The following is a 115343-nucleotide window of genomic DNA, read 5'->3' on the forward strand; positions in this document are numbered from 1 at the left end:
TGGCACCATGATTGATGCGATTGCGTTTAATATCGATTTACGTCGCTGGCCAGATCCAAGTGCAAAAACACTTCATTTGGTCTATCGACTGGATATTAATGAATTTCGCGGTAACCGTAGCGCTCAGTTGATCGTTTCTCACCTTGAAGTCGCTTAATTATGCGGCTTTTTTCATCACGCCCTGTTTATTGGCGTGACAATTCGCTAAAATTCGGCGGTTAAATTTCCGCTAATTAATGAAGATGCTTGACCATGTTTGAGATTAATCCAATCAAAAATCGCCTCGCGGATATCGCTGAACGCACCGATGTCCTTCGGGGGTATCTTTGACTATGACGCCAAGAAAGAGCGTCTAGAAGAAGTCAATGCCGAATTAGAACAACCGGATGTGTGGAACGAACCACAACGTGCGCAAGCGTTGGGTAAAGAGCGCGCGTCATTGGAGGCGGTGGTCGATACCATCGATCAACTGACGCAAGGTGGCGAAGATGTTAATGAGCTACTGACGCTTGCCGTCGAAGAAGACGATCAAGAAACCTTTGATGAAATTGAGCCCGAATTGGCTGATCTTGAAGACAAGCTCACTAAGCTTGAGTTCCGTCGCATGTTCTCCGGCGAACATGATGCCTCCGATAGCTACATAGACCTTCAAGCAGGGTCTGGTGGCACAGAAGCACAAGATTGGACCAACATGATGCTACGCATGTATCTGCGCTGGGCCGATGCCAAAGGCTTTAAAGCCGAAGTCATTGAAGTGTCTGAAGGCGATGTGGCAGGGCTTAAATCCGCCACTGTGCGTATTTCGGGTGAGTATGCCTACGGCTGGTTGCGCACTGAAACAGGCGTGCACCGTTTGGTACGTAAATCTCCGTTTGATTCCGGTGGACGCCGTCATACCTCATTTGCCTCTGCATTTGTGTATCCGGAAATCGATGACGATATTGAGATCGACATTAATCCATCGGATCTGCGTATTGATGTCTACCGCGCCTCAGGGGCAGGGGGACAGCACGTCAATACCACAGAGTCAGCGGTACGTATTACCCACATCCCCACCAATGCGGTGGTGCAGTGTCAAAATGATCGCTCACAACACAAAAACAAAGATCAGGCGATGAAGCAGCTCCGAGCGAAACTGTTTGAACTTGAGCTACAAAAGCAAAATGCGGAAAAACAAGCCAACGAAGATGCGAAGTCGGATATCGGTTGGGGCAGTCAGATCCGCTCCTACGTATTAGATGATTCCCGTATCAAAGATTTGCGTACCGGTGTTGAAAACCGTAATACACAGGCCGTTCTTGACGGCAATTTAGATAAATTTATCGAAGCCAGCCTCAAATCTGGCCTGTAATCACGATTTAATGTTAAGGGTTTTCTATGACTGACCAGTTACCAGACGAAAATAAGCTGATTGCCGAGCGTCGCGCCAAACTGAATCACATTCGTGAAAACTGTAAGGCAAACGGCCATCCTAATGACTTCCGTCGTGAACATCTTGCCGCTGACCTACAGGCTGAGTTTGGCGAAAAAGAGAAAGCGGAACTCGAAACACTCGACCATAAAGTGACCATTGCGGGCCGTATCATGGCCAAACGTGGGCCGTTTTTGGTGGTGCAAGATGTGTCAGGACGGGTTCAGGCTTACGCCTCAAAAGAGGTCCAAAAAGCACTGAAAGCCGAGTATCAAGGCCTGGATATTGGTGACATTATTGGTGTCCATGGTGCGCTGCACAAGTCGGGCAAAGGCGATCTCTATGTCAACATGGAACGCTACCAGTTACTGACCAAGGCCTTGCGGCCACTGCCTGAAAAATTCCATGGCCTGGCGGATCAAGAGCTCCGTTATCGCCAACGTTATGTCGACTTGATTGTGAACGAAGAGTCACGTCACGCATTTCAAGTGCGTTCAAGTGTCGTGACCGCCATTCGTAACTACATGGTAGAAAAACACTTTATGGAAGTGGAAACGCCGATGATGCATGTCATCCCAGGCGGAGCGACAGCACGTCCGTTTACCACCCATCATAATGCGTTAGATATCGACATGTACTTACGTGTGGCGCCAGAGCTTTACTTAAAGCGTCTCGTGGTTGGCGGCTTTGAGCGCGTGTTCGAAGTTAACCGTAACTTCCGTAATGAAGGGCTATCACCACGCCATAACCCAGAATTCACCATGATGGAATTCTATATGGCGTATGCCGATTATAACGATCTGATGGATCTCACCGAAGACATGCTGTCACGCGTGGCACTGGAAGTGATGGGGCAGTCGGTGATGCCTTATGGCGATCACGAGATAAACTTTGCCGGGCCATATCCACGCATCACTATGCTTGATGCGATTAAGCAGTACAATCCTGATCATGCTGAAATCCAAGCACTTAACAACGACAATGTTCAAGATCGTGATCACTTAGCGGCGATTGCTAAATCTTTGAAAATCAGTGTTGAATCGTTCTGGACTGCCGGCCAACTGTTGGAAGAGATCTTCGGAGAAACCGCGGAGCCACAGCTGATTCAGCCGACCTTTATCACCGAATACCCAGCCGATATTTCACCGTTGGCACGCCGAAACGATGACAACTTGTTTGTGACTGACCGTTTTGAATTCTTCGTCGGTGGTCGTGAAGTGGCTAATGGCTTCTCGGAGCTGAATGATGCAGAAGACCAAGATGCGCGGTTTAAAGCTCAAGTTGATGCTAAAGATGCCGGTGATGACGAAGCCATGTATTACGATGCGGATTATATCAATGCGCTAGAGCATGGATTGCCGCCAACGGCGGGTCAAGGCATTGGGATCGACCGTTTAGTGATGTTATTCACTAACACCCATACGATCCGTGACGTGATCCTGTTTCCAGCGATGCGCCCTCAACAGGGAAGCTAACGTAGAACTGCCCATAGTGAAAGCGGCTCCCAGAGCCGCTTTTTTTGTGCTGGACGTCATTGTACTGCCATAAAATCACGATATTTTATCTGGTTATTTTTTCTACTTGACTAAAATTATGCGTACAGTGTCCCTGCTAATGTCTCTTTATTGAGACAGAATCAGGTGGCCCCTTCTTTATAATAGGGTTTTGGTTGACTGGCAGTATGACAGACTGGATGTAAGGCAGGTGTTATGGGATTAGACGCGGGGAATGACAAAACCTTAAGCTCACTCATTGTTGTCGGCGGAACGTATGAGCCTTGGTTAGCCACTCTTGAACAAGCCGGTTGGCACTGCCACCGTTGCTATGATTTACGCGCGGCACAGTCACTGCTACAAGATATTGGCCCTTGTATTGGTATTGTTGATCTCAGCCATGATGATTTCAGTCTCAATGGGGTGGCATCGCTCGTTAACCGTAACAAACAGGTTCGCTGGTTAGCGTTGGTGAGAGAGAACCAACTGAACAACGAAGCTATCTGCCAGTTTATTGTTAGTTTTTGTATTGATTATTTCACGTCCCCCGTTCCTAACTCGCAACTGATGAGTACCATAGGGCATCAACTTGGCATGTTACGTTTGGAGCGTCAGATTTGGCCTCAGTTGAGTGATCACAGTGACATGGGCTTGGAGGGCGCTAGCCCGGCGATGAGAAAGCTGCGTGATCAAGTGAGACGTATAGCACCAACGGATGTCTCTGTATTGGTTGCGGGTGAAAGTGGGACGGGAAAAGAGCTTGTTGCCCAAGCGATCCATCATGCATCGACGCGGGCGAAGGCACCGTTTGAGTCGATCAAATGTTCGGCCTTAGCGGATGAACAAACGCAGCATGCTCTACTTGGCGACGAACACTCACCCGGTAAAATCCGTCAGTGCCACAAAGGTTCTTTGTTTTTTGATGAAATCGGTGACTTGCCGCTTCATCTACAAGGGCATCTCTTGCACTTATTGCAAGAAGGAACCTTAGACATTAGCCACGATAAATACAGTCAAGACTTAGATATACGGGTCATTGCTTCCACTCATATGGACTTGGAGAAGCGCGTGGCTGAGGGACTTTTTCGCGAAGACTTGTATTACCGTTTGAACGTGCTTCGGGTTAATATGCCCTCGTTAAAAGACCGTCAGCCTGATGTCCCTGATTTAGCCGAATACTTTTTGCTTAAGTTTGCCCGTCAGTACAACACACAAGCGAGAACCTTTTCTGATGAAGCAAAACGTGTACTAAGCAGTTACTCATGGCCGGGCAATGTGCGCGAGTTAATCAATCAGGTGAAACGCGCAGTGTTGTTGGCTGATCATTTAGTCATTGATGCTGAACACCTCGACTTGCCACGTCAGGGCGACTATAAACAAAGCCTGCGTAAAATCCGAGAGGAGTCTGAGCGAGACGCGCTTATTGCGGTACTCGAGGAAAATAAGGGCCAAGTATCGGCCGCAGCCAAAGAGCTGGGTGTCTCACGTGCGACCATGTATCGGCTATTGAACAAGCACAACCTGATCCCCTCTCCACGCGCTTTCCGTCAGTAATTTTTGCGCGTCAATCTGAAGGACTGAGGCACTCAGCCTTGCTGGGAGTGGGTATCTGGGATAGGAAAGAGAGAGTCATACAGCCAGTTATAGACAAACGCATACACCAGATAAAATACCACTAGCCCAATATCCATACTGAGTGCTTGCCAAAAGCTCATCGACAGCCACCACATGATAAAGGGGATGGTCGCGACCAGCAGACCTGCCTCAAAAATCACTGCATGGAGTAGACGCAAAGGTAAGGTTTTGAGCACCGAGCCGCGCCATGCTAGCATCGCCTTATCAAATCCAATGTTGTAGACATAGTTCCATAGGGTGGCGAGGACCGAAAAAATCGCACCCATGATCCCAAGGTGGCCAATCCCGGCGCCGAGGACCCAATTGAGCCCCAAGACTACCAAGATCAAGCCCGTTAATTCAAAACCGATAGCGTGACGCCATCTATCTGCCTTTGTTCTCATCAGATTTCCGGTCGAGGTTGGATAATGCGGCCAGATTACACGTAATGACCGACAACGCAACTAAGAGGCAGTCGTGAGACGACTTATTGTGGTGTTTGACGGTGAGCGATGAACTCAAAGCTGTACTGATATAGACGGAAGTAATTCACCGTGTATTCAAACGGTGTCCCGTCGACGAGCTCACTGACTGATTCGACCCTTAGGATAGGGGTGTTTTCACGGGTATTGAGCTGTTTCGCGAGGAGCGTTGAGGTGCTATCTGGCCACACACATTGTCGACTTTTCGCGATCTGCATCCCCTTATGTCGCTCGATATAGTCGTATTTTGATGTTTGCATTACTTCGATACTGAGATCGGTAAACATGGCCACCGGCAGGTATGTGCACTCAAGGATTTCTGGCTCGCCATCAATCAAACGAAGACGTTGTATTTCATAAATCAACGTCCCTTCCTCCACGTTTAACTTGCTGGCAATGGTGTGGCTGCAAGGTGACGTTTCAAATGCGATCACTTTTGAGCTGGGTGTTTTGCCTTGCGCTGAGACTTCTTCGATAAAGCCCATCAGTTGAAAGGCGTTGTGCTGTGCTTTAGGTGCTTTTACATAACTGCCGCTACCTCGGACGCGGTAGAGGAGATCGTTATCAACCAACACCTTCATCGCCTTACGTATCGTGACGCGGCTGACGTCATAGGTAGCCTGTAGCGTGGCCTCAGTCGGCATCATCGCGCCTGGTGTCAGGGTGCCATCTTTAATCTGCTCGGTGAGTAAATCGGCTATTTGCATGTAGCGAGGTTTCAACATGTCGGCTCCTTTTAGCTGCATTCCCCATCATAACAAACTGTGATCGATAATACATTTGAAGTACATAAATAGATTTTCATTGTGCTTTCGATCAATAAATGCCCTTTTGTGTATTCTTAAAGTATTATTAATGTAATACTTTAAAGATACATATTAAGAGGAGACACGATGATGAAACCACAAAAGCTCACTATCGTCGGGGGTGGAAGCACCTATACACTGGGGATGATCAATAGCTTGATTGCTGAAAAAGAAGCATTTCCGCTAAGCAAAATCACCTTCTATGACATTGATGAACAAAGACAAGCTTCAAACGCAAAAGCAACAGAAATCTTACTGCGTGAGGCCTATTCTGAGGTCGAGGAGTTCGTTTATACCACGGATAAAGAAACCGCATTTTCAGATGCCGATTTCTTCTTTATTCAGATCCGCACGGGTGGGTTACCAATGCGTGAGCGTGATGAGCAGGTTCCACTCTCTTATGGCTGTGTCGGTCAAGAAACCTGTGGCGCGGGTGGAATGGCGTATGGGCTACGCTCGATAGGTGACATGATCACTCTCGTGAATGACATCCGTCACTTTGCCCCAGATGCCTGGATTTTAAACTATACCAACCCAGCAGCCATTGTCGCTGAAGCCTTACAGCGTGAGTTTCCTCATGACAACCGCATTCTAAATATCTGCGACATGCCCGCCGCCATTATGGTGAGTTATGCACAATTACTCGGCTGCGAAATCTGGGATTTGGTGCCGGAATACTTTGGGCTGAATCACTTTGGGTGGTTTACCAAGGTACGAAACCGAGAAGGTGTCGACCTGACCGCTGAGATTAAACGCATCATTTTGGAAGAGGGGATCAGTGCCGTTGATCCAGAAATTGCGGATGACCCTTCATGGCAGGCAACGTTCAAGAACATGCAAACCATGCTAAAAGACAACCCGCAGTATTTACCCAATACTTACCTGCAATACTACTTATATCCAGAAAAAATGGTGGAAAAAGAAGATATTGCTAATACGCGTGCGCGCCAAGTGATCAACGGGCGAGAAAAGCGGGTGTTTAGTTTGAATGATCGCATCATTGCCGCGGGCACCACCGCCCATGAGCACCTTCACGCAGACATTCATGGGCGTTACATGGTTCGCGTGGCGGCCTCGTTGGCATATAACCGTGGTGAGACGTATCTGGTGATCGTGCCAAACGATGGCGCGATTCCAAATATTCAGAATGATGCCATGGTTGAAGTCCCGGCAGCGTTAACCAATGACGGCCCGAAACGTTTTGCCGTTGGCACCATCCCTACGTTCCAAAAAGCACTGATAGAAGGCCAACTCGGCTACGAAAAGCTGGTCGTGGATGCGTGGTTTAGCGGGGATCGACAAACACTGGTCAACGCGCTAACGCTTAATCGCACCGTCGTAGATGTGCCAAAAGCGCAACAAATCGTCGATGAGCTTTTACGCGTTAATGCGGACTATCTACCTCAATTTCAACAATAATATTATGCCCCAGATACTATCTGGGGCCAACATTTGGGAGCGATCATCATGAAAGATATGATCCAGCGCTTTGGCGCAGCAATGTTTGTCCCTGTGCTCCTCTTTCCTGCGGCCGGTATGTTATTAGGCTTATCGGTGATGCTGCTTAACCAAGATCTCTTTCCTTGGGCAGTGGAAGGCAGTGCATGGGTAAAAGTGTCAACGATCCTACTCCAAGCCTCGTTGGCGGTGTTTAAAAATATGGCGTTAGTGTTTGCGGTCGGGTTACCGATAGCACTAGCAAAATCTGCATCCGGGCGCGCAGTGCTTGCCACTCTGGTGTCATACATCACCTTTAATTATGTGATTGGTGGCATTTTACAGTTTTGGGGACCTGAGCTTGGGGTGAACTATGTGGAGGGTGAGCGTGGGCTTACTGATGTGGGCGGTATATTGACTTTGGATACTAACCTATTGGGCGCCATCGTCATTGCTAGCCTCTCCGTTTGGGTTCACAACCGTTTCTTCGACAAAAAACTGCCAAACTGGGCGGCGGTATTTGGTGGCACACCTTTGGTGGTTATTGTGAGTTTCCCGATCATGGTACTCATGGCGATCATCACCTGTTTTACTTGGCCAAGTATTCAGCACGGCATTAATAATCTACAAACCTTTTTAGTCGGTGCGGGATCGTTCGGGGTATGGATGTTCACTTTCCTTGAGCGAATTATGATCCCAACGGGTTTGCATCACTTTGTCTACGGTCCCGTATTCTATGGACCTGTAGCGGTGGATGGCGGCACGGTGGCGCATTGGATTCAAAATATCCAAAACTTTGCCAGCAACCCTGCGCCTTTAACTGAGCAATTCCCACAAGGTGGCTTGATGTTGACTGGGATGGGGAAAGTCTTTGGCTGTACAGGTATTGCTATGGCGCTTTACGCAACCGCGAAACCAGAAAACAAGAAAATGGTGCTCGGTTTAGTCCTCGGTGCGGCATTGACGGCCATTCTTACTGGGATCACTGAGCCAATTGAGTTTACCTTCCTGTTCATCGCGCCGGCATTGTTTGCACTCCACGCGGTATTGGCGGCCACCATGGCAACCATTGCCTATTGGTTTGGTGTTTCAGGTAACTTTCAAACTGGACTTATCGACTTTATTTTTCAAAATTGGCTACCGCTAGGCAGCTTGCATGGCACCACATATATTGCACAAGTGCTTATCGGTCTGAGTTTTACCGCCATCTACTTTGTGGTATTCCGCGCGTTGATTTTGAAGTTTGATATTCCCACCCCTGGTCGAGGTAGCACGGAGGCGAAGTTATATACCAAAGCCGATTATAAGGGCGCGCAACAGAAGAGTGACTCATCGAGCGATGTGACTGACGGTGGACAAGCGAGTGCGTTTATTGAAGGGTTGGGTGGCAAAGACAACATTGCTCTGCTTACCAATTGTGCCACACGGTTACGTATCAAGGTACATGAGCCAGAAAAAGTGGCGGAAACGCAATATTTCCAAGCACATGGTGCGGTAAACATGGTGCGTAATGGTGATAGTTTTCAAATTATTGTCGGCTTAACCGTACCGCAAGTCCGCGAAGAAATGACGCAACTGACACGGGCTTAAAGACTTTGCTGATTGTTCAGCACTGAGGTGTCATTGATAATCAATCATCAACGCACATAGCATTATTAGCGAGCGGCTAAACGTAGGGTCGCTCGCGCCATTCCCCTTCCTCTTGTGACGCCTCGATAATAGCGCATCAGTACCGGTCATAAAGGCATCTAATATCACGTCGATAGCACAACTGATTGAGTTTTATCGATGATTAGAGGACTGGTTAGCACAATCCCCCATGTCTTTATTGCTAGACAGAGCGTTGCGCTTTATTTGAATAATATTCATATAACTTATTGATATTAATTATAAGATATTGAATACTATTGGTTCCATTCACGCAGATTCATATGCCTAGGAGGTAAATGCCATGACTTATTTTCCGATGAAAAAACTCGATGTCATCGTTGCCTCTGCGCGTCACTGTGCCAACCACTTGGCTCAGGATACCCGCTCACGCATCTGACTCTGCGTCCAACTGTAACTGGTCGCAGGTATAACGCGGCCAATTTGCAGTCCCACTTCGCTTTATGCCTGTGGCCTCCTATAACCGAAAAGGAGAGCCATCATGACTCAACTATCTTTATTACCCTTAGCCCAAGCGCTGGTGCGTTTGGATGCGATTCGTCAGCGTCGTGCGAGCACGCACCGTTACCGCTACACAGATGTGTCGTTAAATCGTCACCTACAGCGTGATATTGGTATTGCGCCTGATAAGCAAGATACCTTGCCCGTTAGCACACAATTTGCGGCAAAACGTTATCTTGTGACATGGCGACGACGATGGCGGTGGCTATAATGGGCCCCAGGAAGCGGCGTATCGGTTGATACGCCGCCCCATCCTCGAATAAAACACTGTGCGGCAGCCAAATTGGCTGCCGTTTGCGATCTAAGGGCAGGGGTTGGGATAGCGGTTAGCGATCTCATCAATCCCGGCAAGCACATCGTCACTCAGCGTCAGATCCAAGCTATCGAGATTACTCTCGAGCTGTTTTAGCGTCGTGGCACCAATGATGTTAGAGGCGACAAAAGGACGACTATTCACAAACGCGAGTGCCATTTGTGCAGGATCGAGGCCGTGGCGTTGGGCAAGATCGACGTATTCTTGCGTCGCCTTGTGCCCTGACTCGGTAAAGTAGCGCGCGAAGCGTTGGTGCAGTGTACAACGGGCCCCTTTCGGGCGTGCGCCTTGCAAGTATTTACCGCTAAGCGCGCCAAAGGCGAGCGGCGAGTAGGCGAGCAACTCGACGCCTTCATGATGACTGATTTCCGATAACCCTACTTCGAAAGTACGGTTAAGCAAATTATAGGGGTTCTGAATAGAGACAATGCGCGTCAGGCTATGCTTCTCTGCCAGATGCAAATAGCGCATCACGCCCCAAGGCGTTTCGTTTGAGACGCCGATATAGCGAATTTTTCCCGCTTGGACGAGTTCATTCAGTGCATCCAGAGTATCGAGAATCGTGACCCCAGAGTGTTCATCTTGATATGGATAATTGAGCTTACCAAAACAGTTATTATGCCGTTGCGGCCAGTGGACTTGATACAAATCGATATAGTCGGTTTTCAGTCGCGTCAGGCTATCTTCAACGGCTTGATGAATATGGCGTCGGTTGAGCGACATATTGTCACGGATATAGGGCACATTGCGTGGTCCGGCTACCTTGGTGGCGAGAACAACACGATCGCGTTTTCCGGATTTTTCTAACCAGCTGCCGATATACTGTTCGGTTAACCCTTGTGTGGGCTGGCTGGGGGGGACGGGATACATTTCAGCAGTATCAATGAAGTTCACGCCCCGCTCAAAGGCAAGATCGAGCTGTGCATGGGCGTCAGCTTCACTATTTTGCTCACCAAATGTCATGGTGCCTAAGCACACTTTACTCACGTCTAGTGAGGAATGGGGCAAACGGTGGTATTGCATCCTTTCTCCTTGTCTGCAATCGACCTGTGGCAGTCCATAGTAGAGAATTTTAAAAATGATCGAAAGCGGTTTAGTCGCAGCTTGACAGTTGGTTAAATATTGACCATTAATGAATAGGTTGTCCGACAGTGGCCGGTCTAAATGAGGCATTGCATTTCAGGCACGATGGACAAGAGGAAGCACAACGTAGAGGAAGGACAGATGAACTATTCTCAGCTTAAAGCATGGATGCGCGCGGATCCTCGCTCATGTCCACCATGTTATGTCATGGCACATGCGGGAGGGGCGAAATACTCGGTCGAAGTAGAGGTGAAGCACGAGCTAGAGCCTTTACGCTCTGATCAAACCGGGGAAGTGATGCAGTTTGATCATGTCGGACAGGTGGGTGAGAAACTCAAAGCCCTGGGGATTGAAAAGGGTGTATTACGCTTGATGGATCCTTACGATGAGTTTGCGACAGGGGGCGAACCGAGCTGTCGAGAAGATATGCCAATCCGTTTTTGATGGCCGTCAGCAAAGCGGCGAATGCGCCGCTATGATTCGTGGGATCGATGTTTATCTCGGATTGACAACGACTATCTCGGATCCACAAAATAACGACGCAAGATGTGGTGGGTAAACTGGGTGCGCAAATAAAAGCCACGCGGTAAAGTACGAATAGGCTCGCCATTCGGACCGAAAGCGTCTGTGAGTGCTTTGCTGTTGGCCGCTTTGGGTCGCAGTTGTAGGCACTCACCTTGGTGGGCAGTCATTTCGGTCACCCGACCCAGTGCCACCCCATCCATTAACTCCTCCCAGTCGGCGCGCAGTCGTGCTTCCTCTTTCTCGCTGGGAGACCATAATAGTGGTGTACCGATTCGACGTTCGGCCACCGGAATATCACGTTCACCTTCGACCGGGATCCACAAGACACGAGACAATTTTTGTCGTACGTGGCTTGTTTCCCACCTGACTCCTGCAATACCGGTGAGTGGGGCGACACAGACAAAAGTGGTTTCTAACGGTTTACCATCTCGATTCACTGGGATGGTTTTTAACTCGATACCTAGGTGAGCAAAATCTTGTTCCGGTTTACTTCCCGCGTTGGCCCCTAAACAGGCCTCGAGTAACATCCCAATCCAACCTTTCTCCCGCGTGAGCGTCTCTGGACAAGGGATCGACAGTGTCTCACTGACTTCGCCAAGAGTCAGACCGGCGAGGGCGAACGCGCGCTCCATCAATATCTGCTCTGATGCGGGGGCTTGTATCACTGTGTTGAGATCCTGCTGGTTAGATGACGGAGGTGCATTATCAAGAACTGTGATACGGGCTGCAACCCGATCCTGCGGCAAGGATCCTCCCGTTTCCCCAATGGTTATCCACAGGTGCTGATTTGTTTGCACTGTTATTCGCTCGCATGATCAAATATACAGTACCTTTAATTGGATAAAAACGAGCTAAGCATAGGGATTGACGTTTTTTTGCGCTATTGATGTGGATAATTTACTGACTGGTGGATCTTTGAACGATCTGTGTTTATTTGATGATCGCCTGATCCTGGAGAGGATCGTTATGGCAAGCTTTAGTTTTATACTATTGATATCAAATGATTTTTATCTTTTATTATCGCTTTTTTTCATCATTTTATGATCGGGTCATGTTCGATTTATAAACTTTTTCTAGGCTTCTTCACAAATCTATCCACAGAAAGCGTGAATAAATGTGCGCAAACTCTCATTGCTATGTTTATAACTTCCTGTTAGGGACTAAGTTATCCTCAGATGACGATGAGTGCGCAAAAACAGAGGTCAATCCATAATGTTTGTTTACCCCTTACCGCTTTTTGTGAAAAAATCAGGTTCAGTAGAGATTTATCATTGAGGTCGTCCAGTGATTGATGGCGATGGCTATCGTCCCAATGTGGGGATAGTAATTTGTAACGGCCACGGTCAAGTTCTCTGGGCTCGTCGATATGGTCAGCATTCGTGGCAGTTTCCACAAGGTGGCATCGATGAAGGGGAAAGCCCTGAACAAGCGATGTACCGGGAATTGTATGAAGAAGTGGGGCTGACTAAAAAAGATGTACGCATCTTGGGGACTAGTCGACATTGGCTACGCTACAAGTTACCCAAACGCCTTGTGCGCTGGGATTCTAAACCGGTGTGCATCGGGCAAAAGCAAAAATGGTTTTTGCTAAAGCTTGAATGCGACGAATCACAGGTTAACGTCTCGCGCGGTGGGACGCCGGAATTTGATGGCTGGCGCTGGGTAAGCTATTGGTATCCAGTGCGGCAAGTGGTGGCGTTTAAGCGTGAGGTCTATCGGCGTGCAATGAAAGAATTTGCACCGCTTGCGATGCCTTTTAAAGAACGCAAACCTCGACGTAAGAATAAGCGAGGATAAGTGTAAAGGAGAGACAAGTGCTCACGCAGTTAAGGAATATTGTGCAAAGCGTTGCGGCGTCTGCCGATCTTGAGCAGGCGTTATACACTTTGGTGCAACAAACCTGCGTGGCGATGCGGACCGAGTGCTGCTCCGTGTACCTTGCTAATGCGGAAGACCAACAGTTTGAGCTGATGGCAACGCAAGGCTTGGATCCATCGGCGCAAGTTTCTATGTCGTTTGGTGAAGGGCTAGTGGGTGTGGTCGGTAAACGCGCTGAGCCTTTGAACTTGGCATATGCGCGTCAGCACCCAGCGTTCAAACCCTTTCCAGCTACCGGAGAAGAGGCGTTCCAGTCTTTTCTCGGTACGCCAATTATCTATCGTAAAAAAGTGCTTGGTGTGCTGGTGGTTCAGCAACATCAACCACGCCAGTTCGACGAAAGCGAAGAATCCTTTCTTGTCACGTTAGCGGCGCAATTGGCCGTGGTGTTTGCGCATGCGAAGGCGCAAGGCGGATGGCAAGGCGCTCACTCGCCTGTGTTGCTTGAAGGGATGCCAGCCTCTCCGGGAATCGGTATTGCTCAAGCTTGGTGTGATGATTCGCAACCGCGGTTAGAAGACATCGCCCCCACCTCGAGTCTTGATATCCAGCGAGAGCTTGATCGGCTTGATGCGGCGATTGACGATGCCAGTACCGAGTTTCGCCGCCTGCGTAAGCGCTTTGATAAAGAGCTGCAAAAAGACGCGTTGGCGATTTTCGACCTCTTTGTCCATTTGCTCAACGATCCCATGTTGCGTGAAGACATGACGGTGCGGATCCAACAGGGGGATGCTGCCACTTGGGCGGTGAGACAAACGGTTGAATCTTTTTCCGCGCGGTTTGCTGTGATGGATGATCCTTACTTAAAAGCCCGTGCCGGCGATGTAAAAGAGCTGGGACAGCGTCTGCTCTATTTTTTGATGTCACCGGCCGGTAGCCCGCCACCGATTTCATCGCCGATTGTGCTGTTAGCACGAGAGCTAACCGCTGGTATGTTAGCGTCAATTCCTCGAGCTTTACTCTCTGGTGTGGTCGCGGAAGACGGGGCGGCGAATTCACACGCGGCGATCCTTGCTCGTGCGCTCGGGATCCCGGCGGTGATGGGGGTCAGCTTTTCCCCATCCAAGCTCCATCAGAAACCCGTGATCCTCGATGGCCACAAAGGGGTGCTAATGATCGAGCCGGCCGAGGCATTGATCAATGAATACCAGCACCTTGTGCAAGAGGAAGCGAGCCTACAGTCTACCTTTGAGACGGCACTTGCGGCGCCAGGACAAACTCAAGATGGTATCCGCATTGAAGTCCATTTAAACGCTGGCCTGAGCGCTGACAGTCAGATCGCGATCAATCAGGGTGTCGACGGTGTTGGGCTCTTTCGCACGGAAGTGCCGTTTTTAATGCAGCGCCGTTTTCCGTCTGAAGACGAGCAGGTCAAACAATACCGTGCGATTCTTGCCAGTTATCCAGATAAGCCTGTGGTGATGCGCACCTTAGATATTGGTGGGGATAAGCCACTGCCGTATTTAAGTGTCGAGGAAGACAATCCGTTTTTAGGCTGGCGTGGGATCCGTTTTACTTTAGATCATCCTGATATCTTTTTGATCCAAGTTCGGGCCATGCTGCGGGCCAGCATTGGCTTAAATAATCTTAAATTACTGTTGCCGATGATCTCTGGGCGCAATGAGTTACTGGAAGCGAAAGCATTGATCAGTCGTGCCTATCAAGAGGTCAGTCAAGAAGCGAGTCGTGCAGGCGCGTCCCTTAATATTCCCTTGCTCGGTATCATGGTGGAAGTCCCTTCTATCTTGTATCAGCTAGATAATATTGCGCAAGATGTCGACTTTCTTTCTGTCGGCACCAACGATCTAACCCAGTATCTATTAGCGGTGGATCGAAATAATGCACGTGTCGCCGATATCTTTGATGCTCTGCACCCCTCGGTATTACATGCTTTAGCGTCCATTGCGACGGTAAGTGCACGGCATCAATTGCCCGTGAGTGTCTGCGGTGAGCTTGCCGGTGATCCGGTGGGAGCGGCGTTGTTAGTGGGGCTGGGGTACCACCAACTGAGTATGAATACTCGAAACGTTGCGAAAATTAAATATCTATTGAGTCGTTTACCTCATGAGGCGTTAGTGAGACAAGCCCGTACCATGCTGACTTTCGACGACCCCTCAGCGATCCGATTGGCAATGGAGGCATTTTTGGCCACACAAGGGCTAGATGCATTAGTCAAAATTGGGCAACTGCGATGATAACCAGCCTAACGGTACTACTCTTTGGGGTATGTATGCTGCTGGGTGCCTGTGTGGGGACCTTGTCTGGTCTACTTGGGATCGGTGGTGGGTTAGTCGTGGTGCCTGCGCTGACTTTTCTCCTTCCTGCGTTCGGTATTGCGCCGATAGTGGTGATGCCCATAGCGCTCGCGACCTCACTCGCCACTATCGTACTGACCTCGAGTGCCTCTGCTTGGCGCCATTTTCGCTTGGGGAATGTTCACCTTGAGGCGGTTAAAGCGCTCGTCCCTGGCATGATGCTGGGTGGCATCTTGGGCGCAGGGCTGGCTGATCAGCTACCACACAATTGGTTGCCCCGCCTGTTTGGTGCGATAGTCCTCGCCATGGCGTTACAGATGCTGCTCAATCGCCGTCCATACTGTTATCGCCCCTTACCACATTGGTCGCGGCTCTCAGCGGCGGGCACGGTGATCGGCACACTTTCAAGCTTAGCGGGGATCGGGGGCGGCTCGTTTACCGTCCCATACCTGCATTGGCGCGGAGTGAGTATGCATCAAGCGATTGGTAGTGCTTCAGCAGGTGGAGCGGTATTGGCACTAGGGGGAATGGCAAGTTTTGTATGGTTAGGTTGGCGTCAAATGGAACCCTTACCGCCACTCAGTGTCGGATATTTGTATTTGCCTGCTTTGCTCGGCGTGGTGTCAACGTCGGTGCTGATGACACGGGTGGGGGCCCAGCTTGCGGTGAGGCTACCCACTGCGCAAATAAAACGTATTTTTGCCGTCTTTCTTGTTATTGTCGGCGCAAGCATGTTGTTGAAGTAAAGGATCATATTCATGGCTGAAGGTTATCTCACCTTTCCGTCAATCGACCCGATATTAATCGAGTTGGGCCCTATCGCTGTACGTTGGTACGGCTTGATGTATTTATTGGGGTTTGTCTTTGCCTTGTGGCTAGCCAACCATCGTGCGGCAAAACCGAACAGTGGTTGGAGCAAAGAAGAAGTGAGCGATCTCCTCTTTGCTGGCTTTTTGGGCGTTGTCCTCGGGGGGCGTATTGGTTATGTGCTTTTCTATCAATTTGATGCTTTTCTTGCCGACCCCCTGTTCTTATTCAAAGTGTGGACAGGAGGCATGTCTTTTCACGGTGGCCTGCTGGGCGTGATCACCGCGATGGCATGGTATGCGCGTAAAACACAACGCCACTTTTTTACCGTTGCTGATTTTATTGCGCCATTAGTGCCATTTGGGCTCGGCGCGGGTCGTTTAGGGAATTTCATGAACGGTGAACTTTGGGGACGCGTTACGGATGTGCCTTGGGCGATGGTGTTTCCTTCCGGCGGACCTTGGCCTCGTCATCCCTCACAGCTCTATGAATTTGCGCTCGAGGGCGTCGCGTTGTTTGTGATCCTTAATCTCTATATCAAAAAATCGCGGCCGATGGGGGCGGTGTCAGGATTGTTCTTAGCCGGTTATGGCACCTTCCGCTTCATGGTGGAGTACTTCCGTGAGCCAGATGCACATCTTGGACTGTTTGGTGACTTGTTCAGCATGGGGCAGCTTTTGTCATTGCCAATGATTATCATCGGTCTCTTAATGATGGGGTGGGCTTACCGTCGAGCCTCAGCGCAAGCTTAGTCGATGACACAGTGATCATGTAAGTTGATTGCGGTATAGTAGGTATTATTACACCAAGGCACCCCAGCGGTGCCTTTTGTTCGTTTGGTCAAAGGTAGGAAACACTATGAAGCAGTATCAGGCGTTGATGCAGGATATTCTCGATAACGGGACGGATAGAGGGGATCGCACTGGTGTCGGAACCCGATCGATATTTGGACGCCAACTACGGTTCGACCTTGCTGAGGGCTTTCCACTGCTAACGACCAAAAAACTCTATACCCGAGCGATTATCCATGAGCTTTTGTGGTTCCTTAACGGCGAGACCAACATTCAATACTTGCAAGACAATAAGGTACGTATTTGGGATGAATGGGCCACAGAGGAAGGGGATCTAGGTCCTGTCTATGGGGCTCAGTGGCGTTCATGGGCCTGCCCTGATGGGTCGACGGTCGATCAGATTGAGCAGCTGATTGAGCAAATAAAAGCCAAACCCAACTCTCGTCGTCATATTATTACCGCGTGGAACCCCGCTGATTTGCCTGATGAGTCTGTTAGCCCCTCAGAGAACGCTGAACAAGGCAAGATGGCCTTAGCCCCTTGTCATTGCTTGTTCCAGTTCTATGTGGCCGATGGGAAGCTCTCATGCCAGCTTTATCAACGCAGTGCCGACTACTTCTTGGGCGTACCATTCAATATTGCCAGCTATGCATTGTTTACCCATATGGTTGCGCAGCAGTGTGGTTTAGAGGTGGGGGACTTTGTGCACACCTTTGGTGATGTGCACCTTTATCATAACCATCTGACTGATGAGATTGTCCATGAACAACTAAAGCGTGCGCCGCGTTCATTGCCAACATTGACGATCAAACGTAAGCCTGCATCTATCTTTGATTATAAAATTGATGACTTTGAGATTGAAGGCTACGACCCGCATCCAACGATTAAAGCGCCGATTGCTATTTAATACGCGTGAACAAGGCAGGAACGGTGAAGGTGTAAGTGAGTCCGTTTCAACAAAAAACGCAGCCAAATGGCTGCGTTTTTTTATTGCTATCTGAAATCTAGTTTATTGTGACAAGAACACGATGCAGCCTGGAATAACCACAAAGACCAAGCTGATATAGACGAGCACGGCCATTTTCGATTTGGCTGCCATTTTGCCCAGCAAGTCTGCACCTTTGAGCGGTAATTCGCGTAAAAACGGAATCCCGAAGATAAGCGCGGTGGCTAGGATATTAAAACAAAGGTGCACTAACGCAATTTGCAGAGCAAAGATGGCGAACTCACCGGTGACTGCCGTGGCGGCTAGCAACGCAGTGATACAAGTACCAATGTTCGCCCCTAGCGTAAATGGATAAATATCACGAACCTTTAGGACGCCCGAACCAACCAAAGGCACCATCAAGCTGGTGGTGGTTGATGAAGACTGTACAAGGACGGTCACGATAGAGCCTGAAAAAATGCCGTGTAATGGACCGCGGCCAATCGCATTTTTCAGCATATCTTTAGCCCGACCGACCATCAGCTTCTTCATCACTTTACCCATGATGGTAATGGCGATAACGATAGTGGTAATCCCCATTGCAATCATGATAGCACCGCCAATGTTGCCAGGTAGGGCTGCTTCAAGGGGCGATTGCACCGCATTAACAACAGGCTTGGTCAGTGGCTTAACAAAATTCAAGCCTTTGATGCTCATGTCGTTCGTTTGTGCCAATGGCGATACCAGCCATTCTGATATTTTATTTAGCAGTCCAAAGGCCATTTCCATAGGCAAGAAGATCGCCACCGCAAACAGGTTGAAGAAGTCATGAACAGTGGCACAGCTAAATGCACGACTAAACTCTACTTTACAGCGGGCGTGTCCCAAACTCACGATAGTGTTAGTGACAGAGGTACCCACGTTGGCCCCCATCACCATAGGGATCGCCGCTTCAACGGGTAAGCCGCCAGCGACTAAGCCGACTATAATGGATGTTACTGTGCTTGAGGACTGGATTAATGCAGTGGCAACGATACCAATCATTAAGCCCGCTACGGGGTGGGAAGCAAACGCAAAAAGCGTCTTCGCTTCGTCACCAACGGCCCATTTGAAGCCACTTCCTACCATGGCGACAGCCACTAATAGGAGGTAAAGCATGACGGCAAGCTTAGTCCAACGGAGCCAATTTGAGGAGCTCTGGGTTGCCTCTACCGCTGTAGCGTGGGGAGTCATAAGATATCTCCGTGACAGTTCGATGTCAGTTTAGTGTCAAAGCAAAATCTGTGGCGATAGTAAAAAGGTAATATTTCAGAAATATGACACTAATACTGCAGTGATTTGAAAATACGATCTGGACGAGGTTATCCCCCCATTGAGTACTTGTTAGCTCTCTGATTCTAGGTACTATTTGCGTCAGTATGCGGGGAAGAAAAAAACTGAGAAAAAATGTAACAGCAGGCCTCTAATCGACACTATGCTAGACAGAGGCATTAAGTCAGGTTAAAAGACGTAGACTACGAATAAATCAGTGGTAAATTAGTTTTAATATCGGTTTTTCCGATGTTTATTATCAGAACAAACGATTTTTCTAAAAGTGGTCTGGCTGACTAGACTACGGGAATCCACTTTTTTTGTATGGAGTGCTTAAATGACTGATGTCATTCGTCAGTTTCTGAAAATGGAATCCGCAGGAGGTATTGTGCTGATTATAGCGGCGGTGTTAGCGATGTTCGTAGCGAACTCGGACTTACAGCCTTTATATGACAGCACGCTTCATACCTATGTAGCCGGTTTATCGATTGGCCATTGGGTCAACGATGGCTTGATGGTGATTTTTTTCCTGCTGATTGGTTTAGAAGTGAAACGCGAGTTGGTCCAAGGTGCCCTAAACTCGAAAGATAAGGCCACGTTCCCTGCGGTTGCAGCGGTCGGTGGTATGCTTGCGCCAGCATTGGTTTATTTGGCGTTCAACTGGGGCGATCCATTGGCGGTGTCCGGTTGGGCGATTCCAGCCGCGACCGATATTGCGTTTGCGCTGGGTGTTTTAGCTTTATTAGGTAATCGCGTACCGCTTGCCCTTAAAGTTTTCTTGCTCGCGCTAGCGATCATTGATGATCTTGGTGTGATAGTGATCATCGCACTGTTTTACAGCAGTGATTTGTCAGTGGTTGCCTTGGCGTCGGCCTTTGTGGCTACAGTGGTACTCGTTGTGATGAACATGCGCAAAGTCACCAGTATTCCAGCGTATATCGTGGTTGGGTTGATTTTGTGGTTTAGCGTATTGCAATCAGGCGTTCACGCTACTCTTGCCGGTGTCGTGCTTGGCTTTGCGATTCCACTTAAAGGTAAAACGGATAATGATCCGTCGCCATTGAAAAAAATGGAGCACGCCCTGCATCCTTATGTCTCGTATTTGATACTTCCTATTTTTGCGTTTGCGAATGCTGGGGTGTCACTGGATGGCGTATCACTGGCAAACTTGACTGAAATGCTGCCGTTGGGTATCGCGTTAGGGCTGTTGATTGGTAAACCCCTTGGGATTTTCACCTTCAGTTGGGCATCGGTGAAGTTGGGCATTGCTAAGCTCCCTGCACGGGTTAACTTCACGCACATCTTTGCGGTGTCAGTGCTTTGTGGTATTGGCTTCACGATGTCTATTTTCATCTCCTCACTGGCGTTTGTTGGTGTGAATGGCGAATTCGTCACACTCTCCCGCCTCGGTATCTTGATAGGATCGACTATCGCTGCCGTGATCGGTTACGTGGTGTTGCACTTTGCACTGCCGCCCGCCAGCGCGCTTGCAGATGAACAAGGAGACGAATATGAAAAAGGTGACACTAGCATTGATTACTAGCTTGGTAGGCGTCACTGGCTCTGCCATGGCGGCTAACCAAGAGATGTATTGCCACGGGGATAAAGATAACAGTGATGTTTGCCAAGCTTATCTAGCGGGGGTCGCCGCCGGAAAAGAGATGGTGGCTTCAAAGGAAGAAGACAGGACCCCTGAGGCATCCAGCTTTTCTGAGCGAGCGCTAGAACATCGAGCGGGTGAGCGAGTTAGAAAGCCACTCGATAAAGATGATGTAAAAAGCTAAATCGCGTATTGTTCTTGAAGGCGCCAGAGGGGCAGCGTAAGCTGCTCGTCTGGCGTTTTTTTATCAATCAGCATGGCACATCTTAACTATAACCACCTTTATTATTTCTGGATGGTCTGTAAGCAAGGCTCTATTACACAAGGCGCCGATAAACTTTGCTTAACGCCACAAACCGTTACTGGACAAGTCCGGGCCCTTGAACAGCGCCTCAATGGCAAGTTAACCAAACGAAATGGACGTTATGTTGAGCCCACTGAGCTTGGTCAATTGGTCTTTCAATACGCCGATCGTATGTTTGGTCTGAGCTATGAAATGCTGGATATCGTTAACTACAGCCAACAAGAAAACATCTTGTTTGATGTGGGAGTTGCCGATGCATTATCTAAGCGCCTTGTCAGTCAGGTTTTGCTGCATGCCGTTCCTAAAGATAATGCGATTCACCTACGTTGCTTCGAATCAACCCACGAAATGCTGCTTGAACAGCTCTCTGAGCATAAACTCGACATGATCCTTTCTGATTGTCCAGTAGATTCAACCCAGCAGGCAGGGCTGTTTAGCGTTAAGCTTGGTGAAAGTAGCATGAGTCTTTATTCATCTAACCCGGCAGAGCCTCCTGACGTCCCCCTACCGATACGCTTAGCGACGCAAAAAATATTGATGCCGAGTAAAGCGACCGCAATGGGACGAAAGCTAACGCAGTGGTTCGATCAGCAGGGAATTGTGCCGAATATTTTGGGGGAGTTTGACGACTCTGCATTAATGAAAGCGTTCGGGATTAGCCACCAAGCACTATTTATTGCGCCCACAACCTATGCAGAAGAAGTGACGCGTTTAGGTCAGGCGATACAAATTACTGAGCTCAGTGCGGTAAAAGAGGAGTATTACGTGATCTTTGCAGAGCGTATGATTCAGCACTCCGCTGTTAAGCGGATTTGTGAGGCAGATTACAGCCACTTATTTGTTTAGTTACAAGCTGACATAAAGATCGTGCTAGACTCGTGGCTATTGAGTACTAACTGATGATGGAAGTTGAATGGATTTAGCCCGCATGCAGCAGAATGGGCCGAAGGCAGTCAACCTGCTTAAAGCCATGGCCAATGAAAAGCGCCTGTTCATTTTGTGTTATTTGCTACAAGGTGAATTATCGGTTGGGCAGTTAGTGGAGCGAGTGCCGTTGAGCCAGTCAGCCCTGTCTCAGCATCTTGCTTGGCTACGTAAAGATGGTCTAGTCGCAACACGCAAAGAGGCACAGACGGTGTATTATTCACTGAAAAGTGAAGAAGTGGTCGCGGTTATCCAGCTTTTACACGATCTTTATTGCCGCGAGACGGTAAGCTAAGGCAGTACAATATTGCCAGTAAAGACAAACAATAAAAAAACCGGCCGAAGCCGGTTTTTTTTATCTCTATACAAGAAGCAATATTTACAGCGCTTTAATTTGTGCTGCGAATGTTGCTTTGTAACGAGCGGCTTTATTCTTGTGGATCAGGCCTTTGGTGCCTGAACGATCAAGAATAGGCTGAACTTGTGCAAAAGCAGCAGTGGCCGCTTCTTTGTCGCCTGCAGCAATTGCTGAAGCAGTTTTCTTCATGTAGGTGCGCATCATAGAGCGACGGCTTGCATTGTGCTGGCGGCGCTTCTCAGATTGGATCGCACGCTTCTTAGCAGATTTGATATTCGCCAAGGGTCTAACTCCCAAATCTTTTTGTTCGGTGACATTTCAAGGCGGAGGACTATGCCTCTTTTTGCCTCTATTGTCAATTCATTTGTGCAAAGATCCGCCGCTCCAAGGTTGTATTGGCGCTGCGGGGTTATCACAGTTAATATGGCGACTAATTCTATCAGTATTTCAGCCCCAACGTCACCTATAATTCCATTTCTTCTCTGCATGGGCGGGTTGCCTAAGCGATATAGAAGAAAATAACGCGTGACAGTGACGCGCAACGGGCACGTGTTTTCAAGAGGTAACCGTGAGTAAGCGACTTTTACGTTCTGGGCTCATTGTGAGTGCCATGACATTGGTGTCCCGCGTTTTAGGGTTGGTTCGCGATGTGGTCATCGCCAATCTCATGGGGGCTGGTGCGGCCGCCGATGTGTTTTTCTTTGCTAATAAAATCCCTAATTTTCTTCGCCGCCTATTTGCGGAGGGAGCCTTTTCGCAAGCGTTTGTACCTGTGCTTACCGAATACCAAGCGCTGGATAAAAACGACAGTGCGCGTACGCACTCACGTGAACTGGTCGCGAATGTGGTTGGTACCCTCGGTGGGTTGGTCACCATCGTCACATTGCTCGGGGTCATTGGATCCCCGGTTTTGGCTGCTTTGTTTGGTACAGGATGGTTTGTTGATTGGCTAGACGGGCACCCGGATGGTGCAAAGTTTGAGCTGGCCAGCTTGATGCTGAAAATCACCTTTCCTTATTTATGGTTTATTACCTTTGTGGCTTTGTCGGGGGCCATCCTTAATACGCTAAATAAATTTGCTGTCTCCAGCTTTACCCCTGTTTTTTTAAACATAGCGATTATTGCGGCTGCGATAGGCTTGTCCCCGCATTTGGCACAACCTGAAATTGGTCTGGCGATCGGGGTGTTTGCCGGTGGAGTGGTCCAACTTTTATTTCAACTGCCTTTTTTATCGCAAGAAGGAATGTTGGTGAGGCCCAAATGGGGCTGGCAGCATCCTGGTGTGGTCAAGATTCGACAGCTGATGATCCCTGCGTTATTCGGGGTTTCTGTCAGCCAGATTAACCTCTTATTTGATACCTTTATCGCCAGTTTTCTGATGACTGGCTCAATCAGTTGGCTGTATTACTCCGATAGGCTGCTTGAGTTTCCATTGGGCCTATTTGGCATTGCAATTGCTACTGTCATTCTGCCTGCTTTATCTCAAAAGCACGTTGATCAATCCCCTAAACAGTTTGCTGCTACCATGGACTGGGGGGTGCGTATGGTCTTGTTGCTCGGGGTTCCGGCGATGGCAGGACTGATTGTGTTGGCAAAACCGATGTTAATGGTGCTATTTATGCGTGGGGAGTTCGGGGTCCCGGATGTCCAAGCGGCGAGTTTATCTTTGGTTGCCTATGCGTGCGGCTTGGTGAACTTCATGGTGATCAAGGTGCTTGCGCCAGGCTACTATGCGCGTCAAGATACGAAAACGCCGGTTAAGTATGGTGTGGTGGCCATGGTGAGCAATATGGTGTTTAATGCGATTTTTGCCTACTTCTTCAGCTATGTTGGTCTGGCAATAGCAACGGCTCTGTCTGCACTGATTAATGCGGGTCTACTCTATCAAGGCTTACATCGTCGCCATATTTACCGCCTGTCTCAATCGACATTAACGTTTATTCTTAAATTGCTCGTCGCCGTGAGTGTGATGGTCGTTGGGCTATATGTGCTCATGCCAAGCTTGTCGCAATGGGTCGCTATGTCATTATTTTCACGCAGTGTTAGCTTGGCTGGCTGCATTATTGGCGGAGGAGCGCTCTATCTGGTCACCGCGGTGCTATGCGGTGTGAGGTTGGGTGATATCCGTCATCGAGGATGATGGCAAGCGCGGAATATCAATCCAGGGCTGATTGCCAGCGCTGACTAGTATATAATCCGCCAGTTTTTACAGTTCAAATAGTCAGCAGGCGATGGAATTAATTCGAGGTATCCACAATATCCGGGCGCAACACCGAGACTGTGTACTGACCATTGGTAACTTTGATGGTGTCCACCTCGGGCATCAAGCTGTGTTGTGTCGAGTGGTTGAAAAAGCCAGAGCCCTCAATTTGCCTGCGACTGTTATGTTGTTCGAGCCACAACCTCTCGAGTTGTTTCAAGGTGAGCAAGCCCCAGCGCGTTTATCGCGATTGCGGGATAAATACACCCAGCTCGCCAAATTAGGTATCGACAGACTTTTATGCGTGAACTTTACGCCTGCATTTGCGGCCATGAGCCCTGATGCCTTTGTTGACCGCTTGTTGGTCAATCAATTGGGTGTTAAGTTTCTGGTAGTCGGTGACGATTTTCGCTTTGGCCTTAAGCGTGCCGGCGACTTCTCACGTTTAGAGCAAGCGGGAAGAGAGCATCACTTTGAGGTAGTCAGTACTAAGAGCTTCTGTGTCAGTGATCAACGCGTGAGTAGCACGGCGATCCGCGATGCGCTTTCTGCGGGTAAACTGGATGTCGCCGCCGACATGCTGGGACGTCCTTATAGTATTTGTGGGCGAGTTGCTCATGGGCAGAAGCTCGGACGCACAATCGGTTTTCCGACTGCGAATGTATTACTGAAGCGTCGAGTCTCCCCGGTCTCTGGTGTTTACGTTGTCACCGTGACGGGGGCCATCGCAGGACAATCTTTACCGGGCGTCGCGAATGTGGGGAATCGGCCCACGGTGAATGGCTCCCGCCAGCAATTAGAAGTTCACCTATTCGATCAAACGATCGACCTATATGGCAAACAATTAGAAGTGAGCTTATTGCACAAATTGCGTGATGAAACCAAATTCGCGTCAGTAGATGCGTTAAAAATGCAAATTCAACGAGATGCATCAGCCGCGCGTGCGTGGTTGGCTGATGGCAATAATGTCTAGAGTGTAACCTCCATACGGAATCGATAATCAATGAGTGACTACAAAGATACCTTAAACCTGCCGGAAACAGCCTTTCCGATGCGAGGTAATCTTGCTAAGCGCGAGCCCGATATGCTCAAGCGTTGGTATGATGACGATCTTTACGGTGCAATCCGTCAAGCGAAGCAAGGCAAAAAAACATTTATTTTGCATGATGGTCCCCCGTACGCGAACGGCAACATTCATATTGGTCACTCTGTTAATAAAATTCTCAAAGACATTATTATTAAATCGAAAACACTGGCGGACTATGACGCACCGTATGTCCCTGGTTGGGATTGCCACGGTCTGCCGATTGAGTTGATGGTCGAGAAAAAGGTGGGCAAGCCGGGTCAAAAGATCTCTACCGCCGAATTTCGTGAAAAATGTCGCGAGTATGCCGCTAAGCAAGTGGAAGGCCAAAAGGCTGATTTTAAACGCCTAGGCGTGTTGGGTGAGTGGGATAAACCTTACCTGACGATGGATTTTAATACCGAAGCGAGCATTATTCGCGCGCTGGGTAAAATCGCCAGTAATGGCCATTTGCATAAGGGCTTTAAGCCAGTGCATTGGTGTACAGACTGTGGTTCGGCGCTTGCCGAAGCCGAAGTTGAGTACCAAGACAAGACCTCACCGTCGATAGATGTCACATTCCGAGCCGTTGATGAGCAGGCATTGGTCAATGTATTTACCCTAGCGGGCGATCATCAAGGGGAAGGCCCCGTGTCAGCGGTGATCTGGACCACCACTCCTTGGACCTTGCCTGCGAACCGTGCTGTCGCGGTGGCGGCGGACTTGGAGTATGTCTTAGTACAGGTTGAAGGCGATCAGCCTCAGCGTTTAATTCTTGCCGCAGAGCTGGCAAAAGATGTGATGGATCGCGCGGGCATTGAGCACTACCACAACCTTGGTTTCTGTAAAGGTGAAGCGCTTGAGCTGCAACGCGTGCAGCATCCTTTTTACGATTTTGATGTGCCAGTAATCCTTGGCGAACACGTCACCACCGAGTCCGGTACTGGTGTGGTGCACACCGCACCTGGGCATGGTCAAGAAGACTTTGTGGTGGGGCAGAAATACGATCTTGAAGTAGCAAACCCGGTTGGCAGTAATGGTGTTTATCTGCCAGATACGCCACTGTTTGCGGGTCAACATGTGTTTAAAGCCAACGACAGTGTGATTGAAGCGCTCAAAACACACGGTGCGCTGCTGCATCATCATGCGTATGAGCACAGCTATCCACATTGCTGGCGCCACAAAACCCCCATCATTTTCCGTGCGACCCCACAGTGGTTTATTGCCATGGACAAAGCGGGCCTGCGTAACAAAGCGTTGCAAGAGATCAAGAACGTTGAATGGATCCCTGATTGGGGTCAAAGCCGCATTGAATCCATGGTTGAAGGGCGTCCAGACTGGTGTATCTCTCGTCAGCGGACTTGGGGCGTGCCCATCGCCCTTTTTGTTCACAAAGAAACCTCAGAGCTGCACCCTGATACGCTGAACCTGATTGAACAAGTGGCTCAGCGTGTGGAAAAAGCCGGTATTCAAGCGTGGTGGGATTTGGATCTCAATGATCTACTGGGCGACGACGCTGACCAGTACGAGAAAGTACTGGATACGCTAGATGTGTGGTTTGACTCTGGCGCGACGCATTATGCCGTGGTTAACCAGCGAGAAGAGTTTAACGGCCAAGAAGCCGATATGTATTTGGAAGGCTCAGATCAACACCGTGGCTGGTTCCAATCGTCGCTGATGACATCGGTCGCAATTAAAGGAAAGGCCCCGTATCGCAAAGTGCTGACTCATGGTTTCACCGTTGACGGCAAAGGCCGCAAGATGTCGAAATCTTTGGGGAACACGATCGCGCCGCAAGACGTGATGAACAAGCTGGGTGCCGATATTCTGCGTTTGTGGGTGGCATCGACCGATTATACCGGCGAAATTAGTGTCTCGGATGAAATTCTGAAACGCAGTGCTGATGCTTATCGTCGTATTCGTAACACCTCGCGCTTCTTGTTGGCGAACTTACACGGTTTTGATCCAAACACCGATCTTGTTGCTGCGGAAGACTTGGTGGCCGTCGACCGCTGGGCGGTAGGACGTGCACTCGAAGCGCAGCAAGAAATCACAGCGGCGTATGACGCGTGCAACTTCCACCAAGTGACTCAACGTTTGATGCAATTCTGCTCAATCGAGATGGGATCGTTCTACCTCGATATCATCAAGGATCGTCAGTACACCGCGAAAGCGGGCAGCCATGCACACCGTAGCTGCCAAACGGCTTTGTTCCACATTGTGGAAGCGCTTGTGCGTTGGATGGCGCCTATCATGTCATTCACGGCGGACGAAATCTGGAATGAAATGCCAGGTGAGCGCAACCCGTTTGTCTTTACTGAAGTATGGTACGACGGTCTGTTTGATCTTGAAGAAAATGCGGTACTGAATCAGGCTTTCTGGGCGAAATTGCTCGATGTGCGCGATGCGGTTAACAAAACCCTCGAACATGCGCGTAACGAGAAAGTGATCGGTGGCTCACTTGAGGCGGAAGTAACGCTTTATGCACCAGCAGACTTTGCGGAAAAACTCCGTTTAATGGGCGATGAACTTCGCTTTGTACTGCTGACCTCGCAAGCGACTGTGGTCTCCGGCGACGCACCGGCTTCAGCGACGCAAACCGATGTAGACGGCTTGGCGGTTGAGGTGAGTGCATCAGCTGCGGCGAAATGCGAGCGTTGTTGGCATCACGTTGCAGATGTTGGCACCATTGCTGGCCATGAAGAGATCTGTGGCCGTTGTGTGACCAATATTGCAGGAGAAGGCGAAACTCGCCAATTTGCGTGATGCAGACTCTTTCACTCTCACAATCAGGATGGCGCTGGCTTTGGCTAGCGCCGCTGGTATTCGCTCTCGATATCGGCAGCAAATGGCTGGTGATGCAAACCATGGAGTATGGATTTGCTAATCGGATTGAACTGTTGCCCTTTTTTAATCTTACTTACGTGCATAATCACGGTGCGGCGTTTAGCTTTCTCAGTGATGCGGGGGGCTGGCAACGTTGGTTATTCAGTGTGATTGCGCTAGGGGTGAGCGGATTACTTGCGTATTGGATGCGGATCACATCGGCAGGTAAACGGCTGATTAATATTGCCTATGCGATGATCATTGGCGGAGCCTTGGGCAATCTGTTTGACCGGCTTGTTCATGGCTATGTGATTGATTTTTTAGATTTTTACATTGGCACGTCGCATTGGCCAGCGTTTAATCTGGCCGATTCGGCAATCTGTTTGGGAGCCGCCTTAGTGATTGTAGAGAGTTTTCGCCACGATCAGTCATCGACCAAGTAAGGGTGATGCGTACATATTACCCGACAGACACTTTCTATAAGGACGAACAATGAAAGCGATCAGTGCCTCTAGCGAAGTCATCATGCATTTTACCATCAAGCTTGAAGATGGTTCGGTGGCCGATACAACACACAATGCGGGTAAACCCGCGAAACTGGTCATGGGTGATGGTAGCTTGACGGATAACTTCGAAACCTGCTTATTGGGGTTAAAAGAAGGGGCATCGAGCAGTTTTACATTAGCGCCTGATGATGCCTTTGGTCAGCCAAATCCCGACAATATCCATCATATGGATCGCCGACATTTTGGTGGAGATACGCCAGCAGAAGAAGGCGCGATTATTGCGTTTAGTGGCCCTCAAGGGCAAGAGATTCCAGGCATTGTAACCGCTGTTACTGGCGACTCAGTGACGGTTGATTTTAATCACCCCTTGGCCGGGAAAACCGTCATTTTTGACGTTGAAATTATAAGTGTGCAATAAGGCGTAGTCATGAAGATCTTACTTGCGAACCCCCGTGGCTTTTGTGCGGGTGTTGACCGTGCAATCAGTATTGTCGAGCGTGCGCTGGAAATCTATCAGCCGCCCATTTATGTCCGTCATGAAGTGGTACATAACCGCTTTGTGGTGGAAGGCTTAAAACAGCGTGGCGCAATCTTTGTTGAGCAGATCAGCGAAGTACCCGATGACAATATTGTCATCTTCTCTGCGCACGGCGTCTCTCAGGCCGTGCGCAACGAAGCCAAGTCACGTCAATTAACCGTGTTTGATGCCACCTGTCCGTTAGTGACCAAGGTGCATATGGAAGTCGCCCGCGCCAGCCGTAAAAATATGGAAGTGGTATTGATTGGCCATGCTGGCCATCCGGAAGTGGAAGGCACCATGGGGCAATACGCCAGTGAAACCGGCGGTATGTATTTAGTCGAAACGCCCGAAGATGTGTATACCCTTGAGGTGAACGATCCGGATAACCTGCATTACGTCAGTCAAACCACGCTATCGGTCGATGAAACCGCGGACGTGATTGATACTCTGCGTAAGGTATTTCCTAATATCCAAGGGCCACGTAAAGATGACATCTGTTACGCCACGCAGAATCGTCAAGACGCCGTGCGCGATCTGGCGCAAAGTTGCGATGTCATGGTGGTGGTCGGCTCGAAAAATAGCTCTAATTCTAATCGCTTGCGAGAGCTATCAGAAAAACTGGGTACGCCAGGTTATTTAACCGATACCGCAGAAGATATCGACCCGGTCTGGTTTGAAGGCAAGCAGACGGTTGGGATCACCGCCGGTGCTTCGGCGCCAGAAGAGTTGGTGGATCAAATTATTGAACGCATCAAACAGCTAGGCGCGAAAGAGGTTGAGAACCTCGTGGGCCGTGAAGAAAACATGTTCTTTGAAGTGCCGAAAGAGTTACAAATTCGAGAAGTCACCTAAAGTGATGACCGGTTGAAAAAGGGAAGCGAAGGCTTCCTTTTTTTTCGCCAATATACAAGCGCGAGGGAACGCGCTAGAGTGGTGGATTACGATCAAGGAGCCAGTGTACTGGCAGAGTGACAAAGGGGAAAATCATGGTACGTATTGCCATTGCAGGCGCGGCTGGACGTATGGGCCGAAACCTCATTCAAGCGGTTGCGCAGTCTTCTGGAGCGACACTGGGCGCGGCGAGTGAGCGTCCTGAGTCAAGCCTCGTGGGAACCGATGCCGGCGAGCTCGCGGGCATTGGCCGTTTGGGGGTTCACGTGGTGGACGATCTTACCAAAGTTAGTGATGACTTCGATGTTATTATCGATTTTACGGCCCCCTCGGCCACCATGGCGAATTTGGCGTTATGCCAGCAAAAAAATAAGCAGTTGGTCATTGGCACCACGGGCTTTGATGACGAACAAAAGCACGCCATCCAAGAGGCTGCCTCGTCGACGGCATTGGTCATGGCGCCAAACTATAGTGTGGGTGTGAACCTTGTCTTCAAGTTGCTGGAGCAAGCCGCCAAGGTGATGGGAGAGGAGTGCGACATTGAAATTGTAGAAGCACACCACCGTCACAAAGTCGATGCGCCATCAGGGACTGCACTTGGAATGGGTGAGGCGATCGCCGGAGCGATGGGCAATAACTTGAGTGATGTGGCGGTTTATGCACGTGAAGGGATCACCGGAGAGCGTCGCCGTGACGAAATTGGCTTTGCCACCCTGAGGGCAGGCGATATTGTGGGTGAGCATACTGCCATGTTTGCTGATATTGGTGAGCGGGTTGAAATTACCCATAAAGCCTCTAACCGCAACACCTTTGCCAAAGGGGCGGTGCGGGCTGCGGTATGGCTTAACCAGTATCAATCGGGCTTTTATACCATGCAAGATGTACTCGATTTAAAATAATTATTCATCGCGCTTCGGCGCGATGTTTTTTTTCGGCCTTGTTCATTTCCGCTCATCTTCCCTTCCTTTTCGCCTTTTATCGCTTTTAAAACTGTCTTTTATCTACTGTTGGGTGCAATTTTGCGAACATTCGTGGTTTATAAGCAATAAACGATTAAAGGTAAACGTTTGCTATCTTATTTTGATATTCATGGCCTGATCAAGGAAGACAAAGTCGTCATATTCACAGGTTTGGAGGTTTTTCATACCGAAACAGCCATTAAAGCTGTGCTTTATGGCGACTTGAGTCCGTGTTTTTATTGAGAGGCTAATAAAAGAAGGGCAAAAGATAAGGTTTGATTGACAGCTCCTTCGCTCGCCCCTAGAATGCGCGCAATTTGTCAAAATTCAGCTTGACGTGGGTTTTGATCTTAGATGGAATACGTGAATGCAACGTTAGTCGTAAAAAGTGCATTTCTATATAACTGGAGGTTGTCTTGAGCAAGTTTGCGCTCTTAGTCCTAGAAGATGGGACAGTGTTCCACGGTACCCCGATCGGCGCTGATGGCACCGCGGTGGGAGAAGTGGTTTTCAATACCTCGATGACGGGGTATCAAGAAATATTAACCGACCCCTCTTATTCCCGTCAGATAGTCACCCTTACTTACCCCCATATAGGCAATACCGGCACCAATTCCGAAGACGAAGAATCCTCCCAAATTCATGCCCAAGGCCTCGTCATTCGTGATCTTCCCCTGTTAGCCAGCAACTTCCGCAATCAACAATCCCTTTCTGATTACCTCAAACAGCACAACATTCTCGGCATTGCCGATATTGATACGCGTAAACTCACGCGCTTGTTGCGGGAAAAGGGGACGCAGAATGGCTGTATCGTTGCAGGTGACAGTGTCGATGAAGCCTTGGCACTTGCGAAAGCGCAAGATTTCCCTGGTTTGAAGGGAATGGATTTAGCTAAAGCGGTAACGACACCTGATAGCTATAGCTGGACCCAGGGCTCGTGGCAACTGCATCAGGGGCTGCCTGAGGCGGTTGCTGAGAATGATTTGCCATACCATGTGGTCGCTTACGATTTTGGTGCCAAGCGCAATATTTTGCGTATGTTGGTCGACCGAGGTTGTCGTTTGACAGTCGTGCCTGCTACCACGCCAGCTGACGACGTGTTAGCGATGAACCCGGATGGCGTTTTCTTATCTAACGGCCCCGGCGATCCGGCGCCGTGTGATTACGCGATTGAAGCGACTCGCACTTTCTTGTTAGAAGGTTTGCCTTTGTTTGGTATTTGTCTTGGCCATCAAATCTTAGCCCTCGCCAGTGGGGCGAACACGATTAAGATGAAGTTTGGTCATCACGGGGCCAATCATCCAGTCAAAGATCTGGACCGTGGTGTGGTGATGATCACTAGCCAAAACCACGGGTTTGCGGCGGATAAGGACAGTTTGCCTGACACCTTACGTGCCACCCATGTGTCGTTGTTTGATGGTAGCTTGCAAGGCATTCATCATACCGAAAAGCCGGCGTTCAGTTTTCAGGGGCACCCTGAAGCCAGCCCAGGACCGCATGATGCAGCCCCACTTTTCGATCACTTCATTGACCTAATCAAACAACATCGCGCCTAATCGGAGTCGTTGAGCATGCCAAAACGTACAGACATAAAAAGCATTCTTATCCTGGGCGCAGGCCCGATTATTATCGGACAAGCCTGTGAATTTGATTACTCAGGGGCGCAAGCGTGTAAAGCGCTGAGAGAGGAAGGTTATCGTGTCATTCTGGTGAACTCGAACCCCGCGACCATTATGACAGATCCTGACATGGCCGACGCGACCTACATTGAGCCCATTCAATGGCAGGTGGTTAAACATATTATCGAGAAAGAACGCCCTGATGCCGTATTACCCACCATGGGCGGTCAAACGGGTCTTAATTGTGCGCTGGATCTGGAGCGTCATGGTGTCCTTGCTGAATTTAATGTCGAAATGATTGGCGCGACAGCGGATGCGATTGACAAAGCAGAAGATAGACATCGTTTTGATGATGCTATGCAGCGGATCGGCTTAGACTGTCCACGAGCAGGGTTTGCCCATAGTATAGATGAGGCCCATCAGGTACTCGATGATGTGGGCTTTCCTTGTATTATTCGCCCCTCGTTTACCATGGGCGGTACCGGTGGTGGGATTGCGTACAACCTGGAAGAGTTTAAAGAGATTTGCGAGCGCGGACTCGATTTATCTCCTACCAATGAGCTGTTAATTGACGAGTCTTTGATTGGTTGGAAAGAGTATGAAATGGAAGTGGTGCGGGATAAAAATGACAACTGCATCATTGTCTGTTCGATTGAAAACTTTGATGCGATGGGTGTCCACACTGGCGATTCGATTACCGTTGCGCCAGCTCAAACCCTGACCGATAAAGAATATCAACTAATGCGCAACGCCTCTCTGGCGGTACTGAGAGAAATTGGTGTCGAAACGGGTGGCTCTAACGTTCAGTTTGGTATTAACCCTAAAAACGGCCGCATGGTGATCATTGAAATGAACCCGCGCGTGTCACGCTCCTCGGCATTGGCATCAAAAGCAACCGGTTTTCCGATCGCAAAAGTGGCTGCTAAGTTAGCCGTGGGCTTTACCCTCGACGAATTGATGAACGATATCACCGGGGGAGCGACTCCTGCCTCGTTTGAGCCAACCATTGATTACGTGGTGACGAAAATTCCACGGTTTAACTTTGAGAAATTCGCCGGGGCCAATGATCGACTCACGACCCAAATGAAGTCGGTTGGTGAGGTGATGGCGATTGGTCGTAACCAGCAAGAGTCACTACAAAAAGCGTTACGCGGCCTCGAAGTCGGCGCATCCGGCTTTGATGAGAGGGTAAACCTAGATGACGATACCGCCCTGACTCAGATCCGCCATGAGCTAAAAGAGCCGGGTGCCGAGCGGATTTGGTATATTGCCGATGCGTTTCGTGCGGGAATGTCTGTCGATGGTGTCTTCAACCTCACCAATATCGACCGCTGGTTCCTTGTTCAGATAGAAGACATTGTCAAACATGAGCAACAGGTTCGTGATTATGGTTTTGCAGGGCTGAATGAAACGGCCTTAAGGCAATTGAAACGTAAAGGCTTCTCTGATGTTCGCTTAGCAAACTTGCTGGGAGTCTCAGAAATTGAAGTCCGTAAGTTGCGTGATAAATTTAATATTCATCCGGTCTACAAGCGAGTCGATACGTGTGCGGCTGAGTTTTCTTCTGATACCGCGTATATGTATTCAAGTTACGACGATGAGTGCGAATCGCAACCGACAGATAAAAAGAAAATCATGGTCATCGGTGGCGGGCCTAACCGAATTGGACAAGGGATCGAATTCGATTATTGCTGCGTACATGCCTCGTTGGCACTGCGAGAAGACGGGTATGAAACCATCATGGTTAACTGTAACCCTGAAACCGTGTCAACTGACTACGATACCTCCGACCGTCTCTACTTTGAGCCAATAACCTTGGAAGATGTGCTGGCGATTGTCCGGGTTGAAAACCCTGAAGGTGTGATTGTGCAATATGGTGGTCAAACGCCATTGAAATTGGCTCGTGCGCTAGAAGCGGCCGGTGTGCCGATTATTGGCACCAGCCCAGATGCGATTGACCGAGCAGAAGACCGTGAACGTTTTCAAGATGCGGTGCAGCGCTTAGGCTTAAAGCAGCCTGAGAATGCGACGGTCACGGCCCTAGAGCAAGCGGTTGAAAAAGCAAAGGAAATCGGATATCCCCTGGTGGTTCGTCCGTCTTATGTTCTGGGCGGTCGCGCCATGGAAATTGTTTACGACGAGACGGATTTACGTCGCTATTTTAATGAAGCCGTGAGTGTCTCTCATGAATCACCGGTACTGTTGGATCACTTCCTTGATGATGCGACGGAAGTGGATATTGATGCGGTGTGCGATGGTGAAACCGCGGTCATTGGTGGCATCATGGAGCACATTGAGCAAGCAGGGGTGCACTCTGGTGATTCGGCGTGTTCATTGCCCGCATATACGCTTAGTGATGATGTCCAAGATCGCATGCGTGAGCAGGTGCGTAAGTTAGCGCTTGAGCTCGGAGTACGGGGATTAGTCAACACGCAGTTTGCGGTGAAAGATGATGAGATTTATCTGATTGAGGTTAACCCTCGGGCTGCACGAACTGTTCCGTTTGTGTCTAAAGCGACCGGTGTTCCATTGGCAAAAATTGCCGCGCGTGTAATGGCAGGGCAGTCGTTGGCAGAGCAGGGATTCGTTAAAGAAGTGATCCCGCCTTACTACTCGGTTAAAGAGGTGGTGCTTCCATTCAACAAATTCCCGGGCGTGGATCCACTACTGGGCCCAGAAATGCGCTCAACCGGCGAGGTTATGGGAGTCGGGGATACGTTCGCGGAGGCGTTCGCCAAAGCCGACCTCGCATGTGGTAAAGCGTATAGCGAAAGTGGGCGCGCGTTATTATCGGTACGCAATAACGATAAGCAGCGAGTGGTTGACTTAGCAGCGAAACTACTAAAACTAGGGTTCGAGCTTGATGCCACTCATGGTACCGCGGTGATCCTCGGTGAAGCGGGCATTAATCCTCGCTTGGTGAATAAGGTGCACGAAGGTCGTCCTCATATTCTCGACCGGATCAAAAATGGTGAGTACAGTTACATCGTTAACACCACCGAAGGTCGTCAAGCGATTGAGGATTCGAAAGTACTGCGTCGTGGCGCACTGGCAGCGAAGGTGAATTATACCACCACGTTGAATGCAGCGTTTGCAACGTGCATGGCATTGACCGCTGCCGACATGCGTAAAGTCAATGCGGTACAATCGTTGCACGCTCGAGTGCTAACTGCCTCCTAATACGTAAGTCGTCACATAGATTTGGCCCGCCTTTCGGCGGGCTTTTTTTATGGTTGTGTGATGGCGAGGGAAGGCATGAGCTGGCCACGAATAAGTGCGAGATAAAACTCACGTTCAAACTGGGTGATCGGGGCCGGAACATTATCGGGTAACGCATCTTTATCTGGGTGATAATGGCTAATCAACTGGATCACTATGTGTGTTTGTTTCGCATCATCTTCTATTACACCGGCCAAATTAAAACTGCCATAGAGTGACCCACTTTTAGCTTTTAATCGTCCTTTTATGGGAGCATGACGCACGCTTTGTCGATATTTGAGTGTGCCATCAATACCAGAGGTCGGCAGCATCGCTGCTAAGCCTAGCTCCGGATGAGTCAATATATAGTGGACGACTTGAGAGAGCTGGCGAGCGCTCAATCGGTTATTACGCGATAAACCCGAACCATCAACCAAGACTGCGCGTGACAAATCAATCCCTTCATCTTGCAAGATCGCTTTGACCGCTGCGACTCCATTTCGGTAAGAGCCAGGTTGCTGGAAATAGCGTCGACCGAGTGCTTTCAGCAGGTTATCGGCAATCAAATTATCGGAATCCCTTAACATGGTGGTCAGGAGTGTCGCCAGCTTTGCAGAATGGTGACGCGCGAGCTCACGGGCTTGACTGGGCGCACGTGCAACACGGATATCGCCTTTTACCCTCACGTTCAGTCGCGCCAGCTCTTCCGCCACTATCGCTTTGACATACGCGGAGGGCGTTTGGACGGCAAAGTTTAAAGGTAACGGCCCACTGCGGTGTGCGAGACATCCGGAAAAATGATAGTGATTTTCTGGGGTTGCCGTTAAATCGAGCCCACAGTGGCTCTTGTTTTGTTGTGACTCGGTCACGGCTCGCGCTTGGCTCGTGACTGAGATAGGCTGATGAGCGGGAATGTGCACACGTGTCAGTGCGCGCTCAGGCTGACTATAAATTGCGCCTTGAACACAGTTGTGGTTAAGGGTAATCGCGGTCGACGGTGCGCTATAGCATACTGCAAGAATATCCCAAGGCCAGCCGGGGGCACGTGTGCGACCAGTAAAAGCCTGTCCATCAAGGTAAAGGTTATTAATGTTATTTATCCCTCGACGCGGCAGTTGGCTAAGCAGCTGACGGATGTCCTTTCGTGTTAATAAGGGGTCGCCATTAAAAATGAGGGCGATGTCATCCCCCGCTTGAACAAGCCGAGTAGAGAACCGAAAGGTTGAGGGTAAATACAGGCGTGCAGCTAAACCTGTGAGCAACTTTTGTGTGCTCGCAGGGGGAAGGAGGGCATCTGCCTGTTCACTGATTTGAGGTTGGTTGTGCTGAGCATCACTGACCCACAATGCCAGCTGACTTCCTTTGGGCAATAACGGTGTCAGTTGTTCAAGCCTGAGTGATTCACCGGATGCCATGGCGCATGGCGCCACGAGCATAACGACCAATGCTAAGCGGCGAAAGAGGGCGGGATACATATTATAGAGCCTTTGTGTTATCGCATTGATGCTATCCTACCCTGTCTAACGTTGAAGACAAGGCGTTGGATGTGGTCAGAAGGCGGTTAATTCAGCAGCGCATTCGATAAACAGACCAGTGCGTCACGCTAACATAGGATCAGAGATGATTTTGCGCGAATTCTTGTTTACAATCGTGGTAAAGCGTTGAATTCCGCCGCGCCCAAATTTTTGTTTGGGCGTGGCTTTGTTTTGCCAAAATCCCTTTGCTGTGGATTGAAAGAGGTAATGTCATTATGGATAAAGTGCCAATGACCGTACGCGGTGAACAGCTGCTACGAGAAGAGCTGGATAAGTTGATCAAGCGTCGCCCAGAGATCTCTAACGCCATTGCAGAGGCGCGTGAACTGGGTGACCTTAAAGAGAACGCAGAATATCATGCTGCACGTGAAGAGCAGGGGATCTGTGAGGCGCAAATCCGAGATATTGAATACAAGCTATCGGTGGCACAGGTCATTGATGTCACCAAAATGCCCAACAACGGTAAAGTGATTTTCGGTGCCACTGTGTCTCTCATTGACGTCAATACAGACGAAGACGTCACGTATCGGATCGTTGGGGATGATGAAGCAAATATTAAAGCTAACCTTATTTCCGTGAACTCACCGATTGCGCGTGGGTTGATTGGCAAAGAGCAAGGCGATGAAGTCAGCATCACTACCCCAGGTGGCATCAAAGAGTTTGAGATCGATAGCGTCGACTACGTATAACTAAAGTGTTACTGAATGTAAGAATGCGTGGAAACTGACACAGTAAAAAGGCCGCTATGCGGCCTTTTTGTTATGCTACTGCGCTTGATGCGAAAGCATGCAATTATTTGCGCGGCAACTCAATTTTGCGCGCTTCGCTTTGGCGGTAGATCACCAAGGTTTTGCCAATCACCTGTACCTGTTCGGCGCCAGTTTCGCGAATAATGGCATCAACAATCAGCGTTTTGGTCTCGCGATCTTCTGACGCGACTTTTACCTTGATCAGCTCGTGATGGTCAAGCGCAAGCTCAATTTCAGCGACCACGGCTTCAGTTAAGCCATTGGCGCCCATTAAGACTACAGGCTTAAGCTGGTGAGCCAGTCCTTTGAGATACTGTTTTTGTTTGGTGCTGAGTTTCATGTTGGCTCGATTTCTATTTGCTAGGGGTTGAAAACATGCCATTCTAACGCCATCTCACCACAAACTGAAACAGTATAAAGAAGGCTCATGGCAAGCTTATTATATTGGTAGCGTCTCGTCTGCGATTTTTGATAATAAGAGTGCGAACACAATTGCTTGAATTTAATAACAATGCGGTGCAATTCATGGGGCTTGGTTAGGAACAACATGGCGAACAAAAAACACTCTGCTAGCTCAGGACGCTGGCTGAAAGAGCATTTTGACGATAAGTACGTGCACGAGGCTCAAAAAAAAGGCTATCGCTCACGTGCGATTTTTAAGTTGGAAGAGATCCAGCAAAAAGATCGCATTTTGAAGCCTGGTATGACGGTGGTCGATTTAGGCGCTGCACCTGGTGGTTGGTCTCAATATGCTGCCACGCAAGTGGGAGATGAGGGCCAAGTCATCGCCTGTGATATTTTACCGATGGACTCGATGCCTGGTGTGAGCTTTCTTCAAGGCGATTTTCGTGAACAAACAGTCCTAGAAGCGTTACTTGACCGTATACAACCTAACATGGTCGATGTGGTGATGTCTGACATGGCACCAAACATGAGTGGTAACCAAGCGGCTGATCAGCCACGAGCCATGTATTTGGTGGAGCTGGCGCTCGACATGTGCCGTGAAGTGTTAGGTCCTAAGGGCTGCTTCGTGGTAAAAGTATTTCAAGGCGAAGGCTTTGATCAGTATTTGGCCGAGGTGCGTAAGATGTTTACAGCGGTCAAAATTCGAAAACCCGACTCATCCCGCGCACGGTCGCGAGAGGTCTACATTGTGGCTACAGGTTATAAACTGTAGTACCCTTACATTTATCTATCTCAGTTATGCGAGGCTAACACCTTGAGTGACATGGCAAAAAACTTGATTTTGTGGCTGGTTATCGCCGTTGTCTTAATGTCTGTGTTCCAAAGCTTTGGACCAGGAGACAGCGCCGGTCGTCAAGTCGACTACACCACCTTCGTTCGCGAAATCGGCAACGATCAAATACAGGAAGTAAAGTTTGATGATCGAGAGCTGAGTATCACACGACGTGACGGCTCACGCTATGTCACTTACATGCCTGTATATAACGATCCAAAATTGCTAGATGACTTGCTCAATAAGAACGTGCGCGTGAAAGGTACGCCACCGGAAGAGCAAAGCATGTTGGCGTCTATCTTTATCTCTTGGTTCCCAATGCTACTGTTGATCGGGGTATGGATATTCTTCATGCGTCAGATGCAAGGCGGTGGCGGTAAGGGCGCGATGTCATTTGGTAAATCGAAAGCCAAAATGATGAGTGAAGAGCAGGTCAAAACGTCCTTCACTGATGTTGCTGGCTGCGATGAAGCGAAAGAAGACGTTAAAGAGCTGGTGGATTACTTACGCGATCCAAGCCGCTTCCAAAAGCTTGGCGGTAAGATCCCTACGGGCGTATTGATGGTTGGCCCTCCTGGTACGGGTAAAACCCTGCTGGCGAAAGCGATTGCTGGCGAAGCCAAGGTGCCTTTCTTTACCATTTCTGGTTCTGATTTCGTCGAGATGTTCGTCGGTGTCGGTGCATCACGTGTCCGTGACATGTTTGAGCAAGCAAAGAAAGCGGCTCCTTGTATTATCTTCATTGATGAGATTGATGCTGTCGGTCGTCAGCGTGGTGCAGGCCTTGGTGGCGGCCACGATGAGCGAGAGCAAACCCTGAACCAGATGCTGGTTGAGATGGATGGTTTCGAAGGTAATGAAGGTGTCATTGTCATTGCAGCGACTAACCGTCCTGACGTTCTCGATCCTGCATTGCTACGCCCTGGTCGTTTTGACCGCCAAGTTGTCGTCAGTTTACCGGATGTACGTGGCCGTGAGCATATCCTTAAGGTACACATGCGCAAAGTACCATTGGGCAACGATGTCGATGCATCATTAATTGCACGAGGGACGCCAGGGTTCTCGGGTGCTGACTTGGCTAACTTGGTCAACGAAGCGGCATTGTTCTCGGCGCGAGGTAATAAGCGCGTAGTTTCAATGGTTGAGTTTGAACTGGCAAAAGATAAAATCATGATGGGTGCAGAGCGCCGTTCGATGGTGATGTCAGAAGAAACCAAAGAGTCGACGGCGTACCATGAAGCCGGTCACGCCATTGTTGGTCGCTTGGTGCCAGAGCATGACCCTGTCTACAAAGTATCGATTATCCCACGTGGACGCGCGCTCGGTGTGACCATGTACCTGCCCGAGCAGGACCGTATTAGTATGTCACGACAACACCTGAACTCGATGATTTCGAGCCTTTATGGTGGCCGCCTGGCAGAAGAGTTGATATACGGTAAAGATAAGGTGTCGACAGGAGCGTCGAATGATATCGAACGCGCCACCGATATTGCCCGTAAAATGGTGACTCAGTGGGGCTTCTCAGAGAAATTAGGGCCATTGCTTTATGCGGAAGAAGAAGGTGAAGTTTTCCTCGGTCGCTCAATGGCTCAGACTAAACATATCTCTGATGAAACAGCCCGATTGATTGACGGAGAAATCCGACAAATCATTGATAGCAACTATGAGCGAGCTAAGCAGATCCTGGCAGATAACCTGGATATTATGCACTCGATGAAAGATGCATTGATGAAGTACGAAACCATTGATGCTGCGCAGATTGATGATCTGATGGCTCGTCGTGATGTTCGTGAGCCTGCTGGATGGGAAGGCGGTGACGGGGGGTCTTCATCAGATGATGACACCTCGAACAAATCGGACGCATCAACGGTAAGCTCGTCAGATACCTCGTCAGACGATAAAAAGCAAAAACCGTTAGATTCAGAAAACCAATCTGAAGCGTAAATTTAAGTGACTATAAACCCCGATGCGTCGGGGTTTTTTTGATCGCGCTTGGACATAACTGCATGGAAATAACACACCACAATAAGACCCTTTCGCTCAATAGCCCTGTCGTCATGGGGATCCTCAATGTCACGCCTGATTCTTTTTCTGATGGTGGCCAGTTTCAACAGCAAGCTCATGCGCTCGAACACGCGATGCAGATGCTTGCGGATGGCGCCACTATTTTAGATGTTGGGGGGGAATCGACCCGTCCTGGTGCCGTTGATGTGACTCAACAAGATGAAATCGACCGTGTCGTGCCTATCATTAAAGCCATTCGTGAGCGATCTGATTGCTGGATCTCGATTGACACCAGCAAAGCGGCGGTAATGCGTGCGGCGGTCGAGGCGGGGGCCAATATCATTAATGATGTGCGTGCGCTGAGAGAGCCAGGCGCATTAGAAGCGGCGGCGACGCTTCAGGTACCCGTATGCATTATGCATATGCAAGGTCAGCCACGAACCATGCAATCGGCACCGGATTATGAAAATATCACCCAAGAGGTAGCACAATTTCTAAGCCAGCGTATTGATGCCTGTATTGATGCAGGGATCGTCAGACAGAATATTATTTTGGATCCTGGCTACGGATTTGGTAAAACGTTATCCCATAATTATCAGCTGCTTGCGCAGTTAGAGGCTTTCCATGAATTTGGCTTGCCAATCTTGGCTGGTATGTCACGCAAATCCATGATTTATAAAATGCTTGATAAAACACCACAAGATATTCTGGGCGGCAGTATCGCATGCGCGACGTTGGCTGCGGCTAAAGGCGCACAAATCATTCGTGTCCACGATGTCAAAGAGACCGCTGATGCGCTCAAGGTCGTGGCAATGGCGGTGCGTGAGAATCACGAATTAGGAGAATAAAAACAATGACAGAACGTAAATACTTTGGCACGGATGGTGTGCGCGGTAAGGTTGGTGAGTTTCCAATCACACCGGAGTTTATGCTTAAATTGGGTTGGGCGGCTGGTCGAGTCCTGTCTCAGCACGGTACGCGAAAAGTGTTGATTGGCAAGGATACGCGAATTTCTGGTTATATGCTGGAGTCTGCCCTTGAGTCGGGCTTATCAGCAGCAGGTCTTGAAGCTGCCTTCACGGGACCGATGCCGACGCCTGCGATTGCCTATTTAACTCAGACATTTCGGGCTGAAGCGGGGATTGTCATTTCAGCCTCCCATAACCCGCACTATGATAACGGGATAAAATTCTTCTCATCGGAAGGGACGAAACTCGCTGATACCGTAGAGCTTGCAATTGAAGCGGAGTTAGAAAAAACGCTGACTTGCGTAGAGTCAGCCGAGCTAGGTAAAGCCAGTCGTATTAATGATGCAGCCGGCCGTTATATTGAATTTTGTAAAGGCACTTTCCCGAGTGCCCTAAGCCTCAGTGGTTTAAAAATCGTGCTTGATTGTGCTCATGGTGCCACCTACCACATTGCACCATCAGTATTTAGAGAGCTAGGCGCAGATGTCACGACCATTGGTTGTGCGCCGAATGGCATCAATATTAATGATGAAGTGGGTGCCACTGACGTACGTGCGCTCCAGCAACGTGTTCTTGAAGAAAAAGCAGACCTAGGCGTGGCTTTTGATGGCGACGGTGATCGCGTGATCATGGTTGATCACCTTGGTAACAAGGTAGACGGCGACCAAATTGCCTACATTATTGCCCGCGAGAGCCTTCGCCGTGGCGAGTTAAAAGGTGGAGTGGTGGGTACATTGATGACCAACATGGGGATGGAGCTGGCGCTTCAGTCCCTAGGTATTCCTTTCGCGCGCGCTAAGGTCGGTGACCGCTATGTGATGGAGTTACTGCAAGAAAAAGGTTGGCGGATTGGTGCAGAAAACTCTGGCCATGTGATTGTGCTGGATAAAGTCACCACTGGTGATGGGATCGTCGCTGCGCTGCAAGTGTTGGCCAGTATTGCGGCGACAAACATGGATCTTAAAGCCTTGAGTGATGGTATGACGCTTCTGCCACAAGTCCTGGAAAATGTGCGTTTTAGTGGCAATGTCGATCCTCTGCAAAGTGAGCCGGTTCTCGCCGCTAAAGCCAACGTCGAAGAGAAGCTCGGTGAGCATGGGCGAGTGTTGCTTCGTAAGTCAGGCACAGAGCCTTTGATTCGCGTGATGGTTGAAGGCCCAGATGGGGATACCGTTAACGCGTATGCACTTGAAATTGCAGAAGCCGTTAAGGCGAACTGCTGATAACCGCTGAGTGGGTGGTTACAGATTGCGCAAACAGCGTCGAAATCAAGGTTTTTTGTAATTTCCCCTTGTTTCGTCACCGCGCTTTCGCTAGTATTCACCCGCTCCCAACGAAGGGGGCTGCGCTGGCTGAGAAGTGACGCTGCCGGCTCAACAACCTGGAGCATAGGTGGAACCATGTACGAAATTCTACTTGTGATTTATCTGTTGGCCGCAATCGGTGTAATTGGCCTGGTTCTGGTTCAGCAAGGTAAAGGCGCAGATATGGGAGCCTCGTTCGGGGCTGGAGCATCAAATACAGTATTTGGCTCTGGCGGCTCTGGAAACTTTTTAACCCGAATGACAACCGGTTTTGCAATTGCATTTTTTGTTTTGAGTCTCGTGCTTGGTAACCTCACTGCACACAAGCCAGAAGCAAAAAGCGGTTTTGAAGATTTAAGCGAGCCTGCTACACAACAGCAAGCGGCGCCAAAAGAGGAAGAGATCCCTGTAGATAACAGTGAGATCCCTCAGTAAAAGATTTGCCGAGGTGGTGGAATTGGTAGACACGCTATCTTGAGGGGGTAGTGCCTGTATTGGCGTGCGGGTTCAAGTCCCGCTCTCGGCACCAAGTTAGCAATGGGCAATGACTTGCACCTTTGCAGTAAAAGGCGATATACTTATTGCCAATCGGACGCGGGATGGAGCAGTTTGGTAGCTCGTCGGGCTCATAACCCGAAGGTCGGCGGTTCAAATCCGTCTCCCGCAACCAATTTTAGGTTGGTGAAGCTAAATATCAGGTTGAAATTAATCAACACGACCCCCGGTCGGCGCCGTTGCACGGCGCGATAAAATCCGCTTCCCGCAACCAATTTCAAGTTTGTTGTTAACATAACGGCGAAACTGAATGACGCGTTAGCGTTTCTTGTTAGAGTGATGCTGACCAGGCTAGCCACAGGCTAGCCTTTTTGCCCTCGGGCAGCACGAAGCGGACCAATAAGCCTTTGTGTAAGAGAGTTACTCTCTCGTTATTGCTGAGATGCTTCCGACACCAGCAGTAACGGCCACACTCTGAGTGTGGCATCAGGGTCCAGTTACATTAAACCCCGAAATTCGGGGTTTTTTGTTATCTGAAGAAGACCATTCGGATAGTAACTGGGCTTTTAAGCCCTTTTTTTATTTCTGGGGTTTGGAATGACAGGATTAGAGAAACAACTGGCTGAACTTTTGACCGCGCCTGTCGAGGCGCTGGGTTATGAGTTGGTTGGGCTTGAATTTGTTCGAGCTGGCCAGCATTCAACATTGCGTATATTTATTGACCATGAAAATGGTATCACAGTGGACGATTGTGCCGATGTGAGCCGTCAAGTTGGCGCAGTTTTGGATGTGGAAGACCCAATCACAGTGGCCTATAACCTGGAAGTATCGTCTCCAGGTGTAGATCGTCCACTGTTCACCGCTGAGCATTATCAGCAATTCATCGGGCATGAAGTGAACATCGTGCTGAAAATGGCTATGCAAAACCGCCGTAAGTGGAAAGGCGAAATCCTTTCTGTCGATGGCGATACCATCACGGTTCGCGTTGACGGCCAAGATGAGGCGTTTGCCTTGAGTAATATCGCCAAAGCAAACCTGGTTCCTTCATTTTAAGAGTAAATGAGGCATTAGTAGATGAATAAAGAAATCTTGGCTGTTGTCGAAGCGGTCTCAAACGAAAAAGCCGTTCCGCGTGAGCGTATTTTTGAGGCACTGGAAACCGCACTGGCAACGGCAACCAAAAAGAAGTACGAAGCCGACATAGATGTACGTATCGCCATTGATCGAAAGTCCGGTGAGTTTGATACGTTTCGTCGTTGGCTCGTGGTTGATGAAGTCACTCAGCCAACGCGTGAAATTACGTTAGATGCAGCGCAGTTTGAAGACGAAACGCTCGAGTTAGGCGGTTACGTCGAAGACGATATCGAATCAGTTGCTTTTGACCGTATTACCACGCAAACCGCAAAGCAAGTTATCGTGCAAAAAGTACGTGAAGCTGAACGTGCGCAAGTGGTTGAGCAATTCATGGACAACGAAGGTGAGCTTGTCACCGGTATTGTCAAAAAAGTGAATCGCGATGTGATCATTGTTGATTTGGGTAACAACGCAGAAGCGGTTATTCAACGTGATGACCAATTGCCTCGTGAAAACTTCCGCCCTGGCGACCGCGTTCGTGGTCTACTGTATGCCGTTCGCCCTGAAGCGCGTGGTTTCCAGCTGTTTATGACGCGTTCAAAGCCAGAAATGTTGATCGAATTATTCCGCATCGAAGTGCCAGAAATTGGCGAAGAGATGATTGAATTGATGGGCGCAGCCCGCGATCCGGCTTCACGCGCGAAAATTGCCGTTAAAACAAATGACAAGCGTATTGACCCTGTCGGTGCGTGTGTGGGGATGCGTGGTGCACGCGTGCAAGCGGTATCGACCGAACTGGGCGGTGAGCGAATTGACATCGTGCTTTGGGATGATAACCCTGCACAATTTGTGATTAATGCTATGGCACCAGCGGATGTGGCCTCTATCATCGTTGATGAAGACTCACACTCCATGGATATCGCTGTCGAAGCCGATAACCTAGCTCAAGCCATAGGTCGAAATGGACAAAATGTTCGCTTAGCGTCTCAACTGACCGGTTGGGAACTAAACGTAATGACGGTCGCAGACCTACAGAAAAAGCACCAAGAAGAAGCACAAGCTTCTGTGGAGTTGTTTGTTAAACATCTCGACATTGATGAAGAGTTTGCGGAAACCTTGGTTGATGAAGGTTTTACCACCCTTGAAGAAGTGGCCTATGTGCCAACCAGCGAAATGCTCGAAATCGACGGCTTAGACGAAGATACTGTCGACATTTTGCGCGCACGTGCCAAAGAAGCGTTGACGACCATCGCGCTGGCACAAGAAGAATCGCTGGGAGACGCTGAGCCTGCCGAAGATTTACTGGCACTAGACATTCTTTCTCGTGAAATGGCCTTTAAATTGGCCGCGAAAGGTGTAAAGACGTTGGAAGATCTTGCTGATCAAGGCACTGATGACTTGTTGGATATCGACGGGTTAGATGAAACCAGTGCGGGTGAGCTTATCATGGCAGCACGCAATATCTGCTGGTTCAGCGACGAAGCGTAAAGACGGCAAAGGAGGAGCAGAATGTCCGAGGTTACAGTACAGACACTGGCGAAGGAAATTGAGACGCCAGTTGATCGTCTGCTGAAGCAGTTTAAAGAAGCTGGTATGCAAAAGTCGGCTGACGATCAGGTAAGCCAAGATGAAAAACAAGCTTTGTTGACGCACTTAAAGCGTGAGCATGGTGATGACGGCAATGCTCCGACGCGTCTGACGCTTCAGCGCAAGAAACGTAGCACACTGAGTGTGTCAGGGGCTGGCGGAAAAAACAAAGATGTTCAAGTTGAAGTGCGTAAAAAGCGCACTTATGTGAAGCGTAGCGAGCTTGAAGACCAGAAGTCAGCGCAAGAAGCGGAAGAGCAAGCAAAACGCGAAGCCGAAGAAAAAGCGCGTCTAGAAGCTGAAGAGCAAGCAAAACGCGAAGCAGAAGAAAAAGCGAAACGTGAGGCCGAAGAAAAAGCCAAGCGTGAAGCACAAGAGAAAGCCAAACGCGAAGCTGAAGAAAGAGCTAAGCGTGAAGCCAAGCCGCAAGCGCAAACCAAACCTGAGCAGTCTGAAGACGATGCAGCGGATACTGCTGCAGCTCGAGCTGCTGATGCGCAAGCGAAGAAAGAAGCTGATGAACTTAAGCGTCGCCAGGAAGAGGAAGCCAAGCGTAAAGCTGAAGAAGAAAGTCAGCGGCAGTTAGAAGAGGCACGCAAAATGGCAGAAGCAAACCAAGAACGCTGGTCTGATCAAGACAAAGCGCTAAGCACCATGGAGGCGGCTGACCACCATACGGTTACCTCCGAATATGCCCGCGAAGCGGAAGACGAAGCGGATCGCCGCGAAGAAACCGCCGCCCCGCGTCGTAAGAAAAAGAAAAAAGCAACTGCAACAGAAGATAAAAACCCCCGCGGCCGTCGTGGCAAGGGTGGTAAAGGCAAAGGCCGTATGGCTAAGCCGTCTTCCATGCAGCACGGCTTTAAAAAACCTGCACAGAAAGTCAACCGTGAAGTAGAGATCGGCGAAACCATTACGGTGGCGGAACTGGCCAATAAAATGGCGGTGAAAGGTGCTGAAGTCATCAAAACCATGATGAAAATGGGCGCAATGGCGACCATTAATCAGGTGATTGACCAAGAAACCGCACAGCTTGTTGCGGAAGAAATGGGTCACAAAGTTATCCTGCGTAAAGAGAATGAGCTGGAAGAAGCGGTACTCTCCGATCGTGATAACGATGCACCTGTCGCACCGCGAGCACCGGTTGTGACCATCATGGGTCACGTTGACCACGGTAAAACATCTTTGCTCGACTACATCCGTAAAGCACACGTTGCCACGGGTGAAGCTGGCGGTATTACCCAGCATATCGGTGCGTACCATGTACAAACTGACAATGGCATGATCACCTTCCTGGATACGCCAGGACACGCCGCGTTTACCGCGATGCGTGCACGTGGTGCCGGTGCAACTGATATCGTCGTGTTGGTGGTTGCGGCCGATGATGGCGTCATGCCTCAAACCAAAGAAGCGATTCAACACGCCAAAGCAGCCGGTGTACCTTTGATTGTTGCCGTCAATAAGATGGATAAAGAAGGCGCAAACCCTGACAGCGTGAAGAACGAGCTGGCGCAGTATGACGTGATCCCAGAAGAATGGGGTGGAGAGAACATCTTCGTTCACGTATCGGCGAAACAAGGCGAAAACATTGACACCTTGCTAGAGTCTATCTTGCTGCAATCAGAAGTGCTTGAGCTGAAAGCGGTTGAGAAAGGCATGGCGCATGGCGTTGTGGTTGAATCCCGCCTTGATAAAGGCCGTGGTCCTGTCGCAACCGTGTTGGTCCAAGAAGGTACCTTGAACAAAGGTGATGTTGTTCTGTGTGGTCTCGAATACGGTCGTGTTCGTGCCATGCGTGACGAAAACGGTCAAGACATTGAGCACGCTGGTCCATCCATTCCGGTTGAGATCTTAGGCCTGTCAGGCGTCCCAGCCGCCGGTGATGAAGCCACGGTTGTCCGTGACGAGAAGAAAGCCCGTGAAGTGGCGCTTTATCGTCAAGGCAAGTTCCGTGATGTGAAACTGGCCCGTCAGCAAAAAGCCAAATTGGAAAACATGTTCTCCAATATGACGGAAGGCGAAGTCGCTGAACTGAACATCGTTCTAAAAGCGGATGTACAAGGCTCGATAGAAGCGATTGCTGATTCACTGGTGAAATTGTCGACTGACGAAGTCAAAGTGAAGATTGTTGGTTCCGGCGTCGGTGGTATTACTGAAACTGACGCGGTACTCGCAGCGGCATCGAACGCGATCATTTGTGGCTTTAACGTGCGTGCAGATGCAACCGCGCGTAAGACCATTGAGAATGAAAGTTTAGATCTGCGCTACTATTCTGTTATTTACACCATGATTGATGAAGTGAAACAAGCGATGAGCGGCATGCTTGCGCCTGAATTCAAACAAGAAATTATTGGTCTGGCAGAAGTACGCGATGTCTTTAAGTCACCAAAACTGGGTGCAATTGCCGGTTGTCAGGTGTCTGAAGGCTTGATTAAGCGTAATAATCCAATTCGTGTTCTACGTGATAACGTGGTTATCTACGAAGGAGAATTGGAATCACTGCGTCGCTTCAAAGATGATGTGAACGAAGTGAAGAAAGGCTACGAGTGTGGTATTGGCGTGAAGAACTACAATGATGTTCGCGTTGGTGACCAAATCGAAGTTTTTGAAACGGTTGAAATTCAGCGCTCAATTGACTAATTAAGCGTTTAAAAGCAACCAGGTAGTTTGGATACACCGTGGGGGGAGGCGCATGCGCTTACCCCCATTTTTTGAGAGAAAAGAAAATGGGTAAAGATTTTAGCCGGACTGACCGCGTTGGCCATCAGTTACAAAAAGAAATTGCACTGATATTACAGCGTGAAATTAAAGATCCGCGTATTGGTATGGTGACCGTCTCTGATGTCCAGATCTCGCGTGACCTTGCCTATGCCAAAGTATTTGTTACGTTTTTGACCGTTGATGAGCAAGCGCCAACTGAAAGCCTGAAAGCATTGAACGAAGCGAGTGGTTACATTCGCTCTCTTGTGGGGAAGGCCATTCGTTTGCGTATCACGCCAGAGCTGACTTTTGTCTTTGATGAGTCGCTGACTGAAGGTATTCGTATCTCGAATTTGGTCAGCAAAGCGGTGCGCAGTGATAATGAGCGCCGTGATGATGACAAAGGTGAGGAGTAACAGATGGCGCGTCGTCAACGTCGTCGAGGACGTCCAGTTGATGGGATTATCCTCCTAGATAAACCCACAGGAATTACCTCTAATGATGCTTTGCAAAAAGTGAAACGTATCTTTTTTGCAGAGAAAGCAGGGCACACTGGGGCTTTGGATCCGCTAGCAACTGGGATGTTACCCATCTGCTTAGGCGAAGCGACCAAGTTCTCTCAATTTTTGCTGGATGCCGATAAACGTTATCGGGTCGTGGCGAAGCTAGGCCAGAGAACAAACACTTCTGATGCAGATGGTGAAGTGGTAGAAACTCGTGATGTGAAAGTCAATTTAGGATTGCTGGAACGCTGTATCGCGAAATTCCGCGGCGAAACGCAGCAAATTCCCTCGATGTTCTCCGCGCTCAAATATCAAGGTAAGCCTTTGTATGAATATGCGCGCCAAGGCATCGATGTGCCGCGTGAATCGCGTACTATTCATGTTCACCAAATTGAATTGTTGCGCTTTGAAGGCGATGAGATTGAGATGGAAGTACATTGCTCAAAAGGCACCTATATTCGCACCATCGTTGACGATTTGGGTGAAATGCTAGGTTGTGGTGCGCATGTTACCGCACTGCGCCGTACGGGGGTGTCTGGTTATCCGACGCGCCATATGGTGACACTGGAGCAGCTCGAAAGCTGGTTGAACCAAGCCAGAGAGCAAGAGATCCAGCCTAAGCAATTGCTGGATCCTTTGTTACTACCACTCGATACTGCGGTACAAGACCTGCGTGAAATCAACTTGTTGCCGGTGATGGCCAGCTATGCCTTACAAGGGCAAGCGGTACAGGTGCCTAATGCACCCACCAGTGGCTTTGTCCGCTTAACCGCGGGCGATGAACGCCACTTTATTGGGGTGGGTGAAATTGACGCCGATGGCCTGGTTGCGCCACGTCGTTTAGTGGCCAGTCGTCAGCCAGAAGCGCGCTAAAAACACGATGCCATTAGCGCGTGTTTAATGGAAAAAGCGGCGCGGATAGATTGCTACCTTAGACGAAAGTCAGTAGAATACGCGCCTTCGGGCACCGGCTGAATCAGAGATTGGCTGGTGCATGATAATCACACACTCTTATTAGGAGAGCATTATGTCTCTGACTGCAGAAGCAAAAGCACAAATCGTTGCTGATTTTGGTAAAACCGAGAACGACACGGGTTCACCGGAAGTTCAAATCGCCCTTTTGACCGCATCAATCAACGACCTGCAATCGCACTTCGCTGAGCACAAAGGTGACCACCACAGCCGCCGTGGCCTGCTACGCATGGTTTCACGTCGTCGTAAGTTGCTGGACTACCTGAAAAAGAACAGTGTTGACCGTTACTTGGACGTTATCAAGCGTCTAGGAATCCGTCGCTAAGATTCTGGAGAAAAGGGAGCTCAGGCTCCCTTTTCTTTTTCTGCTAACTCTTACTCTATTTGTACATCCCTCCGATTCTAGTCTTCCATTCATTGCTTGTGTCCTTCTTACTGAGCGATTGAAACCCCTGCCTTTTTCTGCAGCAACCTATGCTGATAGCGGTAATGGCTGCTAAATAAACGGATGACTTCTTGTTTGTTTCACAATTGAGACAGTAATAGGGGCGAATCAGAGGGTAATATACTGAGCAGGTGGTAAGACGTAACGGCTTGTTTATTGCTTGTCCGTTGTACGGGTGCTCAGTACTTGCTGGCAATATGCTATACGTCGACTTTTTGTCAACTGGTTATTTGTTGCTTTGCACTTAGGTGCTAAACTTTAATCATAAATTGTGGTATGGGTTCCAGTGGCCCAGTCTTTGGAGAAGGAAGATGTTTATGTTAACTAAATTGTTTGTGAATACTCGTCTCGCACTAGAGTCGTTTGTTAAGGATGATCGCGGTGTAACAGCGATTGAATATGCGATAATTGGTGTGGCGATCTCTGCTATCGTCTTAGCTGTATTCCAAGGCGATAATGGTCTTCAATCGGCTCTCGAGGGAGCGATTAGCTCAATAACAGCAAATATCACGTCGGCGAACTCCACCCCATAACTGATATTGCATAAGAGTGATTACCGCAGTCTTGTTACTATTTGCGACATCCTGTCTGTCTTGGGTAATCCTAAGAGACCTGAGGTATAGAAAAATAGGACACGGCGCCATTGTAGTAATTGCGCTTCTAAGCGTATTCATTGTTTGTTGGTATGAGTTGCCAATAAACACCGCGCTTTTTCAGGCCGGCCTAGTTTTTTTGGCCGGTTTTGTCTTATTTTTCTTCGGCGTGTGTGGCGCGGGAGATGTAAAATTACTTACGGTGATAAGTCTTGCAGTGAGCGACCAGTGGTGGCCGTGGATGTTGTTTTTAACGGGCATCTTGGGTGGCATTGTCGCATTAGGGCTTCTATTGGCTGGCTGGTTAGGCAAACCTGAGTGGCGAGCAATGGGTGTGCCTTACGCGCTAGCCATAGCTCCCTCGGGAGGGTTGGCGATTTGGCTAACGTTAATCGATGCAACATAACGTGGTCAAATTGAGGTAACTGTCATAACAGTGATGGTTACTCCCTACTTTAAAAACCACTATTCGTATAAACAACAGGTGATGTTTTATCTGTCTCTCCATCCATAGTGTCATCTAGCTTCACTTGCGTAGGAGGGAGTGTGAACACGGATACCTTAGCGCTTCGCACCTTTTATTTGTCTTAGGTTGATCTGAAGGACTATGAACTCAAAATTACTCTCTATTCTTGCAATCGTCGCCATCTCGATTGGCTTGTACGGGTTACTCCAAAGCGATGAGCCTGAAACCTCCTCTCAGGCAGAGGCGAGTGCACCTCCTCCTGAGGTGACTTACAAAGTCATTACGCTGAAAGTGCCTCTCAATCGTGGAGACTCGATCACACGTAGCAAACTAATCATTGAAACCTGGCCAGAGAGTAAGGCTAACCAAATGGGAATCGACAGTGATATGACACTGCCTGAAGCAGGTGGTAGCCCCTTGCTCGCAAGAGAAGGACTTGTCGCAGGCGATATCTTATACCCTGACAAAATTGTATCACCGGAGAGCCCAGACTATCTTGACTATGTGACTCGCGCCGATCGCATTCCTTTCCCGATAAAGGTTTCTCCGACTGCTGTGGTAGGTGGGGCTGTGCGCGCAGGCACATTGGTGGATATCATGGCGTTAGCATCTACTGACCAGAACTTAGCCAATGAAACTACGGTTCGCAGCTTTCGAGGCGTTTCTTTGTCGCCTGTATTAATTGGGGTGAAAGTGCTGAAAGTCGACCAGCAGCAGAAAGAGGCGACACGAAGCGAGCCAGCATCAACAGATACCACGCTGATTTTAGAGTTAACTCGCAAGCAAGTGGCGACCATGACCATCGCTAAGCGGATTGCTCAGCTTGAAGTACACAAATCTTTTGGCAACACACCAGAGCAAGACATGTCTGCCAATGCGGGGGATGTGCTAGAGGACTACCGCGCTATAAAAGAGTTTCGTGCCGATTCAGCGGTAATAAAGTAAGGGATCTTGATGAAAACAACATGCTTCTACCTCCGATGGACGGGGTTACTGGTGATAAGCTTGGCCGTATTTGCAGCCCAGGCCTCGGCAACCGTGATGAATTTGTCTAAGGGACAGGCGCAAGCGTTTCATGTCAATAAAGTGATTGGCTCGGTGTTCGTTGCTGACCCTGCTATCGCTGATTATCAGGTCATTGATAAACAGAAAGTGGTCGCATTCGGCAAAACGGTGGGCTCCACATCTTTGTTGGTTTTTGACGAAGAAGGAAAGACCATAGTGTCGCGACAGTTGATCGTGAATCAGAGCATGGTCCATATTCAACAACAAATACAGCTTCGTTATCCCGAACTTGAAGTGTCTATTTATAACTTAGCAGAGCAAGTGGTGCTGAGTGGTCTTGTAGCGAGTGAGGAGCAGAAACAAGACATAGAGCGACTCGTCGGGGAGTTGTTATCCAAGCCTTCTACCCAAGACGAGATAGAGTGGGATACAGGAGAAGAAACGTATAATCTTGGTTTTATGCGCCGCTATCGATACGAAGGTATTGTCAACAACTTAGAGGTCGCGACAACCAAGCAGGTGAACGTTCAGCTTACGGTGGCAGAAGTATCAAACTCGTTCATGGAAAAGTTTGGAGTTGACTTTAGCTCTGGTGGCCAAGGCAGTGGCATTTTTGTTAATCCGTTAAAGAGCTTTAGTGCTAGCGATATTATCACAGTAATCAGTGCTGTCGGTGATGATAATGTTGGGCAGGTTCTCGCAGAACCCAACTTATCAGTGCTTTCTGGTGAAACCGCTAGCTTTCTTGTCGGTGGTGAATTGCCTGTCGTCACACGCATTGATGGCGGCGTAAACGTTCAATACCGCGAGTACGGGGTTAAGTTAGAGCTCGCAGCGGATGTGCGACGCGATGATAAGATCAAACTCGCATTGATGCCTGAAGTGAGCTCGCTCGATCAGCAATTTAGCAACGATGCTTACGATTTGCCGGCCTTAAAAACCCGCAGAGCACGGACCACGGTTGAGCTGGGTGATGGTGAGAGCTTTGTTCTGGGTGGTTTGCTCAATAGCGAAGAGCGGGAGTCATTATCCAAGATACCTTTTGTCGGTGATATACCTATCTTAGGTGCGCTATTTCGTCATACAGAAACGCAGCGTAATAAAACCGAACTTGTCATCATTGCTAAGGTGAATTTGGTCAAGCCAATTGAATCTGATCAAGTTGTTATCCCTCGTATTCAGCGTACGTCAACGCTAGAACGGTTCTTCGCGCTGGATGCTGTGCCTGAGCAGGCGCCATTGCGACAATGGCTACGTAAAGGAGGCTTTATCCAATGAAAAGTCCAATAATATGGGTTCTTTTTACTGTGTTAGTGATTGGGCTCACTGCTTGCACGCCTGCCTATCAAACAGAAGGTGTGAGAGTGTCTTTGGCTCCTGTAACGTATAAGCTGTCTTTATCGGCAAAGTCTAGCACTGGGGACACCAGTTTTGATGAGTTTATCCGTTTTGTATCCCATCATCAGTCACTGATATTAACGCAACCCATACACTTAAATTACAGCTCGAAAGCAGGCGCTAAAAAAACTGTAAAAGCGCGCAACTACCTTCTGGCTCAAGGGGTTGATAAAAATAATATCCACGAAAAGGCAATGCCGCTGGGAGAGAGCGATTGGCAAGTAGCTTTGCGTTCTTATCAAGTTCAGACTGAGAGTTGTGATCCAGTAACAATCGCCGATATTCACCCAAAGAAAAGCGGTTGTGTATTAACCCACAATCAATGGCTGTCAAAAGTGCATCCTGAAAAAGGGGTAAGTGCCCCAGATACTAGTCATGAACAAGGCAATTATTGATGTTTGATCTCGTTGATATACTAAAGAGCAATCAGTCGCAGCAAGATGACAAAGATAAGATAACCTCAGTTCTCTTCTATCAAACCGAGCCTTGCCGCTCTCTGTTGAAGAGGCCTTTAGGTTTGAAGGCGTCTCTGCGCCTGAAATATGTAAAAACTCAGATATGGTCATTACGGATCATGTCCGCCAGCAGAGTGTTGAGATTGTCTTGGTTGAGCTCAATAGTAGCCAAGATGTGACGGGTGATGCGCGTCGAATTAGCCACTTACTACCTAGTCATGCTTCTGTGATAGTCATTGGTAGTGAAGATGCAATCTCAACGATTCGTAACCTCAAAGAGATGGGGTTTTATTACTTGTTCTGGCCCATTACTAAGCAAGAGCTAATCGATTTTGTTCGTAGTGTGAGTGATAATCGGCAGAGAAATCGCGGTGTAGGACAAAATAGGCGTGCCAAGCGGATCTCTGTGGTTGGCGCAAAAGGAGGGGTTGGCACAACCCTAGTTGCCTCTGAATTAGCCCATCAACTGGTTTCAGAAAAAAAGGCATCTTGTATCGTTGTGGATCACAACTACACCAGTGGTGATTTGGATATCATGCTCGGTATAAAAAAATTTGAAAAGCGGGAGGTGCAAAAAGGCGCATTTTCATCAAGTCTTGACTTATCTTCCGCCCAGAGCCTACTGACCAAACACAATGAGATGCTCTCTGTCCTCGCATTGTGCTCCTCGCAGTATAGCGCTGATGAGTTGAATGATTATCACAATAGCGCCGCTGACATCCTATCGTCTGAATGTAACTTTATTATCGAGGATGTATCCGGATCATCGGGTTTTACGCATCGGAATCAACAGCGTTGGCTTAGCAGTGATTGTATTATTCTGGTCCTTACGCCAACGGTTGCGGCCTTGCGAGACGCTGGTCGCTTAAAGTTAAGTATTGATTCGATGGATGAAAACGCTCGACCTCGTTTGATCGTTGTTGTAAACAATAATTTTCCTGGAAAGTTTGCAACCGTTACCGAAGATGACATTGAAAAGTTTTTGCAATGCGCTGTCGATGTGAATATCCCTTTTAATGGAAAAATAGGAGAATTATTACTCGAGGGAGAGCGTATAGCACGAGCAAAGGTCAATGCCTCCGGGCCGATACACAAACTCGCTTCGCTAGTTGTGGGCGAGTCAGTGGAAGCATCTTCAACCTTAGCAAAGCTAACCAACCTTTTTAGCAGAAAGAGGCAAGCTGAGTGATTGGCACCAAAGAAGTTTATGTCAAGATTCGCAAACAGGTTTTTGATGCTTTGGATCCAAATGTTGTCGCCGATGTTTCGCGAGAGGAGCTTGAGAAACAATTAGAAAGTGCTGTTGAGCTATTGATCAACCGAGAACAATGGCCACTGAGCAGTACTGTAAAAAAAGAATTTGTTAAATACTTAACGGATGAGCTGATTGGCTTAGGTCCGTTACAAAACCTGATGGACGATGAAACAATCACGGACATTATGATCAATGGCCCTGATTCCGTTTATATTGAGCGCAATGGCCTAGTTGAGCGCGCACCTGTTACTTTCATCGACGAGAATCAGCTACGAGAAATTGCAAAGCGTATTGCCTCTCGCGTCGGGCGTCGAGTTGATGAATCCTCACCCACTTGTGATGCGCGCCTAGAAGATGGTAGCCGTGTGAATATCGTTATCCCACCGATATCGATTGATGGAACGGCGATTTCTATCCGTAAGTTTAAAAAACAAAGTATCGATCTTCAGAAGCTTTGTGAATTTGGGGCTATGAGCCCTGAAATGGCGCAATTGTTAATGATTGCCGCACATTGTCGCCTAAATGTATTGATATCAGGTGGTACGGGGTCGGGTAAAACGACGATGCTCAATGCGTTATCACAATTTATCGGTGAAAACGAGCGCATTATTACGATAGAGGATGCGGCTGAATTACGCTTACAACAACCACATGTTGTTCGCTTAGAAACGCGGACCGCTGGGATTGAAAACACAGGTCTAGTCGATCAGCGCGATCTGGTTATCAACTCACTCCGGATGCGTCCTGATAGAATCATTGTTGGTGAGTGTCGTGGTGCTGAAGCCTTTGAGATGCTCCAAGCCATGAATACTGGCCACGATGGCTCCATGTCGACGCTTCATGCCAATACACCGCGTGATGCATTAGCCAGGGTTGAGTCGATGGTGATGATGGCTAATAGCAACTTACCGCTTGAAGCGATCAGGCGTACCATAGTCAGTGCTGTTGATTTAGTGATACAAATCAGCCGATTGCATGATGGCAGTCGTAAAGTGATGAGCATAACCGAAGTGGTTGGGCTAGAGGGTAGTAACGTCGTCATGGAAGAAATCTTCCGTTTTCAGCCTATGTATCAGCAATCTTCTGATGGGAAAGTGCGCGGTAACTACGTGACTGCTGGTTTGATGCAACGGTCAGTATTGATGGAAAAAGCCCGCTTCTTTGGCCTGGAAGATAAGCTCTCATCCGCGTTCAAAGCTGGGGAGGAAAGATGATTTACGTGGTTATGCTTGTGATCGGTATCGGGCTGCTCATTATTCCTTGGCTTAAAAAACGCAAGCGCTATGACTACCTTGAGGAGTTTAATCAAACAGAGTTTGTTGAATCGGTAGTCGCAAACCAACAGGCTGTGGACTTGAGATCACTTGCCGATAGAAGCCTGTGGGAGGAGTTATTACTTCGTTGGAGTAACTTTAAGAAGCAATTAGGAGCCCGACCAACTTTAAAGCTGGCGGCGTTACTTTGTGGACTTATTTTTGCCTCTGTTTATTTTAATCGCCAGTTTTTGCGTGAGCCTCTGTGGCTTGTCACTCCTGTTATTGTGCTAGTGGGTATGTTGGTTTTCTATCGCTGGTTACAAGGTCGAGAGCGCAAAATGTTCGAAACTGAATTCCCTGATGCACTCAATATGATGACGAGTGCTGTATCAGCGGGGGAGAGCATTATGCATGCCATCTTATATGTAGGAAATACGCTGGAAGGTGATATTGGCCGCGAGTTTCGTATAATGGGTAAGCGCTTACAGTTAGGTGAGTCGCCGGATGAGGTTTTTCGCAAGTCATGTCGACGTTACCCTTACCCATCCTTTTACTTTTTTGTTATTACCTTGCGTGCCAATATGCAAAGGGGTGGACAGCTGAAAGAGATCATGATGCGGTTAAACCGCATGATGTTTAATGCTCGTTCTATAGAGAAGAAAAAATATGCACTCACTTCTGAGGCGAGAACATCCGCCAAAATAGTGGCGGCTATTCCTTTTTTCTTTCTTTTTATTTTGCAGTACCTTAGCCCAGAAAACTTTGAGTTTGTCATGTTCGACCCGGATGGAAAAGTCATTCTTTACTATGTGTTGATCAGTGAAGCAATTGGCATTGCCATTGTGTGGGGATTAATGAAAAGCGTTCGCTAATACAGGGTAGTCATGATGTCACAGCAGCAATGGCTTTTTTTGGCGTTAATACTAATCGGTTGTGTGATAGCGCTTCGTGGTTTACGTCAGTCACTGAAACAAAAGCGCTTCCGAGAATTTAGCGTAAATTCGGCAAGCGAGAGAAAGTTTGATTTTTGGGAACGCGTTGGCACCGTCCTTAGTCAACTCGTCTCAAGTGATAAACAAGATATGGAGCAAAAATTCCTAGCGGCAGGGATCTACGACACACGCTTGAGCAAGTTTTTTATGCCTGCTAAATATATGCTATTAATAGCAGGTGCATCAGCAATATATCTAATTGGACAATTGCAACAGTGGCCAAGTAAATGGCTACTCATTGTAGAAGTATTATGGCTTGTCGTGACGATTATTGGTCCTGATGCCTACTTAAATATTCGAAAAAAGGCATTGGTAACAGCGATTTCAAACAAACTTCCGTACATGTTAGACCTGATGGCGGTCTGTGTACAAACTGGGATGACGATTGAAGCATCTATTACATATTTGTCGCGGGAAATGGCAGCTTTTGATCGTGATCTGAGTTTTTTACTCACAAGAGTGAATGAACGCTCAAGAATTGTGGGACTAGAGCAAGCGCTAGAAGAGCTCTATATGCGTGTTCCCTCCAATGAAATGCGCAGCTTCGTGATGACTCTCAACCAGAGTTTGCAATATGGAACGTCTATTTATGGTGTGCTAACGACACTTTCATCGGATATTCGCGAAGTGCAATTGCTCCGAATAGAAGAAAAAATTGGTCAATTGGCTGCAAAAATGTCGATCCCCTTAATTGTATTTATTATGGTACCGATAGTTATTCTCATTGCAGCGCCAGGAATTATGAGGATGTTAGCGAATGCTTAACCTTTTCGTATTGAGATCGTTTCCATTTCTAAGGCTACTGGTGCTCAGCCTTGCTTTTATTATAGCAGGGTGTGTGGGGAGTGCCCCACCTCAGGAAAAGACATTAACTAATGAGCAAGTTCTGGAGAGTAGTGGTAATGATCTTGAAATCATTGATTTGTACAAAAACCAGCTGAAAGAAAAAGAATCGGAGGAAGTGAGGATAAAGCTTGTAAAGCGATATCTAGAGATTAAAGATTATGATTCGGCTCGCTTCTACCTCGCACCGCTTCTTCAACAGTTTGACGCAAAAGACCCTACCACTAGCAATGTTTTACTACTCGCTGGAAAGGTTTCACTTGGGCTAGAACAGTGGGCTAAGGCAAGAAAGCATTTAAACAAGGTTCAGCAACTTACGCCCTCGAATAGCGAATCAGCGAATCTTCTTGGCATACTATCTGCCCGCGAGGGAAACTTTGGGGTTGCACGAGAGTGGTTTAACCATGCGCGAAGCAATATGGCGGATGATCGTACTATCAAAAACAATTTAGCACTACTTGATGTGTTTGAGGAACGATATATAGAGGCTTTACGCCGACTGCAGCCTGTACCAGAACTGAGACAGTTGTCAGATAGAACACGTGTTACGCTGTCGTTGATCTATGCTAAAACTGATCAATATTCGGCATTTGAGGTGTTAACAGACAATATGGCCAAAAGTGATCGATTATCGCTATACCAACAACTCCAAGCACTACCCGTCGCGGATTTTCCGGCGATTCTTGGGGATAACGCTAATGATGGTTCGTTAAAGACACCTAATGACGTAGAACCGAAGCCGCTCCCACTGAGTGAACGCCGGCCGCCTGCTCCCTCTTTATCTGTGCGGGCAAGTGGCGAACAGGCAAATAATCAAGTGGTTACAGACGTGATCAACGGAGTACCGATGGGTAGTCCTTGGCTCGAGGTAGAGACCAATCAATGATGTTAAAAAAGCGAAACGCTCCCAGCCGGCACTCTGGCGTCGCAACGATTGAGTTTGTTGGCGGCTTTTTTGCGTTTTGGCTAATGTGTGCCGCTTGGGTGGAAATGAGTTTTATGTCGTATGTGTCAGCCTTAGGGGATCTTGCGATTTCGAGAGCAGCACAGCATGCGAAAAAACAACAAACTGAAGATTTTCTGACCGTATTTAAACAAACCCTTAATGATGATAGTAGCCTTTGGCATGCGTTGATCAATATCGATAATTATCGGATCAGTGTCCAATATGTGGATAAATATAACACACTGGCCACGATCACAGAGGGGTGTGAGCCTGAAGATGAAGACGATAGAGAAGCCGTGTGTGGTGAGCCTGAGCAAGCTCCCATTGCCATTTATAACGTCAGTTATGACTATCAACCTATCTTTAATTTATTTTTAGATAAAAATACCCTTTTTTCCCGTGAAATGATCGTGATACAGGAATACCAACGTGAAACCTTTGCGCTTTAAGTCTCATCAGCAAGGTAACTTTACCGTCGAGTTTGCTATCGTCGGGGTTTTCTTCGCGTTACTTTTGGTGTTTAGTGCCGATATCATCATTAAATTGAGCGTTAAAGGTAAGCTCGAGCGTATGGCTTTCTCTGCAGCTAATATCATTAAAGAGCGCACTGAGCTGTTTGGTGAGGACGATTTTGAAGTGGGTAGTGCTCAAGCCGAAGAAGCTTACACCATTGTCGAAAACTCCCTCACGCGCACGATGAGTAACTTTGACAGTACCAAGCTCGGATTTTCGCTTCATGTTCGTCAAGGAGTTGGAGACACGGACGAAGAGGATCAAACCAAGATCATTAGCCAGTGGTCTGCACCTTCTGGAACCCTGTGCCAAGCAGCACCGCCGAGTAAAGATCTCAGCTTTACCACGACCTTTGGTCGCCCCGCTACCTTGTATCAAGTGACTTTGTGCTACGACACCGATAATTGGTATGGCGATCTGATTGGCGAAGACTTCTCGCGCGTATCGTCGCGCGCCGTAGTAATGGGGAGATAGTTTATGCGTTCACAACAATGTTTTGCTCACTCAGCCCCTGGCTACTATCGTCAGCAGCAAGGGCATGCAGCCATTTTATTCGCCCTATTTATTCCGATATTATTTGGCATTTTTACCCTGGGTACAGATGGGGCACGAGCAGTGCAAGACAAGGCGCGCCTAGAGGAGGCGGTTGAAGTGGCAACGCTTGCTATTGCTGGTCAAAATGCTGACGATATTAATGTACAAAGACAGACCGCTAAGGCGTATATCGCTTACTACTTTCCTCAAGCAAGGATAAGAGACAACGAGCTCCAAGTAACGAAAATATCTTGTGATATGAATCCGTCCTGTGATGAAACAGATCCCAATCAACAACCTTTTTTTGAATATCAGTTAAGAGCCAATTTGGAACAGCCTTCCTGGTTTCCAGGAAATGCAGCAATCATAGGTTTTGGTGATGATTATGATGTAGCAGGTCAATCTGTGGCGAGAAAGTATCAATCCGAAGCTGTTGATGTGGCGTTAGTCTCAGATTTCTCTGCCTCTATGTATGAGTATTGGAATGGTGGTAGAAAACGAAAATATCAAGACTTGAAAGATATAATTTCTGAAGTGGCTGATGAGATAGAAAAATATAATAGCTTTTTTTCTGAAGCGCAAAATGAAATAGCTTTTGTTGGATATGACTTTTATTCATCCCACTGGTCTAACTCAAGAAGAAAGTTCGTTAGACACCTCAAATTCTCTCGCTATAGTAACAACCGCCTTAATGAGAGCAGTCCAGGCTCAAGGCCAAATGATATCGACTATTCGGGTACAGTTGATGATATTTTTTCCACGAACAGCTCCGCTCATGAGGCTTTGGATAAATGGGAAGTAACAAATGTATCCTACTTTTATAATTTGCCTTTAACCAGTAATGTAGAGGGTTTTAAGTCTAATGTTTCTCAGTTCTATGTCCCCACTAGTAGCGGAAGTGGCACGTCATCTTATGCGGGGATTATCCGAGGGGCTCAAATCCTGAAAGAAGGAACGAACCCAAGACGCTTACTCGTGGTTCTGTCAGATGGAGAGGACTCTTACCGAACAGTCACTCAACGTCTCATCGACCAAGGCTTATGTTCGACTATTTATGACGGATTAAACGAGAGCAAAAATGGAGTAAACATTAAAGCGCGTATGGTAGTGGTTGGCTTTGACTATGATGTTTTCGAACACCCAGAGCTTAAAAACTGTGTTGGTCGAGATAATATCTATCAAGCACAAGATAGAGCAGCTATCAAGAACAAAATATTAGAGCTAATCTCTGAAGAAATCGGCCACCTCGCCCCATAAAAAGGAGTATCCAATGACTAAATGGATTAATATTGCGCTCGTACTGAGCCTTCCCAATATCGTGTGGGCGAATGATGCCTTATTTGATACCTACTGCGTCATGCAAGAAGGGTCGGCTCATTATCAGGTGACGACCGGTGACGGCTTCACCGCGCGCACCTATCAGGATAATAAACTACTCGCGGTTGCCCCCCAAACCACCGCCAATCACCAGTGGCTGGTAGCAAAAATCGATGCACTTGATGTGTCGCCAAAGTGTGCCAGTTTTATTAAAAGTCATGCCTATTGGCAGCAAGCGCCCAATTCGCCGGTAGCGCGTGTGCATTTCGATTTTGATACGTCGCATGTCTCTTCCCAAGGCCAAGCTATTCTGCAACGCTTAGTACAGGCGTTAGCAAAGCACCCATCACAGGTCTCGGTCACCGGTCATACTGATAATATCGGCAGTGCACACTATAACCAGCAACTGTCACAACGACGGGCGGACGCGGTTGTCCCCTTTATATCGTCTACTGATGGCAAAACAGTGACGCTAAGCGGCCAAGGTGAAATACGGCCTGCTGCGACCAATCACACCCAGCAAGGGCGCGCTATTAATCGCCGTGTCGAGATTGATGTTTTTTAGCAGCTTTTATGCCGAAAGTCATTTTATTACTAAATAGGGAGTGGCGGCTTTTTAAGCAAGCAGCTCTACCCAATTTAGGGCTTTTTGTGTTCGGAAGTGTACTTACACTGTTCTTAGTGCTATACAATATTTTTGTTAGTGGCAGTTTTTCCTTTGCTGATGGCTCTTATTTCCCTTATATGAAAATACTCTTTAAGGTGGTGTTGTCACTGTTCTTGGTGGGTTATTTTATATATCTAATTGTTGTTAGAGAAAAACGACCAATCAGACAGTTTGGTTATCTGATTAAGTCTGTTATTACTAGGCGTTATTATATTTTATCAAGTTTACTCTTGTTCTACGCAACAGGTTTCTTTTTGAGTGCTTTTTCAACAGCAAAGGGAGCAGTATATACAGTTGGGGAGTTTGCATGGGATAGTGCATTTTCTGAAATGGATAGACTTCTTTTTTTCGGCAAAGATGCTTGGCATTTTTTTGATTGGCTGTACCAGTATCCAGTATTTATAATGCTACTCAATCTCTTTTATAATGTATGGCTTTTTGCTGTCCTCGGCGTTTTTGCGTTTTTTTGCTTTCAATTACCGAGTCGAGTGAGAAATACGTATTTATATTCTTGGCTTGCATGTTGGGTGGTTTTAGGTGTTGTGTGTGCAACCCTTTTCTCCTCTGCTGGGCCTGCCTTTTTCTCTCGCGTTCATCCAGGTTTAGCCGTTGAACCTTATCAGGATTTGATGGAGAGATTACGAAGTATCGACGCTTACCTTATCGCCTCGGATTATCCCTTTCCGCTGTGGGCGTTGTCTACGCAAGATTGGCTATATAACCTTCACGTAGAGCAAAGTGTTAAGGCGGGAGCTGGCATTTCAGCCATGCCAAGCATGCATGTTTCAATGGCGGTATTGATGGCTTTAGGATTAACACATGTCCAAAAATGGATTGGGATTATCTTTTGGTTGTATGCTTTCATCATTTATATCGGCTCTTTTTTATTAGCGTGGCATTATGCAGTCGATGGTATCGTGAGCTTTATATTGACGTTACTCGTCTGGTATGTTGTTGGTTTATTTGTGAAAAATCCTAAAAGAGTGAGCCCCTATCAATAGCTATTGTATAGCGCTTAAGGCTCATCTCTTTTATTAGATATTATCTGACTATTCTTCGCGAAGCGCTTTCGCCGCAGCGACCATGTTTTCTAATGCTGGGATCACTTCATCCCATTGCCGGGTCTTTAATCCACAGTCCGGGTTCACCCACAACCTTTCTTCGGGGATCCGCGCAGCGGCTTTGTTCATCAAGCCCACAATTTGTGCTTGAGTGGGCGTATTGGGGGAATGAATATCGTAAACGCCTGGGCCGATGTCATTGGGATAATCAAAGTGATCAAACGCGTCCAGCAGTTCCATATCCGAGCGTGAGGTTTCAATGGTGATGACGTCAGCGTCCATATCCGCAATCGATGCAATGATATCGTTAAACTCGGAGTAGCACATATGGGTGTGGATTTGCGTCTCGTCACTCACGCCATTAGCCGCAATTTTAAACGCATTGATGGCCCAGTCGAGATAGTGTTGCCATTCACTGCGACGCAGAGGTAGGCCTTCACGCAGGGCTGCTTCATCAATCTGAATGATCTTGGTGCCAGCTTTCTCGAGATCTTGCACCTCTTGACGGATCGCCAGCGCCAGCTGGTTACAGGTTTGCGATCGTGGCTGATCATCGCGGACAAACGACCAGTTGAGAATCGTCACCGGTCCGGTAAGCATGCCCTTGAGCGGCTTATCGGTGAGAGATTGTGCGTACTGCGTCCATTCTACAGTCATTGCTTTCGGGCGTTCGATATCACCAAATAAAATCGGCGGCTTCACACAGCGAGAGCCATACGATTGCACCCAACCGAACTGGCTAAACACATAACCATCCAATTGTTCGCCAAAGTATTCCACCATGTCATTACGCTCGGCTTCACCGTGGACCAAGACATCGAGCCCGAGAGCTTCTTGTTTGTCGACCGCATGGGCGATCTCTTTGCGCATGATGTCTTGATAGGTCACCGCATCAATCTCGCCTTTTTTGTATTGCAAGCGCGTTTGGCGAATGGTGCTCGTCTGCGGGAATGAGCCAATGGTAGTGGTTGGGAAGCGTGGCAGGTTGAGCTGCTCGTGTTGCAAGCGAATGCGTTCTGCAAACGGGCGTTGTCGCTTACCCAGATGCGGTGTAATCGCCGCCAATGCAGCTTGCACATTAGGGTTGTGCACGCGTGGTGACTGCTGACGACTCTCAATAGCTTGGCGGTTGTCGGCCAGTGCTTGTTGAACGCTTTGCTTACCATGGTTGAGCGCGTTGGCAAGCACATCCAATTCATCAAGCTTTTGATGGGCAAAGGCGAGCCAGTTTTTTACTTCAGGATCGAGCTTGTGTTCGCTGGTCAAATCGACGGGCACATGGAGCAATGAACAAGAGGGGGCGAGCCAGAGACGATCGCCCAGTGCTTGGTGAATGGGTTCAAGCCAAGCTAGCGTGGCATTAAGATCGGTTTTCCAAACGTTACGGCCGTTAATCACACCAAGAGACAGGACTTGGTGATCGCCAAGTGCTTCTTGGTACGACGCAACATCCCCTCGGCCACGAATCGCATCGAGGTGCCAACCGTCAACGGGCAAGGATTGCGCCAATTGACGATTTTCAGCTTGCTCGCCGAAGTAGCTTGCCAGCAATAACTTCACGTTGGTTTGGCTTAGCGTCTGATACGCGGTTTTTATTGCTGTTTGCCACGCAGGGGCAAGCTCAGTGACCAAAATAGGCTCATCGATTTGAACCCATTCAACACCTTGTTCTGCCAGCGTGCTCAGGAGCGATTGATAAACTGGCAAGAGTTCATCAAGCAGATCCAGCTTGTTAGAAGCATCTTTTTCTTTACCTAACCACAGATACGTGACGGGGCCTACTAAAACAGGTTTAGCCTGAACACCGGTTTGTTTGGCTTCTTCTATTTGCGCCAATAGACTTTCAGCATGCAAACTAAAGGTGGTTTGTGCTGTGAATTCTGGCACGATGTAGTGATAGTTGGTGTCAAACCATTTGGTCATTTCACCAGCGTGGACACACTGGCAGCCAGTATCGTTCGCCGAGCGGCCACGGGCGACGCGGAAATAGTTATCGAGGGTGTTATCTTGATGATCAGCCACACGATCAGGGACATTGCCGACTAAAAAGCTGGTGTCGAGTACATGGTCATAAAAAGAAAAGTCACCCGCTGGAACGGCATCGAGTTTACCTTGTTGTTGCCAATGGGTACGGCGTAGATCCGCCGCAGTATTGGTTAAATCTTGCTGTGATGAATCGCCACGCCAGTAACGTTCGAGTGCAAATTTTAGTTCGCGCTGTGCCCCTATGCGGGGAAAACCGAGGTTATGAGTTTTAGCCATCTATACGTCCTCCTTTAAGTTGAGTTCAGCATAGGGCTTTCTCGTTATGAACTAAAATGGCATTATTTCATCAATTAATGAAATTTGGTCATGGAAAAGACATGTTAGAACGTCATCATCTTCATATTCTGCGTGCCATCAAAGAGCAAGGATCGCTTACCGCCGCGGCAGAGACGCTTTATCTCACCCAATCTGCCATTAGTCATGCGATGAAAAAATTAGAGAGTCAGATAGGCGTTAGCCTGTGGAAAAAATCAGGCAGACAATTACATTTCACTCAGGCTGGTGAGTACTTGCTGACCCTCTCTGAGCGTATGCTCCCTCAATTTGAGCATGCCGAGCAGCAACTTAAACAATTTGCACAAGGTCAGCGCGGCACCCTGCGCATTGGCATGGAATGTCACCCCTGCTATCAGTGGCTGCTTAGGGTGGTTGAGCCTTTCTTGCACCAATGGCCGGATGTGGATGTTGACGTGAAACAAAAGTTTCAATTCGGTGGCCTAGGGGCATTATTTGGTCATGATATTGATGTGCTCGTCACTCCGGATCCCTTGTTTAAACCAGGCATTGAATACGTCTCCGTGTTTGATTACGAATTAGTGCTCGTGACTCATCCACAGAGCCCGCTGGCATCGCAGTCTCATGTCGAACCCCATCAGGTGACACAAGAAGTGCTCATTACCTATCCTGTTGACCAAGCGCGTTTAGATGTGTTCACGCAGTTTCTCGCACCGGCACATTGTGCGCCACGCAAACACAAAACCATTGAAACAACAGATATTATGCTACAAATGGTTGCGGCAGGCCGAGGCATTGCGGCCTTACCGAAGTGGCTGGCAAAAGAGTACCAACAACGACTCAACCTGCATATTCTTCGTATGGGTGAACCAGGTATTCATAAGGCAATTCACCTTGGGGTGCGAGAAGAAAAACGGGATGATTATATTGATGATTTTATCGTCAAAGCACGTGAGACGACGATATTTGGTAACGCATAACCAGTGCGTCTTCCGTGGTGCCATCCGGGCAGGAGTAATAGCCTGCTCGGCGGCTTATAAGCTCAAACCCCTGTTTTTGATACAGCGCCCGTGCTCCACGGTTACTCTGTCGCACTTCCAACCACAAGGTTTTCGCGCCTGCAGCAACGAGTGTCTTTTTAAGCAAGGTGAGAAGCTGGTGACCGACGCCTTTGCCTTGAAAAGTGCGGTCAACGGCAAGGTTTAACAGCTCTGCTTCGCCCGCAATGCAACGCGCGTAAAAATAACCGATGATCTGAGCATCTTGACTAATTAACGCATAGTGGTGATCGAAGCGTCCCTGAGCCGGCGTAAGCTGTGTCTTTGACCAAGGCGCAATATGCACTGTTTGTTCAATACGCACGATATCAATCAGGTGCCTATCCCCGATAGGTTGAAGTGTGTAATCACTCATACTGGCAAATCTGATGCCAGAGATCGCGCTTTGCAGCAGGGTTGTCGTGCATCTGTGCCAAGGGGATGGAGTGTAAACTTTGTACTCCATCGACGATCACATCAGGGGCATCAATATACCAGCACCAAGTGAGGTGATGTTCGCCCAGCGACGATAACGCAGCGTGAGGAAGCTGACGGGCTTGATCCGAGGTAAGCTGGATACTTTTTAATATGTTGCCAAAGAGCCAAGCATCCTGCTCATTCAGTGGAAAGTCGCAAACAAGGAGTAATTGGCAACTGTCTGGTAATTGAATGACCTCATGCTCTTTGCCATACAGCTCTGGGTGACGCAATTGCCACACCTCTAAGCCCATCGCTTGCAAGCGTTGGATATCCGTTAACATGGTTCAATTACTCGCATTATACGGTGGCTGCAGCTAAGCGCTTGTGCCACCAAGTATCATTAGATTGTAAGGGCGCAAACTCGGCGCGTTCGGCTTGTTCACTCGGCGTTATTTTAAGCTCGGTATAGCCCAATTCAAAGAGTATTGATTCGGCTTCCTCTAACAGCGGCATTACAAGATTCGCATCTGGGCTGTGCCACAGCGCGATTTCTTGTGTATTGTTTTCCGTTTCGGCGTCGATGACAGCAATATGCCCCAGTATCTCTCCCATATCGTCTGTCGCTAAAACGGAAAGAGATATTCCTCCCGCCTCTCGCCATTGGTGAAGCTGGTCTGCCTGATGGGGACTCGCGAGCACATCGCGCCACCAACGATCAAGCCGAACCAGATCGGCAGGGGCTTCTGAACGAATAAGCATAAGACACATGGTGGTTAATAAATGTTGTAGCCAGAATAACGGATTCCCGATCCGGTGCAAGAGGCGCGCGAGGTTTATTACTTCCTACTACGCAGTTAAATGCATAAATAGCCAGCAAATTGTGCAACTTCGCAACAGAGTCTTGCTCGTTTACTGATTTTGAGTCTTCTCTCTATTTTTACGGTAAAAGATACGGTATATAGTGATAAAAGCTTGAACCCATGACGCGTGCCTCATAAAGTGCTACTGACAACAAAGTTAAAAGTGTCTAATATATGAGACGCTTGTCTCGCCATTGAGATGGTCGAGAGTGATTACCTGATGTGAGCTTCTCATGCCAATATCGTCGTTAAATGATTGGTTTTACTGCTTAACCGATAACAGTCCGTTCCTTTTTGCCATTCTAGATAGCAATGATTGCTATCTGTATACCAACCAGCGTTATGGTGAGCTATCCGGTTTATCAGCTTCCTCTTTAAAAGGGTTATCCGATAGAGATACGCTGGGAGAGTCTTTTTATCAGACTGTGAAACCGCATTATGATAAAGCAAGACGAGGCGAGTATGCCGAAGGTGAGGTGGTGATTGCCGATGGTTACCACCATTCCAGCTTTCATTTTAGCGTGGCTCCGCTAACCCATTACCAAGATAAGCAAGGCCGGCCGTGTGTGATTTTTCATGCTGCGGATACCTCTGAACGCCAAGTATTGTCTAGTGCATTAGAAGAAGCGGATGAAAAGTACTATCAGTTGAGCCAGCTTATTGATGATGGATGTTGCGTGATTGAAGGAGGATGTATCCTCTCCGCCAACCCTGCGGCTGCCACCATACTTGGGGTGGAAACCTGTGATGACTTAATTGGTGAGCCTGTTGCTGACTACTTATTATTAGCAGGAAAAAGCGAGTCAGCGGACAACCATCACTCAATTGCAGAGATCCTAGCCCAAGTTGAGAGTGGACAGAGCATTGATGCCGTGGGGGCAAAAAATGGGGTGTCAGTATGTGTTTATCAATCACCAATCCATCTTTTAGGTAAGCAAGCCCACATGTTGCGTCTACAGGCCTCGCCTGCGCAAGTGAAGACCATTACACCATCAGCCTCAGCGATCAGTCGTAAAGTGGGCTTGCAACATTCTGCTTATATGGACGCATTGACGGGGTTATACAATCGATATGGATTTAGCCGAGAGTTGGACAAGTTTATTGGGGCACAAACACCATTAGCGATGTTGTACCTTGATATTGATAATTTCAAAAACATCAATGATTCACTTGGCCACCATGTCGGTGATCGCGTACTACAAGATATTGCTCAACGCCTACGCTCTCTATTGTCTGCAGATACCATTATTGGTCATTTAGGCGGTGATGAATTTGCTGTTTTACTCCCTAAGCCTGCCACTGAAGACGCCCCCTCTCAGCTTGCTGAAAAGGTCGTTGGCGCTATTAGCCAACCGTTTGAATTACACTATTTTAGTAAGTATTTAGCCTGTTCGGTAGGGATGGTTCGCTATCCTGAAGATGGAAAAGATGCTCGTCAACTGTTGCAAAACGCAGACACGGCAATGTATGAGGCAAAAGAGCAGGGTCGCAATCGGGTTGTTGTTTATGATGACAGCATGAGCAAAGAGGCAAGAATGCGTTTGTGGCTTGAAATTGAGCTGCAGAAAGCATTACAAAATAACGGGTTGGAAGTTTGGTATCAACCCAAGGTTAATGCCAGTGACTTTCGTATCAATGGGGCGGAGGCCTTAGTACGTTGGAAGCACCCTATTGAAGGCTATATCAGTCCGGGGCGTTTTATTCCAGTCGCAGAGCGCTGTGGCCTGATAGAGGCTTTGGGGCGTCATGTGATGCGGGAAGTGTTTCAGAACGTTCGTCGCTGGCGTCAGCAAGGACTGTTGCCGGGGCGTGTTGCTATCAACTTATCGCCCGAACAATTTAGTAGTCCTAAGCTTATTGAGCACATGGAAAAGCTGATTCGGGCAACAGGTGCTCACCCAGAAGATATCACTTTTGAGCTAACGGAAAGTGCAGTGATGAAAAACGATGAGCATGCGCTGAAAATGCTCAATGCCATCAAAGCATTAGGCTTTGCGTTATCCATTGATGACTTCGGAACCGGTTACTCATCGTTGTCCTATCTCGCACGGTTTCCGCTTGATGAGCTTAAAATCGATCGGGCCTTTATCCATGAAATGGATGCGTTGAGTAAGCAGGTCACATTAGTGGAGAGTATTATTCATCTTGGGCGTGCGATGGAGATGACGGTCGTAGCGGAAGGTGTCGAAACCCGTCAACAAGCCTCAGTGCTGACAAACCTGCATTGTGACACCATACAAGGCTATTACTTCCATTCGCCGATGCCAAAGCAAGAATTTGAGAAATTATTGCTTAAAACTAAACCCAACAAGCAGCCTCCACTGGCATTACCGTCGGCCACACATCCGGGGTAGCAGATAGCGAAAAGTAGCGAAAGCAGAGCTTTAGCTGCTCTGCTGCTTGATTTGACGCTATTTAGCTGTCGATTGGCGGTAGGCTATGCGGTTAAGCTCAAGAAGTGCGTAACGGTGCTCAACAAACTCGTATACATTGCCGGACATTGCCAGCTTATAAAGGGCAACGGCTCTGTCTCTATCACCTTGATATTGATAGTGTTTCGCGAGGTAAAAATACGCCTCGCACAGGCGTTCTGCTAACTGTTGGTTATCCTTGCCTTGAGCGGCTAATTGTTCCAGCAACCCGCGTTCGCTGATCTCACCCAAATACATATCTACCAGTTGCCATCCCCATCCCGTGGTATCGGCGATCGCTTTGCGTTCAACTAATGCTTGTCGCGCTTGTGGCTCTCCGCGCCAATCTCGCTCAACTAAGTAGAGCCAAATCAGTCGATAAGGATCGTCAGTATTGGCTTGATAATGCGTGAGTAAATCTTGATGAGCAAGGCGATAGCGCCCCCCATAATATAAGGCAATACCACGGTTTCGTTCAGCGTAACTATGGTTATTATCGAGCTCGAGTGTTGAGTCAAAGGCCTCATAGGCGGCATCATAGTGGCCACTTTGGGTAAAATAGACCCCTAAAATATTGAAAACATCGGGTTGGTCAGGCTTTAAGGACAATGATTGATTAAAGTCCAGTCTTGCCAAGTCTCTCATGCCAAGGCTGTCATGCATTAAGCCGCGTTCGTAATGCAATTGTGCGCGTGCATCATCACTTAAATCATCACGAGCGAGCAGTTGATCAATACGAGCGAGATGAACTTCCTGTTGCAGTGTTGGTTGTAAGGGGACGGCCATCGGTGGAAACAGCCACTGGGTGCTACATCCTGTTAGCAACAACAGCGCCAGAACGGCCAGAGGCTTATAAAAAGTCGCCAGTGGTTTATAAAAAACGGTCATGAAGGCGCATCTCCGTGTAAAAAAAAGGGGGCCTCAGCCCCCTTTATATCATGAATGACAGTACGACTCTAAGCGTCAGTACTTGATGCTTGTTCAGCAGGTGCTGCATCGTCTGATGGCTTCTCTGCTGTCGCTTCTTTCATGCTTAAACGGATGCGACCTTGGCGGTCAACTTCCAGTACTTTCACATCGACTTCTTGGCCGACTTCAAGGTAATCCGATACCTTCTCAACGCGTTGTTCCGCGATTTGAGAAATGTGGACCAGACCATCTTTTCCGCCAATCACAGAGACGAAGGCACCGAAATCAACAATACGCATCACCTTACCGGTATAGATACGGCCGACTTCAACTTCCGCGGTTAGTGCTTCGATACGTGAAATCGCATCTTTGGCTGCGTCACCGTCGGTCGCGGCAATCTTAACCGTACCGTTATCATCGATTTCGATGGTAGTACCGGTTTCTTCGGTCAGCTGACGGATCACTGCACCGCCTTTACCAATCACATCACGGATCTTGTCTGGATTGATGCTCATGGTATGAATGCGAGGAGCAAACTCAGAGATATCATCACGTGCAGAACCAATGGCTTGATCCATGACATCCAAGATATGCAAACGTGCGCCTTTGGCTTGATTTAGCGCGATTTGCATGATCTCTTTGGTGATCCCTTCGATCTTAATGTCCATTTGTAGAGCAGTGACACCGTCGTCGGTACCGGCCACTTTAAAGTCCATATCGCCGAGGTGATCTTCGTCACCCAAGATATCTGAAAGCACGACAAAGTCGTCACCTTCTTTCACTAGACCCATGGCAATACCGGCCACGGATTTTTTCACCGGTACACCAGCATCCATCAGCGCGAGAGAAGTACCACAGACAGAGGCCATCGACGAAGAGCCGTTTGACTCAGTGATCTCAGAAACCACACGTAACGTGTACGGGAAGTCGTCTTGGCTTGGCATTACCGCGGCAATACCACGCTTAGCAAGACGACCATGGCCGATTTCACGACGTTTTGGTGAACCAACAAAACCGGTTTCCCCGACACAGTATGGAGGGAAGTTGTAATGCAGCATAAAGCCTTCTTGGCGCTCACCCATGATCGAATCAATGGTTTGTGCATCACGCTGCGTGCCTAGGGTTGCGGTGACCAGTGCTTGTGTTTCACCACGGGTAAATAGTGCACTACCGTGTGTGCGTGGTAATACGCCCGTACGGACATCGAGGGCACGAACCATGTCTTTTTCACGGCCATCAATGCGCGGCTCACCGGCGATAATGCGACCACGAACCACGGTTTTTTCTAGGTCACCAAGCATGCCTAGGATTTCACGATCATTCAGGCTTTCGTCTTCGCTAAGCAGCGCAGCAACCACTTCTTGCTTCACCTGGCCAACTTGCTCGTAACGGGCCATTTTTTCAGTGATTTGATACGCCTGAGCCAACGGACCTTGTGCCATTTCTGCCACACGGGTTTGTAGGGCAGCATTCACTTCTGGTGCTTTCCAATCCCACGTAGGTGTGCCCACTTCAGCGGCAAATTCTTTAATCGCGTTGATCGCCACTTGTTGCTGATCGTGACCAAACATCACCGCTTGCAGCATTTGCTCTTCGCTCAGACGGTCCGCTTCTGATTCAACCATCAGTACCGCGCCTTCAGTCCCTGCAACCACGAGATCCAGCTTGCTTTCGTCGAGCTGGGCTGGACTTGGGTTCAGAACGAGCTCGTCATTGATATAGCCCACACGTGCAGAGCCAATCGGGCCGTTGAATGGAATACCTGAAATGGCCAGGGCTGCAGATGTACCCAGCATGGCGACAATGTCAGGGCTGACAGCGGGGTTGACTGAGACAACCGTCGCGATCACTTGCACTTCGTTTTTGAACGAGTCAGGGAAAAGCGGACGGATTGGACGGTCAATCAAGCGTGCTGTCAGAGTTTCTGACTCAGAAGGACGGCCTTCACGTTTGAAGAAACCACCTGGGATTTTACCCGCAGCGTAAGTACGCTCTTGGTAGTTGACGGTCAGAGGGAAAAAGCTTTGGCCTTCCGCCGCTTCTTTTTTACCGACGACAGAGACGAATACCGAGGTATCGTCCATGCTGACCATCACGGCACCATTGGCTTGGCGTGCCATGACGCCGGTTTCCAATGTCACAGTATGATTGCCGTATTGGAATGTTTTTACGATTGGATTCACAGATTATTTCCTTGTAGCTGAAGGGATAAATCGTCCGATTTATCTCACTAGTTGTCGGCTTTCAGCTGTTCACCATCGCGACTAATGAGAGCATACTGCTGATTGTTTGCGCTGGTTGGCAGTGTGCTGTCAATAGTCGCGACCGGATGGTCGACTTCGTTGACTGTGTTACAGCTGAAAGTGGCGCTAATTATACACGTGCTTCACCGATAACGACACCACAGGGCGGTCAATTGGCAACATTTGTGATGTGTTTGGCAAGCGGCGACGACCTTAACGTGCACAGATAACAGTGCCAAGTCAGATTTGTGAATTGAAGCTGGCCACAAGATCAGCGAAAATACGCCACCTTTGTGATTCACCTCCTCAGTTGGCGCCTGATTGCCGCCTGAATCAAACAAGAAGATAACTTGCTATGTCAAATACACCGCTGCAACAGGAAGTTGATAAACGACGCACCTTTGCGATTATCTCGCACCCCGATGCGGGTAAAACCACCATTACTGAAAAAGTGCTTTTATTTGGACGTGCCATTCAAACTGCTGGGACCGTCAAGGGCCGAGGCTCTAAACAGCATGCGAAATCTGATTGGATGGACATGGAAAAAGAGCGGGGGATCTCGGTGACCACCTCGGTGATGCAGTTCCCATTCAACCACTGTTTAGTCAACTTGCTTGATACCCCAGGGCATGAGGATTTCTCGGAGGATACGTATCGTACCCTGACCGCGGTTGACTCTTGTCTAATGGTGATTGACGCAGCAAAAGGGGTGGAGGATCGTACCCGTAAGCTGATGGAAGTGACACGGCTACGTGATACGCCGATCATCACCTTTATGAACAAACTTGACCGTGATATCCGCGACCCAATGGAGCTGCTCGATGAAGTAGAAAGTGAGCTCAATATCGCGTGTGCGCCGGTATCTTGGCCGATTGGCTGTGGAAAAGGTTTCCAGGGTGTGTATCACATCCACCGTGATGAAAGCATTCTTTATCAGTCTGGTCAGGGGCATAAAATTCAGGATGCGCGTATTATCAAAGGATTGGGCAACCCTGAATTGGATGACGCTATTGGTGCTGACATTGCGCAAGATTTACGTGATGAGCTGGAGTTGGTGATGGGTGCGTCACACGAGTTTGATCATGAGCTATTTTTAAGCGGTGAATTAACGCCCGTCTTCTTTGGTACTGCGCTGGGTAACTTCGGTGTCGATCATATGCTGGATGGGTTGACTGAGTGGGCACCTAAGCCGATGGCACGTCCAACCCACGATCGTGAGGTGAGTGCCAATGAAGAAAAATTCTCAGGCTTTGTGTTTAAAATTCAAGCCAATATGGATCCTCGCCATCGCGACCGCATTGCCTTTATGCGGATTGTTTCCGGTAAGTATCAACAGGGGATGAAGCTACGCCATGTGCGTTTGGGCAAACAAATCAATATCTCTGATGCCGTGACCTTTATGGCCGGAGACCGGTCTCGTGCAGAAGATGCTTTCGCCGGTGATATTATTGGTCTGCATAATCATGGCACCATTCAAATTGGCGATACCTTTACCCAAGGGGAAGATCTTAAATTCGCTGGGATCCCTAATTTTGCGCCTGAGCTATTCCGCCGTATTCGCCTTAAAGATCCGTTGCGTCAAAAGCAGCTGCTTAAAGGTTTGATCCAGCTCTCGGAAGAGGGCGCGGTGCAAGTATTCCGTCCGATGCAGTCGAACGACTTAATTGTTGGTGCTGTGGGTGTGCTACAGTTTGACATGGTGGTAGCACGCTTGAAGGCAGAGTACAACGTGGACGCGCTGTATGAGCCCGTTAATGTGGCGACCGCCCGTTGGGTTGAATGTGATGATGAGAAAAAGCTGGATGAATTCCAACGTAAAAACCAAGCGAACCTCGCGCTAGATGGTGGTGATAACCTGACTTACATTGCCCCAACCATGGTTAATCTCAATCTGACCCAAGAACGTTTCCCTGATATTGATTTAAGGGCGACGCGCGAGCACTAATCGGGTGTGAACGCGAGGCTGGTCGAAAGAAACCAAGCGCGCTGTTGCAACGCCGTCTTATGCGCTCAACCAATGTGATACTGCCGTCTGTATTCAGGCGGCTTTTTTATCGCACACGTTTTACAAAGCAAGGAGGCCGAGGATGATAACGCGTATAAAATACTGGGTGGCACGTTATGATGCGTGGTGCCAGCGAATGGGGCTTACTCCAGACAATCGCCGCAGTTGTGTGCCCATCAAGCGTTCAGAAAAAACACAAACAACACCAACGTCCCAGTATGATTGATACCCATTGCCATTTTGATTTCTCTCCGTTTCGCGAGGCGCCAGATCAATATTGGCAGGATGCGCGTGAAAGCGGCGTGACTCGTATGGTGGTGCCCAGTGTTAGCTCCCTCAACTGGGATACCGTGATCCACCTAACGACGCAGTTCGCCGGGCTTTATGCGGGGCTTGGCCTCCACCCGTGTTTTTTAGAACAGCATCCAGATAATAGCCTTGACGCTTTGACGCGCCGATTAGACAAACGTCCTCGTACTTGTGTTGCTGTAGGAGAAGCTGGCCTTGATTTTGTTGCTGCCGATACCGCGCCGCAACAAGCCCGACAGCAAGCGCTATTGGAGGGGCAGTTATGGCTGGCACGTCATTACGGCCTTCCTATCATTTTACACAGCCGCAAAGCACATAATCAGCTGTTACAAATGGTGAAGGCCTTTCCCGGTGTACGTGGTGTCCTCCACGCATTTAGTGGCAGTGAACAACAAGGTAAACAATTTATCGATGTCGGCTTGATGTTAGGGGTTGGAGGCACAGTCACCTACCCACGCGCCAACAAGACACGCCGAGCGATCGCCCAGCTACCGCTCGAGCATCTTGTCCTGGAAACCGATGCCCCCGACATGCCACTCGCCGGATTTCAAGGAAAACCGAACACCCCAGCTCAGGTCTCACGCGTCGCCGATGCCGTTTCTTGCTTAAAAAGCTGTGACAGAGATCATCTCGTGTTCGAAACATCAGGCAATGCTGAAAGAATGTTTGGCTTTAATTAAGCGCGAACACGCGCCAGACAAACGTTTGCGGTTGCATAAGCTCACAAAACTAGATCAAAGTCATACTTATTGATGCATTGCAAAATAGTTTTACAGCGAACTGTGATTGGAATATTACTTTGATATGACTCGCATGCGTATAATCCCTCCCTGGAAACCAAATTCCACTTTGTCGAGACGCCAACTTTTTACTTTGAGGATGCCAATACTATGAGCCTGCTGATGAGCGTGATCGGGATGGTTGTACTGCTAGGGATAGCGGTTCTTCTTTCTGATAACCGCAAAGCCATTAACCTCCGTACCGTGGGTGGCGCATTCGCTATCCAACTCTTTTTCGGTGCTTTCGTACTGTATGTCGATGTCGGACGTGACATTCTTTACGGTGCATCACAATACGTTGCTAACGTCATCTCATACGGTGACGAAGGGATCAGCTTCATCTTTGGTGGGCTGGTTTCTAACAAGATGTTTGAACTGTTCGGTGGAGGCGGTTTCGTCTTCGCACTGAAAGTGCTACCAGTTATTGTTTTCTTCTCATCACTGATCAGTGTGCTTTACTACCTGGGTATTATGCAGGTTGTGATTAATGTACTGGGTGGTGGTCTACAAAAAGCGCTAGGTACCTCACGTGCCGAGTCAATGTCAGCGACCGCTAACATTTTTGTGGGTCAAACAGAAGCGCCTTTGGTCATTCGTCCCTTCGTCCCTCGCATGACTCAGTCAGAACTGTTCGCTGTAATGTGTGGTGGCCTTGCCTCTGTAGCGGGTGGTGTTTTGGCCGGTTATGCATCAATGGGTGTTCCCCTTGAATACCTGATTGCCGCATCATTCATGGCAGCACCGGGTGGTCTGTTGTTTGCCAAAATCATCAAGCCTGAAACTGAAGAGCCTGTTGAGCAAATGGCCGACGCGACGGCAGAAGGCGTTGAAAAGCCAGCGAACGTGATTGACGCGGCTGCAGGCGGTGCATCTTCAGGTATGCAATTGGCGCTCAACGTCGGTGCAATGCTATTGGCATTCATCGGCTTGATTGCCCTGATTAACGGCATGCTTGGCGGTATCGGTGGCTGGTTCGGTTACCCAGATGTGACGCTGGAGCTGATCCTCGGTTACTTGTTTGCCCCATTCGCGTTCCTGATTGGTGTGCCATGGGAAGAAGCCGTTGTTGCGGGCTCTTTCATCGGTCAAAAGATCGTGGTTAACGAATTTGTTGCTTACCTCAACTTTACTCAGTACTTGGGTGACAATGCACAAGTGGTTGCGGCAACAGGCCTTGAGATGACTGAGAAAACTAAAGCAATCATTTCTTTCGCATTGTGTGGTTTTGCTAACTTATCATCCGTTGCTATCTTGCTTGGTGGCTTGGGTGGCCTGGCGCCAAACCGCCGTCCAGAGATTGCACGCTTTGGTGTTAAAGCCGTGGTTGCCGGTACTTTATCTAACTTGATGGCTGCGACCATTGCCGGTCTATTTGTAACGCTGACAATGGCGGGTTAATCGTCTAAACGCGATAGCACAGAATGTTATCCAAAGTGTTATGCAAAACGCCACACAGGCTACCTGTGTGGCGTTTTTTTATGACACAACTCCGCATGGTATGCTCAGCTCCCGTGCTTGCTGAGTGGGTGTATACTCAGTGGTAGAAGCCAGTTAATAGAATAAGGTAACGGTATGCAGGAAGTCCTTCTCGCCCTTGTGGCCGGCTTTTTAGTCGGCATGTTGTTTAGCGCTATAAAACTTCCGATCCCTGCGCCACCCGTGTTATCAGGAATCATGGGGATTGTGGGTGTCTATTTGGGAGGGGTTGGCTATCAATGGATAGTGGCGCGCTTTTTCAGTTAAAAATGATTGATTCCACTCAGCAACAGTGTATTTTTCAACAGAAACGGTAAAATCTAGTTTTGCTGAAACGGCGTTGGTAAAATAAGTGAACGCCGTCAAAGTTTGCTGGCGCCACAATCCTTATTTTCCTCTTAATGGTTAGCAACAGGTGTGGCTAGCCTCAATCGAAAGTATCCAACGGTGGAACCGCAAATACCTAGGTGTTTGCACGCGGCAACAAGGATGGTTGGTTGAAGGCGACGCGATGTCCAGCCTCAAACTTCATGGAGCCAAGTCCGCTGAACAGCAACCGCATAATATTCACGGTTGTGAACACAGTGGCCAACCCAATACCTGTTTGGCAAAAGAATGAGGACTGGAGATATCCAATGAACGAATTACAAACCGCGGCCCTACGCGCATTGAAACTGATGGATCTGACCACACTGAACGATGATGACACCGATGAAAAGGTGATCAGCCTGTGCCAGAACGCTAAAACCGCCGTGGGCAACACCGCAGCGATTTGTATCTATCCGCGTTTTATTCCCATCGCTAAGAAAACCTTGCGTGAGCAAGGGACGCCTGACATACGTATTGCGACGGTGACCAACTTCCCTCATGGCAATGATGATATTGAAATTGCCGTGGCAGAAACCAAAGCCGCGGTCTCTTATGGTGCCGATGAAGTGGATGTGGTTTTCCCATATCGTTCACTGATCGCGGGTGACGAGCGCACTGGTGCTGAGTTGGTTAAACAGTGTAAAGCTGCGTGTGGTAGCGACGCCCTGCTTAAAGTGATCATTGAAACGGGTGAACTGAAAACCGAGGCACTGATCAAGCGCGCCTCTGAGATTGCCATTGATGCAGGCGCTGACTTTATCAAAACCTCCACGGGGAAAGTGGCGGTGAATGCCACCCCAGAAGCGGCGGAGATTATGCTCAATGTGATCAACGATAAAGGGGTGGCGGCTACCGTTGGCTTTAAGCCTGCGGGTGGCGTGCGCACCGCGGAAGACGCGCAGCAGTACTTAGCGATGGCTGACCGTATTCTCGGCGAGCAATGGGCCGACAGCCGTCACTACCGTTTTGGTGCTTCTAGCTTGCTGGCAAACCTGTTGCACACCTTAGGTGAAGGTGAAAAAGCAGCGGAAGGCGGATACTAACCGTTGATTGTCACTCGACACCCGGGCAAGGCGAGCCTTGCCCATTTGCCGGTAAGGAGGAAGCATGATCTTACCTCAAGAGATTATTCGTAAAAAACGTGACAACCTTGCGTTGAGCAAACAAGAAATCGATGCGTTTATTCACGGTGTGGCCGATGAGTCGGTCTCAGAAGGGCAAATTGCCGCGTTTGCGATGGCGATTTACTTTAATGACATGACCATGGATGAGCGAGTGGCACTGACCTGTGCGATGCGCGACTCTGGCATGACCTTAGATTGGTCTCACATGCAATTTGATGGCCCTGTGGTTGATAAGCATTCAACCGGTGGGGTGGGCGATGTCACCTCACTGATGTTGGGGCCCATGGTCGCCGCCTGTGGTGGCTATGTGCCGATGATCTCAGGTCGCGGTTTGGGCCACACTGGCGGCACGCTGGACAAACTGGAGTCAATTCCTGGTTATAACATCATGCCAAGCAACCAAGTGTTTGGTGATGTGACCCGCGATGCCGGTGTGGCGATTATCGGACAGACGGGCTCATTGGCACCCGCCGACAAGCGGGTCTATGCCACCCGTGATGTTACCGCCACGGTAGATAATATTTCCTTGATCACCGCGTCGATTTTATCGAAAAAACTGGCTGCAGGCCTGGATGCTTTGGTGATGGACGTCAAGGTCGGATCGGGTGCGTTCATGCCGACGTATGAAGACTCAGAGGCATTGGCCAAATCGATTGTGGGTGTGGCGAACGGTGCTGGCACTAAAACCAGTGCGTTGTTGACGGACATGAACCAAGTCTTAGCATCGTCTGCGGGCAATGCCTTGGAAGTGAAAGAAGCGGTCGACTTTTTGACTGGTCGTTACCGTAACCCACGCTTGTACAATGTGACCATGGCATTATGCGCGGACATGTTGGTGGTGAGCGGGTTAGCGACCGATGTGAATCAAGCAAAACAAAAACTGGATCAGGCACTGGATAGTGGTCGCGCTGCCGAGTGCTTTGCCAAAATGATCGCAGGGCTCGGTGGGCCAGCAGACTTTGTTGAGTCACCGGCGCAACACTTGGCCACTGCATCCGTGATTAAGCCTGTCTATGCCGAGCGATCAGGCATCGCCAGTGCCATGGATACACGGGCATTGGGCATGGCTATTATAGAAATAGGTGGCGGCCGTCGGGTTGCCAGCGATAAAATTGATTATGCCGTTGGGTTGAACGAAATGATTCGTCTGGGGCAACCAGTGGATGAGCACACCCCGCTCGCCATGCTCCACGCTCAAACTGAAGAGCAATGGCAACAAGCGGCGAATGCGGTGCGAGCCGCAGTAAAAATAGCTGATGAGGCGCCAAGTGTCACGCCAGACGTGTACCGTCGCATCAGCTTACAAGACGTCTAATGGAGGCGATCATGAAACGCGCAATTATATTAGTTTTAGACTCATTTGGTATTGGTGCCACTGAAGACGCCGTCAAATTTGGTGATCAAGGGGCAAATACCCTAGGTCACATCGCACAAGCTTGTGCGAAAGGCGAAGCGGATAACGCTGATCGCCAAGGCCCATTGTCTTTGCCTAACATGACCAAGTTGGGTTTGGGCAAAGCGTGTGAAGAGTCGTCAGGGTATTTCCCGGAAGGCTTAGATTCACATGCAGAAATTATCGGTGCCTACGCGCATGCCAAAGAGCTTTCCTCTGGTAAAGACACCCCATCGGGGCACTGGGAGATTGCCGGTGTACCTGTACTGTTTGAGTGGGGCTATTTCTCCGATCTGACTAATAGTTTTCCACAAGCGTTGCTTGATAGCATTGTTGAGCGTGCGGGAATACCTGGCTACCTTGGTAACTGCCATGCATCGGGCACGCAAGTGCTGGACGACTTGGGCGAAGAGCACATGAAAACCGGTAAGCCGATTTTTTACACCTCGGCAGATTCTGTGTTCCAGATTGCTTGCCACGAAGAGACTTATGGCTTAGACAATTTATACGAGCTATGCCAAATCGTGCGCGAAGAACTGGAAGACTACAACATTGGTCGTGTCATTGCGCGTCCATTTGTGGGCACCGGGAAAGGGCAATTTGAGCGTACCGGTAACCGTCGCGATTTGTCTGTCGAGCCACCTTCGGCAACCGTGCTACAGAAGCTGGTTGAGGAGAAAGGTGGAGACGTGATTTCCATTGGTAAGATTGCTGACATTTATGCACATTGTGGCATCACCAAGAAAATCAAAGCCACTGGCTTAGAGGCGCTCTTTGATGCGACTAAAGATGCGATCAAAGACGCGGGCAACAATAGCTTGGTGTTCACCAACTTTGTTGATTTTGACTCTGCGTACGGTCACCGCCGTAACGTTGCAGGTTATGCGGCGGCACTCGAATACTTTGACCGCCGCTTGCCAGAAATTATGGCCATGCTCGAAGAAGACGATGTGTTGCTGCTAACCGCTGACCATGGTTGTGACCCAACCTGGCCAGGTACGGATCACACTCGTGAGCATATTCCGGCTCTGGTCTATGGTAAAAAAGTGCCTGCGGGCTCGTTAGGTCGTCGTGATACCTTTGCTGATATTGGTCAGTCTTTAGCGCATTACTTCGATATTTCACCGATGGATTACGGGAAATCATTTCTGTAATTCACCTCTTAGGTGAATACAATAAAAAGAGATGGCGAGTGCCATCTCTTTTTTTATCGGGTGTTGTCGTATCACCGATACCACTCAGGCTGGTGGTGGCTACCAAGGAAGCCAACGTGATCGATTGTCCCCTCGTGTAAGCATTCTCATCAGCAAAGCGCCAAGCAAGAGTGCAACACCAATGAGTGCCCGATATTCGGTCATACTGGATTGGAGCTGTTGTTTGGCATTATCGATAACTGACTGGTGCTCGATGGTTAGGCGTAAAAAACCGATCACATCCCCGTCTCGGCTAACTGGCGTCATCAGTTGTTGTCGTCCTTGGCTTTCGAGTCCAAGCGGCGTGGTTAAACCAACGGCGGTTTCAAGCGGCAGTGCATGGGTTGAACGGACAACAGGGCTACCATTGAGTTGGTAGAAGCTCGCATCACGAATAAGTGGCTCGGCCGCTAGCTGATCAGCCATGGTTTGTAATGGCTGATAATTCTTATCCACTAGTGCATCATAAGCTTGGGCGCCAATTTGACGGGTCATCAATTGTGCTAATTGATCGGTTTGTTGGTAGAGTGCTTGATACTGTTTCTGGCTCAAGGTAATGCTATAGAGCATCAAGGCAGCGACGGCACTGAGTGCACTGACTAGCACGCCCCACTTAGTGATTCGCCGTAGCGCTTTGCGTGAAATTGAAAACATACCTACCTCAAAGCCATATTTGCGGGAGTAATTAGCACTGGAGCTTAATAGGGTATTTATGGTATCACAGCCACATCTTGATTGATTCATTGGCCAAGCTCGCTTGGCAACCGAAAAGGAAGACGTTGACCATGGATAAGGCCAAACCTTTGGCAATTTACCGTTCATCGCGACTGTATCGTCGCTTTCCTACTATCACCCAGACTCACCCATACCGTCGCCGCCTTGGCGGCTGGATACTCTTTGGTGATGCTATTGATCCTCTCCAATTAGACGATATTACTTTTTTTACTGGCCAAGATATTGAAGTCTTGGATGCGTGGTGTGTCGGCCCTTATCAGGTCTTATTGATGCATGGTGAGCTAACTGACGATCACCGAACCGTCATTGATGCACTCGGGTTAGATTGTGCGGATCTCAGAGCGTTACCCGATTTAAACAAACCAGGCTTGGCGGTCTTTGATATGGACTCAACGGCCATTGCGATAGAATGTATTGATCAAATGGCCGCGTTAGCCGGCGTAGGCGAGCGGGTATCAGCGGTCACTGAGCGTGCGATGTTAGGTGAGCTCGATTTTGAAGCCAGTTTACGCCAGCGGGTCGCCACGCTAAAGGGCACCGATGTGTCGGTATTGGATTCAGTGAAAGCCAATTTACCTTTAATGCCTGATATGGCTGAGCTAGTAACCAGTTTAAAAGCACACGGTTGGTATGTTGCGATAGCATCAGGCGGCTTCACGCATTTCTCTGACCATCTTCAAAGCCAATTAGGGCTTGATTATGCAGAGTCAAACCAGTTAGGGATCCAAGGTGACAAGCTGACTGGTGAGGTGGAAGGAACCGTTGTGGATGCGCAGCGCAAAGCCGATATTTTAACCATGCTTGCTCAGCAGTATGACATCGCGCCAGAAAATACCCTCGCGGTTGGCGATGGTGCGAACGATCTGATCATGATGGAAGCAGCAGGATTAGGTATTGCTTATCACGCTAAGCCCACAGTGAACGCGAAAGCGCAAACGGCAGTAAAGCACGGTGGATTAGGAGGCGTACTTTGTGTGCTCTCTGCTAGCCTTCGTGATAGTAGGATTAGTTGGCAGCCACGCTAGAAGGCTACGCCGGTAAGTTACGGTTTACCGACCTAGGCGCATCAGTACTTCGTCGGTAACATCCACCAGCTCTCCGTAAGCGCATAGCGCGACAAACTCATCTTCTAGTTGTCGTGCTTTGTGGGTATCACGTTTTAATAACGCCGATAACTGCGATGAGTCAATGTCTTGTTCGGCATGTACGAGCGGAGTCATTCGGTTACGCAGTACGGCAAACACCCCACCTTTTTGTGCCAGTTGAATGAACTTGCGCCTTGCGTCATCCGATTCAAATTCGCTATCGGCGAAAGTATGCACTGCACGTACCTTGTCCTTCTGCATATCTATCCAGATAAAATATTCGCGTACCAACTCCTTGAGAGGTTGGGATGGCCGGGTGACTTCATGCGTTCGGGTTAAAATTTTATCGCCAAAAACAGGGTAAAATGACATTTTCCGGCCGCCTCCCGTGCGTTCAAGCAAGCGATGTAAGCGGCTAGGAGGCAGGTTTATTCCAACTGCTGGTACAGAGAGCACACCGTTGTCGCGACGGACAAAATAGGGCTGCACCGTCAAGCGGGTCAGCAGCAACTGGTGCATGGCCCAGACAAGAGGAGGATCGGGCAAGCGTTCATCAAGCACTGTCAACTTATCCTGATTATGCTCAATCAAACGACGCAGGTACTGGCGACGTCGTGTATTGGGAGACTCAGCGGTCAGTTTTAGCTGGATATTATCACGCTTGGGGCTAACTCGGATGACCTGATAGGGCATGTCAACCAGAGGGGCCCGCGGGTCGATATGGATAAAGGCATCAAGCGATATAGAAACGAGATCATCTCTGGCTCCTAGGAAAGGTTGCTTGAGCTTCAGATTGAGGCCCCCTGAGGAAAAGTCGACCAACTGGCCTTTCAGCGCTCCCTGTTCAGGATGGATGAGAGAGACCTCAGATCGATAGGCATATCGGGGCTCTCGGCGTTGAGGCTGGCGGTCTGAAGAGATTAACTGCGCACGGCAGACTGGGTTACGTTCATGTAAAAAGCGGCGTAGCACTTGGCTTGAGCATTGAGGTTTGGGATGAGCTAAATAGCTGTGGTTGCTATCAGAGTGGGTGACATCTTGCACCAGCGCCACGTGGGTCAGGGTATTGAGTGTATTTAACCAATCAGGAGACACATCTTGGAGTCGCTCAATGTCGCTGGTATTAATCGCCGACATGGTGACTTTAAATACACGCCAAGATCCCCGCTTGGCACCTATTTGCCAAAAGAGTTGGCGCTCTTCCTCGCTCATTTCACTGGGGGAGGCGGAGTAGAAAAAACGCTGTTTGTTTTTATCCACATAAAAGCAGTACAGCAAAAGCTGGCTGGTAGACGCCCCTTCAACTTGCAGCAATGACAAACGCTGTGAATCAAAAATATGGTTGATCACCGGTTGATTTCGGCTATCGTGCCAATAAGCCCAAAGCTCCTGGTTTTGCCGCGTTTGCAGGACGTACTCAAGTTTGTTTTGTGCAAAATAGAGTGGCAATACGCTGGTGTGGTGCAAAAAGGATTGTTCGTAGCTTTGTAGCTTTAAAGTAAGCAGTTTATCTTCGCCATCATGTTTGCCTTTAAAGTCAGGCGAGGTCATCTCAGATTCGAGTGCCTGCTTAATGGCGTCACTACTGGTATCAAGCCGCAATCTCAGCCAGACATTACTTGTCGATTCCTTATTGTCATCGACGCCAATAATCCGATAACTTAATCCTTGTTCAAGGTCGGGATCGGGATATTTCTGCGCAAGTGTGATGAACCGAACGACAACCTCAGAGCTGGGTGGATAATCAAAAGCGGCAGGTACTCTCACGCGGCAGCCTGAGTTTGATAAGTCGCTAGTCACACCATGGACTTCATGGCCAGAGTTCAGTGTGATCAGTACTTGCGTGGCGAAATGGATACGGCTTTCACTGCGTGATAAGTAGCGACCAAACGTTAATTTTTCTGGTAATAAAGTCGAGTGCGCTGATTGATTAACCGGCCCTTGCTCTTGTTGTTGGGTGTATTTTTCTTGCTCGTGTTTCACGCGAAAATTATTGGGCGTATTGTGCAAATCTTCCCACAACCCTTGCGTGAGCTGTCCGTTATACATGGGAAGCCGGTCATAATAGCGGTTAATCGCCACATCATCGAGCCAGTGCTTTTTGCCATGGAGTTCGTACTGATGGCACTCTCCATCGACTTTACCACGGAGATCGATAGTTCGGTTGCATGGGGCCATCAGCCGTCTGATCTCCATTTTGATCAGAAGCTTGGCTGAGTTGGGCTCGTTAGCGGTCAGCTTATCGAGCAACACCTCAAATTTTGGGGTTTGGGACAGAGGAAGCAGTTGCTCAATCAATCCCTGGTAATCATCCTGCTTCATGGCAAAGTCTGTTAAAGTGATCGTCCGCTTTCTTAGCGGCTCGTCCCCTAAAAAGTGTTGGAATAATTAATAAGATAGCAATCATTCTGTGAGTTAGCTGACATCATACGTATTGGAGAGCGAATGGCAAAAACAAAACGGGCCTACGTGTGTAATGACTGTGGAGCGGATTTTCCGCGCTGGCAAGGACAATGCTCTGCATGTGGGGCGTGGAACACGATTACCGAAGTGAGACTGGCTGCGTCGCCCCAAGTCGCACGTAATGAAAAATATGCTGGTTATGCCGGAAGTGCCGAGAGCACAGTCCAAACCCTGCAGGACATCAATCTGCAAGAGGTGCCACGTCTTAGCAGTGGCTTTAAAGAGTTAGATCGTGTGCTGGGAGGTGGCATTGTGCCCGGTGCTGCGATATTAATTGGCGGTAATCCTGGTGCGGGTAAAAGCACCTTGTTATTGCAGACGATGGTTGGCTTGGCGCAACATCTGCCGACACTCTATATCACGGGGGAAGAATCGCTTCAGCAAGTGGCTATGCGTGCTGATCGGCTTGGGTTGCCGAAAGATAAGCTCAAACTCTTGTCTGAAACCGGTGTGGAAACCATCTGCCAGGTGGCAAAAAAAGAGCAGCCCAAGATCATGGTGATTGACTCCATCCAAGTGATGCATGTGGCCGATGTACAATCGGCACCGGGGAGCGTTGCGCAAGTTCGTGAGTCGGCCGCCGCCCTCACTCGGTATGCCAAACAACACAATGTGGCTATTTTTATGGTGGGGCACGTGACCAAAGACGGCTCTTTAGCCGGCCCCAAAGTACTGGAGCACTGCATTGACTGTTCGGTGCTCTTGGATGGCTCGAACGACAGCCGTTTTCGGACGTTACGCAGCCATAAAAACCGGTTTGGCGCAGTGAATGAGCTGGGTGTCTTTGCGATGACAGGGCAAGGGCTGAAAGAAGTCAGTAACCCATCGGCCATTTTCCTCTCTCGTGGAGAAGAACAGACATCCGGTAGCTCAGTCATGGTGGTCTGGGAAGGCACACGCCCATTATTGGTCGAGCTACAGGCGCTGGTGGATTATTCGCAATTATCGAACCCACGCCGTGTCGCGGTCGGCCTAGAGCAAAATCGATTAGCGCTACTATTGGCGGTTCTACACAAGCATGGCGGGCTGCAAATGTCAGACCAAGATGTGTTTGTCAATGTCGTTGGTGGGGTCAAAGTGACGGAGACCAGTGCGGATCTTGCTTTGTTACTGGCTTTGATCTCCAGCTTTCGAGATCGCCCGCTGCCGAGAGAGTTAGTCGTGTTTGGTGAAGTGGGGCTGGGTGGGGAAATCCGTCCGGTTCCGAGCGGCCAGGAGCGATTGATGGAAGCGGCTAAACACGGTTTCAAAAAAGCGGTGATCCCCAAAGCTAATATGCCTAAACACACGATGGAAGGGATGGCCGTTTATGGTGTCAGTAAATTATCGGACGCCTTGGATGTGTTAGAGGACCTATAAGGTAAAAGGCCCAGTTGATGGGCCTAATATCGGGTGGGCGCGGTCAGTGTTAAATGAGATCAGTATTAAACGAGAGAAATCCGCCTAGGCGCTACATCGAAACTTTACTCGGCACCGCCTCACTGGTCTCGCGTTGTTGTGCGGTGCTTAACGGCGGTTCAGGATCGGGCATATTGGCAACTTGTACCTGTGTTTCAACCAGGTTCTCCACCACGGCAACTAAATGGCCCCAGCTCACCCGCTTTTCATTTTCTAGCAAGGTATCAAACTGATCGGTGCTCCATTTGATGAAGCGGCGAGGATCAAGGGCTCGCCCTAAAAACCGCACTTCATAATGGAGATGTGGGCCCGTTGATAAGCCCGTGTTACCCGACCAGGCCACTAAGTCCCCCTTTTTGACAAATTGACCACTGCGTACATTAAATTTATCCAAATGTGCGTACAGGGTCATAAAGCCAAAGGCATGATCTATCTTTACAAAGTTGCCATAGCCTTTTCGTCGACTGGGACGTACGTATTCCACCACACCGTCTGCGGGGGCATAGACGGGGGTACCAATGTCCGCGGTTAAATCTAACCCCATATGGAATTTTTCTTTACCCGTGACAGGGTGGGTTCTGGAACCATAACCTGATGAGCGGCGGTAACTTTCTATGGGCTTGCCGTTGGGGATCAGTTGGAGCATGGTATAGCGTACGGCGGAATTGATGGCGGCTACATCCAGGCGATGAGTCAGTGATGCATCTTTAGCAACCGATTGTAGCCCTAGCATGTCTTCCACGGTAACAACCCGTTGAGTGATCGCCGTGAGCTCGACATCTTTGTTTTCAATCGTTTGTGATAGTTCATCGCGTTTTTGCTCTAACATCGCGACTTCGTTATTTAAGACAGCGCGCTCTTGGCGCAGGCGATCGACTGCCGCTTCGGCTTCGGTTGAGCGCGCAGACAGTAAATACAGGCTGGCAAAGGTGACGGTGAGCACGGCCAATAAGACTAACGCGAAGGTCTGCACTACCTTTTTCCGGGTAGGACAAAGCGTAAAGTGCTTCACACCGTTAGGGTGGGTGATGGCAATGTGGATATGGTCTGTCATGACTGGTTACTGCTAGCCTGCATTTTATACCGCCCATGACCGTGCGGGACTAAGACTCGGGTTCCGCTATATGGTCAGCTAATTGCGCCAGCTCACGATGCAGAAGCGCATCGTTACCAACGTTAAGTTCAACGAGCCTTTTTAAATGACTGGCGCTATCAATGTCAATGTGATCGATATAAAGATGGAGGTAATTCTCGCAGTTATTGACGAGAATGCAGTCCATGTCTAATTCCACATCAGAGTCATGCAGATAAAAAACAAGCAAAAACTTCTCGTGCTCGGGATCCGATTGCCAATTATCCGGACGAGTCAATAACACCCCTTTTAGTGAGAGGTCAAGCACATGTGCGTGCCATTCTTGCTCGTCTTGCTTGAGTATCGCCGGCGCACGATACATCACGCGGGAAAATTTTCTACGCTCTGGCATGATGGCGTCTCCTCACTTGACTATGTCCAGTGTAGGTGATGTACAACGTGCCACGTCGTCATTTACTGCTCAGTATCAGTTTTGAAACAGTTTTCCCGGTTTTTTGGTCTAGGAACAGGCGGGGGTACGGTTTACCACCACCGGAAACTGAGACGAATAAGGGCAGCGGATGCTGCCCTTATTCATACGTATACCTTATTTGGTCACACGCTTATATTTGATGCGATGTGGCTCAGCAGCCTGTGCCCCTAAGGTTTTCTTCAACCAATCGGTATATTCAGCGAAGTTCCCTTCAAAGAAGTTAACTTGGCCTTCGTCTCGATAGTCAAGAATATGCGTCGCAATACGGTCGAGGAACCAGCGGTCGTGTGAGATCACCATCGCGCAGCCTGGGAACTCAAGCAGTGCTTCTTCAAGCGCTCGCAAGGTTTCCACGTCCAAGTCGTTGGTCGGTTCGTCAAGCAACAGCACGTTACCGCCAGCTTTCAACAGCTTAGCAAGGTGGACGCGGTTACGTTCACCACCCGATAAGTCGCCAATGCGCTTTTGTTGATCGCTGCCTTTGAAGTTGAAGCGAGAGACATAAGCCCGCGCGGGTAACTCAAAGTTATTAATGCGAATAATATCTGCGCCTTCTGAAATCTCATCATAGACAGTTTTGTTATCATCCATGCTGTCGCGGAACTGGTCTACTGACGCCAGTTGTACGGTATCGCCAACATCCACGGTGCCTGAATCTGGCTGCTCGGTGCCGCTTAGCATTTTAAACAGCGTTGACTTACCCGCACCGTTTGGACCGATGATCCCGACGATCGCGCCTTTAGGTACACTGAATGAGAGATCATCGATTAAGACACGATCACCAAATGATTTAGTGAGGTTATTCACTTCAATCACTTTGTCACCTAATCGAGGGCCTGGTGGTATGAATAGTTCGTTGGTCTCATTCCGGCGTTGGTAATCCGAGGTGTTCAACTCTTCAAAGCGTGCCATACGTGCTTTGGATTTCGCTTGGCGACCTTTGGGGTTCTGACGTACCCACTCAAGCTCTTTCTCGATGGTTTTTTGGCGCGCTTTTTCTTGTGATGCTTCTTGCTTTAAGCGGACATCTTTTTGCTCAAGCCATGAGGTATAGTTCCCTTCCCATGGGATCCCTTCACCTCGGTCAAGCTCGAGGATCCAGCCAGCCGCGTTATCCAAGAAGTAACGGTCGTGGGTAATTGCAACCACGGTGCCGGTATAGTCGACCAAGAAGTGCTCAAGCCATGCCACGGATTCAGCATCCAAGTGGTTGGTTGGCTCATCAAGTAGCAGCATATCTGGCTTCTCGAGCAGCAAGCGACAAATTGCCACACGGCGACGCTCACCGCCAGAAAGAGTCTTGATTTGAGCATCCCATTCGGGCAGGCGGAGTGCATCAGCAGCACGCTCTAGCGCATTGTCAAGATGATGACCGTCTTTGGCTTGGATCAGCGCTTCGAGTTCACCTTGCTCTTGGGCTAAGGCGTCGAAATCGGCGTCAGGATCAGCATAGGCTGCATAGACAGCGTCAAGGCGTGTCAACGCATCCTTCACATCAGAGACGGCTTCTTCAACGGTTTCACGCACCGTTTTGCCTTCGTCAAGGGCTGGCTCTTGCGGGAGGTAGCCAATTTTAATGCCAGGTTGCACACGGGCTTCACCCTCGATGTCGGTATCGATACCGGCCATGATGCGCAATAAACTAGATTTACCGGCCCCGTTGAGACCCAGAACACCAATTTTGGCGCCAGGGAAAAAACACAAAGAAATATCTTTAAGAATTTGACGCTTAGGTGGCACGATCTTGCTCACCTGCGACATGGTATATACGTACTCAGCCATTTCCGCTCACGTTAATCGTTGTGGTGTAAAAGACGCTATTCTAACGTTAACTTTGCCAAGTTTAACAGTGATTGTCATATTCGGTCGGTAATATAGCGCCGTAACGCGAGTAACCTCTGTCATGCATTGAGGGAATTTGCCTGCAGGATTGTTGTCTACTCGGTGTCACATAGCAATCTCGTGTTATACATAGTATTCAGATCTTACGTATTCAGATCTAAGTATTCAGAGCCAAAGATAACCCTTGGTGTCTCATACAGTAGGAGCGACCTTTGACATGGAACGATTTCTCGCATTGTCCGGGCCCACACGCGTAGCATGCAGTGCTGCACGTCGTCGTGTCCGTGCCTTCTCCACCATGCTTATGTCGGGGCTGGTACTGACCTTTGGGGCCTCTGCCCCCGTTGCGTTTGCCTCCGCGAACCCAGACAGTGGCCAAATGACCCCTGAGCAACGCCAATATGAAGCCGCGATTGATGCAATCGAAAGCGGTGAGTTACAACAGTTTCATCGGCTAAAGGCGCAGTTACGCGACTATCCGCTTTATCCTTATCTCGACTATCGTGATTTCACCCGCAACCTTGCCAAAAAATCGCACCCATCCGTCACCAATTTTATTCAGCGCTATGCCACGATGCCATTCGCGAATAGCTTACGTGCGGATTACCTCACCTTGCTGGCGGACAGAAAGGATTGGAAAACGTTGGTCGCGTTCCAGCCTGACGTGCCTCGCGGTGAGCAATATCAGTGTCAATATTATTATGCACACAGCCAAGCAGGTAATCAGGCTTTAGCCCGCAGTGGTGCGAAATCTTTGTATTTATCGGGCCAATCGGTTGATGATCGGTGCGATCCCTTATTTGGCTTTTTATCTGATCAAGGGTTGCTGACCGGTGATTTAATTTTACAGCGCATGTTATTGACGTTCGAGGCGCGTAACCGCAGTTTAATGCGCTATCTACAACGTCAGTTGCCAAATAATGATCGTGCCTTGGGCAAGCAAATTCTGGCGTTATATGATGCGCCTGAGCAAGTGGCTGATTTTTCAAAGCGCAGTAAAGTGACCCCTTTTAATCAAAAGCTCACCCGTCTGACATTTGAGCGCTTAGCTCGCAAAGATGAAGAGCAGGCCGTTCGCCATTATCGCCGCACCGTGGAAGGACAGCATTACGACACACGTGAACGACAAGACATTGCTGATTATTTAATTGGTCAATTAATGAATGACGATGAGCCGGCTTTGGCTGGCTGGCGAGATCGGATGCTCCGCCAAACCGACGATGATGGTTTATTGGAGCGACGGTTTCGTCTGGCACTGGTCGATGGTGATTGGCACGCACTTAATCAATGGATCACGTTACTCAGTGATGATGCCAAGCAGTCATTAAAATGGCGTTACTGGCAAGCACGGATCAAGCTGGAGCTGGGCGATAGTATGTCTGCGAATCAAGCCTTCGCCACCATGCTGGATGAGCGTAATTTTTATAGTGTCGCGGCAGCGCAGCATTTAGATAAACCGATTTATATTCCTTCGCGTACGGCGGTGTTAAAAGAGGCGGGCTTAATGCCTGTCAATGATGTGTTGGCGCGAGTGAATGAGTTGATTGCCTTAGATAAAGTCTATGCAGCCAAGCGTGAATGGTATTACGTGTTGCAGCGAGCCAGTGGCGAGCAAATTGCGTTACTTGCTGCCTATGCCCATCAAAATCACTGGTATCACTTGGCCGTTCAAGCCACGATTGCAGGGAAAATGTGGGATCATTTATCGCTGCGCTTCCCCTTGGCTCACCAGTGGTGGTTTGAATTTTTCAGCCGAGAGCGAGGTGTCGACAAAACTACGCTGATGGCATTATCGCGTCAAGAAAGTGCCTTCTTTACCCGAGCGGTGTCCCACGTGGGCGCAAGAGGGTTGATGCAGCTGATGCCTCGCACTGCGCGTGAGACGTCACGACAATTAGGGTTCGATTATCAAGGACCTGCAAGTTTAAGCGATCCTGGCGTGAATATTCGTCTTGGTAGTGGCTATTTAAAAATGATGTTGGATCGCTTTGATAGCAACCGAATTCTAGCGTTTGCCGCTTATAACGCGGGCCCTCATCGAGTAACAAGATGGCTCGGCCGTTCTGACGGGCATATGGACGCGATTGCGTTTATTGAATCAATCCCCTTTTATGAAACCCGGCATTATGTACAGAACGTGCTGATGTTTGATATTTACTATCGTCAGCTTCTCGGGGAGCCCGTGCAATTTTTAAGAGCGCACGAGTTAGCGCAGCGCTATTAATGTTACAATCGCAACCATCACGTAAAGAGCGAGAGGAATCCATGTCGCAATCGCCTGCATTTTCTGGTTGGCAAGATGTTATCGCGCTAGTGCGCCGCGCTGGAAAAGACGATAATGATGATGCCTTGTTGACGGCATTACTGACCCCCGATGAGCGAGATACCTTGGTGGCTCGGATTAATATTTTGCATGAATTGTTAGAAGGGCGAATGAGCCAACGCCAGCTTAGTCAATTGCTGGGAGTAGGGATTGCCACCGTCACCCGAGGCTCTAATGAGTTAAAGCGAATGGATGACGAAACCAAAAACTGGTTGGCAGATCTACTCAAACGTGAAGCTGAGCAATCTAGCTCGTCCACATAGCAACCTGTGAGTTAATCCAATAAAAAGCGGAGCCAACTGGCTCCGTTTTTTTATGGGCGCTAGCGATATAAGTGTGGGTGCATAAACGGGATCAGCGCCATGATTAGCGCTTGATGGTAAACACTTGAACGAGTAAGCCGATGCCCAGTGAGCATGCCAATCGCCCCACCTTTCTGCTTAACATTCTGTGTGGCAAACATCCTGTCCATCACATTGCCAAGCTCTTCGCCTTGATGCAGAGCGTCTAACGCTTCTGGGGGCAGAGGCAGTGAGGCAGAACGCGCTTCACCTTGCGTAGTCCCATCATCTATCACCATCCATGCGAAAGTGTGCTGACCGTCTAAGCCAGCTTCTACCCCGACGTAAACATCCCCATCGTACTTCGCTTTGGCATGACGAACGCGGTTACATGCTCCAGCATAGGTTTCTTGTGCTGTCATCGGTTGATCGGGCACATCACTGGGGACGGAGACCCCTATGAAGGTGAAAAGGGTGTCAGGGAATACATCATGAAATGCGGCTTCAACGGCGGACACTTTGGCGGGGTTTTTCGATGTGACTATTACTCGAGTCATGCGCCCAACTCTCCTTATTATTTTGGTAGGCGCGCTGGAGTATACGCCAACGAAAAGGTAAACGCAGCATCCCTATAATGTGACTCGCATCATTGGCTTGAGAGATTTCTTTTAAGCCAATTCGCATGCCGTGGTGGCCTTTACGCGGTTGAGACACATACGTATGAAACCAACGATCCCAGCAAGATAAATTGAACCCATAATTGGCGTTGCACTCGTGAAACCGCGTGGAATGATGCACGCGGTGCATGTCTGGCGTGACGATGAGGTGACGCAACCACACATCAATATGTTTGGGTAAGCGGACGTTGCTATGGTTAAACATCGCCATGCTACTGAGAAGTGTTTCAAACAGGATAACCCCGAGTACTGGCGCACCAAGCACAGCGACAAGGGTGCACTTTATGAGCATTGAGAGCCAAATTTCCACTGTATGAAAGCGCGCGCCGGTTGTGACATCAATATCCATATCGGCGTGATGGACCAAATGTAGTCGCCACAGCCATGGAACCTGGTGAAATAGCTTGTGTTGATACCAAATTGCCATATCCATCAGGACAAGCGTGAAAAGTACCGCTGCCCAAAGCGGTAGCGATAGCTGATTAAACAGCCCAAACCCAGTCTCACTAACCAAACTGGCGATAGCGACAGCAGAAAGCGGGGCGAATAGCCGTAACGTCAGCGTATTGAACACCGTGAGTGCAATATTACCACGCCAGCGTTCCCGACGTGTTCGGGTCAGTTTGCGCTTTGGCCATTGCCACTCGGCGACTAACATGACGACTAATACGAGCACGAACAGGCTCAGTCGAAACCCGGCTTCGTGTGTTTCAATCCAGTTCATGGTTGCTCCTTTTTAAACACATATTACGCGATAAAACGCTCTCACTGGTGCTCAAGGTGATGGCTCAACCTTATCACGTGGATGAAGTCTATATTGCGCAGGTGATAATGGACATGCGGCAATGCGAAAATAGGTGGGAGAAAGGACTACAGAGGTTGGCAGCAGCGCAACAATAGGCATTGAATTGGCGTCGCAAGAAAGTGGTGATTATCGCGAGTCGCGGGTCTCTACGGCCAGTCATAGCACACTTGATTACGGCCTGACTGTTTGGCTTTATATAGTGCGTTATCCGCGTGCTGGATAATGTCGTCCACATGGCGGATTGTGCTGCTAGAAAGTGCGCAGCCTGCACTGACGCTGACATTATGCCACTTGGCTTGCCATAAAAAACCTTCGTGATGGACTTGTAGACAAATATCGTTGGCTAGTTGAGCCGTTTTTTGGGGAGAGCTATTGGGTAAAAAGATCGCAAATTCTTCACCTCCCCAGCGTGCACAGCAGGTATCCGTCGTGGTTAATTGTCGTAATTGACCAGCGATTTGAACGAGTAGTCTGTCACCGGCCACATGCCCCAAGGTATCATTCACTCGCTTAAAACGATCAATATCGAGTAAAATGACGCCCATTGTGTGGGTCTTTTCTTGATGTTTAAGCCATGCGTTGACGCCACGTCGATTACTGAGCTGTGTCAGACTATCCGTCAATGATGCGTGGGTTGTTTCTTCCAACGAGGTTTTGAGCTGGTGGATATCACGAAGCACCACAATATGCCAATCGGGATTGGGCGCCACATCAACTTGTGCTGTTACGGCATACCAGCGTTGTGTGCCATCAGCATGGGAGATTAAGGCGGGTAATTCAGCGGTACGTTCGCCTTGTATTTGTGCACGATGCACCACTTGGTGCCAATGTGAGATCACTTCTTGACGGTAGAGAGGATCTGGGTAGGCCTTATCAAACCAACTATAAATATCGGGCATTGTGTCCAACGTATACCCGAGTTGATGCTTAAAAGCACGATTAAAAAATACATGTGCGCGATTACCGTCTTCAACATTGTCACTCACGATCCCTTCTGAAATCAGTAGAGGCAAGGGCACGATGTCGAGAGCATCAAAAAAATACTGCTTTAATTGGTCTAGTGATGCGGCTTTATTCAAAGGACCCTCCTACCTGAGCAACCAGTCATGATGCTGCCTATCAATATTTTATTCTCGGATGAACATCAAGGTAAGGCGACCAGCCAATCCCTTTAGAGTTTGCCGGTTTACACTGAAAAATAACTATCGAAAAACACTTACCATTAAGCATAGACAGAATTTCGCCTCTCAGCGGTATGTCTTGAAGTGCTTGCGTACGATCATTTTGGGGATATAAAACGAAAAAGAATAAGTTATTACAATAAAAGTGTTTTTCATGTCACATCATTTGCATAGAGATGTAACATAACGGTTAATTTTTGCTGGGTTTGTTCAATTAATTAGATCTCTTGCTCTAAAAACAAGGCACAAGATCACGTTTCCACCAATAGCTTGTTTCTATTGGGATTATTTCTTTTTACTAATGATGGGTCTCTCAGAATCGAGACATATCTAGTTAGTGTAAAAAGGAATGATAAATGCACAAACACAGCTCTCTTGCGCTGATTATCGGCGCACTTTTCCACACCTCTGGGGCGTGGGCGATGGCCAAAGTGCCCGATCCCGTTGATCCCCCCACCAATCCTGATCCGCAAGCTTGTGTGGTATTAACAGGCAGTGAACCGGTTGATATTGGGCGTACCAGTGCCGACCGTTGCTTACCAGGAGATGATCCTTTCACGGCGGAACAGTGGCATTTGCTCAACAGTGGCCAGAATGCGTTTGCACGAGAAGGCGGTCAACCAGGTAATGATTTAAACCTTTGGTGGGCGCATCGACAAGATTTTCTGGGACAAAACATCAATGTTGCCGTGGTCGATGATGGTTTAGAAATAGCGCACCCAGATCTTACTGCCAATGTGCGTGCAGGGAAATCTTATGATTTTGTTAATCGTGATGACGATCCGACGCCAGAAGGATGGAGCAGCCGTAATACCGCTCATGGTACTTCGGTAGCGGGCATTATCGCGGCGGTTCGTGACAACGGTCTCGGTGGCATGGGGGTCGCGCCGCTTGCTAACCTGCAAGGCTATAATTACCTCGAGTACCAAAGCCAGAATGCGTGGGAAATCAGTCACGGCCGCGAAGGATACTCGGATGATGTCCGCGTGTTTAACCAAAGCTATGGCGGCTCTGGCATCCGCAGTTATCCTTACAGTGATGATCCGATGAGCTATGAGGGTCGTCAAAATGCCCAGTACAAAAAAATGAGCACGGAAGCCTTTGGCGGATTGGGCGCAGTCTTCATTAAATCAGCGGGTAACGGTTACAAACGCACCTCGTTTAATCGTCAGCGCTTCGGTCCGGCGGATGATAACCATGGTCTGCCATGGCAAAACAGTAACCAATCATCCAGTAATGCCAATTATTGGAATGTGACGGTGAGTGCGCTAAATGCGGATGGCGAGCGCTCGTCATATTCGTCGGTCGGGAGCAATGTTTTCTTAACGGCACCAGGTGGTGAGTATGGCACCAATAAGCCTGCGCACATCACCACAGATTTGACGGGTTGTACCATGGGCTACAATCGCGATGATCGTATCCCCTATGACTCGCATGATCTTCATGGTGGCACGGACATCGACAATACCTGTGATTTCAACAGCGTGATGAACGGTACCTCATCGGCCGCGCCAAACACCTCTGGGGCGTTTGCGTTAATGATGTCGGCTTATCCAAACCTTTCTCAGCGTGATATTCGCCACTTGTTAGCGACTACCGCGACACGAGTGGATGCTGATAGCCGTGATGTACGTTTGAGTTATCAAACCAAACAAGGCCAGACTCGCACGGTCACAGGCTTAGAGGGATGGCAACAAAACGCGGCAGAACGTTGGTATAGCCCGACTTACGGGTTTGGGTTAATTGATGTGAACGCGGCACTTGAGGCGGCTAAAAGCTACCAACCGCTACCCAGCCAAGTATTGACAGAATGGCAGTCGGTTGAGCATAACCAAAACGGTGAGTCAGGGTTGATAATTGCAGATGCAGGCAATGAGCCTACCACGGACACAATGCGTGTCGCTGAAAATTTGACCATTGAAGCGGTACAGGTTCGCACGTCGATTGAGCACAGCCGTATGTCGGATTTGCTGATTGAATTGGGGTCACCCTCTGGCACACGTAGTGTATTAATGTCGCCACGCAATAGCATGTTATCGAATACGCTGGATGACACGTATCCTGAAGGCTTTACGGATCACTTAATGCTCAGTCATAAGTTCAATGGTGAAGCGTCACAAGGACAATGGACGCTATATGTTACCGATACCGACGGTGAAACACGTCAATACAGTTTGGGAGGCGAAGTCAAAAACCTGCCAAACAATCAGTCTGATGGCAAGTTGACACAATGGTCACTGCGTGTCATCGGTCACCGCGGTTAATAGGAGAGAAGTATGAAAAAATTAATGATAGCCCTCGCGGTCATGGGTATCAGCCTCGGTGCAAGCGCAGGCACTGTGCAGCTAAATGGTAAAGATTACGTTGTCGTCGAAACCGATAGCAACGCGCGTAATATGAGTGGCGAGCAAATGGGGGTCATGGTGGGGGATAAAGTTGCTGTATCGGCACAAAGCGCTCCACTGACTGTCACAGGCTCGATTTTAATCAAAGCCAGTGAGGCGAACGCTAGCCAGCTGGCGAAAAAATACGGCCTCGCTCTTGTCAGTTACTTAGACGGCGTCGCGTTATTGGAAGCGACGCCAGGTACTAATGTCGCTGAGCTAGAAAAAGCGTTAAACCAAGCGTTGGATACGCCCGTCAACCTTGAGCTTAATCCGCAAAATCAACAACCACAATAATGGCTTTGTGGTAATACCTAGCCCGCCATCATGGCGGGCTTTTTTATGAGTGAGTGCCTCCACTTTTGCAGTGAAAAGTGTGGTTTCATCCGTTAACCAACCATTTTGTTACTAGTTATTCCAGAATGTTCATAAGTTTTACATGAGCTTAGGGGCTCCCCTTGCTATTATTTGCCGCCACTAAAATCCAATAAATTAGACAAGCTGTCAGTGTGCGGCTCATGCCTGCAGCAAGGGAAAAGACAATGTGGAAAAAACTTAAACATTCGTTGCCATTGCAAATTGCACTGGCGGCGGCGCTGGCCTGGCTAGCAGGAACGCTTTTTGGCCCCATCGAGAACGCAGAGCAAACCACTTGGTATCCGTTACTCATGCTTGCCAAGGTGAGCTACATTGGCCTTTTGAAAGCCGTAGTGGGTGTGATGGTATTGCTCTCATTATTGGAGGGGATCAGTAATATTGGTAACGTGGTACGCTTAAAACGTCTAGGCGGTGCCACGCTTTTGTTCTACGGCTTTACGACGACGATTGCGATCACCCTTGGTCTGGGTGCCGCACTCCTGATGCCGGAATGGCAACCGCTAACCAATGCCCCTCCGGTCGATGAAAGCATTAGCTTTATCAACCAAGAGGCGGCGGGCGCGGGAGCGATTGCTACTAAACTCTTCAACATGGCCTTGGTGAACCCTGTTGAAGCGTTGAGTAGCGGTAACTTGCTGGCGATTGTGGTGTTTACGATTTTATTCGGCATTTCACTGATCGTGGCGTTGCCTGAAAAACATCCGTTATTCGACACCATTAGAGGCTTAAATCTCGGCATTAACACGCTGGTGGCCGGAGTCATCAAGCTGGCACCTTTTGCAGTATTTGCGATTGTATTTCAATTTTCGCACCAAGGGGACAATGACCTGTTTGGTCAGCTGTTTAGTTTTGCGGCCTTAGTGTTTGGTCTTACCATGGTGCACGGGGTGATTGTACTTCCGTTAATTGCACGTCTAGCCGGTGGCGTTGGCTTTGTGTCGCTATTCCGTGCGATTTCTGCTCCGCTTGCCATGGCATTTGCCACCTCATCCAGCGCAGCGACACTGCCGGTATCCATGCAGGCGGCTAAAGAAGAGCTTAAGGTGACCCCATCCACTGCCAGTATGGTACTGCCGTTAGGGGCGGTGATGAACATGGATGGTACCGCGTTGTTCGAAGGGATTGCCGCGGTGTTCCTTGCGCAATTGTTTGGCATTGATCTCTCCACCTCTGGCATTGTGATGATCTTCATCATGGCCATGGTCTCGTCGGTGGGCGCGCCGGGCATGCCATCGGGCTCAATGTCGGGGATGCAGTTGGTGCTGCTGGCGGCGGGGATCCCGCTTGAAGCGATTGCCATATTGCTGATTATTGAGCGCCCGCTCGATACGTTCCGTACCGCGGTCAACGTGCAAGGCGATTTGATCGGTGCCACGGTGATCGATAAATGGCAAAAGCGCTTTGGTTAAGAGACGCATCGAAAAAACCGCTCCGCAGTAGGGAGCGGTTTTTTATCCCTCTGCAATCACATGAAAGGCTCGGTATTCGTCGAATGCGTATTGGTCGGTCATGCCACTGATGTAGTCAATCAGCAGGCGAGTCCGAAAATAAAACTCCCGCGCGGTGGGTGAAGGGATCTGTTCAGCAAGCGCCTGCTTTTGCACGGCGTCGCGATAGGCTTTTTTATGTTTCTCAGGCAGTTTCTTAAATAGCCGTTGGGTATATATCGAGGCGTGTTGCTTCACCGACTCGCCGTTGACCAATGCCGTAAACACCTCACTGGGCAACGTGAGTAATGGCTGATAAATGCTCATCAGGCCATGAATAACGCGATAGCCTTGTAGCTCGCGGCGTTCAACTTCAGGGTGACAAAAGGCATGCGCTTTGGCGACGTTTTTAAAGGTTTGCACAATTAAATGATTGACGCTGTTGTCTTCAATTAATGCGTGATTAAAGGTGCCATCAAATACGGCAGGTAAATGTTCGACAAAACGGTTGGCCGCATGGCGAGGCAAGCGTTGATTCACTTCTACACGCAAGAAGACAAAAAACTGACTGTCACTGCCGTGGCTGCGCTTTTCTACATTATCTAACATGGTCGCCATGGTGTTAGCGCCATGCTCCTCACTGGCTTGGGTGAGCTGCGCAAAGGTTGTCTGTAAGGCCGCTTTCAAGTCCACAAGGCTCAGTACGCCTTTTTCTACCGCATCTTCTAAATCCGCAATCCCATATGAGATATCGTCTGCCGCCTCCATAATATAGCTAAAGGGCGCACGGCAACCAGGCGCAATCACAAGAGTTTCTTGCAGGGTATGAATGTATGCCTGCTCACTTAAAAAGTAGCCCACTTTCTTTTTAAGATACGAAAAGGGGGTATTGTTATCGGGCCTTGGCTCGGTACCGCAACGGGTATATTTTAAAATTCCTGATACTTGTGAGTAGGTTAAGTTTAGCTTTTGCAGGGTATAAATCAGGCGGATGCCTTGCGCGTTGCCTTCAAAGTGGCATAAATCGCGCTGCACCTCATCGGACAGTGTGCCATGGTGGTGCTCGCGATATATATCGGGCACCTTTTCGCTTAGCCAGTCGCTTAAAGCTTGCTCGCCAAAGTGACCAAAGGGAGGATTACCGATGTCGTGCATTAGACAGGCCATTTCCACTAAGCTCTCAAGGCAACGGTCGAATTTATCATGGCTCGGGAGATGGCTGAGTTTATCTGCCACCAACTGGCTGATATACCGTCCCACTTGCTGGACTTCTAGCGAGTGAGTAAGCCGACTACGTACGGCAGCATTACGCTCCAGAGGAAAGACTTGGGTTTTTTGCTGCAGACGGCGTACTGCGGCAGAATTAATGATCCGTCCACGATCACTTTCAAACTGCCTCATCAAGTCGCCGTTGGTTTGGGTATTAAAAGGCCGATCTGGGCGGATCTTTTGTTGAAAGTTAACCGTCATCGTGCCACCTGTGCTGTCTGCTTTTTAGGATAGATTGCGGCGGTTTTGGCCAAGAGTCAATGTATTAAAAGCGATAACACAGAGTAAGTGCTAGGAGTGATAATAAATGTTATATCGAGGAAGGGATAAAACCAGTTCCATTGAAATACTGCAGGCAAAAGGCAGTGAATTTGCCTGCAGTGTAACATGACTATTTAATAGTGAAGCCTATATAAGCTTGAAACTCGTTATTATCAAAGATGTCTTTATCCTTGGCATTGCCTGTCGCATCTTTAAATTCCCAGTTAAATGCTTCGTAAGAAACACCTGCGTGCCAAGAGAAGTTTTCATTCACTTCTTTTTTAAACTCAAATTCAGGCTGGATATGTGCATAGGCTAGTGTGGTGTCTGAATCTGGTGTGTGATAGGCCTCTACATAGTTCTCAATATTAAATGAGAAACCTGAAACAAGTGGGAGTGAATAAGTTAAATAGTTCTCCGTACCAATTTGGTAATCGTATTCTTCTTCATCCGTATCATAGTAGTCGAAGTTATACCAGGCCAGTTCTAGATTCCAATGTTCAGACAGAGCACCTGATAGGTAGAAGTTAGTTTCAACACCACTTTTATTTTTAAGGCTGTCATCATTGTCGTTACCAAGTTGTGCCCACAGCTCGATACCGAATGAGAAGTCTTTTCCACCTAATGTGATATCTTTGCTGAAATAAGGCGCAATAATGTATTGCTTCGTATCTGAAGAATTAGACTCATCACTAGCCGTCCAAGAAGCATCATAGCGGAATAAATAATACATGGTGGTATCAAAGTCACCGACGGATCCTAGACCTTGAGCGAGGCCAAATTGCGTATCCCAACCTTCTTTTCTCTCTTCCCCTTCGTTTTTAACAAAGTCTTTATCGATGTCAAAAAGAAAGCTGTTATCATCAGTTAACTTATACGAGCCTTTACCAATGGTAACTTCTGTCTTGGTGAGGCCATTTTCATAGTCATTGACTTTTACTTCACTGGTCAAAGAGCCTAATTCACTGGCAAAAGTTGTTGTACTGGCAAGAGAAATCGCAGCGGCAATCGCTGTTTTTTGGATAGTATAACTCACTTTAAAGTATCCCTTCTTTAATAAACTACCGAGTACTGTCGTATTATCGTTATTCACACTTCTTGGTGACGGTATATTTGCCTTATTTGCAATACCGAACGACAGCCCATTCCTTGGCATTCGCGTTCCTTTATAGCATCAACAAAACGTAGGTGATGTTTGCTTTGCGAATGTGTGTTGATGCTAGCAATGCATAAGTATTATGACAATAGTGTTAATATTGAGTTAATTGTCATTTGGTGCTTTTGCTCTATTTTTGCTGTGTATCTTCGAGCCAATGACCATTCAGCATCTGTTCAGGTCGAATAAAAAACCAAAAAAAATAACTAAAAAAGTAGTATCCACTATGTGGGAAAATGTTTAGTAATCGATTACTCGATGAGTAAGAGGCTTTGTAGTGATAAACGTTTATTTTTGATTATTTATGCATAAAAATGAGTTTTTTAGTTGCCATAAAGTGGGTGGTAAAAGGGCTTGTTAGTCTTTTTGGCATAATTAGCCATAATTGACTGTGTTGTTTTTCAGTTTTATAGCGGTTGAACCCAAGCATCAACTGCTGATGGCATGAAGCGGGGAGAGCCTTTGATACCGTATTCCGATTTCAGTTAATCCAACGCAATACCTACAAGGATGTTTTTTGCTGTATTAGTTACACTGTTACGATTAATTGTTCGGCTAAGTATGATATGGAAGTAGAAGAGATTTATCGTCGAGATTTAAACCTACTCGTCGCGCTGCGTATTTTGATTGAAGAGCGCAGCGTCAGCCGAGCGGCGACACGCCTGAGTTTAAGCCAATCCGCAATGAGTCGCGTGTTAGGGCGTTTACGAGATTTATTAGCTGATCCCTTGTTTACTCGCCAAGGGCAACATCTTATACCAACAGAAAAAGCTCTATCCGTGAATCGTGCACTGGATGAGCCACTCGCGTCTTTTCAGCAGTTGTTATCACCACTTGATTTTGATCCTACGCGTTGTGAGCAAACGTTCACGATTGCAACAACCGATTATGCGATGCAAACTATTTTGCCATTTGCGCTTCCACGTCTCTATCAAGAAGCCCCAAATATCGCATTTGAGTTTTTGCCGCTTCAAAATGAACAGCTAAAAGAGCAACTCACCTATGGCCGCGCGGATCTCGCGATTTGTCGGCCTCGTCATCCTGAGACCTCATTACAGCACGAAACACTCGGGCGAGTCGGTGTGCTATGCCTTTTATCAAAGCAGCATCCACTTGCCGACCAGCGTATGACGCTCGATGACTATCTACAATTCCCTCACGCGATGATCGCGATTAGTGATGGTGTAAAAGCGTTGATTGAAAGCGCATTAGAGGATCAACCCGCACGGAGAATGGTGCTCAGGGCGTATCACTTAGAGGCCGCCTTGGCGATTATCGACACCATGCCTCTCATCATCACGGTACCGGCGGACTTAGCCTTTTTGGTTTCTGAGCGCTACGATCTCGTGGTGAAGTCACTCCCGTTTCATTTTACACCGTTCGATTACTCGATGATTTGGCACCCACGATGCGAGCATTCCCCTGCACAAGAGTGGCTGCGAGGCATCCTTAAAGAGGAGTGTGGGAAACTGATTGCTAAACGTGTTAAAGACATTAAGTTGGATGAAGTAAGGCCCTAGTGGACCTTACTCTTTTGTGCCGCGCTTGATTAAAGCTTGATGACAGTACGGCCAGACACTTGGCCATTAATGATTTTTTCTGCAAAATCGGGCGTTTCACTAAGAGTGATCTCATTGCACGCTTGTTCAAAGTAACTCGCCGGTAATAGCGACGCCAGTTGCTCCCACGCAGCAATACGTTTTTCACGCGGGCAGCTAACCGAATCAATGCCTTGTAAACGTACATTTCTCAGAATAAATGGCATCACGGTGGTTGGTAGATCAAAGCCACCCGCTAACCCACAGGCAGCCACGGTGCCACCGTAATTCATTTGGCTGAGCACTTTCGCCAAAACCTGGCTACCCACGGTATCAATAGCACCGGCCCAGCATTGTTTTTCTAACGGTCGAGGCGGCTCTTCCATGGTGCTACGCTCAATGATTTGACTGGCACCGAGTGTTTTCAGTAAAGGGCCATTTTGTTTCGGTCGGCCTGTTACCGCCACAACCTCGTAGCCTAATTGCGCTAACAAGGTAACTGCAACTGAGCCAACACCGCCACTGGCACCAGTCACGAGAACAGGACCATCGTTAGGCTGAACTCCTGCATCTAGCAAAGCTTGAACACAGAGCATCGCGGTTAACCCTGCGGTGCCTACCATCATGGCTTGTTTGGGAGTCAGTTTCTCAGAAAGAGGGACAAGCCAATCTGCCTTTAGGCGTGCTTTCTGCGCCATGCCCCCCCAGTGGTTTTCGCCAACGCCCCAACCCGTGAGTACAACGACATCGCCCGCTTGGTAGCGGGCGTCCTCAGAGTTTAGTACCTGCCCGACAAGATCAACGCCCGGAACCATCGGAAAGTTGCGGATGATCTTACCTTTGCCAGTAATCGCTAAGCCGTCTTTATAATTGAGCGACGAGTAACCGACAGCAACGAGTACCTCCCCGTTAGGAAGTTGTGACTCATCGAGCTGCTCGATGGTTGGGATGGTTTGCTTGTTTTCTTGATTAAGGACGAGAGCAGTAAACATATCAGTCTCCTAGACGATACCAATGGTGGAATGGCTCTCAGTCTAACGCTGACACACCTATGAACTAAATGAAACTTAAGCATTGCCTGTATGCGTTTTAGTCATGGCGAACTTGCTTAGGGGGAGCGACTTGGTATTTGTCAAAATGTTGCTAAGTTAAGTTATGTCGCTTAGTGGTGCTAGAGTGGAGAAATTCCCAAGACAGTAAAAAAACAAAAAAGGCAGTAAATCAATGATTTACTGCCTTTTCCAATCGATTGGTGGAGCTGGCGGGAGTTGAACCCGCGTCCAGAATCGGTCTAACCAATGGCGCTACATGCTTAGTTTGTCTTTAATCTCGTCAGTGTGCTGCGGACAAACACGCCACACAAAGACATACCCAACTTATGTTTAACGCTTCAGCTCTTGGGTCAAAGCCTCCACGCGATCCTGTTTCGTTTTGACTATCCTTGATCCCCGTCCTACAGGCTAAGGCTAGGGAGGATAGGCACTCAGCAGGTTATTAAGCTGCTAGTGCGTAGTTTTCGTCGTTTGCGACTATTTGTTTGCGGCTTTTTACGAGGCCAACCGCCCCTCGGCATGCTCCACGGGCCTTCTCGATCCTGTCGAATCCTGAATCAGCCCCAGAGTTGAGCGGCAGAGTCTAACACATTGATCTACCGCGTCAATGATTAACGCGCGGCGTTTTTCATGATTCTGGACTTTTGACGCTGCCAGTCTCTGTCTTTCGCCGTATCGCGTTTATCGTGTAACTTTTTACCTTTTGCTAAGCCTATCTTGAGTTTAGCATAGGATTTTTTCCAGTATAAAGACAATGCCACCACGGTGAAACCGTCTCGATTGACTTTACCGAGCAAGGTATCAAGCTCGCGCCGCTTGAGCAAGAGCTTGCGGGTACGCTGAGGATCCGCGACCACGTGCGTGGAGGCAACATTTAGCGGGGTAATGGTTGCCCCGAACAAAAAGGCTTCCCCGTCTTTTAGCAACACATAGCTTTCACTGATATTCGCTTTGCCAGATCGGAGTGCTTTTACTTCCCAACCTTGCAGTTCCAGCCCCGCTTCGAAGTCTTCTTCAATAAAGTACTCAAAGCGTGCTTTTTTGTTCAGCGCGATGGTGTTGCTACTTGTTTTGTTCTTTGCGTTTTTCTTAGCCATAGTCCGCGCATTATAAAGGCGATATGCCGAAAAATGAAAGGATTATCGCATGGTGTGGAGCAAACCCAATGACTTTATTAGCGATGTGGGCCTCTAACATTGGTGAAAGGCAATCTCGGTGGTATTATTTCGCGGTTAACTTGCAAGGAGTCCCTATGCCGCAAATCATCCGCTCGGCTTTAGTGCCGTACAGTGCTGAGCAAATGTTTGCCTTGGTGAATGACGTTGAATCGTACCCGGAATTTTTACCTGGGTGTGTGAGTACCCGTTTAATCGAACATACTGAGACGACCATGGTTGCTTCGCTCGATGTGGCCAAAGCGGGTATAAAGAAGACATTCACCACCAAAAACTATTTGGTCGACAATGCGCGTATTGATATGACACTAGTGGATGGCCCGTTCAAGCGCTTAAGCGGAGGCTGGCGGTTTACGCCGCTATCAAGTGATGCGTGTAAAATTGAACTCGATCTCGAATTCGAATTCACTAACCGTTTGGTCGAAGTGGCTTTTGGGCGCATTTTTAGTGAGTTAACCAGTAGTATGGTAAAAGCGTTTACAGAGCGAGCGAAAGATATCTATGAGTGAAGACATACAGCTGCACGTTGAAGTGGTTTATCCGCTGCCTAATGAGCAACGGCTCTTTAATTGTGTGGTGAAGCCTGATTCGACGGTTGAAGATATTATTCGTCAATCAGGTGTATTGAGTGCTTACCCTGAGATTGATTTATCAATCAACAAAGTGGGTATCTTTAGTCGTCCTGTAAAATTAGATGCGCAAGTGCGCGATGGCGATCGCATCGAAATATATCGCCCACTGCAAGCCGACCCGAAAGAAATCCGCCGTCGCCGCGCCGAGCGAGCGAAACAAGAGGGAAAAGCGGATCCTGTCACCGGTGGACGCGTTGATACTCAGCGCAAGCGCTCATGACTGGTCAAAAAGAAAGGCGCCGAGCAGCGCCTTTACTTCATGGATAATAGGTGGCGGCATCAGAGAGCCGGATGAGTCACTGTTACTGAACGGCTTCGAAAAATTGCTCGCCTGGTTCGAAATCACCGTCCATATTGACGAGTTGATTATTGTCATCGAATGAAAGAACAAGGTCTTTTTGTGTCGGCGCTTCATGGCCAGGTTGCTGCCATTGCACAAAATACCAGGTATTAGGATAACCTGACTCCACCAACATCGGGGGGCCGAGAAGAAACTTAACCTGCTCTTTGGTCATGCCAAATTTCAAGGCGTCCACGGCCTTTTCTTCTATGTAATTACCTTGGTTTATATCTACCCGATAAACCAGTTTTTCGGCATAAGAGCAACCCATCATGGCAATAGCCATCAGAGAGGCAACGGCGGCTTTAGTCCAACCCATAGTTAATATCTTCACTGTCTTGTTTGATGACAAATCGTGCCTGTCGGCGACACTTTGCAGTCTACGACTGATGTGTCATAAGTATAATTAAGCAGAGAATATATGTAAAAAATCTGCTAACGACCAGCGTTTGGACGATGATAACGTGAAAAAGTTCGACAGGCGTAAGGAAATAACCGAGAAAAGTGGCATCAGTACACTTTTCTCGGGGTGGACGGCCTTTGTGGTAGAAAGCTAGGCAGCGACAAGCAGATCTTCGGCATTTGCAAGAGTACGATCAGTGATTTCACTGCCACCCAGTAACCGAGCCAGTTCGCTAATACGTGCTTGATAGTCGAGCGGATACATGCGGGTCGTGGTGCTACCTTTATCGGTATCTTTGGCAACAAACATCTGTTGATGGCCACAACCTGCCACTTGCGGTAAGTGGGTTACACACATGACTTGGGTCGACTCGCCAAGTTGGCGTAATAATTGACCCACGATTGCGGCGGTTGGCCCGCTAATACCGACATCGACTTCATCAAAGATAAGGCTCGGTGTTTCCACTTTTTGTGCCGTAATCACTTGAATGGCGAGAGATATCCGCGATAGCTCACCGCCTGATGCGACTTTTGCGAGCGGCTGTAAGGGCTGACCCGGGTTCGTTGACACTAAAAAAGCGACCGCATCGCCGCCTAATGGGCTTAGGTGGGTTTCTGCTTTGTTTTCTACTTGGATCTCAAAGCTACCGTGCTCCATGCTGAGTTGATGCATACTTTTTGTAATAAGCGTGTTTAACTCTTTAGCATAGCGACGACGGCTCTTACTGAGCTTTTCAGCGGTGTCTAAACAGTCCGCGAATTGCTTGTCGACTTCAGCTTGTAGCTGCTCAATGGCTTCATCATTGTGCGCGAGTTTTTCCAGCTCCTTGATTAACTGCTGGTGGGTATAATAAAGCGTTTCAGGTTGAACATGGTGCTTACGCGATAAACTCATGATAGAGCTCATGCGCTTATCCAAATACTGTAGGCGTTGTGGATCCATATCAAGTTGGTCAAGATAGCTACTCACTTCTTGGCTCGCCTCTTGGGTTTGGATCCGTGCTTCTTCGAGCATCTCTGCCAGTGGAGAAAAATGGTTGTCGAGGGAGGCAAGCTCGCTTAAGCGTTGCTGTGCGGCAGTTAGCAGGCCAAGGGTATTAGTCTCTTCGCCATCACTGAGTAGATCGATCACCGCTTGGCTGGTCATGGCAATGTCACCACTGTTAGATAAGCGTTTATGCTCTTCTTCTATCTTCTGGTATTCCTCATCACCTAATGCAAGCTCATTGAGTTCGCCAACTTGATACTCAAGGAGTTGTTGCTGCGCATCAATATCATCCTTTTTTTTCACCAAAGCTTTTAATTCGTTTTTGGTACGACGCCAGCGCTGATAGCGAGTTGCCATTTTATCGAGGAGAGGCTGGTGGCCGGCATACTGATCTAATAAAGTGATTTGGTGCTCAGGACGCAATAGCTGTTGATGCGCATGTTGGCCGTGAATATTGATGAGCAGTTGCCCTAGCGCCTTTTGTTGCGAAGCGGGGACAGGGTTACCATTGATATAAGCGCGTGAGCGACCTTCTTTAGTAATGACGCGTCTTAAAATACAGTCATCCCCGTCTTCAAGTTGGTTATCTTGCAGCCAGCGTCGTGCCGCGCTGTTTTTTTCAAGGGTAAAACCGGCAGAAATTTCTGCTCGCTTTTCACCCGGACGCACCATATTGGCATCAGCTCGATCGCCTAAGCATAAGCCTAGTGCATCAATTGAGATGGATTTACCTGCCCCGGTTTCACCGGTGATCGCCGTCATGCCTTTACTAAACTCCAGCTCCAAGGATTTAACGATGGCAAAGTTTTGAATGGTTATATCGGCTAACATAGGAAAACACCTGTATCTATCAACAACTGTGTATAGATACAGTATATACTGTTTTTTCATCCAGGGAATACTGTTTGGCGAGAATTATTGTGGATGCGATGAGGCGCACAAAAATTGTGCACAAAAAAAGCAGGCTTGCCTGCTTTTTAGTTAATACCGGTGGGGAATGATTTAGAATAGCTTCGATGACCAGCCAAGCTTGGTTCGTAACGTGTTGTAATAATTGTAATCTTTTGGATGGATCAGTTTGAGTGTGGCGGGGCTTTTGTAAATATGCACTTCATCCCCAGGATTGACCGGTAGGGAAACTTGACCATCACAACTCACTTCCAGTGTGCCGCGGTTATCTGGGGAAACCAATAATTTAATGCGGCGGTTACCATCCACCACTAAAGGTCGACTTGAAAGCGTATGAGGGAACATCGGGACTAATGAAATCGCGTTGAGGCTAGGGGATAAAATGGGGCCACCGCCCGATAGACTGTATGCCGTTGAGCCGGTCGGGGTTGAAATGATGATCCCGTCAGAGCGCTGCGAGAAGGCAAATTGTTCGTTAATATATACCTCAAACTCAATCATGTGGGCCACTTGTCCAGGGTGCAAAACCGCCTCATTGAGCGATGCGTTATGGCTTTTTACTTGGTCGTGGCGATGGATCTCTGTTTCAAGCAGAAAGCGGTCTTCTTCTATATAATCACCGTTCAACACGGCTTCTAATGCACTTTCGAATGCGTCAGGGTCTAAGTCGGTAAGAAAGCCTAAATTGCCGCGGTTTACCCCAATTACTTTAATATCACAACGCGATAACACGCGTGCCGCGCCAAGCATATTACCGTCTCCTCCGATAACGATAGCGAGATCCGCGTGCTGCCCAATGGTAACCAGATCCAAATAATGTGCATCAGGTAAACCTAGATTGGTGCTCAAGCGTGTATCTATACACACCTCGTAACCGCGTTCGGTCAGCCAATGATAGAGGCCTATGTGTGTGTTAACCGCTTCCGGGTTTCGAGGTTTGCCAATTAAGGCAATGCGCTGGAATGGTGTCGACATAATCAGGATCTCATCGTTATTTGTGCCCAGTATAACGCGGGAAAAAAGCGATTGTCGTGATTTGCGTAAGGTGGATGGTTGAATCACGAAGATTCATCCCCATAATAATCTCGTCAATCAAGTTGAATAGTCCCAGTGGCGTGCTGGGCAATGCCATTTGTGTCGGAGTAATCATGAGCGAAGAACAGAAAGTGAAGCAAGAGCAAGAAGCGATGAAAGACGCGCAAGCGCAATCTGCTGAAGCCAAAGGTGCAGACATTGAGCAAGAGGAAACCGAAGCCATGATTGCACGCATTACAGAGCTAGAAGCAGCGCTCGAAGCCAGTGAAGCAAAAGTGCAAGAGCAGCAAGATAGCGTGCTGCGCGCCCGTGCTGATGTCGACAACATGCGTCGTCGTACCGAGCAAGAAGTCGATAAAGCGCGCAAATTTGCATTGGAAAAATTTGCCGGTGAGCTTCTACCCGTGATCGACAACCTTGAGCGTGCGGTGGAAATGGCTGACAAGGACGATGAATCGATCAAACCAATGCTTGAAGGGGTCGAGCTGACGCTGAAAACCATGATGGATACCATCGATAAGTTCGGTTTGAAGGCGATCGATCCGCAAGGCCAGCCATTCAATCCTGAGCTGCATCAAGCGATGACGATCCAAGAAAGCACTGAGCATGAGCCAAATACAGTGATGATGGTGATGCAAAAAGGTTATGAGCTAAATGGCCGTGTAGTCCGTCCTGCCATGGTAATGGTTTCCAAGGCGGCACAAGGTAACGTCGACGAAAAAGCGTAAATATAGCAAGGGCATAGACTGGTAACCTGCCAATATCATCGCAATATGTTGAAAATGAACATGGATTTTTTTGCGATCTGCCCTTGAAAAGCGTCTCGCTGCCCTTATTTAAACGGCAGCATCAAATAAAAATTTGCGGTGAGGGGTTGAACCTCTCACAGTTACCCCCACATAAGGGGATAACGCATTACAGCCACAGAACGAATTTCGGAGAGCACCAGATGGGTAAAATCATTGGTATTGACTTGGGTACAACCAACTCATGTGTCGCCGTACTTGACGGTGAAAAAACGCGCGTAATTGAAAACGCAGAGGGTGATCGTACAACGCCATCCGTTATCGCTTACACACAAGATGGTGAGACACTTGTCGGCCAGCCTGCGAAGCGCCAGGCAGTGACAAACCCAGAGAACACCCTGTTCGCGATCAAGCGTCTGATCGGTCGCCGCTTCGAAGACGAAGAAGTACAACGCGATATCAGCATCATGCCTTACAAAATCGTCAAGGCTGATAACGGTGATGCATGGGTTGAGGCGAAAGGCCAGAAAATGGCAGCGCCACAGGTATCAGCTGAAGTCCTGAAAAAAATGAAGAAAACCGCTGAAGATTTCCTCGGTGAGGAAGTGACTGGCGCGGTAATCACTGTACCGGCTTACTTTAACGACTCTCAGCGTCAAGCAACCAAAGACGCGGGTCGTATCGCTGGTTTAGAAGTAAAACGTATCATCAACGAGCCGACAGCTGCGGCCTTGGCTTACGGCCTAGACAAAAAAGGCGGCGACCGCACTATCGCGGTTTATGACTTGGGTGGTGGTACATTCGATATCTCTATCATCGAAATAGATGAAGTGGATGGCGAGCAAACCTTCGAAGTATTGGCAACCAATGGTGATACACACCTAGGTGGTGAAGACTTTGATAACCGTCTTATCACTTACTTGGCTGATGAGTTTAAAAAAGAGCAAGGCATCGACTTGCGTCAAGATCCACTTGCAATGCAGCGTGTGAAAGAAGCGGCTGAGAAAGCGAAGATCGAGCTATCTTCTGCCCAGCAGACTGACGTGAACTTGCCATATGTAACGGCAGATGCAACCGGTCCTAAGCACATGAACGTGAAGATCACTCGTGCCAAACTGGAATCGTTGGTTGAAGATTTGGTTCAGCGTTCATTGGAGCCAATGAAAGTTGCACTGGCTGATGCTGAGCTCTCAGTGAATGAGATCACGGATGTTATCTTGGTGGGCGGTCAAACCCGTATGCCAATGGTTCAATCCAAAGTGGCTGAATACTTCGGTAAGGATGCACGTAAAGACGTGAACCCTGATGAAGCGGTTGCGATGGGTGCTGCAGCACAAGGTGGTGTA

At 48.6% G+C, this 115343-nt stretch carries 103 protein-coding genes, 2 tRNA genes and 1 other RNA gene (1 of these 106 running past the window's edge); 76 read left to right on the top strand and 30 right to left on the bottom strand.

Features of this window, described 5'->3' with window-relative positions; all coding sequences use genetic code 11:
• The 4 genes from BUQ98_RS16985 to BUQ98_RS00015 form a co-directional block, all read left to right on the top strand.
• On the top strand, window positions 1-157 hold a 157-nt coding region (locus BUQ98_RS16985), incomplete at its 5' end, for a hypothetical protein (protein WP_175566268.1).
• Window positions 158-252: 95 nt separating this feature from the next.
• Window positions 253-1351 (top strand): peptide chain release factor 2 gene (gene prfB, locus BUQ98_RS00005; RefSeq protein ID WP_139294596.1). Its coding sequence is split into 2 segments (ribosomal slippage): window positions 253-327 and window positions 329-1351, totalling 1098 coding nucleotides; the frame shifts between segments, so codons are not numbered across the junction.
• 26 nt (window positions 1352-1377) lie between these two features.
• Complete coding sequence (gene lysS / locus BUQ98_RS00010) at window positions 1378-2886, top strand: lysine--tRNA ligase (RefSeq protein WP_074211921.1); 1509 nt, start codon at window positions 1378-1380, stop codon at window positions 2884-2886.
• 234 nt (window positions 2887-3120) lie between these two features.
• The gene (locus BUQ98_RS00015; RefSeq protein WP_074211922.1) at window positions 3121-4458 is read left to right on the top strand and encodes a sigma-54-dependent transcriptional regulator; all 1338 of its coding nucleotides are present in this window, start codon (window positions 3121-3123) and stop codon (window positions 4456-4458) included.
• A 32-nt stretch (window positions 4459-4490) separates the two neighbouring features.
• Here the strand turns inward: BUQ98_RS00015 and BUQ98_RS00020 are convergent, their stop codons facing one another.
• Window positions 4491-4922, bottom strand: coding sequence for a PACE efflux transporter (locus BUQ98_RS00020; protein WP_074211923.1), 432 nt, complete (start codon window positions 4920-4922; stop codon window positions 4491-4493).
• A gap of 83 nt (window positions 4923-5005) precedes the next feature.
• Window positions 5006-5725, bottom strand: a complete 720-nt coding sequence (locus BUQ98_RS00025; RefSeq protein ID WP_074211924.1) for a GntR family transcriptional regulator — start codon at window positions 5723-5725, stop codon at window positions 5006-5008.
• A gap of 168 nt (window positions 5726-5893) precedes the next feature.
• On the opposite strand from BUQ98_RS00025, the gene BUQ98_RS00030 reads away from it, so the two are divergent.
• The 3 genes from BUQ98_RS00030 to BUQ98_RS00040 all read left to right on the top strand — a co-directional run bounded on the left by BUQ98_RS00030 (window position 5894) and on the right by BUQ98_RS00040 (window position 9623).
• A complete protein-coding gene (locus BUQ98_RS00030) occupies window positions 5894-7225 on the top strand; it encodes a 6-phospho-alpha-glucosidase (RefSeq protein WP_254813850.1) in 1332 nt (443 codons plus the stop codon).
• A 48-nt stretch (window positions 7226-7273) separates the two neighbouring features.
• Window positions 7274-8833: an alpha-glucoside-specific PTS transporter subunit IIBC gene (locus BUQ98_RS00035; RefSeq protein ID WP_074211925.1), complete on the top strand. Its 1560-nt coding sequence runs from the start codon at window positions 7274-7276 to the stop codon at window positions 8831-8833.
• 559 nt (window positions 8834-9392) lie between these two features.
• Window positions 9393-9623, top strand: a complete 231-nt coding sequence (locus BUQ98_RS00040; RefSeq protein ID WP_074211926.1) for a hypothetical protein — start codon at window positions 9393-9395, stop codon at window positions 9621-9623.
• A gap of 90 nt (window positions 9624-9713) precedes the next feature.
• Here the strand turns inward: BUQ98_RS00040 and BUQ98_RS00045 are convergent, their stop codons facing one another.
• Window positions 9714-10748, bottom strand: coding sequence for an NADP(H)-dependent aldo-keto reductase (locus BUQ98_RS00045; RefSeq protein ID WP_074211927.1), 1035 nt, complete (start codon window positions 10746-10748; stop codon window positions 9714-9716).
• Window positions 10749-10949: 201 nt separating this feature from the next.
• Between BUQ98_RS00045 and BUQ98_RS00050 the strand changes: the two genes are divergently transcribed.
• Window positions 10950-11252 (top strand): DUF6482 family protein, encoded by a 303-nt coding sequence (locus tag BUQ98_RS00050; protein ID WP_074211928.1) that lies wholly within the window; start codon window positions 10950-10952, stop codon window positions 11250-11252.
• Window positions 11253-11323: 71 nt separating this feature from the next.
• Here BUQ98_RS00050 and mutH read toward each other — a convergent pair whose 3' ends face one another.
• Window positions 11324-11998, bottom strand: a complete 675-nt coding sequence (gene mutH / locus BUQ98_RS00055; RefSeq protein ID WP_074213526.1) for a DNA mismatch repair endonuclease MutH — start codon at window positions 11996-11998, stop codon at window positions 11324-11326.
• 619 nt (window positions 11999-12617) lie between these two features.
• On the opposite strand from mutH, the gene rppH reads away from it, so the two are divergent.
• The 5 genes from rppH (at window position 12618) to BUQ98_RS00080 (ending at window position 17971) form a co-directional block, all read left to right on the top strand.
• The gene (gene rppH, locus BUQ98_RS00060; protein ID WP_074211929.1) at window positions 12618-13130 is read left to right on the top strand and encodes an RNA pyrophosphohydrolase; all 513 of its coding nucleotides are present in this window, start codon (window positions 12618-12620) and stop codon (window positions 13128-13130) included.
• Between the two features lie 17 nt (window positions 13131-13147).
• Window positions 13148-15406 carry a phosphoenolpyruvate--protein phosphotransferase gene (gene ptsP / locus BUQ98_RS00065; RefSeq protein ID WP_074211930.1) on the top strand — a complete coding sequence of 753 codons (2259 nt, stop codon included), beginning with the start codon at window positions 13148-13150 and terminating at the stop codon, window positions 15404-15406.
• Window positions 15403-16212 (top strand): sulfite exporter TauE/SafE family protein, encoded by an 810-nt coding sequence (locus BUQ98_RS00070; protein ID WP_074211931.1) that lies wholly within the window; start codon window positions 15403-15405, stop codon window positions 16210-16212. Before ptsP ends, BUQ98_RS00070 begins: the two co-directional genes overlap by 4 nt.
• A 12-nt stretch (window positions 16213-16224) precedes the next feature.
• Window positions 16225-17025: a prolipoprotein diacylglyceryl transferase gene (gene lgt, locus BUQ98_RS00075; RefSeq protein WP_074211932.1), complete on the top strand. Its 801-nt coding sequence runs from the start codon at window positions 16225-16227 to the stop codon at window positions 17023-17025.
• 106 nt (window positions 17026-17131) lie between these two features.
• Complete coding sequence (locus BUQ98_RS00080) at window positions 17132-17971, top strand: thymidylate synthase (RefSeq protein WP_074211933.1); 840 nt, start codon at window positions 17132-17134, stop codon at window positions 17969-17971.
• Between the two features lie 102 nt (window positions 17972-18073).
• Here the strand turns inward: BUQ98_RS00080 and BUQ98_RS00085 are convergent, their stop codons facing one another.
• Complete coding sequence (locus BUQ98_RS00085; RefSeq protein WP_074211934.1) at window positions 18074-19222, bottom strand: Na/Pi symporter; 1149 nt, start codon at window positions 19220-19222, stop codon at window positions 18074-18076.
• 415 nt (window positions 19223-19637) lie between these two features.
• On the opposite strand from BUQ98_RS00085, the gene nhaA reads away from it, so the two are divergent.
• The 4 genes from nhaA to BUQ98_RS00105 all read left to right on the top strand — a co-directional run bounded on the left by nhaA (window position 19638) and on the right by BUQ98_RS00105 (window position 22423).
• Window positions 19638-20843 carry a Na+/H+ antiporter NhaA gene (gene nhaA, locus BUQ98_RS00090; protein WP_074211935.1) on the top strand — a complete coding sequence of 402 codons (1206 nt, stop codon included), beginning with the start codon at window positions 19638-19640 and terminating at the stop codon, window positions 20841-20843.
• Entirely contained in the window at window positions 20812-21084 is a 273-nt protein-coding gene (locus tag BUQ98_RS00095; RefSeq protein ID WP_074211936.1) for a hypothetical protein, read from the top strand. Before nhaA ends, BUQ98_RS00095 begins: the two co-directional genes overlap by 32 nt.
• A gap of 72 nt (window positions 21085-21156) precedes the next feature.
• Window positions 21157-22050, top strand: a complete 894-nt coding sequence (nhaR, locus tag BUQ98_RS00100) for a transcriptional activator NhaR (RefSeq protein ID WP_074211937.1) — start codon at window positions 21157-21159, stop codon at window positions 22048-22050.
• 67 nt (window positions 22051-22117) lie between these two features.
• Entirely contained in the window at window positions 22118-22423 is a 306-nt protein-coding gene (locus tag BUQ98_RS00105) for an ArsR/SmtB family transcription factor (RefSeq protein ID WP_074211938.1), read from the top strand.
• A gap of 84 nt (window positions 22424-22507) precedes the next feature.
• Here the strand turns inward: BUQ98_RS00105 and rpsT are convergent, their stop codons facing one another.
• On the bottom strand, window positions 22508-22768 hold the full coding sequence (rpsT, locus tag BUQ98_RS00110; protein WP_074211939.1) for a 30S ribosomal protein S20: 261 nt from the start codon (window positions 22766-22768) through the stop codon (window positions 22508-22510).
• Window positions 22769-23054: 286 nt separating this feature from the next.
• On the opposite strand from rpsT, the gene murJ reads away from it, so the two are divergent.
• From murJ to carB, 9 genes are all read left to right on the top strand, one after another.
• Entirely contained in the window at window positions 23055-24626 is a 1572-nt protein-coding gene (murJ, locus tag BUQ98_RS00115) for a murein biosynthesis integral membrane protein MurJ (protein ID WP_074211940.1), read from the top strand.
• Between the two features lie 91 nt (window positions 24627-24717).
• Window positions 24718-25659, top strand: coding sequence for a bifunctional riboflavin kinase/FAD synthetase (ribF, locus tag BUQ98_RS00120; protein ID WP_074211941.1), 942 nt, complete (start codon window positions 24718-24720; stop codon window positions 25657-25659).
• A gap of 30 nt (window positions 25660-25689) precedes the next feature.
• A complete protein-coding gene (ileS, locus tag BUQ98_RS00125) occupies window positions 25690-28515 on the top strand; it encodes an isoleucine--tRNA ligase (protein ID WP_074211942.1) in 2826 nt (941 codons plus the stop codon).
• Entirely contained in the window at window positions 28515-29018 is a 504-nt protein-coding gene (gene lspA / locus BUQ98_RS00130) for a signal peptidase II (RefSeq protein ID WP_074211943.1), read from the top strand. Before ileS ends, lspA begins: the two co-directional genes overlap by 1 nt.
• 49 nt (window positions 29019-29067) lie before the next feature.
• Window positions 29068-29499, top strand: coding sequence for an FKBP-type peptidyl-prolyl cis-trans isomerase (gene fkpB, locus BUQ98_RS00135; RefSeq protein WP_074211944.1), 432 nt, complete (start codon window positions 29068-29070; stop codon window positions 29497-29499).
• 9 nt (window positions 29500-29508) lie between these two features.
• Window positions 29509-30453 carry a 4-hydroxy-3-methylbut-2-enyl diphosphate reductase gene (gene ispH / locus BUQ98_RS00140; RefSeq protein ID WP_074211945.1) on the top strand — a complete coding sequence of 315 codons (945 nt, stop codon included), beginning with the start codon at window positions 29509-29511 and terminating at the stop codon, window positions 30451-30453.
• 134 nt (window positions 30454-30587) lie between these two features.
• Window positions 30588-31391 (top strand): 4-hydroxy-tetrahydrodipicolinate reductase, encoded by an 804-nt coding sequence (dapB, locus tag BUQ98_RS00145; protein WP_074211946.1) that lies wholly within the window; start codon window positions 30588-30590, stop codon window positions 31389-31391.
• Between the two features lie 476 nt (window positions 31392-31867).
• The gene (gene carA / locus BUQ98_RS00150; RefSeq protein ID WP_074211947.1) at window positions 31868-33007 is read left to right on the top strand and encodes a glutamine-hydrolyzing carbamoyl-phosphate synthase small subunit; all 1140 of its coding nucleotides are present in this window, start codon (window positions 31868-31870) and stop codon (window positions 33005-33007) included.
• A 15-nt stretch (window positions 33008-33022) separates the two neighbouring features.
• Window positions 33023-36250, top strand: a complete 3228-nt coding sequence (gene carB, locus BUQ98_RS00155; protein ID WP_074211948.1) for a carbamoyl-phosphate synthase large subunit — start codon at window positions 33023-33025, stop codon at window positions 36248-36250.
• A gap of 47 nt (window positions 36251-36297) precedes the next feature.
• Here the strand turns inward: carB and dacB are convergent, their stop codons facing one another.
• On the bottom strand, window positions 36298-37743 hold the full coding sequence (dacB, locus tag BUQ98_RS00160) for a D-alanyl-D-alanine carboxypeptidase/D-alanyl-D-alanine endopeptidase (RefSeq protein ID WP_074211949.1): 1446 nt from the start codon (window positions 37741-37743) through the stop codon (window positions 36298-36300).
• 275 nt (window positions 37744-38018) lie between these two features.
• Between dacB and greA the strand changes: the two genes are divergently transcribed.
• Window positions 38019-38492, top strand: a complete 474-nt coding sequence (gene greA / locus BUQ98_RS00165) for a transcription elongation factor GreA (protein ID WP_074211950.1) — start codon at window positions 38019-38021, stop codon at window positions 38490-38492.
• A 103-nt stretch (window positions 38493-38595) separates the two neighbouring features.
• Here the strand turns inward: greA and yhbY are convergent, their stop codons facing one another.
• Window positions 38596-38892 carry a ribosome assembly RNA-binding protein YhbY gene (gene yhbY, locus BUQ98_RS00170; RefSeq protein ID WP_074211951.1) on the bottom strand — a complete coding sequence of 99 codons (297 nt, stop codon included), beginning with the start codon at window positions 38890-38892 and terminating at the stop codon, window positions 38596-38598.
• 207 nt (window positions 38893-39099) lie between these two features.
• Between yhbY and rlmE the strand changes: the two genes are divergently transcribed.
• The 28 genes from rlmE to BUQ98_RS00310 all read left to right on the top strand — a co-directional run bounded on the left by rlmE (window position 39100) and on the right by BUQ98_RS00310 (window position 65082).
• On the top strand, window positions 39100-39729 hold the full coding sequence (gene rlmE / locus BUQ98_RS00175; protein WP_074211952.1) for a 23S rRNA (uridine(2552)-2'-O)-methyltransferase RlmE: 630 nt from the start codon (window positions 39100-39102) through the stop codon (window positions 39727-39729).
• A 51-nt stretch (window positions 39730-39780) separates the two neighbouring features.
• Entirely contained in the window at window positions 39781-41733 is a 1953-nt protein-coding gene (gene ftsH, locus BUQ98_RS00180) for an ATP-dependent zinc metalloprotease FtsH (protein WP_074211953.1), read from the top strand.
• Window positions 41734-41795: 62 nt separating this feature from the next.
• Window positions 41796-42641 carry a dihydropteroate synthase gene (gene folP, locus BUQ98_RS00185; protein WP_074211954.1) on the top strand — a complete coding sequence of 282 codons (846 nt, stop codon included), beginning with the start codon at window positions 41796-41798 and terminating at the stop codon, window positions 42639-42641.
• A gap of 5 nt (window positions 42642-42646) precedes the next feature.
• Entirely contained in the window at window positions 42647-43984 is a 1338-nt protein-coding gene (gene glmM, locus BUQ98_RS00190) for a phosphoglucosamine mutase (RefSeq protein ID WP_074211955.1), read from the top strand.
• A gap of 177 nt (window positions 43985-44161) precedes the next feature.
• Entirely contained in the window at window positions 44162-44500 is a 339-nt protein-coding gene (gene secG, locus BUQ98_RS00195; RefSeq protein WP_074211956.1) for a preprotein translocase subunit SecG, read from the top strand.
• 7 nt (window positions 44501-44507) lie between these two features.
• Window positions 44508-44594: transfer RNA gene (locus BUQ98_RS00200), tRNA-Leu, on the top strand.
• A 64-nt stretch (window positions 44595-44658) separates the two neighbouring features.
• Window positions 44659-44735, top strand: a tRNA-Met gene (locus tag BUQ98_RS00205).
• A 422-nt stretch (window positions 44736-45157) separates the two neighbouring features.
• Entirely contained in the window at window positions 45158-45613 is a 456-nt protein-coding gene (rimP, locus tag BUQ98_RS00210) for a ribosome maturation factor RimP (protein WP_074211957.1), read from the top strand.
• Window positions 45614-45634: 21 nt separating this feature from the next.
• Complete coding sequence (gene nusA, locus BUQ98_RS00215; RefSeq protein WP_074211958.1) at window positions 45635-47122, top strand: transcription termination factor NusA; 1488 nt, start codon at window positions 45635-45637, stop codon at window positions 47120-47122.
• A gap of 21 nt (window positions 47123-47143) precedes the next feature.
• The gene (gene infB / locus BUQ98_RS00220) at window positions 47144-49861 is read left to right on the top strand and encodes a translation initiation factor IF-2 (protein ID WP_074211959.1); all 2718 of its coding nucleotides are present in this window, start codon (window positions 47144-47146) and stop codon (window positions 49859-49861) included.
• Window positions 49862-49947: 86 nt separating this feature from the next.
• Window positions 49948-50337 carry a 30S ribosome-binding factor RbfA gene (gene rbfA, locus BUQ98_RS00225; RefSeq protein ID WP_074211960.1) on the top strand — a complete coding sequence of 130 codons (390 nt, stop codon included), beginning with the start codon at window positions 49948-49950 and terminating at the stop codon, window positions 50335-50337.
• A gap of 3 nt (window positions 50338-50340) precedes the next feature.
• The gene (gene truB, locus BUQ98_RS00230; protein ID WP_074211961.1) at window positions 50341-51297 is read left to right on the top strand and encodes a tRNA pseudouridine(55) synthase TruB; all 957 of its coding nucleotides are present in this window, start codon (window positions 50341-50343) and stop codon (window positions 51295-51297) included.
• A 154-nt stretch (window positions 51298-51451) separates the two neighbouring features.
• Window positions 51452-51721 (top strand): 30S ribosomal protein S15, encoded by a 270-nt coding sequence (gene rpsO, locus BUQ98_RS00235; protein WP_025673889.1) that lies wholly within the window; start codon window positions 51452-51454, stop codon window positions 51719-51721.
• Window positions 51722-52158: 437 nt separating this feature from the next.
• A complete protein-coding gene (locus BUQ98_RS00240; protein ID WP_074211962.1) occupies window positions 52159-52374 on the top strand; it encodes a Flp family type IVb pilin in 216 nt (71 codons plus the stop codon).
• A 16-nt stretch (window positions 52375-52390) separates the two neighbouring features.
• The gene (locus BUQ98_RS17185; protein ID WP_175566269.1) at window positions 52391-52840 is read left to right on the top strand and encodes an A24 family peptidase; all 450 of its coding nucleotides are present in this window, start codon (window positions 52391-52393) and stop codon (window positions 52838-52840) included.
• A 201-nt stretch (window positions 52841-53041) separates the two neighbouring features.
• Window positions 53042-53845, top strand: a complete 804-nt coding sequence (cpaB, locus tag BUQ98_RS00250) for a Flp pilus assembly protein CpaB (protein ID WP_074211963.1) — start codon at window positions 53042-53044, stop codon at window positions 53843-53845.
• Between the two features lie 9 nt (window positions 53846-53854).
• Complete coding sequence (locus tag BUQ98_RS00255; protein WP_074211964.1) at window positions 53855-55183, top strand: type II and III secretion system protein family protein; 1329 nt, start codon at window positions 53855-53857, stop codon at window positions 55181-55183.
• Entirely contained in the window at window positions 55180-55698 is a 519-nt protein-coding gene (locus BUQ98_RS00260; RefSeq protein ID WP_074211965.1) for a hypothetical protein, read from the top strand. The genes BUQ98_RS00255 and BUQ98_RS00260 overlap by 4 nt, the downstream gene beginning before the upstream one ends.
• 235 nt (window positions 55699-55933) lie before the next feature.
• Complete coding sequence (locus BUQ98_RS00265) at window positions 55934-56947, top strand: AAA family ATPase (RefSeq protein ID WP_217693624.1); 1014 nt, start codon at window positions 55934-55936, stop codon at window positions 56945-56947.
• Window positions 56944-58227, top strand: a complete 1284-nt coding sequence (locus tag BUQ98_RS00270; protein WP_101494715.1) for a CpaF family protein — start codon at window positions 56944-56946, stop codon at window positions 58225-58227. Before BUQ98_RS00265 ends, BUQ98_RS00270 begins: the two co-directional genes overlap by 4 nt.
• The gene (locus tag BUQ98_RS00275; RefSeq protein ID WP_074211966.1) at window positions 58224-59141 is read left to right on the top strand and encodes a type II secretion system F family protein; all 918 of its coding nucleotides are present in this window, start codon (window positions 58224-58226) and stop codon (window positions 59139-59141) included. The genes BUQ98_RS00270 and BUQ98_RS00275 overlap by 4 nt, the downstream gene beginning before the upstream one ends.
• Window positions 59142-59156: 15 nt before the next feature.
• Complete coding sequence (locus BUQ98_RS00280) at window positions 59157-60026, top strand: type II secretion system F family protein (RefSeq protein ID WP_074211967.1); 870 nt, start codon at window positions 59157-59159, stop codon at window positions 60024-60026.
• A complete protein-coding gene (locus tag BUQ98_RS00285) occupies window positions 60019-60990 on the top strand; it encodes a tetratricopeptide repeat protein (RefSeq protein ID WP_074211968.1) in 972 nt (323 codons plus the stop codon). Before BUQ98_RS00280 ends, BUQ98_RS00285 begins: the two co-directional genes overlap by 8 nt.
• Entirely contained in the window at window positions 60987-61499 is a 513-nt protein-coding gene (locus BUQ98_RS00290) for a pilus assembly protein (RefSeq protein WP_254813852.1), read from the top strand. The genes BUQ98_RS00285 and BUQ98_RS00290 overlap by 4 nt, the downstream gene beginning before the upstream one ends.
• Window positions 61480-62037, top strand: a complete 558-nt coding sequence (tadF, locus tag BUQ98_RS00295) for a tight adherence pilus pseudopilin TadF (protein WP_074211969.1) — start codon at window positions 61480-61482, stop codon at window positions 62035-62037. The genes BUQ98_RS00290 and tadF overlap by 20 nt, the downstream gene beginning before the upstream one ends.
• Before the next feature lie 3 nt (window positions 62038-62040).
• On the top strand, window positions 62041-63354 hold the full coding sequence (locus BUQ98_RS00300) for a TadE/TadG family type IV pilus assembly protein (RefSeq protein WP_074211970.1): 1314 nt from the start codon (window positions 62041-62043) through the stop codon (window positions 63352-63354).
• A 13-nt stretch (window positions 63355-63367) separates the two neighbouring features.
• Window positions 63368-63979, top strand: a complete 612-nt coding sequence (locus BUQ98_RS00305) for an OmpA family protein (protein ID WP_074211971.1) — start codon at window positions 63368-63370, stop codon at window positions 63977-63979.
• Window positions 63980-63987: 8 nt separating this feature from the next.
• Window positions 63988-65082, top strand: a complete 1095-nt coding sequence (locus BUQ98_RS00310; protein WP_083605160.1) for a phosphatase PAP2 family protein — start codon at window positions 63988-63990, stop codon at window positions 65080-65082.
• 48 nt (window positions 65083-65130) lie between these two features.
• Here the strand turns inward: BUQ98_RS00310 and metE are convergent, their stop codons facing one another.
• Window positions 65131-67404, bottom strand: a complete 2274-nt coding sequence (gene metE, locus BUQ98_RS00315) for a 5-methyltetrahydropteroyltriglutamate--homocysteine S-methyltransferase (protein ID WP_074211972.1) — start codon at window positions 67402-67404, stop codon at window positions 65131-65133.
• 101 nt (window positions 67405-67505) lie between these two features.
• Between metE and BUQ98_RS00320 the strand changes: the two genes are divergently transcribed.
• Window positions 67506-68402 (top strand): LysR family transcriptional regulator, encoded by an 897-nt coding sequence (locus BUQ98_RS00320; RefSeq protein WP_074213531.1) that lies wholly within the window; start codon window positions 67506-67508, stop codon window positions 68400-68402.
• Here BUQ98_RS00320 and rimI read toward each other — a convergent pair.
• Genes rimI through BUQ98_RS00335 form a run of 3 tightly spaced genes read right to left on the bottom strand, consistent with a single transcriptional unit; the run spans window position 68365 to window position 69638 of the window.
• Window positions 68365-68835, bottom strand: a complete 471-nt coding sequence (gene rimI / locus BUQ98_RS00325; protein ID WP_074211973.1) for a ribosomal protein S18-alanine N-acetyltransferase — start codon at window positions 68833-68835, stop codon at window positions 68365-68367. The genes BUQ98_RS00320 and rimI overlap by 38 nt on opposite strands.
• A complete protein-coding gene (locus tag BUQ98_RS00330; RefSeq protein WP_074211974.1) occupies window positions 68828-69220 on the bottom strand; it encodes a DNA polymerase III subunit psi in 393 nt (130 codons plus the stop codon). Before BUQ98_RS00330 ends, rimI begins: the two co-directional genes overlap by 8 nt.
• Window positions 69221-69236: 16 nt before the next feature.
• On the bottom strand, window positions 69237-69638 hold the full coding sequence (locus tag BUQ98_RS00335) for a hypothetical protein (RefSeq protein ID WP_074211975.1): 402 nt from the start codon (window positions 69636-69638) through the stop codon (window positions 69237-69239).
• A gap of 334 nt (window positions 69639-69972) precedes the next feature.
• On the opposite strand from BUQ98_RS00335, the gene BUQ98_RS00340 reads away from it, so the two are divergent.
• Complete coding sequence (locus BUQ98_RS00340) at window positions 69973-72093, top strand: sensor domain-containing protein (protein WP_074211976.1); 2121 nt, start codon at window positions 69973-69975, stop codon at window positions 72091-72093.
• A gap of 57 nt (window positions 72094-72150) precedes the next feature.
• Here the strand turns inward: BUQ98_RS00340 and nlpI are convergent, their stop codons facing one another.
• Entirely contained in the window at window positions 72151-73038 is an 888-nt protein-coding gene (gene nlpI / locus BUQ98_RS00345) for a lipoprotein NlpI (RefSeq protein ID WP_074211977.1), read from the bottom strand.
• Window positions 73039-73106: 68 nt separating this feature from the next.
• Complete coding sequence (gene pnp / locus BUQ98_RS00350) at window positions 73107-75242, bottom strand: polyribonucleotide nucleotidyltransferase (protein WP_074211978.1); 2136 nt, start codon at window positions 75240-75242, stop codon at window positions 73107-73109.
• Window positions 75243-75657: 415 nt separating this feature from the next.
• Between pnp and prfC the strand changes: the two genes are divergently transcribed.
• The 7 genes from prfC to BUQ98_RS00385 all read left to right on the top strand — a co-directional run bounded on the left by prfC (window position 75658) and on the right by BUQ98_RS00385 (window position 83911).
• Window positions 75658-77247 (top strand): peptide chain release factor 3, encoded by a 1590-nt coding sequence (gene prfC, locus BUQ98_RS00355; protein WP_074211979.1) that lies wholly within the window; start codon window positions 75658-75660, stop codon window positions 77245-77247.
• A gap of 176 nt (window positions 77248-77423) precedes the next feature.
• Window positions 77424-78296 (top strand): TatD family hydrolase, encoded by an 873-nt coding sequence (locus tag BUQ98_RS00360; RefSeq protein ID WP_371515099.1) that lies wholly within the window; start codon window positions 77424-77426, stop codon window positions 78294-78296.
• A 210-nt stretch (window positions 78297-78506) separates the two neighbouring features.
• Window positions 78507-79793, top strand: a complete 1287-nt coding sequence (locus tag BUQ98_RS00365; protein ID WP_074211981.1) for a NupC/NupG family nucleoside CNT transporter — start codon at window positions 78507-78509, stop codon at window positions 79791-79793.
• Window positions 79794-79967: 174 nt separating this feature from the next.
• Window positions 79968-80138 carry a XapX domain-containing protein gene (locus tag BUQ98_RS00370; protein ID WP_074211982.1) on the top strand — a complete coding sequence of 57 codons (171 nt, stop codon included), beginning with the start codon at window positions 79968-79970 and terminating at the stop codon, window positions 80136-80138.
• Window positions 80139-80506: 368 nt separating this feature from the next.
• A complete protein-coding gene (gene deoC, locus BUQ98_RS00375) occupies window positions 80507-81283 on the top strand; it encodes a deoxyribose-phosphate aldolase (protein ID WP_074211983.1) in 777 nt (258 codons plus the stop codon).
• A 64-nt stretch (window positions 81284-81347) separates the two neighbouring features.
• Window positions 81348-82679 carry a thymidine phosphorylase gene (deoA, locus tag BUQ98_RS00380; protein ID WP_074211984.1) on the top strand — a complete coding sequence of 444 codons (1332 nt, stop codon included), beginning with the start codon at window positions 81348-81350 and terminating at the stop codon, window positions 82677-82679.
• Window positions 82680-82690: 11 nt separating this feature from the next.
• Window positions 82691-83911, top strand: coding sequence for a phosphopentomutase (locus BUQ98_RS00385; RefSeq protein ID WP_074211985.1), 1221 nt, complete (start codon window positions 82691-82693; stop codon window positions 83909-83911).
• A gap of 99 nt (window positions 83912-84010) precedes the next feature.
• Here the strand turns inward: BUQ98_RS00385 and BUQ98_RS00390 are convergent, their stop codons facing one another.
• Window positions 84011-84604, bottom strand: coding sequence for an AhpA/YtjB family protein (locus tag BUQ98_RS00390; protein ID WP_074211986.1), 594 nt, complete (start codon window positions 84602-84604; stop codon window positions 84011-84013).
• 131 nt (window positions 84605-84735) lie between these two features.
• Here BUQ98_RS00390 and serB point away from each other — a divergent pair, with 131 nt between their 5' ends.
• A complete protein-coding gene (serB, locus tag BUQ98_RS00395) occupies window positions 84736-85710 on the top strand; it encodes a phosphoserine phosphatase (protein ID WP_074211987.1) in 975 nt (324 codons plus the stop codon).
• A gap of 24 nt (window positions 85711-85734) precedes the next feature.
• On the opposite strand, the gene BUQ98_RS00400 is transcribed toward serB, so the two are convergent.
• Window positions 85735-88092: a PilZ domain-containing protein gene (locus tag BUQ98_RS00400; RefSeq protein ID WP_074211988.1), complete on the bottom strand. Its 2358-nt coding sequence runs from the start codon at window positions 88090-88092 to the stop codon at window positions 85735-85737.
• Between the two features lie 123 nt (window positions 88093-88215).
• Between BUQ98_RS00400 and radA the strand changes: the two genes are divergently transcribed.
• The gene (radA, locus tag BUQ98_RS00405; RefSeq protein ID WP_074211989.1) at window positions 88216-89592 is read left to right on the top strand and encodes a DNA repair protein RadA; all 1377 of its coding nucleotides are present in this window, start codon (window positions 88216-88218) and stop codon (window positions 89590-89592) included.
• A gap of 91 nt (window positions 89593-89683) precedes the next feature.
• Here radA and BUQ98_RS00410 read toward each other — a convergent pair whose 3' ends face one another.
• The 3 genes from BUQ98_RS00410 to ettA form a co-directional block, all read right to left on the bottom strand.
• Window positions 89684-90685, bottom strand: a complete 1002-nt coding sequence (locus BUQ98_RS00410) for a M23 family metallopeptidase (RefSeq protein WP_074211990.1) — start codon at window positions 90683-90685, stop codon at window positions 89684-89686.
• A 49-nt stretch (window positions 90686-90734) separates the two neighbouring features.
• On the bottom strand, window positions 90735-91115 hold the full coding sequence (locus BUQ98_RS00415) for a PilZ domain-containing protein (protein ID WP_074211991.1): 381 nt from the start codon (window positions 91113-91115) through the stop codon (window positions 90735-90737).
• 195 nt (window positions 91116-91310) lie between these two features.
• Window positions 91311-92978, bottom strand: coding sequence for an energy-dependent translational throttle protein EttA (gene ettA, locus BUQ98_RS00420; protein WP_074211992.1), 1668 nt, complete (start codon window positions 92976-92978; stop codon window positions 91311-91313).
• 277 nt (window positions 92979-93255) lie between these two features.
• Here ettA and sltY point away from each other — a divergent pair, with 277 nt between their 5' ends.
• Both sltY and trpR read left to right on the top strand, forming a co-directional pair.
• Window positions 93256-95262 carry a murein transglycosylase gene (gene sltY / locus BUQ98_RS00425; RefSeq protein ID WP_254813853.1) on the top strand — a complete coding sequence of 669 codons (2007 nt, stop codon included), beginning with the start codon at window positions 93256-93258 and terminating at the stop codon, window positions 95260-95262.
• A gap of 41 nt (window positions 95263-95303) precedes the next feature.
• Window positions 95304-95624 (top strand): trp operon repressor, encoded by a 321-nt coding sequence (gene trpR / locus BUQ98_RS00430; RefSeq protein ID WP_074213533.1) that lies wholly within the window; start codon window positions 95304-95306, stop codon window positions 95622-95624.
• Window positions 95625-95683: 59 nt separating this feature from the next.
• Here the strand turns inward: trpR and yjjX are convergent, their stop codons facing one another.
• From yjjX to BUQ98_RS00445, 3 genes are all read right to left on the bottom strand, one after another.
• Window positions 95684-96199, bottom strand: a complete 516-nt coding sequence (yjjX, locus tag BUQ98_RS00435; RefSeq protein WP_074211993.1) for an inosine/xanthosine triphosphatase — start codon at window positions 96197-96199, stop codon at window positions 95684-95686.
• Entirely contained in the window at window positions 96147-97043 is an 897-nt protein-coding gene (locus BUQ98_RS00440) for a sterol desaturase family protein (protein ID WP_074211994.1), read from the bottom strand. The genes yjjX and BUQ98_RS00440 overlap by 53 nt, the downstream gene beginning before the upstream one ends.
• 227 nt (window positions 97044-97270) lie before the next feature.
• Complete coding sequence (locus BUQ98_RS00445; protein ID WP_074211995.1) at window positions 97271-98203, bottom strand: GGDEF domain-containing protein; 933 nt, start codon at window positions 98201-98203, stop codon at window positions 97271-97273.
• A gap of 458 nt (window positions 98204-98661) precedes the next feature.
• Between BUQ98_RS00445 and BUQ98_RS00450 the strand changes: the two genes are divergently transcribed.
• From BUQ98_RS00450 to BUQ98_RS00460, 3 genes are all read left to right on the top strand, one after another.
• Complete coding sequence (locus BUQ98_RS00450; protein WP_254813854.1) at window positions 98662-100569, top strand: S8 family serine peptidase; 1908 nt, start codon at window positions 98662-98664, stop codon at window positions 100567-100569.
• A 12-nt stretch (window positions 100570-100581) separates the two neighbouring features.
• Window positions 100582-100986 (top strand): hypothetical protein, encoded by a 405-nt coding sequence (locus BUQ98_RS00455; RefSeq protein ID WP_074211996.1) that lies wholly within the window; start codon window positions 100582-100584, stop codon window positions 100984-100986.
• Between the two features lie 245 nt (window positions 100987-101231).
• Window positions 101232-102476 carry a dicarboxylate/amino acid:cation symporter gene (locus BUQ98_RS00460; RefSeq protein WP_074211997.1) on the top strand — a complete coding sequence of 415 codons (1245 nt, stop codon included), beginning with the start codon at window positions 101232-101234 and terminating at the stop codon, window positions 102474-102476.
• Between the two features lie 42 nt (window positions 102477-102518).
• Here the strand turns inward: BUQ98_RS00460 and dgt are convergent, their stop codons facing one another.
• Both dgt and BUQ98_RS00470 read right to left on the bottom strand, forming a co-directional pair.
• Window positions 102519-103964, bottom strand: coding sequence for a dGTPase (dgt, locus tag BUQ98_RS00465; protein WP_074211998.1), 1446 nt, complete (start codon window positions 103962-103964; stop codon window positions 102519-102521).
• Window positions 103965-104154: 190 nt separating this feature from the next.
• Complete coding sequence (locus BUQ98_RS00470) at window positions 104155-105180, bottom strand: hypothetical protein (protein ID WP_139294600.1); 1026 nt, start codon at window positions 105178-105180, stop codon at window positions 104155-104157.
• A 566-nt stretch (window positions 105181-105746) separates the two neighbouring features.
• On the opposite strand from BUQ98_RS00470, the gene BUQ98_RS00475 reads away from it, so the two are divergent.
• Window positions 105747-106700 carry a LysR family transcriptional regulator gene (locus BUQ98_RS00475; RefSeq protein ID WP_074212000.1) on the top strand — a complete coding sequence of 318 codons (954 nt, stop codon included), beginning with the start codon at window positions 105747-105749 and terminating at the stop codon, window positions 106698-106700.
• 29 nt (window positions 106701-106729) lie between these two features.
• On the opposite strand, the gene BUQ98_RS00480 is transcribed toward BUQ98_RS00475, so the two are convergent.
• The 3 genes from BUQ98_RS00480 to smpB form a co-directional block, all read right to left on the bottom strand.
• A complete protein-coding gene (locus BUQ98_RS00480) occupies window positions 106730-107710 on the bottom strand; it encodes an acrylyl-CoA reductase (NADPH) (protein ID WP_074212001.1) in 981 nt (326 codons plus the stop codon).
• 258 nt (window positions 107711-107968) lie between these two features.
• Window positions 107969-108335, bottom strand: a transfer-messenger RNA (tmRNA) gene (ssrA, locus tag BUQ98_RS00485).
• 46 nt (window positions 108336-108381) lie between these two features.
• Entirely contained in the window at window positions 108382-108867 is a 486-nt protein-coding gene (gene smpB, locus BUQ98_RS00490; protein WP_074212002.1) for an SsrA-binding protein SmpB, read from the bottom strand.
• 155 nt (window positions 108868-109022) lie between these two features.
• On the opposite strand from smpB, the gene BUQ98_RS00495 reads away from it, so the two are divergent.
• Together BUQ98_RS00495 and BUQ98_RS00500 are read left to right on the top strand one after the other, a co-directional pair.
• The gene (locus BUQ98_RS00495) at window positions 109023-109454 is read left to right on the top strand and encodes an SRPBCC family protein (RefSeq protein ID WP_074212003.1); all 432 of its coding nucleotides are present in this window, start codon (window positions 109023-109025) and stop codon (window positions 109452-109454) included.
• The gene (locus BUQ98_RS00500; RefSeq protein ID WP_074212004.1) at window positions 109447-109797 is read left to right on the top strand and encodes an RnfH family protein; all 351 of its coding nucleotides are present in this window, start codon (window positions 109447-109449) and stop codon (window positions 109795-109797) included. Before BUQ98_RS00495 ends, BUQ98_RS00500 begins: the two co-directional genes overlap by 8 nt.
• A gap of 82 nt (window positions 109798-109879) precedes the next feature.
• On the opposite strand, the gene bamE is transcribed toward BUQ98_RS00500, so the two are convergent.
• The 3 genes from bamE to nadK form a co-directional block, all read right to left on the bottom strand.
• Window positions 109880-110236: an outer membrane protein assembly factor BamE gene (gene bamE, locus BUQ98_RS00505; RefSeq protein ID WP_046075182.1), complete on the bottom strand. Its 357-nt coding sequence runs from the start codon at window positions 110234-110236 to the stop codon at window positions 109880-109882.
• 234 nt (window positions 110237-110470) lie between these two features.
• Window positions 110471-112138 (bottom strand): DNA repair protein RecN, encoded by a 1668-nt coding sequence (recN, locus tag BUQ98_RS00510; protein ID WP_074212005.1) that lies wholly within the window; start codon window positions 112136-112138, stop codon window positions 110471-110473.
• A gap of 171 nt (window positions 112139-112309) precedes the next feature.
• Window positions 112310-113191 (bottom strand): NAD(+) kinase, encoded by an 882-nt coding sequence (gene nadK / locus BUQ98_RS00515; RefSeq protein ID WP_074212006.1) that lies wholly within the window; start codon window positions 113189-113191, stop codon window positions 112310-112312.
• A gap of 170 nt (window positions 113192-113361) precedes the next feature.
• Here nadK and grpE point away from each other — a divergent pair, with 170 nt between their 5' ends.
• The gene (grpE, locus tag BUQ98_RS00520; protein WP_371515107.1) at window positions 113362-113979 is read left to right on the top strand and encodes a nucleotide exchange factor GrpE; all 618 of its coding nucleotides are present in this window, start codon (window positions 113362-113364) and stop codon (window positions 113977-113979) included.
• Window positions 113980-114200: 221 nt separating this feature from the next.
• A protein-coding gene (dnaK, locus tag BUQ98_RS00525) for a molecular chaperone DnaK (RefSeq protein ID WP_074212008.1) crosses the window boundary here: on the top strand, window positions 114201-115343 show its 5' portion. 780 nt of this gene lie beyond the right edge of the window; 1143 of the gene's 1923 nt are visible here — the first part of the coding sequence; its start codon is at window positions 114201-114203; the stop codon falls past the right edge of the window.

It is taken from the genome of Salinivibrio sp. ES.052, from assembly GCF_900141775.1.
GTDB lineage: Bacteria > Pseudomonadota > Gammaproteobacteria > Enterobacterales > Vibrionaceae > Salinivibrio.

Bases quoted from the DNA above. Each gene is read 5' to 3' on its own strand.
- BUQ98_RS00275 (WP_074211966.1), top strand. From the start codon at position 58,224: ATGATTTACGTGGTTATGCTTGTGATCGGTATCGGGCTGCTCATTATT.
- deoA (WP_074211984.1), top strand. From the start codon at position 81,348: ATGATCTTACCTCAAGAGATTATTCGTAAAAAACGTGACAACCTTGCG.
- BUQ98_RS00415 (WP_074211991.1), bottom strand. From the start codon at position 91,115: ATGCCAGAGCGTAGAAAATTTTCCCGCGTGATGTATCGTGCGCCGGCG.
- BUQ98_RS00410 (WP_074211990.1), bottom strand. From the start codon at position 90,685: ATGACAGACCATATCCACATTGCCATCACCCACCCTAACGGTGTGAAG.
- carB (WP_074211948.1), top strand. From the start codon at position 33,023: ATGCCAAAACGTACAGACATAAAAAGCATTCTTATCCTGGGCGCAGGC.
- BUQ98_RS00500 (WP_074212004.1), top strand. From the start codon at position 109,447: ATGAGTGAAGACATACAGCTGCACGTTGAAGTGGTTTATCCGCTGCCT.
- nhaA (WP_074211935.1), top strand. From the start codon at position 19,638: ATGACTGATGTCATTCGTCAGTTTCTGAAAATGGAATCCGCAGGAGGT.
- recN (WP_074212005.1), bottom strand. From the start codon at position 112,138: ATGTTAGCCGATATAACCATTCAAAACTTTGCCATCGTTAAATCCTTG.
- BUQ98_RS00080 (WP_074211933.1), top strand. From the start codon at position 17,132: ATGAAGCAGTATCAGGCGTTGATGCAGGATATTCTCGATAACGGGACG.
- radA (WP_074211989.1), top strand. From the start codon at position 88,216: ATGGCAAAAACAAAACGGGCCTACGTGTGTAATGACTGTGGAGCGGAT.
- BUQ98_RS00015 (WP_074211922.1), top strand. From the start codon at position 3,121: ATGGGATTAGACGCGGGGAATGACAAAACCTTAAGCTCACTCATTGTT.
- BUQ98_RS00330 (WP_074211974.1), bottom strand. From the start codon at position 69,220: ATGTTAACGGATATCCAACGCTTGCAAGCGATGGGCTTAGAGGTGTGG.
- yjjX (WP_074211993.1), bottom strand. From the start codon at position 96,199: ATGACTCGAGTAATAGTCACATCGAAAAACCCCGCCAAAGTGTCCGCC.
- BUQ98_RS00475 (WP_074212000.1), top strand. From the start codon at position 105,747: ATGGAAGTAGAAGAGATTTATCGTCGAGATTTAAACCTACTCGTCGCG.
- BUQ98_RS00240 (WP_074211962.1), top strand. From the start codon at position 52,159: ATGTTAACTAAATTGTTTGTGAATACTCGTCTCGCACTAGAGTCGTTT.
- rbfA (WP_074211960.1), top strand. From the start codon at position 49,948: ATGGGTAAAGATTTTAGCCGGACTGACCGCGTTGGCCATCAGTTACAA.
- BUQ98_RS00310 (WP_083605160.1), top strand. From the start codon at position 63,988: ATGCCGAAAGTCATTTTATTACTAAATAGGGAGTGGCGGCTTTTTAAG.
- BUQ98_RS00385 (WP_074211985.1), top strand. From the start codon at position 82,691: ATGAAACGCGCAATTATATTAGTTTTAGACTCATTTGGTATTGGTGCC.
- BUQ98_RS00280 (WP_074211967.1), top strand. From the start codon at position 59,157: ATGTCACAGCAGCAATGGCTTTTTTTGGCGTTAATACTAATCGGTTGT.
- BUQ98_RS00305 (WP_074211971.1), top strand. From the start codon at position 63,368: ATGACTAAATGGATTAATATTGCGCTCGTACTGAGCCTTCCCAATATC.
- BUQ98_RS00030 (WP_254813850.1), top strand. From the start codon at position 5,894: ATGATGAAACCACAAAAGCTCACTATCGTCGGGGGTGGAAGCACCTAT.
- fkpB (WP_074211944.1), top strand. From the start codon at position 29,068: ATGAAAGCGATCAGTGCCTCTAGCGAAGTCATCATGCATTTTACCATC.
- nlpI (WP_074211977.1), bottom strand. From the start codon at position 73,038: ATGACCGTTTTTTATAAACCACTGGCGACTTTTTATAAGCCTCTGGCC.
- BUQ98_RS00320 (WP_074213531.1), top strand. From the start codon at position 67,506: ATGTTAGAACGTCATCATCTTCATATTCTGCGTGCCATCAAAGAGCAA.
- ftsH (WP_074211953.1), top strand. From the start codon at position 39,781: ATGGCAAAAAACTTGATTTTGTGGCTGGTTATCGCCGTTGTCTTAATG.
- lgt (WP_074211932.1), top strand. From the start codon at position 16,225: ATGGCTGAAGGTTATCTCACCTTTCCGTCAATCGACCCGATATTAATC.
- bamE (WP_046075182.1), bottom strand. From the start codon at position 110,236: ATGGGTTGGACTAAAGCCGCCGTTGCCTCTCTGATGGCTATTGCCATG.
- BUQ98_RS00045 (WP_074211927.1), bottom strand. From the start codon at position 10,748: ATGCAATACCACCGTTTGCCCCATTCCTCACTAGACGTGAGTAAAGTG.
- BUQ98_RS00285 (WP_074211968.1), top strand. From the start codon at position 60,019: ATGCTTAACCTTTTCGTATTGAGATCGTTTCCATTTCTAAGGCTACTG.
- metE (WP_074211972.1), bottom strand. From the start codon at position 67,404: ATGGCTAAAACTCATAACCTCGGTTTTCCCCGCATAGGGGCACAGCGC.
- BUQ98_RS00095 (WP_074211936.1), top strand. From the start codon at position 20,812: ATGAAAAAGGTGACACTAGCATTGATTACTAGCTTGGTAGGCGTCACT.
- BUQ98_RS00085 (WP_074211934.1), bottom strand. From the start codon at position 19,222: ATGACTCCCCACGCTACAGCGGTAGAGGCAACCCAGAGCTCCTCAAAT.
- BUQ98_RS00390 (WP_074211986.1), bottom strand. From the start codon at position 84,604: ATGTTTTCAATTTCACGCAAAGCGCTACGGCGAATCACTAAGTGGGGC.
- lysS (WP_074211921.1), top strand. From the start codon at position 1,378: ATGACTGACCAGTTACCAGACGAAAATAAGCTGATTGCCGAGCGTCGC.
- BUQ98_RS00470 (WP_139294600.1), bottom strand. From the start codon at position 105,180: ATGCCAAGGAATGGGCTGTCGTTCGGTATTGCAAATAAGGCAAATATA.
- BUQ98_RS00370 (WP_074211982.1), top strand. From the start codon at position 79,968: ATGCAGGAAGTCCTTCTCGCCCTTGTGGCCGGCTTTTTAGTCGGCATG.
- nhaR (WP_074211937.1), top strand. From the start codon at position 21,157: ATGGCACATCTTAACTATAACCACCTTTATTATTTCTGGATGGTCTGT.
- BUQ98_RS00440 (WP_074211994.1), bottom strand. From the start codon at position 97,043: ATGAACTGGATTGAAACACACGAAGCCGGGTTTCGACTGAGCCTGTTC.
- BUQ98_RS00025 (WP_074211924.1), bottom strand. From the start codon at position 5,725: ATGTTGAAACCTCGCTACATGCAAATAGCCGATTTACTCACCGAGCAG.
- rpsO (WP_025673889.1), top strand. From the start codon at position 51,452: ATGTCTCTGACTGCAGAAGCAAAAGCACAAATCGTTGCTGATTTTGGT.
- BUQ98_RS00360 (WP_371515099.1), top strand. From the start codon at position 77,424: ATGATGCGTGGTGCCAGCGAATGGGGCTTACTCCAGACAATCGCCGCA.
- glmM (WP_074211955.1), top strand. From the start codon at position 42,647: ATGACAGAACGTAAATACTTTGGCACGGATGGTGTGCGCGGTAAGGTT.
- BUQ98_RS00460 (WP_074211997.1), top strand. From the start codon at position 101,232: ATGTGGAAAAAACTTAAACATTCGTTGCCATTGCAAATTGCACTGGCG.
- BUQ98_RS00260 (WP_074211965.1), top strand. From the start codon at position 55,180: ATGAAAAGTCCAATAATATGGGTTCTTTTTACTGTGTTAGTGATTGGG.
- BUQ98_RS00480 (WP_074212001.1), bottom strand. From the start codon at position 107,710: ATGTTTACTGCTCTCGTCCTTAATCAAGAAAACAAGCAAACCATCCCA.
- BUQ98_RS00040 (WP_074211926.1), top strand. From the start codon at position 9,393: ATGACTCAACTATCTTTATTACCCTTAGCCCAAGCGCTGGTGCGTTTG.
- rimI (WP_074211973.1), bottom strand. From the start codon at position 68,835: ATGAGTGATTACACACTTCAACCTATCGGGGATAGGCACCTGATTGAT.
- greA (WP_074211950.1), top strand. From the start codon at position 38,019: ATGGATAAAGTGCCAATGACCGTACGCGGTGAACAGCTGCTACGAGAA.
- rlmE (WP_074211952.1), top strand. From the start codon at position 39,100: ATGGCGAACAAAAAACACTCTGCTAGCTCAGGACGCTGGCTGAAAGAG.
- rimP (WP_074211957.1), top strand. From the start codon at position 45,158: ATGACAGGATTAGAGAAACAACTGGCTGAACTTTTGACCGCGCCTGTC.
- BUQ98_RS00255 (WP_074211964.1), top strand. From the start codon at position 53,855: ATGAAAACAACATGCTTCTACCTCCGATGGACGGGGTTACTGGTGATA.
- BUQ98_RS00450 (WP_254813854.1), top strand. From the start codon at position 98,662: ATGCACAAACACAGCTCTCTTGCGCTGATTATCGGCGCACTTTTCCAC.
- smpB (WP_074212002.1), bottom strand. From the start codon at position 108,867: ATGGCTAAGAAAAACGCAAAGAACAAAACAAGTAGCAACACCATCGCG.
- truB (WP_074211961.1), top strand. From the start codon at position 50,341: ATGGCGCGTCGTCAACGTCGTCGAGGACGTCCAGTTGATGGGATTATC.
- nusA (WP_074211958.1), top strand. From the start codon at position 45,635: ATGAATAAAGAAATCTTGGCTGTTGTCGAAGCGGTCTCAAACGAAAAA.
- BUQ98_RS00455 (WP_074211996.1), top strand. From the start codon at position 100,582: ATGAAAAAATTAATGATAGCCCTCGCGGTCATGGGTATCAGCCTCGGT.
- BUQ98_RS00070 (WP_074211931.1), top strand. From the start codon at position 15,403: ATGATAACCAGCCTAACGGTACTACTCTTTGGGGTATGTATGCTGCTG.
- dapB (WP_074211946.1), top strand. From the start codon at position 30,588: ATGGTACGTATTGCCATTGCAGGCGCGGCTGGACGTATGGGCCGAAAC.
- BUQ98_RS00340 (WP_074211976.1), top strand. From the start codon at position 69,973: ATGCCAATATCGTCGTTAAATGATTGGTTTTACTGCTTAACCGATAAC.
- BUQ98_RS00335 (WP_074211975.1), bottom strand. From the start codon at position 69,638: ATGCTTATTCGTTCAGAAGCCCCTGCCGATCTGGTTCGGCTTGATCGT.
- BUQ98_RS00035 (WP_074211925.1), top strand. From the start codon at position 7,274: ATGAAAGATATGATCCAGCGCTTTGGCGCAGCAATGTTTGTCCCTGTG.
- BUQ98_RS00365 (WP_074211981.1), top strand. From the start codon at position 78,507: ATGAGCCTGCTGATGAGCGTGATCGGGATGGTTGTACTGCTAGGGATA.
- folP (WP_074211954.1), top strand. From the start codon at position 41,796: ATGGAAATAACACACCACAATAAGACCCTTTCGCTCAATAGCCCTGTC.
- BUQ98_RS00290 (WP_254813852.1), top strand. From the start codon at position 60,987: ATGATGTTAAAAAAGCGAAACGCTCCCAGCCGGCACTCTGGCGTCGCA.
- ettA (WP_074211992.1), bottom strand. From the start codon at position 92,978: ATGGCTGAGTACGTATATACCATGTCGCAGGTGAGCAAGATCGTGCCA.
- ispH (WP_074211945.1), top strand. From the start codon at position 29,509: ATGAAGATCTTACTTGCGAACCCCCGTGGCTTTTGTGCGGGTGTTGAC.
- dacB (WP_074211949.1), bottom strand. From the start codon at position 37,743: ATGTATCCCGCCCTCTTTCGCCGCTTAGCATTGGTCGTTATGCTCGTG.
- BUQ98_RS00105 (WP_074211938.1), top strand. From the start codon at position 22,118: ATGGATTTAGCCCGCATGCAGCAGAATGGGCCGAAGGCAGTCAACCTG.
- sltY (WP_254813853.1), top strand. From the start codon at position 93,256: ATGGAACGATTTCTCGCATTGTCCGGGCCCACACGCGTAGCATGCAGT.
- lspA (WP_074211943.1), top strand. From the start codon at position 28,515: ATGCAGACTCTTTCACTCTCACAATCAGGATGGCGCTGGCTTTGGCTA.
- dgt (WP_074211998.1), bottom strand. From the start codon at position 103,964: ATGACGGTTAACTTTCAACAAAAGATCCGCCCAGATCGGCCTTTTAAT.
- secG (WP_074211956.1), top strand. From the start codon at position 44,162: ATGTACGAAATTCTACTTGTGATTTATCTGTTGGCCGCAATCGGTGTA.
- BUQ98_RS00050 (WP_074211928.1), top strand. From the start codon at position 10,950: ATGAACTATTCTCAGCTTAAAGCATGGATGCGCGCGGATCCTCGCTCA.
- yhbY (WP_074211951.1), bottom strand. From the start codon at position 38,892: ATGAAACTCAGCACCAAACAAAAACAGTATCTCAAAGGACTGGCTCAC.
- prfC (WP_074211979.1), top strand. From the start codon at position 75,658: ATGTCAAATACACCGCTGCAACAGGAAGTTGATAAACGACGCACCTTT.
- BUQ98_RS00400 (WP_074211988.1), bottom strand. From the start codon at position 88,092: ATGAAGCAGGATGATTACCAGGGATTGATTGAGCAACTGCTTCCTCTG.
- ribF (WP_074211941.1), top strand. From the start codon at position 24,718: ATGGAATTAATTCGAGGTATCCACAATATCCGGGCGCAACACCGAGAC.
- trpR (WP_074213533.1), top strand. From the start codon at position 95,304: ATGTCGCAATCGCCTGCATTTTCTGGTTGGCAAGATGTTATCGCGCTA.
- deoC (WP_074211983.1), top strand. From the start codon at position 80,507: ATGAACGAATTACAAACCGCGGCCCTACGCGCATTGAAACTGATGGAT.
- BUQ98_RS00495 (WP_074212003.1), top strand. From the start codon at position 109,023: ATGCCGCAAATCATCCGCTCGGCTTTAGTGCCGTACAGTGCTGAGCAA.
- nadK (WP_074212006.1), bottom strand. From the start codon at position 113,191: ATGTCGACACCATTCCAGCGCATTGCCTTAATTGGCAAACCTCGAAAC.
- BUQ98_RS00020 (WP_074211923.1), bottom strand. From the start codon at position 4,922: ATGAGAACAAAGGCAGATAGATGGCGTCACGCTATCGGTTTTGAATTA.
- BUQ98_RS00300 (WP_074211970.1), top strand. From the start codon at position 62,041: ATGCGTTCACAACAATGTTTTGCTCACTCAGCCCCTGGCTACTATCGT.
- cpaB (WP_074211963.1), top strand. From the start codon at position 53,042: ATGAACTCAAAATTACTCTCTATTCTTGCAATCGTCGCCATCTCGATT.
- ileS (WP_074211942.1), top strand. From the start codon at position 25,690: ATGAGTGACTACAAAGATACCTTAAACCTGCCGGAAACAGCCTTTCCG.
- serB (WP_074211987.1), top strand. From the start codon at position 84,736: ATGGATAAGGCCAAACCTTTGGCAATTTACCGTTCATCGCGACTGTAT.
- infB (WP_074211959.1), top strand. From the start codon at position 47,144: ATGTCCGAGGTTACAGTACAGACACTGGCGAAGGAAATTGAGACGCCA.